The sequence below is a fragment of the Demequina sp. NBRC 110051 genome (genome assembly GCF_002090055.1).
Lineage (GTDB): Bacteria > Actinomycetota > Actinomycetes > Actinomycetales > Demequinaceae > Demequina.
On sequence record NZ_BBRH01000007.1, the window covers coordinates 1 to 115,343 of the forward strand.

98 protein-coding genes and 1 tRNA gene (1 of these 99 running past the window's edge) are annotated in these 115,343 nt (G+C 70.2%); 46 read left to right on the forward strand and 53 right to left on the reverse strand.

What is annotated here, in order from left to right; translation table 11 throughout:
• Nucleotides 1–195 precede the first annotated feature (195 nt).
• The 5 genes from B7K20_RS01605 to B7K20_RS01625 form a co-directional block, all read right to left on the reverse strand.
• Entirely contained in the window at nt 196–621 is a 426-nt protein-coding gene (locus B7K20_RS01605) for a PIN domain-containing protein (RefSeq protein ID WP_084099779.1), read from the reverse strand.
• 70 nt (nt 622–691) lie between these two features.
• Nucleotides 692–1,294 (reverse strand): ATP/GTP-binding protein, encoded by a 603-nt coding sequence (locus tag B7K20_RS01610; protein ID WP_084099780.1) that lies wholly within the window; start codon nt 1,292–1,294, stop codon nt 692–694.
• On the reverse strand, nt 1,275–1,667 hold the full coding sequence (locus B7K20_RS01615; protein WP_084099781.1) for a DUF742 domain-containing protein: 393 nt from the start codon (nt 1,665–1,667) through the stop codon (nt 1,275–1,277). The genes B7K20_RS01610 and B7K20_RS01615 overlap by 20 nt, the downstream gene beginning before the upstream one ends.
• Before the next feature lie 15 nt (nt 1,668–1,682).
• On the reverse strand, nt 1,683–2,123 hold the full coding sequence (locus B7K20_RS01620) for a roadblock/LC7 domain-containing protein (RefSeq protein ID WP_084099782.1): 441 nt from the start codon (nt 2,121–2,123) through the stop codon (nt 1,683–1,685).
• A 63-nt stretch (nt 2,124–2,186) separates the two neighbouring features.
• Nucleotides 2,187–7,160 carry an ATP-binding protein gene (locus tag B7K20_RS01625; RefSeq protein ID WP_084099783.1) on the reverse strand — a complete coding sequence of 1,658 codons (4,974 nt, stop codon included), beginning with the start codon at nt 7,158–7,160 and terminating at the stop codon, nt 2,187–2,189.
• A 177-nt stretch (nt 7,161–7,337) separates the two neighbouring features.
• Here B7K20_RS01625 and B7K20_RS01630 point away from each other — a divergent pair, with 177 nt between their 5' ends.
• Nucleotides 7,338–8,297 carry an NAD(P)H-quinone oxidoreductase gene (locus B7K20_RS01630; RefSeq protein ID WP_234985679.1) on the forward strand — a complete coding sequence of 320 codons (960 nt, stop codon included), beginning with the start codon at nt 7,338–7,340 and terminating at the stop codon, nt 8,295–8,297.
• On the opposite strand, the gene B7K20_RS01635 is transcribed toward B7K20_RS01630, so the two are convergent.
• From B7K20_RS01635 to serS, 3 genes are all read right to left on the reverse strand, one after another.
• Nucleotides 8,294–9,526 carry an AGE family epimerase/isomerase gene (locus B7K20_RS01635; RefSeq protein ID WP_084099785.1) on the reverse strand — a complete coding sequence of 411 codons (1,233 nt, stop codon included), beginning with the start codon at nt 9,524–9,526 and terminating at the stop codon, nt 8,294–8,296. The two genes, B7K20_RS01630 and B7K20_RS01635, sit on opposite strands and share 4 nt — an antisense overlap.
• Nucleotides 9,527–9,594: 68 nt before the next feature.
• On the reverse strand, nt 9,595–10,455 hold the full coding sequence (locus B7K20_RS01640; protein WP_234985663.1) for an HAD family hydrolase: 861 nt from the start codon (nt 10,453–10,455) through the stop codon (nt 9,595–9,597).
• A gap of 133 nt (nt 10,456–10,588) precedes the next feature.
• Entirely contained in the window at nt 10,589–11,860 is a 1,272-nt protein-coding gene (gene serS, locus B7K20_RS01645; RefSeq protein WP_084099786.1) for a serine--tRNA ligase, read from the reverse strand.
• A 41-nt stretch (nt 11,861–11,901) separates the two neighbouring features.
• Between serS and B7K20_RS01650 the strand changes: the two genes are divergently transcribed.
• A complete protein-coding gene (locus B7K20_RS01650) occupies nt 11,902–13,056 on the forward strand; it encodes a diacylglycerol kinase family protein (protein ID WP_084099787.1) in 1,155 nt (384 codons plus the stop codon).
• A gap of 32 nt (nt 13,057–13,088) precedes the next feature.
• Here B7K20_RS01650 and pheA read toward each other — a convergent pair whose 3' ends face one another.
• Together pheA and B7K20_RS01660 are read right to left on the reverse strand one after the other, a co-directional pair.
• Nucleotides 13,089–14,045: a prephenate dehydratase gene (gene pheA, locus B7K20_RS01655; RefSeq protein ID WP_084099788.1), complete on the reverse strand. Its 957-nt coding sequence runs from the start codon at nt 14,043–14,045 to the stop codon at nt 13,089–13,091.
• Nucleotides 14,042–14,920, reverse strand: coding sequence for a glycosyltransferase (locus B7K20_RS01660; protein ID WP_234985664.1), 879 nt, complete (start codon nt 14,918–14,920; stop codon nt 14,042–14,044). The genes pheA and B7K20_RS01660 overlap by 4 nt, the downstream gene beginning before the upstream one ends.
• A gap of 141 nt (nt 14,921–15,061) precedes the next feature.
• Here B7K20_RS01660 and pgm point away from each other — a divergent pair, with 141 nt between their 5' ends.
• Complete coding sequence (gene pgm / locus B7K20_RS01665; RefSeq protein ID WP_084099790.1) at nt 15,062–16,738, forward strand: phosphoglucomutase (alpha-D-glucose-1,6-bisphosphate-dependent); 1,677 nt, start codon at nt 15,062–15,064, stop codon at nt 16,736–16,738.
• Between the two features lie 55 nt (nt 16,739–16,793).
• On the opposite strand, the gene B7K20_RS01670 is transcribed toward pgm, so the two are convergent.
• Nucleotides 16,794–24,851 carry a DUF5979 domain-containing protein gene (locus tag B7K20_RS01670; RefSeq protein ID WP_159449292.1) on the reverse strand — a complete coding sequence of 2,686 codons (8,058 nt, stop codon included), beginning with the start codon at nt 24,849–24,851 and terminating at the stop codon, nt 16,794–16,796.
• A 353-nt stretch (nt 24,852–25,204) separates the two neighbouring features.
• On the opposite strand from B7K20_RS01670, the gene B7K20_RS01675 reads away from it, so the two are divergent.
• Genes B7K20_RS01675 through B7K20_RS01685 form a run of 3 tightly spaced genes read left to right on the forward strand, consistent with a single transcriptional unit; the run spans nt 25,205 to nt 28,036 of the window.
• The gene (locus B7K20_RS01675; protein ID WP_084099792.1) at nt 25,205–25,972 is read left to right on the forward strand and encodes a hypothetical protein; all 768 of its coding nucleotides are present in this window, start codon (nt 25,205–25,207) and stop codon (nt 25,970–25,972) included.
• A complete protein-coding gene (locus tag B7K20_RS01680) occupies nt 25,969–26,742 on the forward strand; it encodes a hypothetical protein (protein ID WP_084099793.1) in 774 nt (257 codons plus the stop codon). Before B7K20_RS01675 ends, B7K20_RS01680 begins: the two co-directional genes overlap by 4 nt.
• 4 nt (nt 26,743–26,746) lie before the next feature.
• Nucleotides 26,747–28,036, forward strand: coding sequence for an MFS transporter (locus B7K20_RS01685; RefSeq protein ID WP_084099794.1), 1,290 nt, complete (start codon nt 26,747–26,749; stop codon nt 28,034–28,036).
• 16 nt (nt 28,037–28,052) lie between these two features.
• On the opposite strand, the gene B7K20_RS01690 is transcribed toward B7K20_RS01685, so the two are convergent.
• Both B7K20_RS01690 and B7K20_RS01695 read right to left on the reverse strand, forming a co-directional pair.
• Nucleotides 28,053–29,294, reverse strand: coding sequence for a hypothetical protein (locus tag B7K20_RS01690; protein WP_144018469.1), 1,242 nt, complete (start codon nt 29,292–29,294; stop codon nt 28,053–28,055).
• Nucleotides 29,291–29,845: a sigma-70 family RNA polymerase sigma factor gene (locus tag B7K20_RS01695; protein WP_084099796.1), complete on the reverse strand. Its 555-nt coding sequence runs from the start codon at nt 29,843–29,845 to the stop codon at nt 29,291–29,293. The genes B7K20_RS01690 and B7K20_RS01695 overlap by 4 nt, the downstream gene beginning before the upstream one ends.
• Before the next feature lie 373 nt (nt 29,846–30,218).
• Here B7K20_RS01695 and B7K20_RS01700 point away from each other — a divergent pair, with 373 nt between their 5' ends.
• Nucleotides 30,219–31,346, forward strand: a complete 1,128-nt coding sequence (locus B7K20_RS01700) for a VanZ family protein (protein WP_084099797.1) — start codon at nt 30,219–30,221, stop codon at nt 31,344–31,346.
• Nucleotides 31,347–31,363: 17 nt separating this feature from the next.
• Nucleotides 31,364–32,209: a RimK family alpha-L-glutamate ligase gene (locus tag B7K20_RS01705; protein WP_084099798.1), complete on the forward strand. Its 846-nt coding sequence runs from the start codon at nt 31,364–31,366 to the stop codon at nt 32,207–32,209.
• A 17-nt stretch (nt 32,210–32,226) separates the two neighbouring features.
• Here B7K20_RS01705 and B7K20_RS01710 read toward each other — a convergent pair whose 3' ends face one another.
• Nucleotides 32,227–33,273, reverse strand: coding sequence for a hypothetical protein (locus B7K20_RS01710; RefSeq protein WP_084099799.1), 1,047 nt, complete (start codon nt 33,271–33,273; stop codon nt 32,227–32,229).
• Nucleotides 33,274–33,459: 186 nt separating this feature from the next.
• Here B7K20_RS01710 and B7K20_RS01715 point away from each other — a divergent pair, with 186 nt between their 5' ends.
• Entirely contained in the window at nt 33,460–34,611 is a 1,152-nt protein-coding gene (locus B7K20_RS01715) for a MalY/PatB family protein (protein WP_234985665.1), read from the forward strand.
• Between the two features lie 53 nt (nt 34,612–34,664).
• On the opposite strand, the gene B7K20_RS01720 is transcribed toward B7K20_RS01715, so the two are convergent.
• Nucleotides 34,665–35,267, reverse strand: a complete 603-nt coding sequence (locus tag B7K20_RS01720) for a bifunctional 2-polyprenyl-6-hydroxyphenol methylase/3-demethylubiquinol 3-O-methyltransferase UbiG (protein WP_159449293.1) — start codon at nt 35,265–35,267, stop codon at nt 34,665–34,667.
• Nucleotides 35,268–35,329: 62 nt separating this feature from the next.
• Here B7K20_RS01720 and B7K20_RS01725 point away from each other — a divergent pair, with 62 nt between their 5' ends.
• The 4 genes from B7K20_RS01725 to B7K20_RS01740 all read left to right on the forward strand — a co-directional run bounded on the left by B7K20_RS01725 (nt 35,330) and on the right by B7K20_RS01740 (nt 38,764).
• Complete coding sequence (locus B7K20_RS01725) at nt 35,330–35,920, forward strand: hypothetical protein (protein WP_144018470.1); 591 nt, start codon at nt 35,330–35,332, stop codon at nt 35,918–35,920.
• 93 nt (nt 35,921–36,013) lie between these two features.
• Complete coding sequence (locus tag B7K20_RS01730) at nt 36,014–36,517, forward strand: copper chaperone PCu(A)C (RefSeq protein ID WP_084099803.1); 504 nt, start codon at nt 36,014–36,016, stop codon at nt 36,515–36,517.
• The gene (locus B7K20_RS01735) at nt 36,517–37,752 is read left to right on the forward strand and encodes a Dyp-type peroxidase (RefSeq protein ID WP_084099804.1); all 1,236 of its coding nucleotides are present in this window, start codon (nt 36,517–36,519) and stop codon (nt 37,750–37,752) included. The genes B7K20_RS01730 and B7K20_RS01735 overlap by 1 nt, the downstream gene beginning before the upstream one ends.
• Nucleotides 37,753–37,852: 100 nt before the next feature.
• Nucleotides 37,853–38,764 carry a phosphotransferase gene (locus B7K20_RS01740; protein WP_084099805.1) on the forward strand — a complete coding sequence of 304 codons (912 nt, stop codon included), beginning with the start codon at nt 37,853–37,855 and terminating at the stop codon, nt 38,762–38,764.
• A 3-nt stretch (nt 38,765–38,767) separates the two neighbouring features.
• Here B7K20_RS01740 and B7K20_RS01745 read toward each other — a convergent pair whose 3' ends face one another.
• Complete coding sequence (locus tag B7K20_RS01745; protein WP_084099806.1) at nt 38,768–39,886, reverse strand: DNA topoisomerase IB; 1,119 nt, start codon at nt 39,884–39,886, stop codon at nt 38,768–38,770.
• Between the two features lie 66 nt (nt 39,887–39,952).
• Here B7K20_RS01745 and B7K20_RS01750 point away from each other — a divergent pair, with 66 nt between their 5' ends.
• Genes B7K20_RS01750 through B7K20_RS01765 form a run of 4 tightly spaced genes read left to right on the forward strand, consistent with a single transcriptional unit; the run spans nt 39,953 to nt 43,207 of the window.
• On the forward strand, nt 39,953–40,519 hold the full coding sequence (locus tag B7K20_RS01750; RefSeq protein WP_084099807.1) for a GNAT family N-acetyltransferase: 567 nt from the start codon (nt 39,953–39,955) through the stop codon (nt 40,517–40,519).
• Between the two features lie 24 nt (nt 40,520–40,543).
• Nucleotides 40,544–41,440, forward strand: a complete 897-nt coding sequence (locus B7K20_RS01755) for a phosphotransferase (RefSeq protein WP_084099808.1) — start codon at nt 40,544–40,546, stop codon at nt 41,438–41,440.
• Between the two features lie 30 nt (nt 41,441–41,470).
• Entirely contained in the window at nt 41,471–41,950 is a 480-nt protein-coding gene (locus B7K20_RS01760) for a cation:proton antiporter regulatory subunit (RefSeq protein ID WP_159449294.1), read from the forward strand.
• A 6-nt stretch (nt 41,951–41,956) separates the two neighbouring features.
• Entirely contained in the window at nt 41,957–43,207 is a 1,251-nt protein-coding gene (locus B7K20_RS01765; RefSeq protein WP_084099810.1) for a cation:proton antiporter, read from the forward strand.
• 274 nt (nt 43,208–43,481) lie between these two features.
• Here B7K20_RS01765 and B7K20_RS01770 read toward each other — a convergent pair whose 3' ends face one another.
• Entirely contained in the window at nt 43,482–44,006 is a 525-nt protein-coding gene (locus B7K20_RS01770; protein ID WP_144018471.1) for a hypothetical protein, read from the reverse strand.
• A gap of 88 nt (nt 44,007–44,094) precedes the next feature.
• Between B7K20_RS01770 and B7K20_RS01775 the strand changes: the two genes are divergently transcribed.
• The 4 genes from B7K20_RS01775 to B7K20_RS01790 all read left to right on the forward strand — a co-directional run bounded on the left by B7K20_RS01775 (nt 44,095) and on the right by B7K20_RS01790 (nt 46,065).
• Complete coding sequence (locus B7K20_RS01775) at nt 44,095–44,583, forward strand: GNAT family N-acetyltransferase (RefSeq protein WP_084099812.1); 489 nt, start codon at nt 44,095–44,097, stop codon at nt 44,581–44,583.
• A 152-nt stretch (nt 44,584–44,735) separates the two neighbouring features.
• On the forward strand, nt 44,736–45,131 hold the full coding sequence (locus B7K20_RS01780) for a type IV pilin protein (RefSeq protein WP_255372754.1): 396 nt from the start codon (nt 44,736–44,738) through the stop codon (nt 45,129–45,131).
• A 77-nt stretch (nt 45,132–45,208) separates the two neighbouring features.
• Nucleotides 45,209–45,394, forward strand: a complete 186-nt coding sequence (locus B7K20_RS01785) for a hypothetical protein (RefSeq protein WP_144018473.1) — start codon at nt 45,209–45,211, stop codon at nt 45,392–45,394.
• Nucleotides 45,391–46,065, forward strand: a complete 675-nt coding sequence (locus B7K20_RS01790; protein ID WP_084099815.1) for a hypothetical protein — start codon at nt 45,391–45,393, stop codon at nt 46,063–46,065. Before B7K20_RS01785 ends, B7K20_RS01790 begins: the two co-directional genes overlap by 4 nt.
• Before the next feature lie 68 nt (nt 46,066–46,133).
• Here the strand turns inward: B7K20_RS01790 and metE are convergent, their stop codons facing one another.
• Entirely contained in the window at nt 46,134–48,455 is a 2,322-nt protein-coding gene (gene metE, locus B7K20_RS01795; RefSeq protein ID WP_084099816.1) for a 5-methyltetrahydropteroyltriglutamate--homocysteine S-methyltransferase, read from the reverse strand.
• A gap of 218 nt (nt 48,456–48,673) precedes the next feature.
• Here metE and B7K20_RS01800 point away from each other — a divergent pair, with 218 nt between their 5' ends.
• On the forward strand, nt 48,674–49,099 hold the full coding sequence (locus B7K20_RS01800; protein WP_159449295.1) for an OsmC family protein: 426 nt from the start codon (nt 48,674–48,676) through the stop codon (nt 49,097–49,099).
• A gap of 68 nt (nt 49,100–49,167) precedes the next feature.
• Here the strand turns inward: B7K20_RS01800 and B7K20_RS01805 are convergent, their stop codons facing one another.
• Nucleotides 49,168–50,061, reverse strand: a complete 894-nt coding sequence (locus B7K20_RS01805; RefSeq protein ID WP_084099818.1) for a methylenetetrahydrofolate reductase — start codon at nt 50,059–50,061, stop codon at nt 49,168–49,170.
• A 176-nt stretch (nt 50,062–50,237) separates the two neighbouring features.
• On the opposite strand from B7K20_RS01805, the gene B7K20_RS01810 reads away from it, so the two are divergent.
• The gene (locus B7K20_RS01810; RefSeq protein ID WP_084099819.1) at nt 50,238–50,807 is read left to right on the forward strand and encodes a DNA-3-methyladenine glycosylase I; all 570 of its coding nucleotides are present in this window, start codon (nt 50,238–50,240) and stop codon (nt 50,805–50,807) included.
• Between the two features lie 43 nt (nt 50,808–50,850).
• The gene (locus B7K20_RS01815) at nt 50,851–52,326 is read left to right on the forward strand and encodes an HNH endonuclease signature motif containing protein (RefSeq protein WP_084099820.1); all 1,476 of its coding nucleotides are present in this window, start codon (nt 50,851–50,853) and stop codon (nt 52,324–52,326) included.
• A gap of 38 nt (nt 52,327–52,364) precedes the next feature.
• Here the strand turns inward: B7K20_RS01815 and B7K20_RS01820 are convergent, their stop codons facing one another.
• From B7K20_RS01820 to B7K20_RS01900, 17 genes are all read right to left on the reverse strand, one after another.
• Nucleotides 52,365–52,877, reverse strand: coding sequence for a (deoxy)nucleoside triphosphate pyrophosphohydrolase (locus tag B7K20_RS01820; RefSeq protein WP_084099821.1), 513 nt, complete (start codon nt 52,875–52,877; stop codon nt 52,365–52,367).
• A gap of 3 nt (nt 52,878–52,880) precedes the next feature.
• Nucleotides 52,881–53,264 carry a glycine cleavage system protein GcvH gene (gene gcvH, locus B7K20_RS01825; protein WP_084099822.1) on the reverse strand — a complete coding sequence of 128 codons (384 nt, stop codon included), beginning with the start codon at nt 53,262–53,264 and terminating at the stop codon, nt 52,881–52,883.
• A 119-nt stretch (nt 53,265–53,383) separates the two neighbouring features.
• Nucleotides 53,384–54,610, reverse strand: a complete 1,227-nt coding sequence (gcvT, locus tag B7K20_RS01830) for a glycine cleavage system aminomethyltransferase GcvT (protein WP_255372751.1) — start codon at nt 54,608–54,610, stop codon at nt 53,384–53,386.
• A 10-nt stretch (nt 54,611–54,620) separates the two neighbouring features.
• On the reverse strand, nt 54,621–55,265 hold the full coding sequence (locus B7K20_RS01835) for a hypothetical protein (RefSeq protein ID WP_084099823.1): 645 nt from the start codon (nt 55,263–55,265) through the stop codon (nt 54,621–54,623).
• On the reverse strand, nt 55,262–55,564 hold the full coding sequence (locus tag B7K20_RS01840) for a hypothetical protein (RefSeq protein ID WP_144018476.1): 303 nt from the start codon (nt 55,562–55,564) through the stop codon (nt 55,262–55,264). The genes B7K20_RS01835 and B7K20_RS01840 overlap by 4 nt, the downstream gene beginning before the upstream one ends.
• Before the next feature lie 4 nt (nt 55,565–55,568).
• Nucleotides 55,569–55,964, reverse strand: coding sequence for a hypothetical protein (locus B7K20_RS01845; protein ID WP_144018477.1), 396 nt, complete (start codon nt 55,962–55,964; stop codon nt 55,569–55,571).
• A gap of 98 nt (nt 55,965–56,062) precedes the next feature.
• Nucleotides 56,063–56,494 (reverse strand): hypothetical protein, encoded by a 432-nt coding sequence (locus tag B7K20_RS01850; RefSeq protein ID WP_084099826.1) that lies wholly within the window; start codon nt 56,492–56,494, stop codon nt 56,063–56,065.
• A gap of 52 nt (nt 56,495–56,546) precedes the next feature.
• A complete protein-coding gene (locus tag B7K20_RS01855) occupies nt 56,547–56,954 on the reverse strand; it encodes a hypothetical protein (RefSeq protein ID WP_144018478.1) in 408 nt (135 codons plus the stop codon).
• A 63-nt stretch (nt 56,955–57,017) separates the two neighbouring features.
• Nucleotides 57,018–58,718 carry a hypothetical protein gene (locus tag B7K20_RS01860; protein ID WP_084099828.1) on the reverse strand — a complete coding sequence of 567 codons (1,701 nt, stop codon included), beginning with the start codon at nt 58,716–58,718 and terminating at the stop codon, nt 57,018–57,020.
• Between the two features lie 60 nt (nt 58,719–58,778).
• Nucleotides 58,779–59,075 (reverse strand): WXG100 family type VII secretion target, encoded by a 297-nt coding sequence (locus B7K20_RS01865; RefSeq protein ID WP_084079433.1) that lies wholly within the window; start codon nt 59,073–59,075, stop codon nt 58,779–58,781.
• Nucleotides 59,076–59,184: 109 nt separating this feature from the next.
• On the reverse strand, nt 59,185–59,715 hold the full coding sequence (locus tag B7K20_RS01870; protein ID WP_144018479.1) for a hypothetical protein: 531 nt from the start codon (nt 59,713–59,715) through the stop codon (nt 59,185–59,187).
• 68 nt (nt 59,716–59,783) lie between these two features.
• Nucleotides 59,784–60,230 carry a hypothetical protein gene (locus tag B7K20_RS01875; protein ID WP_144018480.1) on the reverse strand — a complete coding sequence of 149 codons (447 nt, stop codon included), beginning with the start codon at nt 60,228–60,230 and terminating at the stop codon, nt 59,784–59,786.
• Between the two features lie 107 nt (nt 60,231–60,337).
• Nucleotides 60,338–60,880 carry a hypothetical protein gene (locus tag B7K20_RS01880; protein WP_084099831.1) on the reverse strand — a complete coding sequence of 181 codons (543 nt, stop codon included), beginning with the start codon at nt 60,878–60,880 and terminating at the stop codon, nt 60,338–60,340.
• On the reverse strand, nt 60,877–61,953 hold the full coding sequence (locus B7K20_RS01885) for a hypothetical protein (protein ID WP_084099832.1): 1,077 nt from the start codon (nt 61,951–61,953) through the stop codon (nt 60,877–60,879). The genes B7K20_RS01880 and B7K20_RS01885 overlap by 4 nt, the downstream gene beginning before the upstream one ends.
• Before the next feature lie 108 nt (nt 61,954–62,061).
• Nucleotides 62,062–62,316, reverse strand: a complete 255-nt coding sequence (locus B7K20_RS01890; RefSeq protein ID WP_084099833.1) for a hypothetical protein — start codon at nt 62,314–62,316, stop codon at nt 62,062–62,064.
• Between the two features lie 102 nt (nt 62,317–62,418).
• Nucleotides 62,419–62,736, reverse strand: a complete 318-nt coding sequence (locus tag B7K20_RS01895; RefSeq protein ID WP_084099834.1) for a hypothetical protein — start codon at nt 62,734–62,736, stop codon at nt 62,419–62,421.
• Between the two features lie 57 nt (nt 62,737–62,793).
• Nucleotides 62,794–63,090, reverse strand: coding sequence for a WXG100 family type VII secretion target (locus tag B7K20_RS01900; RefSeq protein WP_084079433.1), 297 nt, complete (start codon nt 63,088–63,090; stop codon nt 62,794–62,796).
• A 161-nt stretch (nt 63,091–63,251) separates the two neighbouring features.
• Between B7K20_RS01900 and B7K20_RS01905 the strand changes: the two genes are divergently transcribed.
• A complete protein-coding gene (locus B7K20_RS01905; RefSeq protein WP_084099835.1) occupies nt 63,252–63,818 on the forward strand; it encodes a hypothetical protein in 567 nt (188 codons plus the stop codon).
• 5 nt (nt 63,819–63,823) lie between these two features.
• Here B7K20_RS01905 and B7K20_RS01910 read toward each other — a convergent pair whose 3' ends face one another.
• The 10 genes from B7K20_RS01910 to B7K20_RS01955 are packed head-to-tail and all read right to left on the reverse strand — an operon-like array spanning nt 63,824 to nt 84,699.
• Nucleotides 63,824–68,428, reverse strand: a complete 4,605-nt coding sequence (locus tag B7K20_RS01910; RefSeq protein WP_084099836.1) for an FtsK/SpoIIIE domain-containing protein — start codon at nt 68,426–68,428, stop codon at nt 63,824–63,826.
• The gene (locus tag B7K20_RS01915; RefSeq protein WP_084099837.1) at nt 68,425–69,180 is read right to left on the reverse strand and encodes a hypothetical protein; all 756 of its coding nucleotides are present in this window, start codon (nt 69,178–69,180) and stop codon (nt 68,425–68,427) included. Before B7K20_RS01915 ends, B7K20_RS01910 begins: the two co-directional genes overlap by 4 nt.
• Complete coding sequence (locus B7K20_RS01920) at nt 69,177–69,776, reverse strand: hypothetical protein (RefSeq protein WP_084099838.1); 600 nt, start codon at nt 69,774–69,776, stop codon at nt 69,177–69,179. Before B7K20_RS01920 ends, B7K20_RS01915 begins: the two co-directional genes overlap by 4 nt.
• Complete coding sequence (locus B7K20_RS01925) at nt 69,773–70,588, reverse strand: PP2C family serine/threonine-protein phosphatase (protein WP_084099839.1); 816 nt, start codon at nt 70,586–70,588, stop codon at nt 69,773–69,775. The genes B7K20_RS01920 and B7K20_RS01925 overlap by 4 nt, the downstream gene beginning before the upstream one ends.
• Nucleotides 70,585–72,483: an FHA domain-containing protein gene (locus tag B7K20_RS01930; RefSeq protein WP_144018481.1), complete on the reverse strand. Its 1,899-nt coding sequence runs from the start codon at nt 72,481–72,483 to the stop codon at nt 70,585–70,587. Before B7K20_RS01930 ends, B7K20_RS01925 begins: the two co-directional genes overlap by 4 nt.
• On the reverse strand, nt 72,480–75,068 hold the full coding sequence (locus B7K20_RS01935) for a transglutaminase domain-containing protein (protein WP_084099841.1): 2,589 nt from the start codon (nt 75,066–75,068) through the stop codon (nt 72,480–72,482). Before B7K20_RS01935 ends, B7K20_RS01930 begins: the two co-directional genes overlap by 4 nt.
• Nucleotides 75,065–76,441: a DUF58 domain-containing protein gene (locus B7K20_RS01940; protein ID WP_084099842.1), complete on the reverse strand. Its 1,377-nt coding sequence runs from the start codon at nt 76,439–76,441 to the stop codon at nt 75,065–75,067. Before B7K20_RS01940 ends, B7K20_RS01935 begins: the two co-directional genes overlap by 4 nt.
• 3 nt (nt 76,442–76,444) lie before the next feature.
• Entirely contained in the window at nt 76,445–77,410 is a 966-nt protein-coding gene (locus B7K20_RS01945; RefSeq protein WP_084099843.1) for a MoxR family ATPase, read from the reverse strand.
• 49 nt (nt 77,411–77,459) lie between these two features.
• The gene (locus B7K20_RS01950) at nt 77,460–83,585 is read right to left on the reverse strand and encodes an Ig-like domain-containing protein (protein WP_144018482.1); all 6,126 of its coding nucleotides are present in this window, start codon (nt 83,583–83,585) and stop codon (nt 77,460–77,462) included.
• A gap of 1 nt (nt 83,586) precedes the next feature.
• Nucleotides 83,587–84,699, reverse strand: coding sequence for a serine/threonine-protein kinase (locus B7K20_RS01955; RefSeq protein WP_234985667.1), 1,113 nt, complete (start codon nt 84,697–84,699; stop codon nt 83,587–83,589).
• Between the two features lie 209 nt (nt 84,700–84,908).
• On the opposite strand from B7K20_RS01955, the gene B7K20_RS01960 reads away from it, so the two are divergent.
• On the forward strand, nt 84,909–85,985 hold the full coding sequence (locus tag B7K20_RS01960) for a magnesium and cobalt transport protein CorA (protein ID WP_084099845.1): 1,077 nt from the start codon (nt 84,909–84,911) through the stop codon (nt 85,983–85,985).
• Nucleotides 85,986–86,105: 120 nt separating this feature from the next.
• On the opposite strand, the gene B7K20_RS01965 is transcribed toward B7K20_RS01960, so the two are convergent.
• A complete protein-coding gene (locus B7K20_RS01965; RefSeq protein WP_084099846.1) occupies nt 86,106–87,038 on the reverse strand; it encodes a type IV toxin-antitoxin system AbiEi family antitoxin domain-containing protein in 933 nt (310 codons plus the stop codon).
• Nucleotides 87,039–87,230: 192 nt separating this feature from the next.
• On the opposite strand from B7K20_RS01965, the gene B7K20_RS01970 reads away from it, so the two are divergent.
• Nucleotides 87,231–87,737, forward strand: coding sequence for a hypothetical protein (locus B7K20_RS01970; RefSeq protein ID WP_144018483.1), 507 nt, complete (start codon nt 87,231–87,233; stop codon nt 87,735–87,737).
• 86 nt (nt 87,738–87,823) lie between these two features.
• On the opposite strand, the gene gcvP is transcribed toward B7K20_RS01970, so the two are convergent.
• Nucleotides 87,824–90,670 carry an aminomethyl-transferring glycine dehydrogenase gene (gcvP, locus tag B7K20_RS01975; protein WP_084099848.1) on the reverse strand — a complete coding sequence of 949 codons (2,847 nt, stop codon included), beginning with the start codon at nt 90,668–90,670 and terminating at the stop codon, nt 87,824–87,826.
• A gap of 130 nt (nt 90,671–90,800) precedes the next feature.
• Here gcvP and B7K20_RS01980 point away from each other — a divergent pair, with 130 nt between their 5' ends.
• The 6 genes from B7K20_RS01980 (at nt 90,801) to B7K20_RS02005 (ending at nt 97,800) form a co-directional block, all read left to right on the forward strand.
• Nucleotides 90,801–91,070 (forward strand): hypothetical protein, encoded by a 270-nt coding sequence (locus B7K20_RS01980; RefSeq protein ID WP_084099849.1) that lies wholly within the window; start codon nt 90,801–90,803, stop codon nt 91,068–91,070.
• Between the two features lie 10 nt (nt 91,071–91,080).
• The gene (locus B7K20_RS01985; protein WP_084099850.1) at nt 91,081–92,148 is read left to right on the forward strand and encodes a glycosyltransferase family 2 protein; all 1,068 of its coding nucleotides are present in this window, start codon (nt 91,081–91,083) and stop codon (nt 92,146–92,148) included.
• Entirely contained in the window at nt 92,145–93,260 is a 1,116-nt protein-coding gene (locus B7K20_RS01990) for a glycosyltransferase family 4 protein (protein ID WP_084099851.1), read from the forward strand. The genes B7K20_RS01985 and B7K20_RS01990 overlap by 4 nt, the downstream gene beginning before the upstream one ends.
• A gap of 145 nt (nt 93,261–93,405) precedes the next feature.
• Nucleotides 93,406–94,512 (forward strand): 2,3-butanediol dehydrogenase, encoded by a 1,107-nt coding sequence (locus B7K20_RS01995; RefSeq protein WP_200809005.1) that lies wholly within the window; start codon nt 93,406–93,408, stop codon nt 94,510–94,512.
• 184 nt (nt 94,513–94,696) lie between these two features.
• Entirely contained in the window at nt 94,697–97,153 is a 2,457-nt protein-coding gene (locus tag B7K20_RS02000) for a glycogen/starch/alpha-glucan phosphorylase (RefSeq protein ID WP_084099852.1), read from the forward strand.
• Nucleotides 97,154–97,266: 113 nt separating this feature from the next.
• A complete protein-coding gene (locus B7K20_RS02005) occupies nt 97,267–97,800 on the forward strand; it encodes a type 1 glutamine amidotransferase domain-containing protein (protein ID WP_084099853.1) in 534 nt (177 codons plus the stop codon).
• A gap of 15 nt (nt 97,801–97,815) precedes the next feature.
• Here the strand turns inward: B7K20_RS02005 and B7K20_RS02010 are convergent, their stop codons facing one another.
• On the reverse strand, nt 97,816–98,190 hold the full coding sequence (locus tag B7K20_RS02010) for an RNA-binding S4 domain-containing protein (protein WP_200809006.1): 375 nt from the start codon (nt 98,188–98,190) through the stop codon (nt 97,816–97,818).
• Between the two features lie 146 nt (nt 98,191–98,336).
• Between B7K20_RS02010 and B7K20_RS02015 the strand changes: the two genes are divergently transcribed.
• The 5 genes from B7K20_RS02015 to B7K20_RS02035 all read left to right on the forward strand — a co-directional run bounded on the left by B7K20_RS02015 (nt 98,337) and on the right by B7K20_RS02035 (nt 102,175).
• Nucleotides 98,337–98,981 carry a hypothetical protein gene (locus B7K20_RS02015; RefSeq protein WP_084099855.1) on the forward strand — a complete coding sequence of 215 codons (645 nt, stop codon included), beginning with the start codon at nt 98,337–98,339 and terminating at the stop codon, nt 98,979–98,981.
• A gap of 92 nt (nt 98,982–99,073) precedes the next feature.
• Complete coding sequence (locus B7K20_RS02020) at nt 99,074–100,156, forward strand: low specificity L-threonine aldolase (RefSeq protein WP_234985668.1); 1,083 nt, start codon at nt 99,074–99,076, stop codon at nt 100,154–100,156.
• A gap of 13 nt (nt 100,157–100,169) precedes the next feature.
• Nucleotides 100,170–100,547, forward strand: a complete 378-nt coding sequence (locus B7K20_RS02025) for a YchJ family protein (protein ID WP_084099857.1) — start codon at nt 100,170–100,172, stop codon at nt 100,545–100,547.
• 65 nt (nt 100,548–100,612) lie between these two features.
• A complete protein-coding gene (locus B7K20_RS02030; RefSeq protein WP_084099858.1) occupies nt 100,613–101,929 on the forward strand; it encodes an inorganic phosphate transporter in 1,317 nt (438 codons plus the stop codon).
• A gap of 9 nt (nt 101,930–101,938) precedes the next feature.
• Nucleotides 101,939–102,175, forward strand: coding sequence for a hypothetical protein (locus B7K20_RS02035; RefSeq protein ID WP_084099859.1), 237 nt, complete (start codon nt 101,939–101,941; stop codon nt 102,173–102,175).
• Nucleotides 102,176–102,301: 126 nt separating this feature from the next.
• Here the strand turns inward: B7K20_RS02035 and B7K20_RS02040 are convergent, their stop codons facing one another.
• From B7K20_RS02040 to B7K20_RS02050, 3 genes are all read right to left on the reverse strand, one after another.
• The gene (locus B7K20_RS02040; RefSeq protein ID WP_234985670.1) at nt 102,302–103,678 is read right to left on the reverse strand and encodes an ABC transporter substrate-binding protein; all 1,377 of its coding nucleotides are present in this window, start codon (nt 103,676–103,678) and stop codon (nt 102,302–102,304) included.
• 63 nt (nt 103,679–103,741) lie between these two features.
• Nucleotides 103,742–104,614, reverse strand: coding sequence for a carbohydrate ABC transporter permease (locus B7K20_RS02045; RefSeq protein WP_084100049.1), 873 nt, complete (start codon nt 104,612–104,614; stop codon nt 103,742–103,744).
• 49 nt (nt 104,615–104,663) lie between these two features.
• The gene (locus B7K20_RS02050) at nt 104,664–105,602 is read right to left on the reverse strand and encodes a carbohydrate ABC transporter permease (protein WP_084099860.1); all 939 of its coding nucleotides are present in this window, start codon (nt 105,600–105,602) and stop codon (nt 104,664–104,666) included.
• Between the two features lie 249 nt (nt 105,603–105,851).
• Between B7K20_RS02050 and B7K20_RS02055 the strand changes: the two genes are divergently transcribed.
• From B7K20_RS02055 to B7K20_RS02065, 3 genes are read left to right on the forward strand one after another with little or no spacing between them, the layout of a single operon-like run.
• On the forward strand, nt 105,852–107,894 hold the full coding sequence (locus B7K20_RS02055) for a DUF6807 family protein (RefSeq protein WP_144018484.1): 2,043 nt from the start codon (nt 105,852–105,854) through the stop codon (nt 107,892–107,894).
• The gene (locus B7K20_RS02060; protein ID WP_084099861.1) at nt 107,891–109,123 is read left to right on the forward strand and encodes a Gfo/Idh/MocA family protein; all 1,233 of its coding nucleotides are present in this window, start codon (nt 107,891–107,893) and stop codon (nt 109,121–109,123) included. Before B7K20_RS02055 ends, B7K20_RS02060 begins: the two co-directional genes overlap by 4 nt.
• Nucleotides 109,120–110,127, forward strand: a complete 1,008-nt coding sequence (locus B7K20_RS02065; RefSeq protein WP_084099862.1) for an AEC family transporter — start codon at nt 109,120–109,122, stop codon at nt 110,125–110,127. The genes B7K20_RS02060 and B7K20_RS02065 overlap by 4 nt, the downstream gene beginning before the upstream one ends.
• Before the next feature lie 146 nt (nt 110,128–110,273).
• Here the strand turns inward: B7K20_RS02065 and B7K20_RS02070 are convergent.
• Nucleotides 110,274–110,357, reverse strand: a tRNA-Leu gene (locus B7K20_RS02070).
• A 48-nt stretch (nt 110,358–110,405) separates the two neighbouring features.
• Between B7K20_RS02070 and B7K20_RS02075 the strand changes: the two genes are divergently transcribed.
• The 5 genes in view from B7K20_RS02075 to B7K20_RS02095 are tightly spaced (at most 4 nt apart) and all read left to right on the forward strand, a layout consistent with a single transcriptional unit that may run on beyond the window.
• Nucleotides 110,406–111,113: a DUF3662 and FHA domain-containing protein gene (locus tag B7K20_RS02075; RefSeq protein WP_084099863.1), complete on the forward strand. Its 708-nt coding sequence runs from the start codon at nt 110,406–110,408 to the stop codon at nt 111,111–111,113.
• Nucleotides 111,114–111,117: 4 nt separating this feature from the next.
• A complete protein-coding gene (locus B7K20_RS02080; RefSeq protein ID WP_084099864.1) occupies nt 111,118–111,639 on the forward strand; it encodes an FHA domain-containing protein in 522 nt (173 codons plus the stop codon).
• Nucleotides 111,640–111,642: 3 nt separating this feature from the next.
• The gene (locus tag B7K20_RS02085) at nt 111,643–112,983 is read left to right on the forward strand and encodes a PP2C family serine/threonine-protein phosphatase (RefSeq protein WP_084099865.1); all 1,341 of its coding nucleotides are present in this window, start codon (nt 111,643–111,645) and stop codon (nt 112,981–112,983) included.
• Nucleotides 112,984–114,315, forward strand: a complete 1,332-nt coding sequence (locus B7K20_RS02090; RefSeq protein ID WP_084099866.1) for an FtsW/RodA/SpoVE family cell cycle protein — start codon at nt 112,984–112,986, stop codon at nt 114,313–114,315. It abuts the gene before it with no gap.
• A protein-coding gene (locus tag B7K20_RS02095; RefSeq protein WP_084099867.1) for a penicillin-binding protein 2 crosses the window boundary here: on the forward strand, nt 114,312–115,343 show its 5' portion. The gene runs 438 nt beyond the window's last position; only the first 1,032 of its 1,470 coding nucleotides appear in the window; it begins with the start codon at nt 114,312–114,314; the stop codon falls past the right edge of the window. Before B7K20_RS02090 ends, B7K20_RS02095 begins: the two co-directional genes overlap by 4 nt.

Genomic DNA, 115,343 nt, shown 5'->3' on the forward strand with positions numbered 1-115,343 from the left:
AGAGTGTGGGATTCGAACCCACGGAGACGGGTTACGCCTCAACGGTTTTCAAGACCGTCACCTTCGGCCGCTCGGTCAACTCTCCTTGACGCCGCGGTGGCGCCGCAGACCATTGTGCCAGCATGCGCGGCCCGCCCTGACGTACGCGTGCGAGACACGGGCGCGTTCAGGACATGAGTGACGTACGCGCGGGTGTCAGGAGGCGCCGTGGTGCCAGCCGTCTGGCATGCCAGGGGTGACGACGATGAGCTCGTAGAGTTCCGCCGCCTGGGCGAGCTCCGCGTCATAGGTCGCGATCGTGTCGATCGCCGGGTGGGCGACGGCCGCGCCCAGGTGCAGGGCCGCGAACGGCTTGAGCACCGCGGCGGCGTGAGTGGAGATTCCGACATTCTTGTCCGAGAACCGGATGGAGGGAATGCGGGCGCGGGCCTGTTCGACCACCTCGAACGCGCGGCCCTTCTCGGCACGCGGATAGAGTTCCGCGGCCTGGCGCAGTTCCGTGAAACCCAACTGGGTCGTCGCGACCTCACCGAGGCGAGGCACGATCCAGGCGTTGAACTCGTCGAAGTACTTCACTCCCGGCAAGAAGCGCACGAGCGCGGAGCCGTCGACGTAGATCACTTGACCAAGGATATCCCCGGGGCCTTCAGCCGATGCGCGTGCGCCGTTGCACACGCACCGGCCGCCTTCCTTAGCCCCGCTTGAGCTGGCGCATCGCCAGCTGGACGACCGCGATCAGCGCCTGCTTGGTCGCGGCCTTCTCGCGCGCGTCGGTGTACATGACCGGGACCTCGGGCGGGATGCCCAGGGCCTCGCGCACGTCCTCGAGGGTGTGGCGAGCCACGCCGTCGAAGCAGTTGACGCACACCACGAAGGGCACGCCGCGACCCTCGAAGTAGTCCACCGCGGGGAAGCACTGGTCCAAGCGCTCGGTGTCGACCAGGACGACGGCGCCGATCGCGCCACGCACCAGGTCGTCCCACATGAACAGGAAGCGGTCCTGTCCGGGCGTGCCGAACAGGTACAGCCACAGCGAGCCGGGCAGTGCAATGCGACCGAAGTCCATCGCCACCGTGGTGGTGGTCTTGCGGTCCGTGACGCCACCCGCGTCATCGACACCGATCGACTTCTCCGTCATCGCCGCCTCGGTGTTGAGGGGGTCGATGTCGGAGATCGAGCCGATGAAGGTCGTCTTACCCACGGCAAAGCCGCCGGCGATGACGATCTTGACGACCGTAGGGGCGACGTGCGCGGTGGGCGTTGCGACCGCCGCGTCAGAGGGCTGCGATGCCATCAAGGACACTCTCCAGAAGGCTCAGGGAAATGCCGCCGTCCGCGTCATGCGTGGACTGGTCGTCGGCCGTTCCGCCGGTGTGAATGATGAGGTGGTTTTCGGTTGCCAGGTCGGTGACCAGCACCCGGACCACACCCAACGGCAAGCGGGTGTGGGCCGAGAGTTCAGCGACGGACTGGTACTGACCCGTCGATAACTGCAGGATGGTGCGCTTCTCGGGCGTGAGGCCGCGCACGGCCTCCACGTCGGAGCTGGACTCCACGAGCGCCTCCATGGGGAGGGTCGTGTTCGCCGCGCTCACGCGTCCACCCGTGACGGCATAGGGACGGACCGTGTAGGCCTCGTCCTCGTCAGGTAGGTCGCTGTAGCTCATCGGCTGTCACATCCTTTAGACGCGGACTTGTCCGTCGGTGGGGAGGTTCTGGCGCATCTCGGTGATGAGCTGCGGCGTGAGGGCGTTCTCGGTGCGCGAGACCAGCAGGGTCATCTCGTAGCCCACGAGGCCCACGTCGCACGTCGAGTCGGCGGCCACGGCGAGCACCGATCCGTTCGAGACGCTCATGAGGAACAGGAACAGTTCGTCCATCTCGATGATCGACTGGCGCACCTCGCCGGCCTGGAGCTGGCGTGCCGCTCCGCGGGTGAGGCTCGCCATGCCAGAGACGACCGCCGCGAGGGTGTCGCCACCCGTGCGGTCGAGGTTCTTCGACATGGCCATGAGCAGGCCGTCGGCACTCACGACGAGCGTGTGTCGCGTGCCGGGAACGGTCTGAACGAAGTTGTCCAGCAGCCATCCAAAGTTAGTGGCTTCAGCGCTGAGCTCGGGCAACGGTCCTCCTAGTGTTGGTGCTCCGGGGTGCGGAGACGGGCGTGATGATCGGCGGCGTCATGGTCAGTCCTGGCCCCCCGCGATTTCTTCGATCTGCGTGGCACGATCGAACTCCTCCGCGTCCTGACGGGCACGTTGAGTGCCCGAGTAGAACGCGCTGAATCGGTTGCGTACGGCGTCGGCGTCGCGCTGCGAGGGCGCGACCTCGACCGACTCCTCGAGGGGCTTGACCTCGACGGGCGGGGCGTCCGCGGCGCGGCGCTTCTGCAGCCCCGCGCGCGTCTTTTCGATCTTGGGACGCTCCGAGGCGAGCGAGCTGAGTTCGGAAAAGGCGGCCGAGGCGTAGTCCATGTCGTCGCCGTCGCGCGGCTCGGGCTGGATGATCGGCTGGTAGCTGGTGGTCGCCTCAGGCTGGGCGGCCTGCAGCGCGCTCGCGCCGGCGGCCTCCCAGCCGTGGGCGTGCGCCAGTTCCTCGGGCGTGTAGGCCTGAGCGTCGGCGGCCGATGCCTCCTGCGGCTGAGGGAAGGCCTCGGCCTGCGCGGGGGCTGGCTCGGGCTCAAACGACGTCACCGGCGCCCAGGCTGCAGGCTCGTACGCCGCGGCGGGAGCTTCCGGCTGCACGGGCTCGGGCTGCACCGGCTCGGCCCGAACGGGCTCCGGGATGGATTCCTGCACGGGCTCCGGCTCGAAGGCCTGCGGGGCGAACGAGGTGGGCGCTGCCTGAGCAGGGGCGCCCATCGCGGCCTCCCAGGCGGCGGCCTCTGCCGACGGCGCGTGCGCGGCCTCCTCGCGGGTCTCCGGCGCGGGCGCCCAGGGCGTCGCGGCGCCGGCGGCTGCCACCGGTGCCCACGCAGCGGCTCCACTGTCGGCCGCGGGGTCCGCTCCGGGGTTCACGTCGGCGTCGGTCGCGGCGGGTTCCGGCGTAAAGGCCTGCGGCGCTCCCGAGGCTGGCGCTGCCGGCGGGGCCCACGCGGCGGCGGGCTCCGGCGTAGCAGCCAAGGGGGCTGAGGCGGAGGAGGGAGCCGACACGGGCGCGAACGCGGGCGAGGCGGCCGCGGGCGCGTCGGTGGAGGCGCCGACGGCGGGGCCGTCGTGATCCTTGCGTCCACGGCCAAACAGGCGCGAGAAGAATCCGGGCCGGTGGTCGTCCTCGACCGCACTCTGGATCAGGTCGTCCAACTGCGGTGCGGGCTGCGCAGCCGCGGCACCCGCGACGGCTCCTGCGGCCACGGCCGGCGCGATCGGGCTCGCCTCGCCCTCGTCGAGGGAGACCTCCTCGACGCCAGCGGCGGGCTCGGGCTCGGCGACGGGCGCTGCATCGGCGACGGGCTCGGGGACCGGCGGGAAGGAGGGCGCGGCCTCGGGCTCGGGAGCGGGCTCGATCCTGGCCCACGACGGCGTCGCGAACGCTGCGGGAGCCTCCTCGCCGGCCGCTGCGGGAACCTCGGGAGCCTCATCGGCCTCGAAGGTCGGCAGGGTCCACGGCTGCTCCGCCTGGGCGGGCTCGCCATGGTGTGCGGGCTCGCTGTCGGGCGCAAACTCAGCTGCCGGCGCGGGCTCCGACTCGGGCGCGGGCTCGGCGGGTGCCGCGATCTCGTCCTCGATCACCGGGATCTGGCCGGTCGTGGCGGGGTCGAACTTGGGCAGGCGGAAACCGGCGGTGCCCGTGTCCTCGTCCGGCTCGAGCCCGTAGGTGGGCACCGCGGGCTCGGCGGGAGCCTCGTCGACGGTGTCTTCCAAGGCGGCAGGGGCCGCGGGCTCGTCGGCTTCCGGCGCACTGAAGTCGGACGTGCCGTCGTCGAACGTGCTTGCCTCGGGCTCGGCTGCCGAGTGCGAGCGAGCCGAGAAGAAAGCGGCGGCGCCGAAAATCCCGGCGGCACCCGCAGCGGCACCGGCAGCGGCGCCACCCGTGGGAGCGTCATCATCCGCAAAGCCGGGGAAGGCGGCCGGGCCATCGGCGGCGTCGTCAGCGCCCTGCTCGGGAGCGGCCCAGGCGTCCACCGGGGCGTCGTCCTCGAGGCTCGGCACCACGAACGCGGGCGCGTCCTGGGCCGGGGCTTCGGCGACATCGCCGTCGGTGGGTGCCACGTGCTCGCGCCGGGCCGACTGGCCCAACGACTCGGACGCGGCCTGCTCCGTCTCGCGGCGCGAGCGGAAGCCTCGGAAGACCGACGCACGGTCGGCGGGAGTCTGCGGCGCAACCTCGGCCGGAGCAACCGAGGGCGTAAAGCCACCGCCTGCCTCGGCGTCGAGGGCTGACAGCTGCGCATCGGTGGCGCGGGCGGGCAGACCCACCACGGGGGTGACCCCGGGCGTGGCCTCGGGGGCGGGGACGTCGCCGGAGCGGCGGCGTCGGGTCGGCAGGCCGGCGTTGCTGGTGCCGTCCGTCAGCGCGCCGGGGTCGGCCGCCTCGGCGGTCGGGGCGGCCTCGGCATCGGCGGCAATGAGTTCTTCGATGGACTGCGGCTCGGTAGCCGCGCCCCTGGCGGGAAGCGACGCTCCCCTGCTGGGCAGCGCGGGGGCCTCCTCGTCCTTGGCTTCGCCGCGGGGGCGCAGCCCGGCCAGGCTCTCGCCTTCCTGCATGGCGGCCGGCGTGTAGGCGGGCCCGGCGGCGATCTCGCGCTCGGCGGGCGGCGCGACGGGAGGCAAGGGAAGCGCGGAAGCCGCCGCGGCATCGGCCTCATCCACGGCCATCGAGACGCCACCGGCGGCGGGAGCCGCGACGGGAACCTCGGCGCCGCCAGCGAACAGCGCGGACGGCAGCGACACGATCGCGACCGTGCCACGACCCTCCTGCGAGCGCACCTCCACGTGCGCACCCACACGGCGCGCAATGCGGCCGACCACGAACAGACCCAGGCGCTGCTCACCGAGGATCTCGGATGCGGCGGTCGAGCCCACGCGGGCGTTGGCCTCGGCGACCTCGGACTCGGTCATGCCGATGCCGCCGTCCTCGATCTCGACGACGTAGCCCGTGTCGGTCTGACCCGTACGGACCGCGACGCGCGTGCCGGGGTCGGAGAACACCGTGGCGTTCTCGAGCAGCTCAGCGAAGAGGTGGGCGGCGGTCAGTGCCATGTGGCCCAGCATCTCGGGGTCGACGTCGAGCTCGAGGTCGATGCGCTCGTACAGCTCGATCTCCGATGACGCCGTACGGATGACGTCGGACAGCGGCATGGGGCGGCGCAGGCGGCGACCGGTGTCGATACCCGCGAGCACCAGGAGGGACTCGGAGTTACGGCGCATTCGCGTCGCGAGGTGGTCCAGGGCGAACAGCTTGGTGAGCGTGGTCGGGTCGTCCTCGGTGCGCTCCATCTCGTCGATCGAGGACAGCTGGCGGTTCAGCAGCACCTGGTCGCGGCGGGCGACGTTGACGAACATCTCGGAGATCGAGCCACGCAGGGCTGCCTGCTCGGCGGCGATCGACAGGGTGGCCGCGTTCACGCCGTTGAACGCCTCTGCCAGCTGGCCGACCTCGTCGCGGGACTCCACCGGGATCTGCACCTCGGTGACGTCCACGTCCTCACCCGGCAGCGCCACGCGCTCCACGAGGCGAGGCAGCTCCTGCTGGACCGCGGTTGCCGTCGTGGTCAGGCGGCGCAGCGGGCCGATGATGCGGCGCGCAATCACGAGCGCGATGATGATCGACACCGCGATAATCGCCAGGGCCGCCACCGAGGTCAGGACGGCCTGCGTGGCGGCGGACTGGGTCCTCGCCGAGGCATCGGCCGTGACCGAGCCCCACATGTCCTCGCGCAAAGGCTCGTAGACGTCGAGCTCCTCGGCGACCTGGGTGTCCCACTCGGAATCGCGTTCACGCACCAGCGACGCGTCGAGGCCGGTGAGCACCTGGGTGCGGACCGACTCGAAGGAGGACTCACCCAGGCCGTCGCCTGCCGAGGCTCCAAACGGCGGGACCTCGTCGGACCCATCGACGGCGAGCGACGACTCCTGTGCGTCCTCGAGGGAGATGTCGGTACGTGCGGTCATCGTTCGCGCATCGGCGGCCTCACCGGGGAGGAACTCACCCACGCGCAGCAACCGGTCGATGACGACCTGCTCGTAACGGATGTTCTCGACGAGCTGGTCGAGGTCGCCGTAGGCAGTCACACCGGCGGCGAGGTCGCGGTCACCCATCGCGAGCGCGACCGAGGAGGCCGATCGCACCGTGCCGTCGATGACGGTCGTGTAGAAGTTCGTCAGCGTGCCGATGTTCGCGCTCGCGTCACGGACGGTCGCACGGCGCTCGGGCAGAGACTGCATGAGCTCCTGGCCCTCGCCCAGCGTGGCGATCGCCTCGACGTTCTCGGCGTTGCCTGCCAGCAGGTCGCTGTTTTGCATCAGAAGCGCGACCTTGCCGTCGACTGCTCCCGTCGCGACGTCGTATTCGCGGCGGAAGTCGAGGGGCTCGGTGAACAGCGTGGTGGCGGCGTCGGACTCGGCGCCCAGACGGAACGACAGTGCCGCAAGCGGAATGTCGAGGCCCGTGTCCTCGGGAAGGCCGTCCCCGATGGCATCGATCGCGGCCACGGCCTCGTCGTAGGCGGCCTGCATCGCAGCCACATCGGCGTCGGCGGGGAACGTCAGCCAGCCGCCGTCGGTCTCGGGTGCCCCGAGGGCGACCGCGCGTGCGCTCTCCATCACACCGGTGCCGGTGCGCTGCAGCGCCGCCGCGATGTCCGCACGCATCTGCTCCGCATCGACCGCGACGTCCTCGCCGTCGGAGGAACCGATGCCCGTGAGCGTCTCGTCGAGCGTGGCGACGGCGTCATCCGTGAGGGCCTCGGCCTGCTCGCGCTGGTCCTCACCGTTTTGCACGGCGGAGGTGAAGTTGGTGCCCGCGAGTCGCTCGGTCTGGAAGTCGTTCTCAAGGAGGCGGGCGGAGCCCAGCACGCTCAGCACGGACTCGGCGTCGCGAGCCTCTCGCCAGGTCTGCAGCGAACCGGACACGATGAAGCCCGCGCCCAGCACCAGTACCAGAATCGGCACCGCGACCACCGCGAGGATCTTCCCGCGAATTCCAAGCCTCTGGAGCATTAACCTTCTCCCTCACGAGCCGTCGCAGGGGCACAGGTCTTCTCCTGGCGTCCCCTCAGCGATCGAACCTCTCGGTTATCGGCGCCTTCACCGCGAACCTTAAAGTCCGATGGCTCATTGCCGCTTGAGACGCTATATCGTGGCCGCTATGACGCGAAACTTCGGGCGATTTGTGTGATCTTTTCCACACTCGGAACCGCAGCCGCGCACGATGATGCGGGCCTCGCCGAACGTCCTGATCCCGCGCTCGGCGAGCATGACGTGCTCATCCGCGTGGCCGCCGCGGGCGTCAATCGTGCTGATCTCCTCCAGGCCGCGGGCCATTACCCGCCGCCCGCCGGGGCGCCCGACCACCTGGGACTCGAGGTGTCCGGCACGGTCGTCGCCACGGGCGCCGCGACCCACTCCCACCGTGTGGGAGACGAGGTCGTCGCTCTCCTCGCCGGCGGCGGATACGCGGACACGGTGGCCGTGCACGAGGACCTGGTGCTGCCCGTTCCGGCCGGACTCGGACTGGTCGAGGCTGGCGGCCTCATGGAGGCCGCCTGCACCGTATGGTCCAACTTTCGGGCGGCCGATGCCGTGGCGGGGCAGACCTTGCTGGTCCACGGGGGCTCGGGCGGGGTGGGGTCGCTCGCGATCCAGATGGGCGCCGCCATGGGCATGCGCGTGTTCGCCACCGCGGGAGGTGCGGCGCGCGCCGCGCGCTGCGAGGAGTTCGGCGCCGCACGCGGCATCGACCACCGCGAGGAGGACTTCGTCGACGTGATGCGCGAGGCCGGAGGCGCCGACGTGACCCTCGACGTCGTCGGGGCCGCCTATCTCTCCCGCAATCTCGCCGCCGTGGCTCCCGGTGGCGCGCTCGTGGTCATCGGCATGCAAAAGGGCGCGAAGGCGGAGCTCGACCTCGGCCGGCTGCTCGCCAAGCGCGCCCGGATCATCGGGACCACCCTGCGCGCACGACCCCACGCCGAGAAGGCGGCCATCGTCGCGGGCGTCGCCCGCGACGTGTGGCCGCTGGTGCCCGGGCGAGTATCGCCCGTGGTGCACGGCACCTACCCGCTCGCCGACGCATCGGCCGCCCACAGCGCCCTTGCCGAGGGCGGGGTGTTCGGGAAGCTGCTGCTGCTTCCCTAGTCGAGGTTGCCCGCGGCGAGCGACGGCGCGAGCGCGGGCGTGACCGGCAGGCGCGGCAGGAGCGTGGCCTGAAGCGCGTGATAGACGTCGGCCTTGCCGGGCCACACCGTGCCGCTGACGGCGAGGTCGGGGCCCAACTCGTGCCACCACGAGCCTGACTCGAGGTCCAGCAGGTGTTCACCCGCGAAGTCCCACCAGCGCTCGTAGTCTGCGGCGTACTCCGGGAGCCTCGTGGTGCGCCATAGTGCGGCCGCGGCGCCGATGGCCTCGGCAACCACCCAGTGCATGCGCTCGCGCACCACGGGTTTGCCGTCCCAGTCCACCGTGTAGACGAACCCGGCCTCGCCGTCGACGTGCCAGCCCTCGCGCACGCCAGCGGCATAGAGGTCGCGCGCGGCGTCCCGCATCCACGCGGGCGGCTCGAGCCCGGACTGCTGGAGCGCGGACGCGGCCTGCAGCGTGAGCCTGCTCCACTCGAACCAGTGGCCGATGGTCGCGCCGTACGGACGGAACGGGTGGGAGGGGGTGGCCTCGTTGTAGTCCAGCAGTGGCTGCCAGTCGGAGTCGAAGTGCTCGGGCAGACGCCAGTAATGGCCGCGGGCAAACACGTTGATGGCGCGGTCGACGATGCGGGCGGCGCGGTGTAGCCAGGCCTTGTCGCCCGTCACGTCCGCGGCGGCGAGGTAGGCCTCGACCGTGTGCATGTTGGCGTTGATGCCGCGGTAATCCTCCGCCTCGCCCCACTCACGCGTGAAGGCCTCGCGGCTCATGCCCGCGTCGTCGTCCCAGAAGCGCTCGGCGTGGGTAGCGAGGGCATCGTCCAGGAGTTGCTGCGCCTCGGGGCGGCCAGCGGCCACGGCTGAGGACGCCGCGAGAATCACAAAGGCGTGGCCGTAGGCCTCCTTGGCGGTGTTGGTGGGGCCGTCTGCGCCCACGGCGGCGAACCAGCCGCCGTGCTCGTGGTCACGCAGGCGTCCCGACAGTGCGTCGAGCCCGTGGTCGACGAACGCCGCCGCACCCGGGTGCCCCATCAGCGTCGCGAGCGCGAACGAGTGCGTCATGCGGCAGGTCACCCACAGCTCGACGTCCGCCTCGGGGTCGAGCGAGCCGTCGGCAAGCAGCATGCCGAAGCCGCCGTCGGTGTGGCGCGAGGCGCGGGCGAAGTCGAGCAGGCGGGTGCTTTCCGCCTCGAGCCAGCGGTGGTGCGAGGGGGCCGTGATCCATGGCATGGCGCCAGCGTAGCGACGCGGTGCCGTGCGGTTCTAGGGCGCGCGGGCGGCGCTCGGTGGAGCGCTGACTACATGACGGCCAGGCGGTCGGGATCGATGAGGCGCGTGAGCACCTCGAGGATCCCGTCCTCCTCGACCGTGCCGATGACCTCGCCTGCAGCCTCGCGCACCCGCGCGGGCGCGGTGCCCATCGCGGCCGAGCGGCCCGCCCACCGCAGCATCTCAATATCGTTGTTGCCGTCGCCCACCGCGACCGTGTGGTCGGGGTAGACGCCCAGCTGCTGGCGCAGGTGCTCGAGAGCGGAGGCCTTGGTCACATTGGGCGGGGTGAGGTCGAGCCACGCGTCGTAACCCACGGCGTACGTGACGTCGTTGAGGCCGATGCGGTGGACGAGGTCGTCGAAGTGGCTGACGTCCGCGCCGGGGGCGCGAATCACCACGCGGGTCGCCTCACCCTCGGCGAGCTCGTCGAAGTCCGTCACTACGCGCTGGCGTCCCACGAGCTCACCCATGGGGAACTCCTGGTTGACGCGGAAGCCCACCCCGAGGTCCTCGACGGCCACGAAGGCGCCGGGCATCTCGTGGCGGACCAGCTCGAGCGCGGCGCGAGGGTTGAAGGTGACGGTCTCGACGATGTCGTAGCCGCCGGGCGTGGCCGGGTTCAGCCTGATAGTCACCGCGCCGTTCGAGCACACCGCCCAACCGCGCCGGATGCCGAGCGTCTCCGCCACGGGCAGCGTGCCGAGGATGTTGCGTCCGGTCGCGAGGATGACGTGGTTGCGGCACATCCGCACCTGCTCGACCGCGCGAATGACAGCCGGCGAGATCTCCCCGCCCCAGTGCATGAGCGTGCCGTCGATGTCGAGGCCCACAAGCCCCCAAGAGTCCTGATCGAGGGGCGGGCGCATCTCATCGGGGCTCAGCGTCATGCCTCGAGCCTACGACACGGGTGCTCGCGCGCGCCCCGCCCCCCACCCTGGCGCAAATGTGAACATTTGCGGCACGAAAGCGCGATTCGTGGCGGATTTCCGGCCGCCAGGAGACCGCGGCTGCCCAGGCGGCCTACGCGACCGGCTGGAGGTATTCGACGCCGCCCAGGTAGGGGCGGAGGATCTCGGGAACGTACACCGAGCCGTCGGCCTGCTGGTGGTTCTCCAGCAGCGCGACCAGCCAGCGGGTGGTGCCGATGGTGCCGTTGATCGTCGCGACCGCGGTGGTGCCCTTCTCGGCACGCTCGCGGATGTTGAGGCGACGCGCCTGGTACGTGGTGCAGTTGGAGGTCGAAGTGACCTCCATCCACCGCTCCTGGCTCGGCAGCCATGCCTCGCAGTCGAACTTGCGTGCGGCGCTCGAGCCCAGGTCGCCCGCGGCCGTATCGATCACGCGATACGGCAGCTCAAGGGCCTTGAGCATCTCCTCTTCGATGGACAGGAAGCGCTCGTGCTCGGCAGCGGCGTCCTCGGAGTGCGCGTAGGAGAACATCTCCACCTTGTGGAACTGGTGCACGCGAATGATGCCGCGGGTGTCGCGGCCGGCCGATCCGGCCTCGCGGCGGTAGCAGGCGCTCCAGCCCGCGTACCGCAGCGGCCCGTCGGTGAGGTCGATGATCTCGTCGGCGTGATAGCCCGCGAGCGCCACCTCGGAGGTGCCGACCAGGTACATGTCGTCGCGCTCGAGGTAGTAGATCTCCTCGGCGTGCTTGCCGAGGAAGCCGGTGCCGGCCATCGTCTCGGGACGCACCAGCGTGGGCGTGATGGTCGGCGAGAACCCGCGCTCATAGGCCAGGTTCATCGCCGCGTTGAGGATGGCCAATTCAAGCCGCGCGCCGATGCCGGTGAGGAAGTAGAAGCGCGCCCCGGAGACCTTCGCGCCGCGCTCCATGTCGATCGCCTTGAGGCCCTCGCCGATCGCCAGGTGGTCCTTCACCTCGACGCCCTCGGCCGCGAAGTCGCGCGGGGTGCCCTCGTGACGCAGCACCGTGAAGTCATCCTCGCCGCCCGACGGCACCCCGGGCTCCGGGATGTTGCCGAGCGACCGGGCGAGTTCGACCGCCCGGGCGGCCGCGGCATCGGCCGTCGCCTGTGCCTCCTTGACGGCCGCCGCCAGCTCCTTGGTACGGGCCAGCAGCGCCTGCTTCTCGTCGCCCTGCGCCTTCGCGACCTCCTTACCCAAGCTCTTCTGCTCGGCGCGTTTGGCCTCGAAATCGGCGAGCGCGGCGCGGTGCTGGGCGTCCGCCTCGAGCACCTGGTCCACCACCGCGGGGTCGTCGCCGCGCGAACGCTGGCTGTCCCTCACGAGGTCGGGTTCGGCGCGCAACAGCTTGAGGTCGATCATGACCGCGAGTCTATCGGGGGCATACGCGTAGGCTCTGCCTCATGGTGTGGGTGTGGATCCTGGGCGTGACGGCGCTGGTGTTGGCCGTGTTCGCGACCATCTTGTCCGTCACGCTCGCGCGCCAGATCGGCAAGCGCGACCCCTCGGCCCTGCCTCGTGGCTGGCGGACGTTCCTACGGATCGCACCCGTGGCCGCCGCTCCCGCGACCGGCGTGGCCCTCGACCCGGACAACCGCGCGCAGATCGCGTTCATCGTCAATCCCACCAAGGACGGCACCGCGGAGTTGCGCGAGCGGGCCATGCGCGCGTGCGCCATCCGCTATCTGCCCGAGCCCATGTGGATTTACACCACCGAGGAGGACCCGGGCACCGGCCAGGCTCGCGACGCCATCGAGGCGGGGGCCGATGTCGTGGTCGCCGTGGGCGGCGACGGCACCGTCCGTGCGGTCGCCGAGGCGCTTGCGGGCGAGGACGTCGCGATGGGCATCATCCCTCTTGGCACCGGCAACCTGTTCGCACGCAACCTGGACCTGCCCCTTGCGGACACCGGCGCGCTGCTGCGGATTGTGATCGAGGGCACCGTCGAACGTGTGGACGTGGGCTGGCTCGACATCGAGCGCGCCTTACCCTCCTCGCGCGACGGCTCCACGCACCTGTTCCTGGTGATGGCCGGCGCGGGCATCGACGCGGAGATGGTCGCGGGCGCCGACCCCATCCTCAAGAAGCGGCTGGGCTGGATGGCCTACTTCTTCGCCGCCGTCGAGCACCTGGGCGACAAGCGCATCAAGGCCACCGTGACGGTCGACGAAGGCCTGCCCTTGGAGGCCGAGATGCGCACCGTGCTGATGGCCAACGCCGGCCGGCTGCCCGGCGGCCTGCAACTCATCCCCGACGCCTCCGTCACCGACGGCGAGCTCGACATCGCGACGCTCGACGCCCGCGGGGGGCTGGTGGGCTGGACTGAACTCTTTGGCTCCGTCGTGGCGCAGGGCGCTGGCATCAAGCAGTCCGAGCTCCTGCGGACCTGGCGCACCTCGCGGATTGACCACCGTAAGGGCCGGTCAGTGACCATCGACATGGACAGCCCGCAGCGCGTGCAGGTCGATGGCGAGTCCTTGGGGCGTGCGTCGCGGGTGCGCGGGCGGATCCAGGCGGGCGGCTTGCTGATCAAGGTGCCGGCGGGCATCAAGCCCTAGGCAGTGCGCCCTGGACACAGGGCGCGATCGGGCTAGATCGCCGCTGTGCCCGTCTTGAGCGCCTCGACCCATGCGTGGGCGCGGCTGAACGACTCCTCGCTGTCGTCCATGTCGACGGGCGTGCGATCGCGCTCGAAGGCCGGGTAGGACCCCAGGAATCGCACCAACGGGCAGGTGCGCTTGAGGCCGATGAGCGCCTCCGCCACACGCGCCTCGCCGATGTGCCCCAGTGCGTCCACCGAGAACGAGTACTCGCCGGGCCGGTCGCCGATGGGTCGCGACTCGATGCGCGACAGGTTCACGCCCCGCACCGAGAACTGCTCGAGCATCTCGAGCAGCGCGCCGGCGTTGTCGTTGGGCAGGTGGATAACGAGCGTGGTCTTGTCCGCGCCCGTGGGCTCGCCCATCGCACGGGGCTGTCCGACCTTGACGAATCGCGTGGCGGCCGTGGCGTTGTCGGCCACGCGGTCCGCGAGCACGGTGAGGCCCAGCGCCTCGCCGGTGCCGGGAGGCGCGAGGGCCGCCTCAAAGCCGAGCGAGGTGAGCGATCGCGACTCATCGGCGAGCGCCACGGCGGCGGCCGCGTTGGAGGTGGCGGACGCGAACTCCGCGCGCGGCAGGGTCGCGTTGGCCCAGCGGCGCACCTGTGCCCAGGCGTGCGAGTGGGCGCTCACGGTGACGATCTCGTCGAGCTCGGTGCCTGGACGCACCAGGAGTTCGAAGGCGATAGGGAGGACCGTCTCGCCGAGGATCACGAGGGGCTCGCCGGTCGCGAGGGTGTCGAGCGTCGCGGTCACCCCTCCCTCGACCGTGTTCTCGATCGCGACCACCGCGAAGTCCACCTCGCCCGAGCGCACCGCACCCAGGGCAGTCAGCACGTCGACGCACGGGACGTACTCGGCCTCGGCCGGGCTCACCATGGTGCGCAGCGCCGCCTCGGTGAAGGTGCCCGCGGGCCCCAGATAGGCGTAGCGGGGCTTGTCGGTCACTCGTCCTCCTCGGGGTCGCGACCACCCGGCATCCGGGAACTGATCGCGGTTTGCGTCTGGCTGAGCGCGCCGCGCATGCGCCGCGCGCTGATCGCCATCATCACGTCACGGTAACGCGTCACCTTGGAGGTCCCTGCACCCATCGACCCCGCCCGCGGCACATCGCCCAGGTCGCATTCGACCTCGGTGACGGTGAGTCCGGCGTGGATGATGTCGAGAGTCATGGCGACCTCGAGACCCGTGCCGCGTGCGAGCGGCATGGCGGCCTCGAGCGCCTCACGGGTGAGGCACCGCACGGGGCCCAGGGGCTCCTCGGGGGTCCACCCGGAGGCGCGTTCCACCGCGCGACGCGCGACCTTGGTGGACGGCCCCTCGACACGGGCGCGCCCGTCGGCACGAGCCACCGCCAGGTCCGCGACGTGCTCCGTGACTGCCGCCACGAGCGGGGCCGCTCCCACCGCGTAGTGGCCCAGCACACCGGGCAGCAGCAGGATGGCGCGAGGCTCGCGGCCGGGCTCGTCGCGCATAGCGATCACCGAGGCGCCGGTCTCGATCGAGGCGGTGCGCCCGCGAGGGTGGGAGTGGCGCACCACCACCGCGCCGGCCTTGCGGGCCAGCTGCTGGGTGTTGTCGGTGGAGGCGTCATCCACCACGAGCACCAGGTCGACACCCGGGATCGCGAGCGCGGCGCGCACCGTGGCGGCGATCCTGCGTGCGGCATCGTGCGCGACGATCAGCGCGGCGGCGACATGGAGGTCCTCGGGCCCGGCCACGGAGCGGCGTGCCCGGGACGCCCGCGGACGCGCATGACGGGTCGCGCCGTCGGTGCCGTCACCGGCCGACGGCGACGGGGAAGACGCGCGTGCGGGTGCCACGGGCACCAGCCTAGTGCGCCTACCGAGCGGCTTTGGTGCGTTCTTGAGGTAATCGTGGCTCAGCCGTGACCTGAGCCACGAACCACGCGCGCACCGCGCTCCCGTTGCCGCACAGGCCGCGCGGGTGCAAGAGTAAGGACCATGCATGAGCGCGCCGGAACTCCCGCCCAGCCCCAGGACCTCATCGACGTGGACGCCCTTCTCGGCGCCTACTACGACCTGGTCCCCGACCCCGCGAACCCCGAGCAGAAGGTGGTGTTCGGCACGTCGGGTCACCGCGGCAGCGCCTTCGACACCGCGTTCAACGAGGCGCACATCGTCGCCACGACCGCCGCCATCATCGAGTACCGCAAGGCTCAGGGCACCGACGGCCCCCTCTTCCTCGGCATCGACACGCACGCGCTGTCGGAGCCCGCGGCCCAGACCGCGATCGAGGTGCTCGCCGCCGCCGAGGTCACCGTCAAGGTCGACGCGCGCGGCAAGTTCACCCCCACGCCTTCGGTGAGCCGCGCGATCCTCGTCGCCAACGGCGCCGCCTCCCCCCAAGGCCTACGCACCACCGGCCCGGGACTGGCCGACGGCATCGTGGTCACCCCCTCGCACAACCCGCCCCGCGACGGCGGCTTCAAGTACAACCCGCCTCACGGCGGCCCCGCGGACTCCGACGCCACCAGCTGGATCGCCAACCGCGCCAACGAGATCATGGCCGGCGGTGGCTGGAAGCAGGTCAAGCGCATCCCCTACGAGCGGGCGCGCAAGGCAGCGACCATCGGCACCTACGACTTCATGGCAGCCTACGTCGCGGAGCTCGGTGACGTCATCGACCTCGAGGCCATCCGCAACGGCGGCGTGCGCATCGGCGCCGATCCGCTCGGCGGCGCCGCGGTCGACTACTGGGGCGCCATCGGCGAGGAGCACCGCCTGGACCTCACCGTCGTGAACCCCACGGTCGACCCGACCTGGCGCTTCATGACGCTCGACTGGGACGGCAAGATCCGCATGGACTGCAGCTCCCCGTCGGCCATGGCGAGCCTGCGAGAGCTCATGGCCGGCGACGCCCCGTACGACATCGCGACGGGCAACGACGCCGACTCCGACCGCCACGGCATCGTCACCCGCGACGGCGGCCTCATGAACCCCAACCACTACCTCGCGGCAGCGATCTCCTACCTCTACGGCGGCGGCCGGCCCGGCTGGCCGGACGCCGCCCGCATCGGCAAGACGCTCGTCTCCTCGAGCCTCATCGACCGCGTCGGCAAGAAGCTGGGCCGCACAGTCGAGGAGGTGCCCGTGGGCTTCAAGTGGTTCGTGCCCGGCCTCATGGACGGCACCACCGGCTTTGGCGGCGAGGAGTCCGCCGGAGCCTCCTTCCTCACGCGCGAGGGCAAGGTGTGGACCACCGACAAGGACGGCATGCTGCTGTGCCTGCTCGCGTCCGAGATCACGGGCGCGACCGGCACCACGCCGTCGCAGATCCACCGCGGGCTCACCGACGAGCTGGGCGAGAGCTGGTACGCGCGCGTCGACGCCGCCGCCACCAAGGACGAGAAGGCGACGCTCGCCAAGCTCTCCCCCGAGCAGGTCACCGCGACCGAACTCGCCGGGCAGGAGATCACCGCGAAGCTCACCAAGGCGCCCGGCAACGGCGCGGGCATCGGCGGCCTCAAGGTCACGACGGCCGATGCCTGGTTCGCCGCCCGCCCGTCCGGCACCGAGGACGTTTACAAGATCTACGCCGAAAGTTTCGTGTCCGAGGATCACCTCGCGGAGGTGCAGGACGCCGCCAGAAAGCTGGTCGGCGAGGCGCTCGACAGCTAACGATCGGCCGATGCCGTGGCCGGGTGAGTCGATTGACTCACCCGGCCGCGGCGTCTCAGCGCTTGCGGCGCGCGATGATCGCGATCACCGCGCCGGCGGCGAGCAGCGCCAGCGCGATGATGGCGATGGCCCAGTCGTCGAAGCCGCTGATCGGGAGGAAGCCCGAGTCGCCGTCCTCGCCGCCGCCCGCGGGCGGCGGGGTCGCATCGAACTGGTTGTAGGCCACGACGGTCACCAAGGTGCCCGCGCCAATCGTCACGACAGCCTCGGTCGTCGAGGCGCCCGCCGGCGTCAGCCTCGTGTCGTCCGCGCCACCAGAGTCGGTCTCCGTGACGACGCACTCGGAGCCTGCCGCGATACCGTCGATCTGGGTCTCGAGCGGCAGGTCGCCGCCGAGCGTCACGGTGCCCGACCACGTCGTCACGGGATCTCCGGCCCCGCGCTCCCACGTGCACAGCACGGAGAACTCGAACGGACCGGCGCCGCGCTCGGCGGCGCCGCCGCCACCCACGACCTTCTCGATCGCGAGCGCGCCCACGGCGAAGGTGTTGGTGACGAGCGCCGTGTTGGTGTCTGCCTCGGTGAGCACCAGCGAGGACGACGTCCCGTCGACGGTAGCCGCGCCAGCATCGGCCGTCGTGACCGTCACCGTCGTCCGCACCGCGCCGCCGTCGACCAACTCCGTGACCGTGCACTCGGATGTCGACGGCAGGCCCGTCAGCGTCACCGTCTCCCCGTTGTCGAGAACCACGACCATCGGTGCGCCAGCGACCAGCGGCTCACGGTCGTCCGCATAGACATCGTGTTCGTCACCGGCAGGATCGGTGTAGACGCACCTGACCGCGACCACATAGGGGCCGAAGTCGGGCACCTCGCCGTCGGCATTCGCGACCGAGTCCTCAACCTCCTTCGTGATCGCGAGCGACGCGAGCGCCTCGAAGCGGTTGGTCACCACGACCTCGACCGGGGACTCGCCACCCTCGACGATCGTCACCACCGAGCGCGCTCCGCCCGCCGTACCGGGCGAGAACTCGGTGTAGTCGGCCCCGCCAGCGTCTGGTTCGGTCACCACACAGACGGAACCCGCGACGATCCCGTCGATCTGCGTGGCGAGGGGCTCGTCGCCGCCAAGCACGACGTCGCCGTCCCACACGACGGCGCTCTGCGCGAGACTGGGTCCCGCCCATACGCATCGCACGTGAAGGGTGAACGGTCCACTGCCAAGTGAGTCGGCGCCGTCCCCATCGAGCTGCTTGTTCAGGAGCAGCGAGCCCACCGGGTACGCGTTGACGAGATCGATCATGGCCGAGGTTCCGCCGTCCTCGACCGCGGGCAAAGTGAACGATGCCTCGGTGCCGGGCGTCACTGTCGAGCCGTCCGCGGTCGTGACGGTGATGGTGGTCGATGCGGCGCCCGCGACGTCGGTCTCTGTGAGCACACAGTCGCTGTTACTAGGAAGGCCCTCGAGCGTGACCGTCTCACCCGGGGCGAGGGTCACCACCATCGGGTTGTCGGCGTCGTAACCGTCCGCGAACACCTCGTGCTCGTAGACGGTGCCCGTGCCATACACACACACGAGCTCGACGGTGAAGGGACCCAGCGGTGGCGAGTCGCCATTCTGGTCCTGCACGGACTCATCGATGGCCTTGGTGATGTCTAGCGGCACACGCTGCTCGAAGATGTCCTGAGCGACCACCGTTGCGCCATCGCTGTCATCCACCGTGACCTCGACATACGGGTTGCCGTCGACGTCGACCTGCGGCTCGGAGGGCGTCGCGTCGTCGATGCCGACGAGCCAGCCTTCGGCGCCGCCGTCGTCGGTCTCCGTGACGATGCACTCGGAGCCCACCACGATCCCACTGATCGTGCGGTTCAGCGGGAAGATGCCGCCCACACGGATGTCGCCGTCATAGGTCGTGACGTCTTGCAGTGGCAGCGGGCGGTCGAAGGTGCACTCGACGTGGAAGATGAAGGGTCCGTTGCCACGATCGTCCGCACCGGGGCCGATCGGTTGCTTGTCGATGACAATCGACCCCAATTCATAGGTGTTGGTCACGACCCCGGTGTTCGTCGTCCCGGGATCGGTCGCGCTTTGCGGGTCGTCGGGAGTCAGCGTCAGGTCGGCCTCGCTGTCATCGACAGTGGCACTGCCGTCCGCAGTGGTGACGACGATCGACACGGTCGCGGGGGACTCGTCGATGAGCAGTTCCGTGATGGTGCACTCTGCCCCCGCGGGAAGGCCCGTGAAGAGCACCTCCTCGTCGTCGCTGAGCAGCGCAAGCATCGGGCGAATCTGGCCGTCAGCGAGCACCGGACCGTAGCCGTCCGCCCACACCTGTTCGCCGAGGAAATCGCACCTGACCCAGATCGGGAACGGGCCCGCGTCGGCAGGGTCAGCCGCACCGGACGCATCGGAGCCGACCACATTCTTCGACACCAGCAGCGACGCCTCGTCGTACACGTTGTCGAGGGACGTCAGTTGGAGGACCTGGTCCTCGCGGTCCACAGTCGCTGTGACCGCACTGGCATCGGTCTGGCCGTTGTCGCCCTCCTCGAGGTGGCACTGGGCGCCGTAGGGCAGGTCCTCGATGGTGAGTTCCTCGCCGGGGGTCAGCGTGAGCGTCTCCCGGTGCGCCTCGACGGGCTCGCCGTCGACGTCCACCGTGCATACCAGCTCCACCGTCAGCGTGTCCGGGGCGTACGACGACGCCTCGCCGCTGACCGTCTTAAGGATGCTCAGCGGGCCCGTCGCGAGGGCAACACCGATCTTGTTGCCCTCCGTGGGCAAGATGTCCTCGCCATCGGTCGTGACCGCACCCGCCGCAACCGTGTTCCACGCGATCGTGTCGGGCCCGTCCGTCGGAGACGACAACGGCGTGCGGGTCTGAATATCAACCGTGATGACCTGACCCGGTCGGAAGGGAGCGAAGCCACGGAAGTCGAATTCGTACTTCAGTCCCGTGACGTCCGCGTAGTCGCCGCCGAAGTCTTCGATCGGCACCCACACGCCATCGGGACACGATCCTGGCCCCGACACGAGGTCGTCGGCGCACGGCACCGTTTCCGTGGTGCCGTAGACGTCGAGCTGGAACAGCAGGGGCGCGGAGACCCCGGCCTGCGGGTCGACGATCTCGGCGTGCCACTCGGAGTCGCGGACGAAGTTCTCGAGCGCGGTGAGGTCACCCACGTCGGGCATGCGGTCCACCACCGTGAGCTGGTCCAGGGGGACGTTTCCGGTGTTCTCAAGGTCGAGCCGCCATGTCTCGGTGGTGCCTGGCGGTGAGATCGGAATGCACGGGGCGCTGTAGAAGCCGTCCTCATCTGCGATGCACTCAGCACCTTCGACAGCGCTCGTGGTGCCCAGACTCGGGTCGTCTGCCTTCACCTGCTTGACGGCACGGATCGCCCCGCCGGCAGCCACGATGACTTGCGTTGAGCCGTCGCACTCGGGCACGGCCGGATCGAACTCTTCGGCATTGCACGCGTCGAACGGCCTGTCACCCTCGACCGAGGCAGTGTTCTCGATCGTGGTCGATGCCAGAAGCGCAGGCCGGGTCACCATGTGGACGGTGATGGTGTACGTCTGACCCACACCGAGCACGTAGCCGTCGGCGAACGAGAAGGTGATCGTCTCCGGCGAACCGCCCGCCGGGTCCTCAGTGATCGAGATCTCCGCCTCGTCGGTCGGCAGCGGCAGCCCGTCCTCGGCGTCGGGATCCGTGCCGCTCAGCGCGAACCCGTAGGGGCTGTCACCGGTCTCGGCCGCGCTGGGGTCGATCTGGAGCAGTGGTCCGTCCCCGTCGGTGGGGATCGTGTCGGTGAACACCGGGTTGTAGATGGGGGTGTCTCCGGTGTTCGTGAAGGTCAGCGTGTAGGGAATCACCGAACCCGGGCTCACCGTGCCGGCGGGAGTCTTCTCCACACCGACGGCGGTCCGCGAGTGTTCGTAGATCACCTCGGCGTCGTCGGGCTCAGCGTCGACGACGAGCGGGTCACCGCCGATCGTGTCCAGGTAGGACTCGATGTATCCCGTCACGGTGTCGATGCTGTGTCCGGCCTCATCCTCGCCGGGCGCGGCTTGATTTCCCAACAGGTCGGTGGGCGGCTCGCCGCCCGAGAGCATCTCGTCTCTGCGCTGCACGACGATCGGTATTTCTTGGATGGGGTGAACGGGCCCCTCCCACTGGTCGCCGTCGGCCCGGTTCATGGTGAAGACGACGCCCTGCACCTCCGCGGGTGCCACCGCCGCGGGCAGCGTGGGGACCGCGCTAATGCCGCCGTTCACGGTCGTTCCGCCCGTGACGGTCAGGTCCCCGCCCGGGGAACCGCTGAAGGCCTGACCAGTGAGCACCGACATCTGGATCTGGTCCACGGGTGCCTGCAGCGTGAAACTGTCGTCTATACGGACAAACTCGTAGACGTTCCAGAACGTCGGGTCGACATCCGACACGACGACCTCCGCCGGGCGTGCACCGTCGAAGGGCTGGCTCCTCAGGACCAGCAGGAACTCCGACTGGTCGGGCTCGGTTTGAGTGAAGACATCTGCCTGGTCGTCGACCGTGGGGCCAAAGGTCTTGTCGACGGTGAGACCGATCTCGAACTCCACAAGATTGGCCTGTGCATCGTCCTGGTCGATGGGGGCGTCGGGCTGGGTGTCGGGATTGCGACCGGCGTCGTCGACGGTGCCAAAGGCGACGTTGGTGACGACGGTTCCGGCATCCGTCGCGTCGATGACCTCGCCGCTGGTGCGGATCGTCTTGCGCAAGATGGTGCCGAAGGACACGGTGGCGGAGGCCCCCGGTTCAATCCTTCCCTCCCATTCGACACGCACGTTGGTCACGTCGCCGAAGGGTCCGGTCCACGCGAGCGCGGTCGCGATGTCCGTCGTCGTGAGGACCGTCGCGTCTGCGGAGTCGGTCAGGGTGACGGTGACTCCCGTCGCGCCGGTAGGCATGGTGATTTCGGTGAAGCCGTCGAAGTTGAAGTACTCGAAGGTCGTCATCGCCGCGCTGCACGCCGTGCCATCGCACAGCGCCAAGGTGTCCACCGCGGCATTCGCGGAGGTATTGGTGACGGTCAATGAGATCGGTGCGTGCGGGTAGTCATCGGCATCGGTCACCACGGGCGGGATGCCGACCTCGTTGTCCGTCCAGGTCTTGTCGATCGACACGCCGAGCGTGTCGTCAAGGATGAGGATCTCGTCCTGCTCGGTGTCGGTGATGTCGTCCCGGTCACTGAAGTCCGCGACGGCCTGAGCCTGATTCCATACGAGCCCCTCATCGGGTTCCCCTGCGCCAAGCGTGTCGTCGTTGTAGAGCGTGTGGCCGGTCGCCGGAATCGAGGCGTCGGAGCGCAGCCAGTCGCGTAGCTCGAAGACGAGGTCGATGGGACGCGTGTTGTTGATCGAGCGAGCCACACCAGAGCCCACCGGCGGCGCGGCGGGGTCTGTCGACGAGGCGCGCGCTGGGCTCTCGACGAAGACGAACTGCACCGCCGTCGTCGTCTCGCGCTCGGCGGCCGTGAGCGAGATCTGCGGGAGTTGGCCCGTACACGCGGGCTCGATCGCTCCGAGATCACCGCACGGGCTGTTCGCGGCGGGGGCCCACGTGCCGGTGTCCTGGTTGTACAGCAGCACCGCCTCGACCGCGTCGAATTCGATATACGGATCCGTGTCTGGTGTGATCGCGTCGATGCGCACCAGGTCGAACGCGTCGTACACGCTGTCGGCAAGGGCGGGCGGCCCCGGCACATCGGTGATGGTGACCGCATCGGCGTTCGAGTAACCCCCGGTAGACCAGGTGATGCGCGCCGTTGCCTGGTCTCCGCTGCGCGCGAAGAGCTGCGGCGGCTCGCCGCCTAGCCAGTTCTTGTCCATCAGGTCACCCACTCCGGGCCCCACAGGGTCCTCGGGGTCGTACACGTTGATGGTGTCGCACGCCGTGGCGGGGTCCGATGCGGTGCCCGCCGCCGTCTCCGCACTCGAGCTGGTGCAGTTTTCTAAGGCCAGCAGGGGAAGATCGAGATCGGCCGAGCCGTCAAAGTCCATCACGATGTTCGGGTACACGGTGGTTCCAGGAGGGAAGCCCTCATCCGAATGGAAAACGAACTGGAGGCCACCAATGGCGCCAGGGACCGGCGGCGCGTTCGCGGCGATGTCGTAGGAGAACGGTGACTCGCTGGACGGGATGTCCACCACGAGAGGCTCCCACGAGTCCCCATCCCAGTAGTTCACCGTCAGGGTTGCGCCAGGAGGGATCACGACGTTGGTGATGCGATCTGGATTGAAGGCGTCCCAATAGTCGGAGCCCGCGGCCGGGTCGATCGGATCCTGGACCACGATGTCCTGCGCGTTCCCCGTCGACGATCCCTCGGGGTCCGCGCCCGGATCGGGCCTTCCCGCAATGCCGCCGGCCAGTTCGAGCACCGTCCACTCACCATCCTCGCCCAGGATGTCGCTTGGGACGATGGACTTGCCCGACGTCGACGTGAGGATCTCGAGATACGAGTACAGGGTGTCGTCGTCCGTCGCACTGCCCGAGGCGCCTCCACCCGTGGTTCCCGTCGTCGTCATCTCGTTGTCGAGCGGGGTCAGGACCGCGGGATCGTCGGCGTCGGTACCGACGGTGGCGACGACCGTGGCGGACGCTCCGGGGTCCATGAGGCCGGTGAAGTCGACGCTGAAGCGTGCGACCTCGCAGCCACCAGAAGGCTCGCCTGGGACGTCGCCGTCTGCGAAGGACACCGTCTCATCGGTGCCGTCGGCGCAGTAGTAGGTCACGGAGGCATCCGTCGCTCCCGCGGGCCACACGGGCGCGGAGGCAAATCCCTCGAAGGACATCGAAGAGTCAAACCCTGGCGTGTGGAGATCACCTGTCGCGGACGGTTCGATGATCGACAGCTCCTCGACGGGAAGGTCGCCGGCCACGCCGCCCACGAGCGTGGCGTCGGAGGTTTCGCCGTGAAGGATCGAGACCGGGTCGAACGACTTGTCCGCGGTCACATCGGGGATATTTGCCTCGATGGTGTAGGAGGCGTCGCCGCTGTCCGTCGCCGTTTCGTCGTCGCGCTCAACGGTGGACGAAACGGTGTTGTCGATGACGAGGTTGCTCGCCAGTTCGCCGAGATCTCGCTGGATGGCGTCGATCGCGATATCGACGCTCGAGCCGGGGAGGATGAACGCGTCGTCGGATGAGGTCGAGAACGTGATGCGGACGCCGAGGATGTCGTCGGGGTCCACGCTTCCTGGCAGCGCGGCGGTGGTCCCTTGCGTGCCATTCACCCATCCCGAGTCGGTGTAGACGTCGACCTGCACGAGGTCCGCATCCGCGGGGAAGGCACCCACGACGAGATCGGTGATGGCGAGGGAATCGAAGGGGTTCGGCGAGGCGGTCGGATCGGCCGGTTCGACGATGACCATCTCGTCGGCACCAGTCTCCGATTCGTTGCTCGCGGTGATGTCGATGGTCGTCTCGCTACCGGGCGCGGCGAGCGCACTGTCCGGCGTGAACGACTTCTCGACGTCGGTGTCAAGCACCAAAGGAACCTCGGGAATGACCGTCGCTGTGTCCGAATCCGGGTCGGTGTCCGGGTTGCTCGCGGTGAACTCGGCCTCGTTGATGATCGGCACGCCGTTGTCGTCGTACGTGAGCGCGTCCGCGACGACCGGAATCTGGATGGTCGCCGTGGTGCCCTGCAGCATGCCCTGACCACCCTCGGGGTCATCGAGCGGCGTGGTAAACGAGACAGAAGCGTCCGATCCCCCCGCATCGCCACTCACGGTGAAGGAGTTTCCCGAGCTGATCACTTGCGGCGGCCCCGTCAGGTGGAACTGTGGGGGAAGGATGTCGGTGACGGTGGCATCCGTGCAGCCCGACGCGGGGATGGCGCTCGAGTACACACAACTGATCTGGATCGTGTAGAGAAACTCGTCGCCCGGGGCGATGTTCTCCTGCGAGACGCTCTTCGTCAGGGTCAGCCCCGCGGGGCCCTCGGCGCGTGCGGGCGCCGCGAACGTGGCGACGACGAGGAGTGCGAGGAGGAGCGACGCCAGTTTCCGGCCATACCGGTGGGCACCCTCGGTTCGCCTCGTTCCCTGCCAGTCCACCCAAGTCACGATGTTGCCCCTGTCGTGTCGTGCGCATCCACCTCGGTGCGATAGGAGCCACGCTAACCCAATGAGTGCCGTCATGTGCAGCGACAAACCTGCACTTACCTGGCAGGTCGCTCCGGCTATCGCCCCGGGTGGCGTCCCACATAGGGCGCGCCGAGAAAGCTACCCCCCGCAACTCGACCACGCACGGCGATGCGACCAGGTGCTGCCACAGATGGCACGTGGCAACCCCCCGAAGCGGGCGCGACAGCGAAGGCGGGCCCGCCTCTCGTGCTGTGCACACACGCGCAGGTCCGGAAAATCCCACCTCAGGGTCCTGCCTGGACCGGCGCACTGCCTTATGGGACGCTGGCGCCATGACGACCGTTGCCCGCACTCTTCTGGTTGCCCTGGTGAGCGCCCTGGCATTGACGGGGTGCATTCGCGTCGAGATGAACGTCACCCTGAACGACGACGACACCATCAGCGGCGACATGCTGATGGCGGTGCAAAGCGGCTCGGGCGAACTCCTCGGCGTCACCGACGACGAACTCATCGACCAGTTGTTCGGCGACATCGACCGCAGCTTCCCCGAGGGGGAGGCTACGGGCTTCGCCGAGGACGACTACGTCGGCAAGCGCGTGACCTTCGATAACCAGCCGTTCTCTGCACTCGATTTCGACAGCGACGAACTGTCGGTCATTCGTGACGGCGATGAGTACGTCGTGGAAGGCGCGCTGGCCGTCAGCGACCAGGCCGGCGACCTTGGAGACCTCCCCGCGGACGCGAGGATGACCCTAGCGCTCACGTTCCCTGGCGAGGTGAGCGAGACCAACGGCGAACTCGACGACTCAGGCCGCACGGTGACGTGGGACCTGATCAATGGCCCTGAGACCATCGAGGCCCGCGGCGCAGCGACCGCCGACGACTCGTTCCCGTGGTGGATAGCGCTCGGGGTGGGCCTGGTGCTGGGGGTCGCCGCAGGCGTCGTCCTCGTGGTCGTCACGCGCCGCCGTTCCGGCTCCCAGGAGCGGTCCGCCGGCCAGCCAGCGCAAGACCCCACAGAAACGCCCCTGCCCTCGGAGCCCACGGCATTCGACGACGCCACGCAGCCTGGGGGCGACGACGGCCCCGACCCACGGTGAGCGCCTCGTCTGCCCGATCCGTCGCGGCGGTCCTGGCGGCCGCGCTCGCCCTCGCGGGCTGCGTTCGCGCGACCGCCGACACGACGATCAACGCGGACGACACCTTCAGCCAGCACACGGTTGTTGCCTACAGCGACTCGGTAGCAAGTCAGATCACTGACTATCTTGGCGTCGACGTGAACGACCTCCTCGGCAACGTGGGCGACTCCGACGACTTCCAGGATTTCTCCGACCGCTTCCCCGGCCAGGTCACGCTCGACCCCTACGTCAGCGGCGACCTTGAGGGCATCGAGCTCACGCTCACCGACATTCCCCTCGACGACTTCAGCGAGGCCTCGACGCAGGCACTCGCGAGCGTCGAGGCCAGCGCGACCCTCGAGCGCGATGACGACACCTTCGTGGTGGACATCCGCCGCGGGGGTGATGATGCCCTCGCGCTCCTGGGTGCGGGCCAGACCAACCTCGAGTTCGCCCAGGCCGCGGTCGACGTCCAGGCCACGTTCACCTTCCCCGGCCTGGTCCAGGAGGCCCCCGCCGGCGCGATCGAGGGCCACACGGTGACCCTGGGCCTCGCCGATCTTGCCACCACGCCGCACATCAGGATCGTGGCCGAGGCCAGCGACGCCATCGACTGGGGGCCCATCCTGCTGTGGGCGGGCATCATCGCTGCTCTCGCCGTGATCGTCGGCGGCGCCGCCTGGCTCATCGTCGACGACCGCAAGAAGTCCCGCGTCACCCACCTTCCGGCACCGCGCGTCAGCGACGAGTGAGACGATGGGGCACGTGCTTGCCCCCTATCGCTCGATCCTGACCCGCCCAGGTGCCTCGGCCTTCGCCTTCTCCGGCCTCCTGGCGCGCGTGCCGATGGCGATGTTCAACATCTCCTTCATCCTCATGGTGCAGATCGAGTACGGCAGCTACGAGATGGCCGGGCGTGTCGCCGCGATCGGCATCCTGTGCTGGGCGTTCCAGACGGTCCCCACCAGCCGGCTTGCCGACAGGATCGGCCAACGCGCCGCGATGATCCCGCTCGCCACGCTGCATGTGATCGGAGCCGTCATCGGAGTCTGGGCGGCGGTCAACGGGGAGCCGGAGTGGGTGTTGTGGGTCGCCGTCATCCTCGCGTCGTTCCAGGGACCGCTGGGCTCGCTCACGCGTGCCCGCTGGTCGCACATGCTCGACTCCGACGAGGACATCCACACCGCCTTCGCGCTCGAGGGCGCCCTCGACGAGGTGTTGTTCATCTCCGGTCCGGCGCTCGCCACCATCCTGGCCACGACGGTGTGGCCCGGTGCGGGCATCGTCGTCTCGACCACGGCCATGATCCTGGGCCTGACCGTGCTGCTGTCCCAGACCTCCACGCAGCCGCCGCCGCGCAACGACGCGGGCAGTGCGAGCCTGGGTCTCAGGATTCCCCCGTCTATCGTCGCTGCAGCGGTGCTATCGCTCGGCATCGGCACCATGTTCGGGTCGATCGACATCTCCTTCGTCGCCTTTGCGGAGGAGGCGGGCCACAAGGGGTGGTCGGGGCTCGCGCTCGGCGTGGTCGCCTTCGGCTCGTTCACCGGCGGGCTGCTCTACGGGACGCGCCACTGGCGCACGCCACTGTGGAAGCGCCTCATCATCGGGTGCGCGATCCTCACCGTCGGCATGATCGCGCTCGCCTTCTCGGTGAACATGCTCATGCTCGCAATCGTGGGCTTCTTCGCCGGTATCGCCATCGCCCCTACGCTGACCAACTGCGACACCGTGGTCCAGCGCGTCGTGAACCGTGACCAGATCACTGAGGGGATGGGGTGGCTGCGCATCGGCCAGGGCGTCGGTGTGAGCGTGGGCGCCTGGGTGGGCGGCTACCTGGTCGACGCAAGCGACGCTCAGGCGGGTCTCATGCTCTCGGCGGGCGCGGCGATCGTCATGCTCGGCATCGCGCTGATCACCGCGCCGATCATCCGGCGCGGCACCGAGCGACCGGGACCCCTGCAGGCGCTTCCCGACGCACCGCCGCCGTCCATGCACGCGGGCGACGGTTGGATCGACGGCCCCCCGGTGCCCCCGAACACCTGACGCGCCGTTCCTCGCGTCAGCAGCCGCACACCTGCTCGGTGGACGCAGCAGGGGTCGCCTGCCCATACTCGACGTCGACCGCATTCGGCAGGCGTTCGAGCTCGGGTCGATCGAGGGACGGGTCGGCCGCGAACACGAGCGGCTCCGGGGGTGAGGGCAACTCGGCAGCGGACTGCGCGCCGTCGACCTCGAAGGCGACGGTCATGCCGTCCACCCACCACGGCGCCATCCAGGTCGCCCCGGCACCCTCCGACACCGGATACACGCTCGCGGCATCCGCGGTGAGGTCGTACACCACCACATCGCTGGGCCGCGGCGCAAAGCCCTCACCGTCCGTCGCCACCGTCAACACCACCCGCGAGCCGGTCGAGTCCAGGGGTGACACGGTCATACCAGGAGCCTGCTCGGGGACCCGCGCCGCGGGAGCGTCGTCCCACGTCGCGGCCTTCTCCCACTGCCCCCCGGACCACCGATAGAAGCCGGCCCCGTTGTCATTCGAGGCGAACCACAGCTCCGCGCCCCCGGCATCGGCCGCCACAAACCTCTCCGCGCCGGCAGGCGAGCCCCCGATCGAGAACTCGACCTCCTCGATCTTGCCCGTCTCGAGGTCGTAGCGAGCGCCGGCATCACGTGACCACAGCCGCACCGACCTCGCGTCTTCGTCCCACGAGACCACCCGCGTGTCTTCCCACCACTGCTCGGGAAGCTCTGCGACCTCGAAATACACGCCGTCGGGACTATGCAGGTACAGCACCGCGGGCGGCAGCTGCTTCGCGCCGTCGAGGTAGGAGATATCGGCGAGGGCCGATGCGACACCCACCCCCCAGCCGGGGCCCACCTCGTCCCACATCGCGTCTTCCCACAGGTAGGCCTCGGGATAGGTCACCTCGCCGGCGATCGAGTCGCGCGACGGGGCGGGAGCGAAGGTGGCATCTTCCCCCTGCGGATCTTCCGCCGGCGTCGCAGGCCCGCCCGACGGCTCGGTCGACGGCTCGGTCGACGGCTCCGCCGACGGGGTGGGTGAGCCGGCGATCGGCAGCGCCGGCTCGCGCACCCCGCTGCCCGCCAAGCCCCACGCTCCCACGCCGACCGCGGCGACGGCAGCAACGGCGGCGGTCGCCGTCACCGAAGCCTGTGCCGCCCGGCGCCGGCGCACGCGGCGCGCCACACGCGCGCCGACCGGTGCGGTGGCCTGCCGCACGTCGGCCGCCTCGCGCGCGAACTCGGCGCGCATCATCTCGTCCCACGCATCCATCACGCCTCCCTCCTCACAACCCACGCACTCTCACGCGGGGGAACCGGCCCGCCCTCATGAGGGGGCTCGCCGAGCGCGACCGCAAGCTTCGCGAGGCCGTCGTGCACGTACCGCTTAACGCTCCCCGTCGCGAGCCCCACGGCATCGGCCGTTTCCTCGACGGACAGATGCTCGAGGTAGCGCAGCACCACACACACCCGCTCGCGCGGCGTCAGCGCGGCTAGGGCCCGCGCCACATCGGTGCGGTGCTCGACCAGCACGGCGGGCCCCGCGCCGGTGTCGTCCTCCGCCACGCCTATCCGCCGCAAGGCCTTGCGCTCGGTAAGGCGCCGGCGTCCGCGGTCGATCGCGCGAGAGGCGATCACCCGTCGCGTGTACGCCTCGGCCGCGCCCGCATCGGCAAACGACCGGCGCCGCGAGAAGGTCTCGACGAGCGCGTCCTGCACCAGGTCCTCGGCGTTGGCCGGGTCGCCCGTTGCCATGCGCGCGAATGCGACCAGTGACCCGTACCTCCTGGTCATCAGCTCCTCGAGCTGCGGCCCCCACCGCCTCATGCGTGTTCCCCCTTGTGGTTCCTACCCCTCAAGCGCATGGGCACCGGAAAAGGTTGGGGTCATCGTGGCACGCGCGCCGCCGGGCGCTCGGCCGGGCGCGCCGCCCTGGTCGGCCACGGCATCGGCCGTCTGTGACGCGGGTCACCAAGCGCCGACAGCGGGTCGGGACCTAGTGCCCATAGACGAGCCACAAAGGCCGCCTAATCTCGTAGATGTCGTCAGGTGACACAGGGGTCACCGACAAAAATGTGGCTCAGGCGACCATCCGGGGACTAGGTCGCCTGAGCCCACTTTTTCCGGCGACCGGCGCCTCCCGCCCCTCCCCCCGAGGCGCCGGTCACCGGATATTTTTTTGCCCGCCTAGGCTCAGCCCATGGACCAATACGTGGCGAACGCGGTGCTCGTGATGGCGGCCACCGCCGCGCTCATCCCGCTCGCGATGCTGCCGATCCTCGGCCACACCGTGCGCTACTACGGGCGCCTGCGCGGCTGGCCCATGATCGCGGCGCTGGGCCTGATGGGCTCGGCCGTGGCGCTCGCCGTCTTCACGATCCTTCCGCTGCCCAGTGCGGAGGACCTCGCCTGCACGGTGGATATCCCCTGGCAGCTCGACCCCGGCGCGAGCCTGGCGCAAATCATCGACCTCTACGAGGCGAGGGGCGCGCGCGGGCTGCTGGGCACCTTCACCTTCTGGCAGTTCACCGCCAACATCGCCCTGTTCGTGCCCTTCGGGTTCTTCCTGCACCAGGCAAGCCGCTGGCCGGGGATCGCGGTCATCGCGGTGGGCGCGAGCGCCTCGATGCTGATCGAACTGTCGCAGGGCACAGGGTTCTTTGGCATCTTTCCGTGCCCGTATCGCGTGTTCGACGTCGACGACCTCATCGCCAACACTGCAGGGGCGATCCTGGGCCTCATCGCCTCGTACATCGCGATCGGCCTGTTCCCCTTCACTCGGCCCCCGCGCGAGCCCGACCTCGCCGCCCCCGGCCGCATTCGGCGTGGCGTGGCGGGGACAGCCGACCTCGCGATCGGCCTGGGCGCGATGGTGGCCATCGAGGGCGGCCAGGCGATCCTCACCGTCCTCGCTGACGGCTACACCAGCCCCGAGCCCGTCGACATCAGCCCCGAGGTCGACATGGCCGTGCGCATCGGCGTCGCGGCCGTGCTGGGCCTCGCCGTCCCGCTGATCAGGCGCGACCGCGCGACGCTGGGCCAGGCGCTCATGAACATCGCACCCGTCCGGGTGGACCGCGGCATGGAGCCTCCCGCGCGGTGGTCGGCCCTGGTGCGCGCCGTGATCCGCTGGGTGCCATGGGTGCTCTCGCCCACCCTCGTGGGGCCGCTCGTCGCGATGGCGGAGATTGCCGCGAGCGTGGTCAGGCGCGATCGCCGCTCGCTCGCGGCCCTCGCGTCGCTGACCCGCACGCGATCGGTGCCGTCCATCCGCGCCGACCGCTACACCGCAAGCGCCGAGACCACCGTCATGGACCCCCTCGAGTAGCCACTAGCCTGACGCGCATGAATGCACGCATCGCGATCGTCACGACGGTCGACCTGGAGATTCCGGACGCGGACGAGCAGCTGCTGCTGCCCCACCTGCCCGAGGCGGAGCTGGTGGGCTGGGACGACCCCTCCGTGGACTGGTCGGCCTACGACGTCGCGATCCTGCGCTCCACGTGGAACTACACCGAGCGCCTGGACGAGTTCCTCGGCTGGGCCACGCGCGTGTCCGCGCTCACGCGGCTCGTGAACCCGCTCGAGACGGTCGTGTGGAACACCGACAAGCGTTATCTTGACGACCTCGCCGCCCGCGGCATCCCGGTGGTACCGACCATTTTCGTGGCTTCCGGCGAGGAGGCGACGGCCGATGCCGTGGCCGGCTCGGTGGTCGTCAAGCCCTCTGTAGGCGCCGGCTCCGCAGGAGCCGGGCTCTTCCACGACGACCCCGCCGCCGCGAGCGCTCACCTCGCCTCGCTGCACGCCGACGGTCGCGTGGCGATGATCCAGCCCTACCTGTCGCAGGTCGACACCGACGGCGAGACCGCGCTGATCTACCTGGGCGGACACTTCTCGCACGCCGCGCGCAAGGCCGCGATCCTGTCGCGCGGCATGAGCTGGTCCACGGGGCTGTATGCCGACGAGAAGATCACGCCGTGCGAGCCGACCCCAGCCGAACGTGAGCTTGCCGACCGGGTGGTAGCGACGCTGCCCGAGGGGCTCGCCTACGCACGCGTGGACCTGCTACCCAGCGATGACGGCCCCGTGCTCCTCGAGCTCGAGCTCACCGAACCGAGCCTGTTCCTGGGCATGGATGCCGGGGCGCCTGCGCGGGCCGCCGCGGTGTTCCGCGGACTGCTGGGCTGACGCCGAGACTGACGCGGCTACCGCGCCTGGGCCGGCTGGCCGGTAAAGAGGTCCAGCAGGTACTCCGTGCCGCCGCAGTCGGCCACAATGCGGTCGCCCTCGAAGGTGCCCTTGCGTGGCCCGTCGAGGGGCCTGCAGCCCGGCGCCGGTGAGTCGAAGGGCACGTTGTCGTTGGAGTCGTCCTCGAGGTCGTGAACGATCCAGATCTCGTCCTCGATCTGATTCGACGTGGGATCGCGGTAGACGCCGTGATAGACGGCACGCATGCCCGCCGGATCGATCCACGCCTCGAGGCCCTCGCCGGGCGAGAAGCCCTGACGCACCGCCGTCGCGATGCGTTCGTCCACCAGCGAGTCGACGAACTCCTCACCGTCGCGCCAGAACACGCCTGTCGAGTAGCCGCCCTCGTCGTAGCCTCCCCACAGGTCGAGCCCGTCCGGCTGGGTGCCGATCACCTCGACGTTGCCGATGCCCTCGTCCATCTCGTTCGCATCGGGGACCGCGCCGCCGGCCCACGTGGGGTTCGACTCGCCGGTAGGCATCTCGAGAGCCGTGACCTGCGCGAGGCCTGGGCGTCCGCCGCGACGCATCCACGCAACATCCGTCACCGGGTCCCAGTCGACGACGGTCATGCGGTAGTCATTGCGCAGCTCGTCGGTCACGAGGAACAGATCACTCGTGGGACTGACGAGCACCAGCGACTGGCGGTCGGCCAGGGAGTCCGTGCCGTCGCCCTCTCCCTCGCGGATGACCGTGACGTGCCACGTGTCGTCGTTGACGTCCCACAGCCAATCGGCCATCTCTCTTATCGGTGGGGAGTCCTCGGAGGCGGGCTCGATGAGCGGTGGCAGCTCCTCGCCCGCGGCCTCGAGCCACGACGAATCCTCACCAGACGCGACGGCGTCGGGCGAGATGCTGGCGGCCGCCTCACTGCCCTGATCGTCCGACGGCAGGAAGCCGAACTCGGTGAGCGCCCAGTACGCGCCAAAGGCAGCGCCCGCAAGGATGATCACGGTCAGCAGTGCTCCCACGGGAACGCGTCCCTCGTCATCGTCCCAGCGCATGTCTCGCAGACTAGACGCCCACGAGAGGTGGGTGGGGGCGGCGCACCGGGGCCCGGTGGGCCGTGCATCCCGACGTGGCGGTACGGCGAGCGTGCCCGGCGAGTGGCGCGTCCCGCACGCCACTTGCGCGCGAGCCCGCCGTCCGATTGAGTGGCCCCTATGCCCGTGCCTTCTACCGAGACAACTGTGTCCGATCCGCTGTCCACGCTGAGCCTCACTGAACTGCGTGAACGCACCAGCGCGAAGTGGCGTCGCTACGACCCGGACGTGCTGCCGCTGTGGGTCGCGGAGATGGACGTGGAGCTCGCGGCACCCATCCGTGAGGTGCTCGAGCGGGCCGTCGCGACGGGAGACATGGGCTACGCCTCCGGCACGGCGTACACCGAAGCGCTGTCCTCATTTGCGTCGCGCCGATGGGGCTGGGAGGCCTCGCCCGGCCAGATGACCACCGTCGCGGACGTCATCACCGGCTACACCGACATCCTGTGCCTGCTCACGGAGCCCGGCGGCCAGATCGTCGTCAACCCTCCGGTGTATCCGCCGTTCTATTCGTACCTCAAGGCCGCCGGCCGGCGCATCGCCGAGGCTCCCCTGGGCGTGGACATGCGCCTGGACCTCGCCGCGCTCGAGGAGACCTTCCGCGAGGTCACCGCGGGCGGTGCTCCCGCGGCCTACCTCCTGTGCAACCCGCACAACCCGGGCGGCACGGCCCACACGCGCGGCGAACTCGAGGGCGTCGCCGCTCTCGCGGAGCGCTACGGCGTGCGCGTGGTCTCCGATGAGATCCACGCGCCCCTGTTCTACGCGGGCGAAACCTTTGTGCCCTACCTCTCCGTCGCGGGTGCCGAGCGAGGCTTCTCCGTCATGGCGGCCTCCAAGGCATGGAACCTCGCGGGCATCCCCGCCGCGATCATCATCGCCGGCACCAAGGCCGCCGACGAGCTCGCCGCCTACGGCAACTCCGCCCACCACGGACCCACGCACTTCGGCACGCTCGCGCAGACGGCCGCATACAACGACGGCGAGCCGTGGCTCGACGCGCTGCTGCCCAGCCTCGATCGCAATCGCCACCTGCTGGCCACCCTGCTCGAGGAGCACCTGCCCGGCGTGCGCTACACCCTGCCCCAGGCGACCTACCTCACGTGGATCGATTGCACCGCTCTCGACCTGGGTCACGATCCCGCGCAGCACTTCCTGGAGCACGCCCGCGTGGCGCTGAACTCGGGCCTCACCTTCGGCACGGGCGGGTCGGGGCACGTGCGCCTCAACATCGCCACTCACCCGGACGTCCTCACGGAGGCCGTGCGGCGCATGGGCGCCTCGACCCACCGCGGCTAGCCGGCGCGTACGTCAGTCATGCCCTGCGGCAATAGCTGCACGCCACGCGTATCTCAGCGCTGCCACACCAGGGTGTAGCGCCACAGCAGCTTCTTCGCGAACTCGCTGGTGGGCATCAGCGCCGCGGCGGTATCCCGCACGGCGGAATAGGTCTGCGGCGTGGGCCACACGCACGGCGAGCCGTGGTCCCAGTAGCCGCGGAACAGCTTGTGGCCCTTGTCCACCACGGACGCCGCCATCTCCCGCGGGATGTCGACCACGCCGCCCTTGGCCATGCCGACCACCAACAGCACTCCCCCGGGCGCCACGAGCTCGCGCAGCCGTGTGAGCCCCTCGACCAGGTCCATGTGGTGCAGCGACGCGTTCGCGACCACCACGTCGTAGGGCCCGGCGGGCAGCGCATCGGTGAGGGCGTCTCCCTCGATGTAGGTGATCGAGTCCTCGCCCTGCGCGCGGGCGCGACGGATCGATTCGGCGTCCTCGTCGATCGCCGTCACCGCGAGGCCGCGCTCCGCGAGACGCCGTGCCATGAATCCCTCGCCGCAACCCACATCGACGGCCGTCGCCGCGCCCTCGGGGATGCGCTCCAGCAGGGCCTCGCCGTAGTGGATGTTGTAGTTCCAGCGCTTGGCGTCGGGCTTGTCGTCGTCGCTCATGGCCCTATCGTGCCAGCCTTGCGACAGGCCGATGCCGTGGCTAGCCATGCGAGAATGCCGCGGTGAGTATGAGGACGGGCAGGCGGCTGGGTCGCGCCGCCGTCGCGGCGACGGTCGCGACGGGCGTGGCGCTCGGCTCCCACGTCCTGGGCGGAGGCGCGATGCCGTCGGCTCCCGGCGTCCTCGTGCCTCTCGCCCTGTCCTTCGCCGTGTGCGTCCAACTCGCCGGCCGCCCGGTGTCCTGGTGGCGCACCGGACTCGGCGTGACCGCGAGCCAGGCGCTATTCCACACGCTATTCGTGGTGGGTGCGGGAGGCGTGACCGTCGCGGGCGACGCACACGCCCACCACCTCGACGCGGGCACCCTGACCGTCGCCGCGGATGCGCATGGCGCCCACGGCGGCGGCGTGATGAGCGTCGCCCACCTGGTCGCCGCCGTCGTGACGACCGCCGTACTCCTGCGGCTCGACTGGGCGCTGGCGCGCGCGGGTGCCGCGCTCGACGCCCTCGTGGCGGCACTCGTGCGCGACATCGCGCCACTGTCCGCCGCCGTCCCCGCCGCACCGCGCACCGCACCCATCTCCCCCATCGCCGCGCTTAGTCCGCTCGTCCTGGCCAGCGGACGCGGCCTGCGAGGCCCTCCCGTCAGGTGAGATATCCCGCCCACCCGGCGGGCGCATCGGCCATTTCTCTTGATGGCCTTCTTACCGTTACCCCGGGGCGGTTGCCCCTGACTGGAGTCACCCATGAACGCTGTCCGTACCCCCGCGCGCCTTGGCGCGCTCGCCGCCGTCGCGGCCCTCACCCTGTCCGCCTGCGCGTCCGCCGACGAGCCCGGCGAGATCACCGTCACCGACCCCTGGGTCAAGACCGCCGAGTCCGGCATGACCGCGGCCTTCGGCGAACTCACCAACGGCACGGACGAGACCGTGGTGCTGGTCGCCGCCGCGAGCGCCGTGTCGACCGAGATCCAACTCCACGAGACGCTGTCCGACGAGTCCGGAGGCATGTCGATGAGCGAGAAGGAGGGCGGGTTCGCGATCGCCCCGGGCGAGACTCTCACGCTCGAACCCGGCGGCAACCACCTCATGCTCATGGGCGTCACCGAACCCATCGAGGCCGGCGACATCGTCGATGTCACGCTGACGTTCGAGGACGGCTCGACCGTGGACGTCACCGCCGATGCGAAGGACTACATGGGAGCGCAGGAGTCGTATGCGCCCGGGGCCGAGATGGAGATGGGTTCCTGATGTCCTCGGACGCGACTGACCTCGGTCGCGGCCTCAGCCGGCGGCGGTTCCTCTTCGGAGGCGCCGCCGTGGGCGCGGGTGCGGCCGTCGCGCTCGGGGTGGACCGGGCGCTGCCGCCGTCGCGTGCGGCTGAGCTGGACGCGGCGGGCCTCAACGGCGCTCGCACGGTGGCGTTCCACGGCGCCCACCAATGCGGGATCGATACCCCCATCGCCGCCCATGCGACCTACCTGGGCCTCGGCCTGCGCGACGGCGTGGATCGCGAGGACCTGGCACGCATGATGCGGGTCCTGACGGACGACGCCGAGCGCCTGATGGCCGGCGAGGGTGCGCTCGCCGACACCGAACCCGAACTCGCGACGGTGCCCGCCGCCCTCACGGTGACCTTCGGGTTTGGGCCACAGCTGGTGCGGCGGGCGGCCGGATCCTCCGCCGTGCCGGCGTGGTTGGGTCCCCTACCCGCCTTCGGGATCGACGCGCTCGAAGAGCAGTGGTCGGGCGGCGACCTGCTGATTGTGGTGAGTTCCGATGACGCGGTCACGGTCGCCCATGCGGTGCGGATGCTCCTGAAGGATTCGCGCTCCTTCGCGTCCTTGGCCTGGCGCCAAGACGGCTTCCGGCGCGCGTATGGGTCCGAGGTGTCCGGCACCACGATGCGTAACCTGTTCGGCCAGGTCGACGGCACCACCAATCCCGAGCCGGGAACGGCGGAGTTCGACCAGGTCGTGTGGGCCACGGGCTCGGGCGACACCGCGTGGCTGACCGGGGGCACGTCGCTGGTGCTGCGCCGCATCCGCATGAACCTCGACACGTGGGATGAGGTCGACCCGACCGCACGGTCCTTCGCCGTGGGACGGCGCATTGCCGACGGCGCGCCGCTCACCGGCTCGCGCGAGTCCGACCCGCCGGACTTCGAGGCCACTACCGCCGCGGGCAACACGGTCATCTCGCCCGTGGCGCACATCGCGCGGTCGCGACCGGTCGACTCACGCGAGGTGATCTTCCGGCGCGGCTACAACTACGACGTGGCGCCCTCCGGTGAGGGCGTGTCCGAGACGGGGCTGCTGTTCGCGTCCTTCCAGGCGGACGTCGACGCGCAGTTCACCCCCATCCAACGGCGGCTCGACCAGGCGGACCTGCTCAACACGTGGACCACGCCCATCGGCTCCGCAGTGTTCGCGATTCCTCCCGGATGCGCGCCCGGCGGGTTCGTGGGAGACACGCTGCTGGCGTGAGGCTCCCCCGTGCCGCCGGGCGCGCAAGCGGTCACGGCAAGGTCACGAACACGCCGCGTGACTTGCCGTGACCGCGCACAGCGGGTCTACCGTGAAGAGCATGACCATGATGGCGACCCCGGATGCGGAGGTCGAGGTCGATGAGGGGATCGTGCGAGCGCTGCTCGCAGACCAACATCCGGACCTCGCCTCGCTCCCCCTTGGCGTGCGCGTCGAGGGCTGGGACAACGTCACCATCCGCCTGGGCGACACGCTCGCGGTGCGCATGCCGCGTCGCGCGGTGGGCGCCGAGATCGCTCAGACCGAGTGGGAGTGGCTGCCACGCATCGGCGCGCAGTGGACCTTCCCCGCACCGGTCGCGCGCAGGCTCGGCGAGCCGGGCCGCGGCTATCCGTGGCGCTGGTCCGTGGTGCCGTGGATCGACGGCACGGTGGTCTACGAGGCCGCGCTGAGCGTCGAGGGCGCCAGGGATCTGGGCCGCGCCCTGGCGCAGGTGCACGTGCCCGCACCCGACGACGCCCCCGTGAACCCCTTCCGCTCCATCACGCTCGGCGAGCGAGCCGAGGTGTTTGGCGACCGCATCGGCCATCTCGAGGCCGAGGGCGTCATCGCCGACGGCCCGCGCCTCAGGGCCGCCTTCACCGCGGCCGCCCACACCCAACCGGGCCCGCGCACGTGGGCCCACCTCGACGTGCATGGGCGCAACGTGCTGAGCCGCAAGGGCCGCCTGGCCGGCATCCTCGACTGGGGCGACGCCGCGGCGGGGTCGCCGCTGACGGACCTGGGCCAGGCCGCCGTCCTCGTCGGCGCCGACCAGGTGGGGCCCATGCTGGACGCCTACCTGTGGACATGCGAGCCCGCGGTCGCCCGCTATGTGTCCTCCTCCGCCGGACAGCGGGTCATCCGTGCCGAGGCGCTGCATCATGCGGCCACCCTCGCGTGCATGGATGAGGAGCACTTCCACGAGGCGGGGCATGCCGCCCTCGCCTCGCTGCGCCAGTCCCTGCGGTAGGACTCACGCGCGCGCGGCGCTCGCGATCCGCTTGGCCCTCCTCGCGTCGCGGCGCAGCTGCGCCTCGCGCGCATCCGGCGCCGTGGTGAGAAGGTCCACGACCGCCTGCTCGAGCGCCGCCTGAATGGCGGCGTCGCGGTCTCCAGGCGACAGCGACTCCCCGTGCTCGCCGAGGGCGTCGACCACGGGCTCGATCGTCATCCCGTCCTCCCACAGGTCCACCACGCGCGGGTCGACATATGAGGCCCGCGCCACCGCGGGGGTGTTCCCCAACTGCGCGGCCACCTCGCGCATGACCGAGGCGACCACGCGCCCCCGGGCGGTCGGCGATAAGTCGCCCGCCGCATCGGCCATTGCCAAGGCCTGGGCGGCGATGACCGTGCCGTGCCACGTGCGGAAGTCTTTCGCCGTGGCATCGGGCTGCACGACCATCTGGATGTAGCCGTTGATGTCGTCGCTGACGAGGTCGCGCCAGCGCACGGGATCGGTCGAGACGCGGTAGGCGAGCAGCTCCGGCGCGTCACCCGAGCGGCGCTTCAAGGTCGTGATCGCGGCCGCGACCTGCGCGTCGCGGACCACCACATGGCGGTCCTTGCCGGACTTCGCGACGTAGTCGAACACCACCTCGTCGCCGCTCACACGGGCGTGCTCACGCAGCACGGTGGCGAGGCCATACGAGCCGTTGTCGGCGGCGTAGCCCTCGCCGCCGATGCGGAACAGGCCCCGGTCCAGCAGCCGGAAAGCGACCCCGAGCACGTGCTCGCGGGACAGGTCGCCGCGGGACGCATCGGCATCGGCCACCGCCCTCGCGGCCGGCAGGCCCGCCGCCACCTCGAGCACCCGCGCATGCTTGGCGCGATCCCTGCGCTCACGCCACGCGGGGTGGTAGAGGTACTGGCGCCGGCCGGCCTCGTCGGTGCCGAGCGCCTGAAGGTGGCCGCGCTCGTGGGGGCAGATCCACACGTCGGTCCACGCTGGCGGGATGGCGAGGGCGGCGATCCGCTCGCGAGTCTCGCGATCGCTGATGGTCGCGCCGCCCGCGTCGCGGTACGTCCAGCCGCGACCGCTGCGACGACGGGTGATGCCCGGCTCGGAGGGACGGGACCTGGTGAGTCGGGGCATGGCTCACAGTAAGCCCGTGCGTGCGTCCCCGTCGCGACACGCCCCACGCAGGACTAGCGTGGGTTTATGGAGACCACGTTCGCGCCGCTGGAGACCGAGCGGCTGGTGCTACGCCCGATGACCATGGACGACGCCGACGACCTCGCCGAGCGTCGATCCGACACCACGACCGCCCAGTACCAGGCATGGCGCGCCCCGTACTCCGTGGACCGGGCACGCGAACTCATCGCGTCGATGGAGGACCAGCCCGGCCCGCTGCCGGGCACCTGGTACCAGCTCGCGGTCGAGCGCAAGCGCGACGGCAAGGTCCTCGGCGACGTCGCCCTGTACCTCTCGGGCAACGGGCGCACGGCCGAGGTGGGCTTCACGCTGCACCCCTGGGCGCGCGGGCACCACTACGCGACCGAGGCGACAGCACGCCTGGTCGACTACGCCGTCTTCGACATGGGCGTGCACCGCATCGAGGCGAGCACTCATCCGCACAACATCGCGTCCGTGCGCGTCCTGGAGCGCATCGGCTTCCTCGCCGAGGGCATCCGACGCGAGGCGTACTGGGTCGAGGACGAGGTCTCCGACGACGCCATTTACGGCCTTCTCGCGCGCGAGTGGATCGCGCGGCGCGAGGGCGACTAGGGAGCGACCGCTAGCCTGACAGCCATGCCGACGTATGCGGACTCCGATCCGCTCTACATCCCGGACGAGATGGTCAGGGCGCTGGTCGACGAGCAGTTCCCGTGGCTGGCGGACCGCGAGTTGGGCCGGCGCTACAAGCTCGAAGATCACTTCACCCTGCGCATCGGCGACGACTACGGCGTGCAGATGTCGCGACTGCCGGGCTACGACGACCTCTTCGCGCGCGTCACCGACGTCATCGCGCCGCACTCGGCGGGCTGGAGTTTCCCCGCGTCGCAGCCCATCCACACCGGTCGACCCGGCCACGGCTATCCCTGGCATTGGGTGGTGGTGCCGTGGATCTCCGCCTCGACCGCCGCCTTCGTGCCCCTCCACGCACCCGCCGCGCGTGAGGTGGGCGCCGCGCTCAGCGAGATTCACCAACCCGCACCGGCCGATGCGCCCGTCAACCCCCGTACCGGGGTGGGCCTGGCCGCGTGGCGGCGAGAATTCGAGGACATGCTCACCTTCGCGGTCGCGCACGGCGCTCCCGAAAACCGGGAGCTCGACGCCGACGGCGTGCGCGCGATCTTCGAGCGCGGCTGCGCCGCCGCCGTCGACGTGGCCCCCACCTGGACCCACGGTCGGCTCGAGCCGCGCGCCGTGATGTCGGACCAAGGAGCGTTCGCGGGACTGCTGCTGTGGGCCAACTTCGGCGCCGGCGACCCGGCCCAGGACATCGGCTTCATCGGCACGGTGCTGGGCGAGGAGATGCGCGAGGACTTCTTCGCCGCGTATGGCGAGGTCTCCGGGGCCACCGTCGACCGCGCTCTCGCCTACCTGGTTTATGCGGCGCTGCGCTACATCGAGGTGGACGATCCCTTCCTCATGCGCATGGCGTGGGAACGCCTCATCGAACTGGGAGTGGTGCACGAGGCCTAGCGCGGGCGCACGGGTGGCAGGATGGGCCGCATGGACATCTACGAGACTCCCCTGCCGGGCATCGGTGTCCGGTATGAGTTCCAGGCGGACAGCGGCGACCACGTCGGCGTCGTGGTGCGCCGCGACGGCAAACGTGACTTCGCGCTGTACGACCGCGAGGACCCCGACTCGTGCCGTGGCACAGTCGAGCTGTCCGAGGCGGACTCCGCCGCCCTGGTCGAGCTGCTGGGTGGCACCTCGATCACCTCGCGGCTCGAGGGCCTGCGTCACCAGATCGAGGGCCTCGCGATCGAGTGGGTCACCATGCCCCGCCACGGCGGCCTCACCGGACGCACCATCGCCGACGGCCGCATCCGCACCGAGACCAGCGCCTCGATCGTCGCCGTGATCCGCGGCGAGGATGGCAACCCCGGCCCTGGACCCGACTTCCTGCTCGAGGCGGGAGACACCGTGCTGGTCATGGGCTCCGACGCCGCCGTCCGCAAGGCCACCGCGATTCTCGTCGGCTAAGCGACCATGATCCCGCTGCCCCTCGAGGTGCTCCCCGAGCCGGAGGCGAGTCATGCCGGCCAGGTGCTCATCGAACTGGGCATCATCCTGCTGGTCCTCGCCGGCCTGGGGCGCCTTGCGGCGCGCATCGGCATCCCCTCCATCCCGCTGTACCTGCTCGCGGGCGTCCTCATGGGGGACGGAGGCCTGGTCCCCATCTCCGCCGGTGAGGACTTCCTCGAGGTGGGCGCGGAGATCGGCGTGGTCCTGCTCCTGCTGCTGCTGGGGCTCGAATACTCGCCACAGGACCTGCGCAACGGACTTAAATCGAACTGGGTCGCGGGGCTCGTGGACGGACTCGCGAACGGCATCCCCGGCTTCGCGGTGGGCCTCATGCTGGGGTGGTCACCCACCGCGTCGCTGCTGCTGGCCGGCGTGACTTACATTTCCTCCTCGGGCATCATCGCCCGCCTGCTCGACGAGTTCGACCGCGTCGCCAACCGCGAGACCCCCGTCTTGCTGTCGATCCTCGTGATGGAGGACCTGGTGATGGCGGTGTTCCTGCCCATCACCGGCGTGCTGCTGGTGGGCGCGACGCTCGCCCAGGGAGCACTCGCGGCGGCCATCGCGCTCGGGCTCGTGTTCACGGCGTTCGTCGTCTCCCTGCGGTTCTCGGACCGCATCTCCCGCCTGGTGCATTCGCGCTCGCGCGAGCTGTTGCTGCTCACGGTCCTGGGGCTGACGTTCCTGGTCGCCGGGTTGGCCGATGCCGTCCAGGTCTCCGCGGCCGTGGGCGCCTTCCTCTTGGGGCTGACCCTGTCGGGCCAGGTGGCGGATGATGTGCGCGGGCTGCTGCCGCCGCTGCGCGACGTGTTCGGCGGGCTGTTCTTCGTGTTTTTCGGCCTCACGATCGACCCGCGCGACCTCATCCCCGTGCTGCTACCGGCGCTGGGGCTGGCGCTCGTGACCGCCGTGACCAAGATCGGTACGGGAGTGTTCGCGGCCAGGCGCAACGGCATCGGCCCCAAGGGCCAGTGGCGTACGGGTCTGTCGCTGATCCCGCGCGGCGAGTTTTCGATCGTCATCGCCGGGCTGGGAGTGACGGCCGGAGCCGAATCGCAGCTGGGACCGGTGGCGGCCGCCTACGTGCTAATTCTCGCGATCGTCGGCTCGCTCGCCATGCGTTTTGCCGACCGCATCCCGTCGCCGTTCAAGGGCACGGCGGTGCGCGCACAGACGGGTACGCGGCGGGTCGTGTCACCCCGCGAACCCGTGTAGCGCAGCATCCCCTCGGGCGTGCGACGATATCCCTATCGCCGTCCCCACCCAGGACCAGCAGCGCACCTGCCCCTCGCTCAAGGACTTCCTTCCGTCTTGCGAGGTCGCCGTGCCGCGTCACCCCCTCACCCTTCCCTGGCGGCGTTCGAGTGCCGCGACGCCCCCGCTCGCGGTCGAGCATGTGGGCCCCCTCACCGAGGACGACATTGCCGAAGTGGCTCAGGTGGTGGCCGATGCCGCGAGCGCCTTGGCATCCCCCTCACCTTCGCCCCGCTCACCCCGGCGCGGGTCCGCTCACCACACCGCCGCAGGCACGGGCGAGCGCCTCGCCTAGGCGCTGGTGGTGGTCGGTCAGCGTGCCCGGCCCCCCTGTCGCCTCGGCAAATGCCACGAGGTCCTCGTGGTCGGGAACGGGCCCGTCAACGATGACGCCCGCGAGCGCGGCCGCCTGGTCGAGGGCCGCGATCGCCGTGCCGGCGTCCTCCTCCTGAAAGCCCGTGACCTCCACGAATTGGGTCTCGGCGAGCGCCGCCCGGTAGGCGGTGTGATCGAAGACGAAGGCCTCCTCGCGGAGCGCCTCGATGCCCTGCGGGGTGGTGAGCAGCGAGAGCTTGGTGAGCCCCGTCGCCAGGGTGTCGAGGAGCTCGGCGTCGATGTCGGCACAGCCCGCGGGAGCCGCGGGGCCCTCGCCGCCCGCCTCCTCGAGCACGGGGATGTTGCCGCGCGAGCAGCCCGCGATCAGGGCGGCACCCAGCCCCACGGCCCACGCCGTCGTCACTGCCGCTGCCACCCGCCTCATGCTCGACCGTAACCCCGGGTGAGCCGGGGACGCGAGGCGGCCACGGCATCGGCCATCCTGACGCGGAGCGTGCGGGCACAATAGGGTCATGATCCGGCCCGCAACGCTTGCCGATGCCCCCCGCATCGCGCAGATCTACAACCCCTATGTCACCGACACCGTCATCACGTTCGAGACGGAAACCGTCACCGCATCCGACATCAAGGCGCGCATGAAGTCGGTGTGGGACAAGGACCTGCCGTACCTGGTGATCGAGGATGCCGGACAGGTCATGGGGTTCGCGTATGCGGCGCCGTATCGCCCCAAGGCGGCGTACCTGCACAGCGTCGAGACCACCATCTATCTCGATCCCGCAGGGGCCGGCCGAGGGCTTGGCGGGCGGCTCTACCGCGCGCTCATCGTCGCGCTGCGGGCCTCGCACGCGCACACCGCGATCTCCCTCATCGCGCTGCCCAACGAGGCCTCCGTCGCGCTGCAACTCGCGACAGGTTGGCGCGAGGTGGGGGTGCTGAAGGAGGCGGGCCAGAAGCTGGGCCGGTGGATCGACGTGGGGTACTTCCAACTCGACGTGTCCTGATCTGCCAGGCACGACCCATCCGCTCCGGTTGCACACCGCATGTGATATGCGCCACAATCGGTGTGTTCGGGCGCCGCTGAGGGGTGCGCCCGCCGTGGTGTCGAGGGGGCTAACTGGTGGGTGTGCTGGCGCGCGTGCTGAGAGCGCGGTGGGTGCGGGGCGCTCGTGACCAGGGCATGACTCTGCCCGAGCTTCTCGTGGTCATGGCGATCGTGGCCATCTTGGTGGCGGTCGCGCTGCCGCTGTTCTTGAACCAGCAGGCGAAGGCGTATGACTCGACAGTGCAGTCGGATCTGGCAAACGTCGCCATCGCCGTGCGCACGCACGTGGACGAGTCGCACACCTTGCCTACGCTGGCCCCGTCAGCCGACGGCTACGAGGTGGACGGCGATCGCGTCGCGACCTCACCGGGCGTGGTGCTGAGCGCAATCTCGGGCAGCGCCGACTCGTACTGCTTCACGGCGAGCCACCCGAATGGGAACGTCGCGAGCAACCCGGGCTACCGCTACACCGTGACGGGCGGCGTGGAAGAGGGCGGGTGCCCGTAGGCGCCCGTTCGAGTCGCTGGAAGGCAGTGTCAGTAGCGGTCGTTACGCTAAAAGCACCACATCAGGAGGTGAACAACATGGTGAACATCACTGCGACTCGCAACGAGATTCAAGACATGCTCACAGCCCAGGCCAAACGGTACGGCTATAGCCTCGACGAGGTGCGCGCCATGGCACGTTCCGGCACCCTCACTGAGCCGGAACTCCGTGATCTGTGGCTGATCTGGGGCGACGTCCCGCTCGCCTACGTACAGCGTTCGTGAACACCGGTCACCCACTCTCGCGTACGTTTGCGGCGGAGCTGGAAGCATTTCTGGCGGCAGCGTTGCCTCGCCCGCTCGAGTTGGCAGTCGTCGAGGGCGACGATGGGATTCGGGTAGGTGGCGCATGGGACGCAGGAGCGAGGAAATTCCTGCCTCTGCCACTCGACGAGACCGCGACATCGTTGCTCCTGCGGGTGGAGTTCAAGCTCGCGGACGACCCGTCGGGAGACTTCTTTCGTGTGCTGAACTCCACCTTTGGACTCCTGATCCCGGTCGAGAAGGGCGGAAAGGCCAAAGACCCCGTTCCCTTGGTCCGCGTCGAGTTCGAAAGGGGACAAGTTCCTCCCGCGCACATCCACTTCCACACCTCCTCGCAAACGTTGGGATGGGTCTACGGGCGAGCAGGCGGCGCTTACCGTCGAGCCGAGGACCTTCACTTCCCCATTGGCTCCCAGCGCTTTCGCCCCACCATCGAAGAGTTCCTCCTCTTTCTCGACCAAGAACGTCTGTTCCGCGGCTGGTGCACCGACACCGACTGGCGTGCACAAGCGCGGCGCCGCATGGCCCAGTACGAGCGGCGGCAGGCGATCGCGATGGTCGCGCATTACCCCGACGACATCGCAGGGGAACTTCGCCGACTAGGTTGGACCGTCGCGTCGCCTAGCGACTGAGCCTCAACGCCCGGCAGGACAGACACTCTGTCCAGCGGGTGTAGGACCAGGTATTCACACCCGTGTGGCTAAGCCGATCGCACGGCCTGAGTCGCGGCCATCATGTGCCTCAGCGACGCGATGGTCTCGTCGTAGCCGCGGGTTTTGAGGCCGCAGTCGGGATTCACCCACAACTGCTTGCCCGGGATCGACTCCTTGGCGAGGGCGAGCAGCTCGGTGACCTCCTGCGTGGAGGGAACGCGCGGCGAGTGGATGTCCCACACGCCCGGGCCGATCTGGCGCTCGTAGCCGTGGTTCTTGATCGCCGGCAGCACCTCCATGCGTGAGCGGGCGGCCTCGATCGAGGTCACGTCGGCGTTCAGGCCGTCGATCGCGTCGATGATCTCGCCGAACTCCGAGTAACAGAGGTGGGTGTGCACCTGGGTGTCGTCCTTGGCGCCCGAGGTGGCCAGGCGGAACGAGTTCACCGACCACTCCAGGTAGGCGGGCTGGTCGGCCTTCTTCAGCGGGAGCAGCTCGCGCAAGGCCGGCTCGTCCACCTGGATGATCCCGATGCCGGCCGCCTCGAGATCCGCAATCTCCTCGCGCAGCGCAAGGGCCACCTGGCTCGCGGTGTCACCCAGCGGCTGGTCGTCACGCACAAAGGACCACGCCAGGATCGTCACGGGGCCGGTGAGCATGCCCTTCATGGGCTTGTCGGTGAGCGACTGGGCGTACTGGGCCCAGCGCACCGTCATGGGCTCGGGGCGCGCGACGTCGCCCCACAGGATGGACGGGCGCGTGCAGCGTGAGCCGTACGACTGCACCCAGCCGTTGACGGTGACGTCGAAGCCATCGAGCAGCTCCGCGAAGTACTGCACCATGTCGTTGCGCTCGGCCTCGCCGTGGACCAGGACGTCGAGCCCCAAATCCTCCTGCAGCCTCACGACCTGGGCGATCTCATCCTTCATCGCGTTCTCATAGTCGGCGTCCGACAGGTTGCCTTTGGCCCACGCGGCGCGCGCCCTGCGGATCTCGGGCGTCTGGGGGAAGGAGCCGATGGTGGTGGTCGCGAGCTCCGGGAGCCCAAAACGAGCGTCCTGCGCGGCGGCACGCACGGAGTAGGCGGGGCGGTCGAGGTCCTCGGGCGTGACCGCCGCGAGCGCTTCCCGCACCTCGGCACGGTGGGTGCCCGGGTGAGCCGCGCGGGCGGCGAGGGCCTCGCGGGTAGCGGCCAGGGCATCGGCCACCGCCTCCTCCCCCTCGGCCCGCGCAGTGGCGAGGGTGACGACTTCTGCCACCTTTTCGTCGGCAAAGGCGAGCCAGGACAGGAGCTCCGAACCCAGGTGCTCCTCGCCCGCGAGGGTGTGGGGCACATGCAACAAGCTGGTGCTCGACGAGATGGCGACGGCGCCGCCCAGGGCGGCCACGGCATCGGCCGTGCGAAGTGCCTGATCGAGGTCGGTACGCCAGATGTTGTGGCCGTCGACCACGCCGGCGACCACGGTGACGCCGGAGAGGTTCACGCCGGACGGCACCGAGCCGCGCACCAGGTCCAGGCTCACAGCCTCCACGCCGGACTCGACGAGCACCGGCAGCGCATCGCCCAGGTCGTTGTAGGGGGCGGCCACGAAGATCGCGGGCCGGTCGGTGGCGGAGGAAAGCGCCTGGTAGACCGTCGCGGCGTTCGCGAGCACCTCGGAGCGGTCCGCGTCGATGTCCGCGACCAGGATGGGCTCGTCGATCTGCACCCAGGTCGCGCCGGCGGCCTTGAAGGCGGCGAGGAGCTCGACGTAGACGGGGATGAGGTCGCCCAGGCGGTCGATGGGCCGGTAGTCCTCGCCGGCCTCGTCGGAGGCCTTCGCGAGGTACAGGAAGGTGAGCGGGCCGGTGATGACGGGGCGGGTGAGGTAGCCGGCGATCTTCGCCTCCGCGAACTGGTCCACCCAGCGGGTCGAGCTCAGCGCGAAGGTGGTTTCCGGGCCGATCTCAGGAACGAGGTAGTGGTAGTTCGAGTCGAACCACTTGGTCATCTCCAGCGGGGCGTCGTCGCCCTGGCCGCGCGCGAGGGTCGAGTAGCCGGCGAGGTCGAGCGACCCGTCGGCGGCCCGCAGGCCCTCGAATCGCGCCGGGATGGCGCCGAAGGTGACCGCCGCATCGAGCATGTGGTCGTAGAACGAGAAGTTCGAGGGAATCGACGCGTCGCCCTTGCCCAGGCCCAGCTCCGCGAGGCGAGCGTAGGTGGCCAGGCGCAGGTCCTTTGCGGCGGCCTCAAGCTCCTCGGCGGAGGTGACGCCCTTCCAGAAGGACTCGATCGCCTTCTTGAGCTCGCGCATGCGGCCGATGCGGGGGTAACCCAGGATGGTGCCGCCCGGGAAGGCGGGGGCGTGTGCAACAGCAATATCTGACATGGGGAGGGTCCTCATGGAATTGGTGCGCGGCGGGCTCGCCATTGCGCTTGATCGACGCATCCATGCGCCGAGCGTGCATTTCGGACTCTAGCCCGATTGGACCTGGGCCGCTCGGGACCAAGGAATCTAGCGCTTGGCGGCGGTGTTGTGGGATGGCGCGGTCGTGGGAGCCGTGCCGCCCGGCCGTCGAGGCCTTGGGCCGATGCAAGGATGGAGCCATGGCAGAAGAGGTCACCAAGAAGCAGGTCACGCTCGAGCGCGAGGCGGAGGGCGTCTACGTCGCCCGCAACCCCGACGGCGCCGAGTACCGGTTTGGCTACAACGTCGACGGCGCTCTCAGCGCCGTCGAACTCCTGATGGTCGCGATCGCGGGCTGCTCCGCGACCGACCTGGACATGATGACGTCGCGCCGCGCCGAGCCCACGCGGTTCTCGGCCACCGTCGAGGCCGACAAGGTGGGCGGCACCACGCCGGCCATCCTGCGCGACATCGACGTGGCCTTCGACGTCGCCTTCCCCGAGGGCGCCGACGGCGATAAGGCGCGTGCCCGCGTGGCCGCCGCCCTCAAGGCCGCCGAGGAGAAGACCTGCACCGTGTCGCGCACTGTGGTGCACGGCGCGGACGTGACGCTGCGCGAGGTCTGAGGGACTTCTGGCCGCCGACGCCGTGGGAGGGCTCCGTACGGAGCCCGGCTGGCGCATCCGCCGGCTTGCTAGGCCCGGTGACCGCTCAGCGGAAGCCGGTCGACTAACTCGACCGCAGCATCGTGCCTGTTAAAGGTGATGACGTGGATGCCGGGAGCGCCGGCGTCCAGCAGTTGCCGGGCAAGGCCGGCGGCATGCGCCACACCGGTCGCGCGGGCCTCGTCGTCGGTGGCAGCGGCGTCCAGGGCGGCCACCAGCGACTGCGGGGTCGGTACGTCCGTGATCTGCGCCGCACGGCGGGCACGCTGAGCCGAGACGAGCGGCATGACCTCGGGGATGATGGGGATCGTGATGCCCCGCTCCCGCGCAGCCGCGACAAGCCCCGTGTAGTGCGCTACCTCGTAAAACACCTGGGTAATGGCGAAATCGGCACCCGCATCTTGCTTGGCCTTGAGGACATCGAGCGCGGTCTGACGATAACGCTCGACGGCGTGCTGGGCGGGGAAGGCCGCCACGCCGACACTCAGGTCATCGACGCCGTGCGCGTGCGCCGTCTCACGCAGGAACCGCACCAGGTCGGAGGCATAGACGAGCCCGTCGGGGTGCGGATGCCAGCCCGACTGCCCCTGCGGCGCATCGCCGCGCAGCGCAAGAAAGTCGCGCACACCGTCCTCGAGGTAGCCCTCGATGACCGCGCGGAGGTCGCCGCGCGACTGGCCCACGCAGGTGAGGTGCGCGAGAGGCGGCACATTGTGCTCCTGAGCCACCCGCTGCACCACGGAACGCGAGGCGCCCTGCGTCGAGCCCGAGGCACCGTAGGTGATCGAGATGAAGTCAGGGCGCGTGGCGACGATCGCGCGCATGGTGCGCCCCAACATCTCCTCGGCAGCGGGGCTGCGAGGAGGGAAGAGCTCGAAGCTCAGCGTGGGCTCCTGCTCGCGCAGGCGCTCGCGGATCGTCATGGCACGCACCGTAGCCCCGGGGTGCGCGGCGGCGCCATACCAATGGTCCCTGGCGCCCTCCGACGGTGCGCTACGACCGGGCGTCCGTCGTCCCCAGTGCCGCTCGTGGGTGCCGTCATCCCCAGGATGGCCGATGCATCGGCCCGCCGTCGTACCCGGGCGGCACACTAGTGGGCATGATCACGGAACCGAACGACCTGGTCCGCTGCTTTGGCAACGGAGACCCGCTGTACGAGGCGTATCACGACGACGAGTGGGGTGTGCCCGTGCACGGCGAGGCCGCGCTCCTGGAACGGATTGTGCTCGAGGGCGCGCAGTCGGGGCTGTCGTGGGTGACCATCCTGCGCAAGCGCGAGGGCTACCGAGAGGCGTTCGCGGGGTTCGAGCCGGCGGTCGTGGCAGAGTTTGGCGAGGCGGACGTGGAGCGACTGCTGGGCGATCCCGGGATCGTCAGGAACCGGCGGAAGATCGAGTCAGCCATCACCAACGCACGCGCCGTCGTGGGGCTCCACGAGGCGGGCGACACGCTGGATGAGCTGTTCTGGTCGTTTGCGCCCGCCGCGCGCGAGGCGGCGCCGGCGACCTGGGCCGACGTGCCTGCCTCGACGCCCGAGTCGGTGGCGCTGGCGAAGGAGCTCAAGCGACGCGGGTTCGTGTTTGTCGGTCCCACCACGATGTACGCAGCGATGCAGGCATGCGGTCTGGTAGATGACCATATTGCCGGTTGCTTGGCGCTCACCCGGTGACCGATATGTCCGCAATGTCAGAACCCTCTGATCTCATAGTGACATGAGGTTCTCCACCGAGGCTTTCGACCGCGAGGCGGACGCGTTGCACGCGTTCGTCGGCCGCGAGTTGGACGCACTCACGCCTCGCGAATTCGCGGAGCTCAGGGAGATTGCGGGCAGGGCCAAGCGCGGATTCGACACCTCGTTGGCGGCGATCGGCGCGGAGGTGACCCGGCGGTCGGACCCTGCGCTCGGTAGCGATGGCCTCGCGAAGAGCGAAGGGTTCACGTCACCGGGGCGACTGTGGGCGCGCGACCTCGGCACCAGCCCGCAGGAGGCCAACCGGCTCGCGGGCGCCGGTGACGTGGTGCGACGCGCGGAGGAGCAGAAGCGGCGCGAGGAGGAGCAGCGCCAGCGTGAAGCGGCTGGGGAGGCAGGGCCGTCGGAGCCGGAGGCCCCTGACGGTGAGTTGCCGCTCGGCGTGCCCAGTGGCGGCGTGGAAGCCCCGCCGGACGACCCCGCCGACCGCGTCTATCCCATTCTTGCCGCGGCGATCGCGGCGTGCGAGATCGGCACCGAGGCCGCCATGGTGGTGCGGCGGACCCTCGACGAGTTGACCACCACGGACCTGAGCTTTGAGGGCAAGCTGGTCGACAAGGCGCGCACACTGCAGCTCGGTGAGCTCCGCAGGTGTGCCGCGCGGCTTGCGGCGCTACGCAATCCGGGCGACCTGGCAGAGCGGGAGCAGCGCCAGGTCGAGGCCCGCACCCTGTACTTCACCACGAGTGCCGACGGCATGACGCAGATGTACGCGAAGCTTGACCCCGCCACCGCGGCCCCGATCAAGACATGGATCGACGCGCAGGTGCGCGCCGTCTACCGGTCGGCCCGCGATGGCATGCCAGAGGAGCGGCAGCCCGGACAGATCCGTGCCGACGTGCTTGCGGGACTGGCGTGGCATGGGCTCGACTGCGAGCGGCCCACCTCAGGCGTCAAGACCAAGGTGATCCTGCGGGCCGACCTGAAGGACATCGAGTCAGGCGTGGGGGTGGGCGAGTGCGATGCCCTCGAGCAGCCCATCTCGGTCGAGACGTTACGCAAGATGGCCGTCGACGCCGCCGTGGTGCCCGTCACCTTCGGCGGGGAATCGCTGCCTCTGGACGTGGGACGCAAGCACCGACTGTTCACGGAGGCCCAACGCACTGGGCTCGCGGAACGTGATGGCGGCTGCGCCTGCTGCCACGCGCCCGTGAGCCACTGCGAGGCCCACCACATTCGGTGGTGGATGCGCGACAAGGGGCCAACCGACATCTCGAATGGCGTCCTCTTGTGCACCGGGTGCCACCATCGCGTCCACAACGGCGGCTGGGACATCGAGGTCCGCGGCGACAAGGTGTGGATCATCCCGCCTGCGTCCGTCGATCCCACCCGCACGCCCCGACTAGGGGGCAGAGCCGCACTCGAGATCGAGGGAGCCGGGGAGCGGGCGGCAGACGTCGATACGGGACCGCCTCGAGAACTCTGCCCGTCCGTGTGACGCGGGCGGGGCGAGAGGGCGAACAGGGAAAAGTGCGGTTAGCAGTAGGCCCTACGGTGCCGCGCGGTCGCATCCTCAAGCAGCGCATCGACGATCCGCTTGTCCGCCGGCAACCACGCCACGTCTCGCCAGCCACCCGGCTCCAAAATCCTCAGCAGATCGTGATCCTCGAGCGGCCGCGGCTCCACTTTGGCGCCATCCGCCCCGGGACGCAGGGTCGCCCACCACACCCTCAACACCAGCCGTTCGACGTCGGCGTCGCCGGGGCGCAGCATCCACACGGGCGCATCGCCACACTGGTCCTCGATGCCGTGGGCCTCGTCGGGACCGGGGATCTCGTCGCCCAGGTCGACCTCGACGCCGAGTTCCTCGCGCAGCTCCCGCCTCAGTGCCTGCTCAGGGGTCTCTCCGTGCTCGACCTTGCCGCCGGGGAACTCCCACAGGCCCGCGAGCGCGCTGGGCGCCGTGCGCCTCGCGGCCAGGAGCGTGCGCGGCACGTCAAGGTCATCGGTGATCGCCGCAGCGACCACGAGCCGGGTGCGTTGTCCCACGCGCTACTCGGTCTTCTCGCCGTACGCGTCCGCGTCGAGCAGGTCCTCGTTCGACTCGGTGAGCTCCACCTTGAAGATCCAGCCATCGCCGTAGGCATCGCTGTTCACGAGATCGGGTGCGTTCTCGAGCTGGCCGTTGACCTCGGTCACCGTGCCGGTCACGGGCGAGTACAGCTCGCTCACGGCCTTGGTGGACTCGAGCTCGCCACACACGTCGCCGGCACGGACATCCTCGCCCACGCTCGGCGGCTCGACGTAGACGACGTCGCCGAGCGCCTCGGCCGCGTACTCGGTGATGCCCACCGTCACGGTCGCGCCGGGCGACACGTCGCCACGCACCCACTCGTGCTCCTCGGAGTAGAGCAGTCCGTCAGGAATCTCCGCCACGATGTCCTACCTCTCCCACGGCCCATGCCGTCGCTGTCACTGTCGATCTCGCTGTCACTACTGCGGATGGGAACTGCCACCCACAGGAACTTCCGCCCGCTCTTGTACCGACCAGCCGGCTAACTCTGCCGCTTGTAGAACGGTAGCGCGACCACCCGCATGGGCTCGCGCCGACCGCGCACATCGATGCCCACCTCGGTGCCCACCTCCGCCATCGTGGGCGGCACGTACGCCATAGCGATCGGGTGGCCCAAGGTCGGCGACGGGATGCCCGAGGTGACGATGCCCACCTGGTTTCCCGCGGCATCGGTCACCGCATAGCCTGCGCGCGGCGAGCGTCGGCCGTCACCCACGAGCCCCACCAACACCTTCGCCGGACCGGAGGCGGCCACGACCGCGAGCGCCTCGCGCCCCACGAAGGCGCCCCGCTCCACGGAGACCGCACGCGGGTCTACCTGGTCGCTGAGCCCCGCACCCGCCGCAGCGGCGCCCGGCTGCGCCGATGACAGCACCACCGCGGGACCCTCGAAGGCCACCACGCGGCCCAGGCCGGCATCGAAGGGGGTGGTGTCGGCGGACAGCTCGTGACCGTAGAGCGGCATGCCTGCCTCGAGGCGGAGCGAATCGCGCGAGGCCAGTCCACACGCAATCAGGCCGTGCGAGAGACCGGCCGCGAGCGCCGCACGCCACACCTCCCCGGCCACGTCCGCGCCGACGAACAGCTCGAACCCGTCCTCGCCGGTGTATCCGGTGCGCGCCACGAAGGCGTGGTGACCGCCCTCGAGCAGGAGGTGTGCCGCCGAGTAGTACTTCAGCGTCGCGGGCTCCGATTCGCCCGCGGCGCACAGGGAGCCCACGATCGCCGCTGCTGCGGGACCCTGCACCGCGATCAGGGCCAACGACTCGGTCTCGTCGCTGACCGACACGTCGAAGCCGCCCGCAGCGAAGCGCGCCGCGAGCTCGCCCGCCACCGTCACCCGATTAGACGCATTCGCGACCACCATGAAGTGGTCCCAATCCCGCCGGTAGACCACCAGGTCATCGACGATCCCACCGTGCGCGTCGCACATCATCGTGTACTTCGCCGCCCACAGACGCATGCGGCTCATGTGCCCCACCAGTGCGTAGTCGAGCGCCGCCGCGGCATCCGGTCCGGTCACCATGAGTTCGCCCATGTGGGACAGGTCATACAGGCCCGCTGCCGTCCTCACCGCGCTGTGCTCCGCGACGTCGCCCGAGTAGCGCAGCGGCATGTCCCAGCCGGCAAACTCGGTCATGGTCGCGCCGAGCGCGAGGTGTTCGTCGTGCAGCGGCGAACGCAGGGCGGCGGTCTCGGTGGTGCTCACGCCCCCAAAACTACGCGACCCGTGTTTCGGTCACGATTCTGGCGCGCGCGACGATGGCGTCGAAGAGCCGCACCATGGCGTGCGGGATATCGCCCAATGGCGTGAAACATGACACGAGGGACACCTTGTCACCGTCGGGCCACAGCACCCAATAGTCGGCCCTGACGGATCGCACGCGGCTGGTGGGGGCGCCCTCGACGACCTCGGCCTCGTCGATCATGACGACCCTAAGCGCCTCGCCGTCGCCCGCCTCGACCAGGACGCACGCGGATTCCTTGCCCGCCGCGTGCGTCGCGACGAGGTCGCGCCGCATCGCCTCCAGAACGCCCTCGCGGGGGGCCGATGCCGTGGCTGGGTCGGGTGAGGGCGCCGCCATCGGATGGAAGACGGTCACCATGGCTGGCAGGGCCACGCCGGGGCTCACCTCTTCGCATACGAACACCACGCTCGCACGGTGCCGAGCGGCCTCTGCGACCACCTCGGTCAGACGGGCCCGTAACTCGGCGCGCGCCGTCGCCTGGTCGTCGCGCTTGCCGACCGTCGAGCGCGCGTAGGCATGGACCTGGCGCCGCAGCGCCTCAGGGTCGGACGACTCGAACCGATGCCAGCGCCCCACGAGCGTGAGCGCGAGCTGGGCGCCCGGCGGCGTGCTCACGGGGCGGGCTCACCCATGGCCGCGGCGGAATCGCGCAACTGTTGATCCACCTCGGTAAAGGTCCGGTCGATCTGCACCACGGCATCGGCCAATCCCTGGAGGGATTCGATGAGGTCGGTGCGCCTGGAATCCCAGCCCTCGTAGAAGTCGCGCGTACGCGACGACAGGCCGCCGTGACCCACGAGGCCGGGGATGGCTCCCGAATGGCGCGAGGCGTTCTGGAAGGTCTCCCGTGCGTCGTCGTAGCCCTGCTTGAGCCGTTCGAGATACGCGTCCTCGATGACGATGTCGCCGCTCACCGCGTCACTCCGCACCGTCGCTATAGGGCGAGACGTACGCCTCGAGCGCATCGTCGGTGAAGCTCAGCCTGGCCCCGCCGAGGTCGTAGTCGGTGACCCCGAGCGCGTCGGCCAGCACCGGGTCGAGCCCGCGGAGGTCCGCCGCGGCGTCCGCGAGGGTGTACGTCAGCGTCACCCCTCCGCGCGCCGTCGCGGCCCAGGCATCCCTGGCGGCCACCACGGTGCCGTCGACCGTATGGCTCAGCTCCTCGTCGGACAGCGACTCCTCGACCTGAATGCTCGCGAAGTACAGCCAGTTTCGCGGCAGCCCGGGCTCGCTCGCGTCGGCGTCAACCGTGACGACGCCTTCCACCTGCGCGATGAGCTCCTGTCTCTCCGCGGCGACCGAGTCGCCACCCACGCATCCCGACACAACGCCCGCAAAGGGCCCCACCATCGTGCCGATCGCGAGCCATCGAGGCGCTCTCCTGCGACGATGTCGCTCCTGCACGACTCCGCTCACGACGACTCCCCCGCGTCGGCCGACGAGTCATAGGCCGCGAGCTCCTCGCTCGTGAAGGCGATCTCCTTGCCCGCCAACCTTACGGGCTGCCCGTCCACGGTGCCCAGGTACGGCACCGCCGACTGGATGTCTGCGCCGCGCTGCTCGCCCACAAAGGAGAAGGACATCCCTGACGGCACCTGATCGGGCCACTCGTCCTGAGCGATCGTGATGGTCGCGTCGGCCACCTGCGCGAGCGCCTCCGGCGCGAGGTCGTCCTCGACGATGACCTGGGTGAAGAGGTGCCAGTTGCGCGGCGCGCCCGGCTGGGTCACGTCGGTGGAGGCCTCGACCACGTGACCGAGCTGGGCAATCGCCTGGTCACCCGCGGTGACGTCGGGCGCAGAGCCGGCACACCCGCCCAGCAAACCTGCCAACACTGAGGCCATCATGATTCCCTTCGCGGGGCGCGGCCTCACGCAGTCACCTGACGGCGGCACATCACCGAGAGCCGCCCTGGGTGAGGACCAGCGTCCCCGAGCGCGGCTCGGAGGCAACGTCATTGATCTGCTGCACCTGCGCGAATGCCTCCTCAGCGGGGCGAAGGTCGATCAGACCCGCCGAGTCGGAGTAGGTCAGATCCACTCCGGCGTTCGCGGACGGCAGCAGCGTGTCGCCCGCGATCGCAAGCGTGGCGGCCACGAGTTCCGCCAGCGCCTCCTCCTCGAGCCCGTCCTCCACCGTCAATTGCGTCGCATACGCACGGTTGGACGGAAGCCCCGGTGCGCTGGCGACGGTCTGCGCAGACAGGACATGGTCGACGTTCGCAAAGGCCTGGTCGGCGTCGGCCGATCGGTCCTCCGCGCCCGGGGCACAGCCCGACAATGCCCATCCCAAGAGTCCTGCCACGAGTGCTCCCCTCAGGGCGGGGACCGGGGCCCCAGCCGTGCGTCGTGTCTTCATCGTCTCTTCCTACACCTGCCCTGCCGCGGCAGGGACACTCTCGCCCAGTGGCCCCGGGGCGAGACTGACGACGTCCTCGGGGCGCTGGTACTCGTACGTGTGGACCTCTTCATGAACACCATCGCCAAAGTTCGCGAAGAAGCGCTCATCTCCGGGGCGCAGCGATGGCTGAGCAGAGCCCGCGAGAGTGCCGTATCCCTGGGCCGTGTGGTCAACGCCCCACGCGAAGTGCTGGACGAAGCCCGGGTCGGCGGTCACGAGGTCAGCGGGGCTCGTGCGTAGCCCCTCGAGTCCCGAGACCAGGTCCGACTGAGTGAACGATGTCACCTGGACGCCTCTCGCGGCGAACTCGTGGCGGAAGCAGTCGACGGGGCTGCCAGCCGTGACGACGGACACGTCGCGGCCCGCGAGGCGATCATCGATCGCGAGCTCACTCGCGGTCATCCCTCCCTGCGACCACCCGGTGAGCATCACCGGCGCGTCCGACGTCATGACGCCGGCACGCTGCATCGCATCCCACGCGGCCGTCTCCATCTGCGTCTGGCGCCACGGGTCAAGTGCGTGGAGCACGTTAGTGGGCAGGTCGTTGAGGGACGAGGTGGACATCCCCCATTCCTGTGTCGACGGCAGCTCCACCCGCCATCCGATCACCTCTCCCGTGTCTTCGTCGCGCAAGGCGACGACACGCACCAGCGACGCGGGATCCTCGCGCGCCTCCCATCCCGTCAACTCACCGTCAGAGTTGTAGGTGGGCATGCGCCCTGTCCCGGAGTCGAGTTCTCTCAACTCCTTGCCAAAGAGCGCCTCGTAGGAGGCGGCCGTCGCCTCACGGCCCTCTCCGTCTGGATCGGCGCTGCGGGTCTCCGCCGGGTACTCCTCGGCCAAGACCGGTTCGCCGGAGTCCTGCGAAAGAGAAAGTGCGAGGAGCACGGCCGCGCTCGCCGCGAAGAACAGTGCGCCCACCACGAGGGCACCACCGAGCGTCAGAGGAGTGAGGACGAGTACCGCCACCATCACGAGGAAGACGAGGGCCAGGCCGGCGAACTGGACGAGGAACTCGCCGATCCCCTTGAGCATGTCGACGGTCCAGCTCCACGCGGCCGCGAGACCCTCGCCGATCGACGAGAAGAAGTCGCCGACCCCGTCCCAGAAGCCGTCGTTGGTGGCGTCCATCGCGTCGCGGATCGCGTTCGCGGCGGCCTCGGCCGCGCGCTCCTGGCGATCCTTCGCCGCCTGCCACGTGGCGGACAGGTCGGTGAGGGACTCCTCGGCCCTGGCGACCCGCCGTCGCGCCTGGTAGTCCTCCTCGCGCAGGGTCTCGATCCGACCTTCGGGCGCGGCCTGGCTCTCCGCGATGGCGAGCGCGTTGCTCGCGGTCCACGCGGCGGCGGCGGCGTTCTGCTGCTCCGTCACGGCCGCGGCGCCGGCGTCGAGCACAGCGTCAGCAGCCTCGTGAGCGGCGCGCATCTCGACCACATAGGTGCGTAGCGCGCGCGCCGTGCCGGCGTAACGGTCGCGCGCCTCGTCGAGCGCGATGCTCGCGTCGAGCGAGCGCGCGTACAGCTCCGCCGCGGCGTCGCCGGTCAGGCTCGACTCCGTCGAGTACAACAACTCGATGGCATCATCGATGGCGCTCACGCTCGCCTCGAGGTCACCGACCTCTCCGTCGAGCGCGACGGGATCGCCCTCGAGGGGTTCAAAGGTCGCCATGGCACCCGTCCTCACGTGAAGGGGCGCCGCGGTATCCCGCGGCGCCCGGCTCCGTGTGCCTTAGCGGCCGAGCGACTTCGCGAGCTCCTCGTCGGTGGACTGCAGCGCCTGCGACGCCTTCACCAAGAACTGCGCCATGCCATCAATACCCTGAATGGTCTGCGTCGCACCCGTGTTGAACTCCGTGTACGAGGCATCGAACGCACCAGACGCCGACGACGTCGTAAAGCCGTCGGCCACCAGCTGACCCACCAGCGACTTCAGGTTCTGCAGGTTCTGCTCGATCTCAGCCTGACCGGCACGCAGCTTGTCCGCCGCCGCCTGCATCTGCTCATACGTCACATTGAGGTTCGCCACGATGGCACTCCTTCGAAAAACGGGCATATGCCCCCCGATAAGAACACAGGCACCCTAACCCGCCCCCACACCAGCCACAATGGGGAGAACTCCCCATGTGACAGAACCGTCACGTCGAAGCTGCGGGCCTCGCGCGGACAATCCCCGGTTCCTCCGGTGCCGTCGACACCGACGACACCATCACGTCATAGAGGTCGACAAGCGCGTCGCGGAGCGACACGAGCGGGGACGTGAAAACCGCGTGATAGAGCCCGTGCCCATCACCAGGGTCGAGCCAGTACTCCGCCTTCAGTTGTTCGACGGCCTGCACGCCGTCGAACTCGGGCGATGACTGCACCGTCACCCACCGCACGATGGGACCGGTAGCGCCCTCGGCCACCTCCACATCGGGCGTGCCACGAAGGCCATCAGCGACCTCGGCTGCCGTCGAAGGCACGGTGGGTCGGAAGACCACCAGTGTGCTGGGCGTGGGCACCCCGTCGATGAGCGTCAGGTCCATCGCCAGGAGAGCGCCGCCGGCGCGTGCGGCATCGGCCGCCACTCGTGACATCGCGCCGTGCACCGACGCTCGCACCTCAGACGTGCCCCCGCTACCCCGGAACTGCCGTGACACCAGGTCTCGCACACCTGACTCGCGCATCCCCGCAGGTTGCAAGGCAAAAGCAAACCACCCTCGCGGAAGAACGATGCCGGCCGCACCGGCGCCTGTCACGGCACCTCGACGACTCTGGAATAGGCGAGCACCTTGACCATGTCGCCTAACATCGCCTCTTCATGGACTGGGTCGAGCCACGACATGGTGAAGGCCGCCACGGTGAGCTCGTCGAGCATGACGTACAACGTATGGATGCACTCAATCTCACGGCTCCCGCGGCGGGTGCGCTTGAGCGCCTGATATCCGGTCGGACCGAGGTCCAGATCGGGTGTCCGCCCGTGCTCGAACTGGTGAACCTTCTCCCTGAACGAGCGCTGATAGAAGTTGACCTGCTCCAACACGCGGTCGATGTCCATCGGCTCGTCGAAGACGCCCCTCGTGACACTCCCGGTCCCCATCACGACGCCCGTCGTCTTGTCGGGAACCCACAGCATTCCGTAGGCGACGCCAGGCGTCTGAGCCAGCGACAATTCGTGCTGGCGCGCCGCCGCGAGCACCACCGACCGAGCAGGCTCCTCGTAAGAGCGCTCGAACAGGTCGTGGTTGTCACTGAGCGACCGGTGTGGCCACGTAGGCATCACATCGGCAAAACCAGGAACCGCAACCCTCACGACGCTTCCTCCATCGGAGCAGGGCAGCTCAGACTCACGATGTAGTCGTCGGATTCTTCCGTTGAGGCGAGGATGCAATCCGTCGCCGCGCCGGCAGGACCCGAGGCCACGACCGGATCCTCCCGCGGGTACTGAATGCTCAGGTAACGCTCCAGCAACCTGACGCCATCCTCGTCGAGCGTGAAACCGGTCTGATCGGCCAGGTCGGCAGCGACGCCCTGCGCGACGGAAGCGATCTCCTCGTTTCTGTCGGCATCGAGCTCGTCGTAGTAGTCGTCCACCGCGCCGTCAATGAAATAGGCCGCGACCAAAAACACCGGGATCGCGACGAACGCGACCACCCACGTCTTGGACTGCTTGTCGGACACCTCACGCGGCTTAGACCACGGCCACATCGCTCGCGCCAGCGGCCACGTGAACATCGCGATCGCTGCAATCGCCAGCCCCAGGACAACCGCCTCCGGCCATGCCAGGACAGGCTGGTCGATCGATTCGGGCACCGGGGGCACTGCCACCGTGGAAACACTGCGCGACATCACAGGCGAAGCCTATCCGGGGCCGAACGCAGGTCATCCTCACCGGTGATCCACGTAGCAAAGTCAAAGCCGGGCGACGAAACCTCGTTGACGGTGCGCACGGCCCCATCCGCCGTCTGGGCCGCGTCAAACACCTGGACCGCCCCCACTCCGGTGGCGGTCAACCCCACCGGCGCGGAGCCAAGCACTGCCGACTCCATCGACGGTAAGCCCGCGCCACTGACGAGGCGCGCCACCACGGTGTGGTCGATGTCGGCCTGGCGAACGATTGCCGCCTCGCCCGTGCCGACAAAGGCGTGCGCAAACCGCGCCGACAACGGCCCGGTTGTCATGGCTTCCCTGCCGGCAGCAAAGGCCGCCGATGTCGCGGCACGGTCCCCGAGAATCGTGATGCCCTTCGCGGCGTCCATCGTCTCGCGGTACGCAACCCCCGGGCGCAACGCTTCCCCGATCACGCGCATGGAGCCGCCCTTGGCTGCCACCACGTCCGCGAACTGAGCGGGTCGCACCGCATGAATGGCCGCCGATTCGGTGACCACGGTGCGCTGGGCCATCACGACCTCGTCGGCCGATGCCACAAACACCCGCGTCGATGTCACGGCACGGGATGTGGTGACCGACGTATTGGCGGCGGCGGTCGCGCTCTGGACTCCCCGTGTCATCGCGCTCAGACGGAACGCCGAGGTGACGACCCGCCCGAGACCAAAGGTTGCCATCGCGACGGCCCCGACGATGACCTCGCCCCAGCCTTGTTCGCCCGTCAGGGCGAGGGTGAGGTCCGCAGCCAGACCCACGGCGGTAGCGATGAGGGCGATCGCCGCGAGCGCCTGCCCAATCACGGGCACCCAGCACAGGACGAGGGCCAGCACGCCTGCGACCGAGGCCACGATGCTCGCCACCTTGGAGATCACGCCGACCACCTTGGATCCCCAGTCCTGCCACCAGCCGTCGTTGAGACCGTCACCCGTGAGCTCGTCGAAGGAGCCCATCGCGGTCTCCGCTGCGGTGTCGCGTCGAGTGACCGCAGACGCTAAGGCCTCGCCACGAAGGGCGTTAATCGCGTTGAGCGCAGCCACGGCGATCTGCGCGTCATCATCCGCGTAGCCGCGGTATCGCGACGCTCGCTCCTCGTCTCCCTCGTACTGCGCGTTGTTCGCCTGCGTACGCCACCACGCCTCGTCGTCCTAAGCGGCGTGGTAGCTCTTGTCGTGCTCGACAGCATCCGCAAGCGCACCGTCTGCGGTGCCCTGTGCCGCACGCAACTCAGCGGCATACAACCCCAGTGCCGTGGACGCTGCTTCGTACCTTTCCTTGACGTCGACGAGCGATTCGCGCACTTCCTTAGCTCTCGCGCTCAACTCACGGACAGCGTTCGACTCGAAACCGTCCATGGTTTCGATCTCGCCAAGGCTGCTCGACGCGTTCTTGATCGACGTCACAATCCGCGCATAGTGAGTTGCGCCGTGCTCCAGGCCGTCGGGACTCCCGGGCACAGGGTCAGCGCTCGCGAGGGGATGCCAGTTCAGGGGTCGGGACACTGCTCACCGCTCCGTCGTCAACTGGGCGGGCTGCTTGGCGCCCTCCAGCGCGGCTGCCAACTCGGTGTCCGCCTTCGAGAATGCGTCACCACAGCCGTGGGCGGCTTCAGCCAGGCCCGCGATCGAGTCGATCATCCGTACTCGACGGTCGTCCCAGCCATTGGCGAAGTGCCTGATCTTGCCCTCGAGACCCGCGTGTCCTGCGCACGTGGCAACGTCATCAGCATTCGTCTGTGCCTGATCGAACTCCTGCGCCACCTGGCGCAGGTCGTAACCCAGTTGCACGAGCGCGTCGGCATCAACCCTCAGCGTTCCGCCCATGGTGCGGCGTCCTTCCCCCGTGGGCGCCGGTCAACGACGCCCCTTCTTCTCAGCGGCTTAGCGGCCCAGCGACTTGGCGAGCTCCTCGTCGGTGGACTGCAGCGCCTGCGACGCCTTCACCAAGAACTGCGCCATGCCATCAATACCCTGAATGGTCTGCGTCGCACCCGTGTTGAACTCCGTGTACGAGGCATCGAACGCACCAGACGCCGACGACGTCGTAAAGCCGTCGGCCACCAGCTGACCCACCAGCGACTTCAGGTTCTGCAGGTTCTGCTCGATCTCAGCCTGACCGGCACGCAGCTTGTCCGCCGCCGCCTGCATCTGCTCATACGTCACATTGAGGTTCGCCACGATGGCACTCCTTCGAAAAACGGGCATATGCCCCCCGATAAGAACACAGGCACCCTAACCCGCCCCCACACCAGCCACAATGAGGAGAACTCCCCATGTGACAGAACCGTCACGCCTCGTAGACTGGCCGCCGCCCGCCCCCACCTATGACGAGGAGACCCATGTCCCGCATCGGAGTCGCCCTCGGCGTCATCGGCGTCAGCGCCCTGCTGTGGCGGTCCATCATGGCTGGCACGCCCGCCGTGATCTGGATCGCGGCGTTCGCGATCGTCCTCGCGCTGATCGCCGCCTTCACCGTGCCGATGCTGCTGAGGCCCCGGCGCCTTGCCCGCGCAGTACGCGCCGAGACCAGCGCCCCCCTGATCGCCTCGCTCGCGCTCCCCGGCGCTATCGCGGTGGCGTCGGCACACGGCTGGCATGGTCGGCTCTCGCCGCGGCTCTCCCCTGTCGTTTTCGCCGTAGAGCCCCACGGCCTGGCGGTGTGGCTTGAGCCCGGCGCGCCCGCCTTCACCGTGTCGCGGCATGGCATCACGCTCGTAGGAGCGGGTCACGGCTCGGGCACCGACGGCCAGGAAACCCTCACCATCGTCGTCAAAGAAGGCACGGCCCTCATGGTCGAGTTCGGGCCGTGGCTCGCCCTTGTCAAGCGCGACCGGAAACGTCTTGCTCCCGTGGCCGCGACGGCACCCCAGGCACTCGCCACGCTTGGCGACTACCCCCAGCCGTAGCCGCGCTACTCCCGTCCGGGAGCGATCGCCCAGTCCGGCACGCTCGGCTTGGTGACGGGGACCGATGCCGGGGTCGGGTTGGCGGGGGGCTCCGCGCCCTGAGCCTGAGGCAAGACCGCCGCCGCGGGCGGCAGTCCCGCCGGGTCGTCGAGGGCCAGGGGCAGCGGCATCTGCACGCGAGCCACTCGGCCGGAAGCCGCCCATAGGCCGCGCCCGGGCCCGAACTCGGAGCGAGAGACGCGCGGGAACGTCGTCTTGAGGATCGCGTCGCCGTCGCCCGTCTCGGGCTGCAGCACCACCCCGCGGCGTGCGAGTTTGATCTCGGACTTGAGGGCACCGAAGCCCGCCAGGTCCACGACGTCGGACTCGAGCACCACCAGCAGGTCGCCCGTGCGTGCGCGCTTGAGCATCTCGGTCAGCACCTTCTCCGTGGGGGTGTCCGCGAAATCGGTCGCGGCCTCGACGAACAGCGCCACGGGGCGACCTGCAGCCGTCGCCGCGTCGACCAGTGCACCGAGGTCGCCCAACGACTCGGCGTCGGCCCCCGCAAGGTCCCAGCCCTCCCAGTCCGTCACCGCGTCGCGGCGCGCACCCAGGGCGACCAGGACGGCATCGGACCTCCATCGGCGCACCGCCTGTGCCAAGGAATACAGCGCCGTGGTGCGGCCCGACTCGGGACCGCCCGCGACGATCAGCGCCCCGGCCGGTTCGAACGGATGCGGTGCGAGCTCGACGTCGCTGAGGCCCAGCACGGGCTGGCCGTCCACCTCGGACGGCATCTCGGACCGCGAGTACTCGGACGGGAGCGAGCCCACGGGCTCCGCCGCCGCCCTCGTCGCCGCCGGCACCACCGCGGCGTCGCGCTCCAACGCCTGCGCTAGGTCGCGCGCGTTCGTCAGCCCGTGCGGCACGGCCACCTGGCACTCGAGCCGGTTGACGATGCCGCGGCCGGCCGGCGACTCGGCATCGAGGATGTCGCGCGGCGCACCCAGCGGCGAGTAGCCGTCCTGGTCGGCCAGGCGCATCACCACCCGCTTCTGCACCGTGGCCTGGAGCGAGTTGGAGATCGAGGCGGCGCGGTCGGCCGTGAGCACCACGTGGACGCCCACGGCGCGGCCCTCCTGCATCACGGCCTGGAGTGCGGCGTAGGCCTCGGCACGACCGGGCACGCCCTCGTATTCGGCGCGGAAGGTCGGGAAGTTGTCGAGCAGCAGCACCACGCGCGGCTCGTCGGGGCGCCCCTCGAGCTCGCGGTACTCGGTCAGCGTCGAGGCGTTCGCCGTGCCGTAGCGGACCGCCCGCTCCTCGACCGTCGAGCGCATCATGCGCATGAGCCGCATGACCCGCTCGGAGTCGTCGCCCGAGACGACGGAGCCCACGTGGGGCAGGGCCTCGAGCATGCGCAGCGCGGAGCCGCCCGCGTCGAGCCCGTAGACGTGCACGGCGCCCTCGGTCACGTGCCCGGCGGCGGCCGCGAGCGTGCGCAGCACCGTGGTCTTGCCCGCCCCCGAGGCGCCGAACACGATCATGTTCTGGTCGGACTCGGGCTCGAAGGCGAGCGGCTGCTGCTGCTGGCGCTGCGGCACGTCGACCACACCGAAGGGCAGGCGACTATCGGAGCCGCCCACGATGTCCTCGAGCGCGATCGCCGTGGGAAGCTCGTCGAGCCAGGGTCGGCGTGGAGGCGCGATCCGTGCGGAACGCGAGCCCGCGACGAACGTCGAGACCAGGCGCTGCTGATCCGTGGGGCCCACCGCGGCATCGGCCGTCGCCACCCGAGGACGCTCCCACGGAACCAGGCCGCCAAAGCCGAACGAGAATACGTCCGGGTGGATCTCGCGCGACTGGGTCGCGGTGCGCCCGCCGGCGAACGCCGACTGGAAGCGGGTGAGACGTCCGGGCCCGGACTTGAGGGCCGCGCGGCCGGGCAGCTCGGGCGAGAACTGCGCCGCGGAGACGTCCCCGATGACGTCGCGCGAGTCCGCCTCGTCGGCCATGCGCAGCGCCACGCGCAGGTTGGTGTTGGCGCGCAGGTTGTCCTTGATGACGCCCGCGGGCCGCTGCGTGGCCATGATGAGGTGGATGCCCAGGGAGCGGCCGCGCTGGGCGATGTCCACCACGCCGTCGACGAAGTCCGGCACCTCGGTGGCGAGCGCCGCGAACTCGTCGATGACGAGCACGAGAGCGGGCGGGCACTCCGGGTCGCCGCGCTTTTCGAGCGCGAGGATGTCCTTGGCACGCTTGCGGTTCAGCAATTCCTCGCGGAAGTGCAGCTCCGCGCGCAGCGACACCAGGGCGCGGCGCACCAGGTGCGGCGACAGGTCCGTGACGAGGCCCACGCAGTGCGGCAACTGCGTGCAGTCCGCGAAGGCCGATCCACCCTTGTAGTCGACAAACAGGAATGTCACGCGCTGCGGGCTGTACTCGGCGGCCATGCCCAGCACCCAGGCCTGGAGGAACTCCGACTTTCCCGAGCCTGTGGTGCCGCCCACGAGCGCGTGAGGCCCCTCGGTGCGCAGGTCGATGTGCAGCGCGCCGGCGGCCGCCTGGCCCACCAGAGCGCGCAGGCGCGGCTGGTAACCGTGGGGAGCCACCTCGGTCGCCGCGCCCGCGGGCACCAGCGAGCCGTTTTGGCGCCAGCGGTCCACGACCGCCTCGGCGTCCACCGCGAGGTCCGACCCGACCAGGTCGAGCATGGGCACGGTCCGCGGGATGTCGGACACGTCGGCGGCAGCCGCACCGGCATCGGCCGTCCTCGCCAACGCGAGCGCGAAGTGGGACAGGTGAGCGGCGCTGAAGCCCTCGACAGCCATGGGCGCGATGACCGCGCCCACGCGCACAAAGTGCGCCGCCGCCGCTGCAGTGTCGTCGAACTCGACGAAGGTGCGGCACGCGGCCGGCAGCGCCGCGCGGGAGCGCGACAGCCACACGGGAATGATCCCGCGGCCGGCGGCGCGCTCCATCAGCTGGATGAGGCGCGCGCGCTCGAGCGGGGCGTCGTCGCCGATCACGACGATGACGGCCGGAGGAGGCGTCGTGGACCCGGACGCATCCGTGCCGCGCTCGCCGATGCCCGCGCCCACCCTCAAGGCGGCCTGTTCCGCGGCGATGGCGCCCAGCGGGACGGGCGCGTCCTTGCCGCCCGAGCGCGCGTCCACCAGTTCTTCGAGGCGTGACACCACGTCGATGGCGCCCTGCGGCGTGGCTCCGAGCGGCGCCCCCAACAGCTCAGAGCCCGCGGCGACGTGCGGCAGCCACTTGAGCGCCTGGAGTTCCTCGGCCCACTCGGGGCCGACGATGCCGGTGACCACCACATCGGCCGGCGCGTGGAGGCCCGTGAGTTGGGCGATGAGGCCGCGCGCATACGCGGCGGTGTACGAGCGGCGGCCCACAATGCCCAGCGCGCCCGCCTGCGACAGGTCCTCGACGATGGGGACGTCGGGGATGTCGCGGTAGCGGTTCACGAGCGCGTCGAAGCGCTCCTCGTAGTCCGGCAGCGCGCGGTCGCGCCCCTCGGGCTCCTTCACGGTGACGCGGGACGGCGCGGTGCCCACACCCAGGCGCGCGAACAGGAAGCTCCAGTGTTCGGGCCGGCGCGTCCACAGCTGCTCGCCGGTCGCGGACGCGGCGGCGTTGATGTCTTCGAGGGAGGGCGACTCGGCGTGGCGGGCCACGGCCTCCTCGTCACGCAGGCCATCGAGGCGCTCGCTGAGGCGCGCCAGCTGGCGCTCGAAGGTCGCGATCGCCTCCTTGAGCTGACGCTTGCGGCGCGAGGCTCCCGTCGCGAAGTTGCCCAGCATCATCGCGGGGCTCATCGCCACGAAGATCAGCGACAGCGGCGAGCGCGTGACCGCGTAGACGGCGAGGCCCACCACGGCGGGCATCGCGACCATGAGCCACGGGAACGGCTGCTTCTCCTGCGGGATGGGCAGGGCGGCGCCTTCAAGCTCGCGGGTGGGGAAGCGAGTCTCGACGCGCGGGGTGCGGGTGTGGACCCGGGTGAGGACGCTGGGGCTGACCGGCTCCGCGTCGGGCGACAGCCGCGCCACCAGGGTGGTCGCACCGAGCGTCACGGCGGCGCCGTGCGTCACGTCGGCACGGGGAACGAGGGCGTCGCCCAGGATCACGCCGTTGGCGGAGTTGAGGTCCACGATCTCGATGCGGTCGGCCGTGGCGTGGATGCGCGCGTGGAGCTTGGAGACCATGTCGTCGTCGAGCACCACGTCGCAGGTATCCGCGCGGCCGATGGTCGAGGTGCCGCGATAGAGGGCGAGCTGGACGCCCTCGTCGGGGCCGTCGACGATGATGAGCGCGCCCACCGCGACCCGCGGGGCGTCCTGCTCGGGCACCACGCGGATCAGGATGCCGTCGCCGAGCGACAGGTCGTCGAGGGTGTCGCGGCCGTCGAAGGTCTCCACCGCGTGGGTGCCGTCCGTCGCGCGCACCTCGAGCGTCAGGCCGCCCGCATAGGCGCGGTCGCCGTACTCGCCGCGGGGGTCGTCGCCCACGATCGAGCGCGCCACGTCCTGGACCGTCGCGCCGGGATCGGCCTGAATCTGGATGTCCTCGAGCGCCCCCGTGGTTCGCTCGAGCGTCGCGCGCAGTCTCACGCCGTCCTCCCGGTCAAGGTGTCGTCTTCGCTCCGCGGCCGCATCGGGTCGCCTGCCCCGTCCCCGCCGCCCGCCTCGAGCGCGTCGAGGTCGGCGCCCGTCACCAGCCGCGACACGAGCGCGAACTCCACGAGCCGCGCACGTCGGTTGCTCGCGAGGTGACCGGGCCCACCCCTCAGCCCCTCGACACCGGCGCCGTCGAGCTTGGCGCACACCGCATCGAGCTTGCGGTTGAACGTCGTGAGGGGCCAGCCCAGCCGTCCGGCTGCCTCGGCCGAGGATGGCATCGACGACAGTCCCGTTCCTGGCTCCCGCAGCGCGGGCTCCGCGAGCGCCGTGACCAGCAGTCGCTGGCTCTCGCTGAGGCGCAGCGGCGCGCGCGTGACGTCGCCCCCGGCAGGCTCGGGCGACGATGGCGTCATGACGGCATCGGGCGTCGTGAGGATCACCTCGTAGGTGCGCGCGCCCGCCGTGAAGCGCACGCGCAGCGTCGGCACCACCAGGGGCAGCGTCGCGCCCGGGCCCAGCTGGGCCTGGAAGTGCCCCGCCTCGGTGCCCACGCTGACGGCAATTGCGCTGCCGACGTTGGTGAGCCACCACCAGCCCTGATCCTCGTGGACGCTCAGCAACCGCCGGTGCAGGTGGGGGTTGTCGTCAATCGTGACGTCCGCGTTGCGCCCGATCGTGAGCGTGCGTCCCGGCTCGACCACCACCTCCGTGTCACCGTGCGTGACGGTCAGGGGGCCGGTCACGCGGCCCCCTGCAGCACGGTGAGCGCCACCACCACGACGGCCGTGACGAGCGCCGCTCCCGCCGCCACGGCGATCGCGATGCCCGCCAGGCGCTTGCGGCGCGCCCGCTCGCGCTTCGCGGCGACCTCGTCCGGCGTGAGGACGGCACGGACCGCTTCACTGGGAACGGCCGATGCCGTGGCCGGCTGCGTTGGCGGCGGCACCACCGGCGTGGGGCGAGTCTCGTAGCGATCGTGCTCGGCCCCAAAGTCACCCTGGCGAGGAAGGTCCGTCGCCGGCGCGCCGGGGGGAAGCATGGGCCGGCGGCGGGTGCGCGCGCCACGGCCCGCGGCGCGCGTGGTCTCGTCGGCGCTCGAGGAGGGGCCGGTGTCCCCCGCGGGCTCGCCGGCGTCCGCCGCGCCACTCTCGGGGGTCAGCGCCGCGCGCCGCGACGCGAGTCGCGTGGCCTCGTCAACGTCGTCCGGCGCATCGGGACCGCCGCGGCGCGAGGCCAGACGCGTCGCGTCGTCGTCCGGCGCCGTTCTGCGCGCGCTCAGGCGCGTGGCGTCGTCGAAGACGTCGTCGAAGATGTCCTCGTCCCCCCGCTCCGCGCTCATGCCGAGGGAGTCCTCGCCACCGCCCCGCGCGTGTCGTCGTCGTCCTCGGGCCACAGCGGCCACGGCTCGGCGACGGCGTGATGGGGCGTCACGGTCGCGGGCGCCTGAGCGACCACCACGGTCACGTTGTCTCCCGTGCCGTGGCGCAGCGCGGCCTCCACCAGGCGCTCGGCGGCATCCTCGGGAGAGTCGGACAGCCCGGCGACGGAGCCGATCAGCGACGCCGACACCACGCCCGTGAGGCCGTCGCTCGCGATGACGAGCCTGCTCGCGGGCACCACCGGCACCAGCCACGCGTCGAAGGCGTCGACGCCGTCGCCCAGGGCGCGGGTGATGATGTGGCGGTCCGGGTGGTGCGCGGCCTCGTCGGCCGTGATCCTGCCGGCGTCGACCAGCTGCTGCACGTGCGAGTGATCGACCGTGATCTGTCTGACCTCGGTGCCATCGAGTTGGTAGGTGCGGGAGTCGCCCACGTTGACCACCATCCACCACGGCTCGCCCTCGTGCTCGACGGCGATCGCGCCGGTGAGGGTCGTGCCGGATTCGGCACCCACGCGGCGGCCCACCTCCAGCACGTCCGCGTGCGCCGTCGTCATCGCCGCCGTCACATCCTCCGGGGTCAGCGTGCTGCGCTCGGCCAGCGGACGGAACGCATCGATCGCGGCCGCGCTCGCCGCCGCTCCCCCGGCGTGGCCGCCCATGCCGTCGGCGACCAGGTGGACCGGGCCGCTCGACAGGAAGCTGTCCTCGTTGCGCGGCCGCGGCCCCGCGTCGGTCGCCCCCGCGCCAACACTCCAGTGTCCCTCGCTCATGCGTCCCCCTCGCGCGTCAAGTTCACCTCGAGGTCGCCCAGCAGCAGCGTGCCGATCACCTCGATCGCCTCGCTCGTGCCCGCCTCGATCTCCGCGCCACCGGCTCCGCGCACCACCGTGCCGTTGGTCGAGCCCATGTCGGTGACAAACCAGCGGTCGCCGCGAGGCTCCAGCCGGGCGTGCACCTTCGAGATGGTGCGGGTGGCATCCACGATGCCGATCCGGTCCGCCCCGCCCCCCGGCGTCGCGCGGCCGATCACGATGGGGCCGTCGGGCAACTCGTAGCGGTCCGCACCCACCTCGAGGCTCCACGTGACGCGCCGCCTCGCGGCCAGCACCGTCCTGTCGTCCGCGTCGTCATCTGTTGCGGCCGATGCCGTGGCCGGCTCCTCCTGTTCGCTCGCCTCAGCGATGGGCTCGGGAAGGGGCGGGAGGAGGCTCGGGACCGCGGCCGTCTCGGCCTCGGGTTCTGGGGTGGGCACCGACGGGGCCGGGGCCTGCTGCTGTGCCTGACGGCGCGCCTCGACGAGCCACTGCGGCTCCGCCTCGCCCGTGGGCGCAGGGGCAAGGTACGGCGAGACCGCGGGCGCGACCGGAACCTCGGGCGCCGGCGCGACGGTGGGTGCCGGCGCGGGAGCCGGGACGGCGTCTGGCTCGGCGGCAGGGGCCGGCTCAGGTTCGCCGTCCCCAGCGGCATCCTGCGCAGCCGTGAGGTAGGGCGAGATGGCGAGGGTGTCGGTCGCGGCCTCGACGGGAGCGGGCGTGGGTGCCGAGGGCGCGGACGGTGCGCTGGGAACAGACGGTGCACTGGGAACAGACGGTGCACTGGGAGCCGACGTGGGGCTCGGCGCGGAGGCCACGCTGGGCTCCGTCGGAGCGCTCGGCGTCGCCGCCGCGACGACCGGGATGGCGGCGGATGCAGCATCGAGTGTGGGCGCCGACAGCGTCGGCACGTCGTCGGCCGAGGGCGCCGAGAGCGCGCGCATGTCGGCTGGCGGCGGCGTTGCCGCGGCGGGGGTGAACGGCGAGACGCGCTCGGGAGGCGTCGCCGTCCAGCCGGGCGGCAGGGATCCGCGGGACTCCTGCGCGGAGGCCGCGGCCGGCGCGTCCTCGTACGGCTCGACGGGAGCCGGGGGCGTCACCGGCGCGAAGGGCGTCACCGCGAGCGGCGCGACGGGCGGGCCGTCGGTCGCATGCTCCTGCGGCGCGGGCTCCGAGGCAGGATCGACCTCGGCCGGCGCGGCAGACGCGGGCGGCGCGTACGGAGACAGCGGCGACGAGGAGTGCTCGGCGGGCGTACGGGAGGCGACCGGGGCATCGGCCCCGTCCTCGGAGCGCAGCGCGAACGAGGAGGCGGCGACGGCCTGGGAGCGGATCGGACCCTGCTGAACCTCGGACGCACGACGGGCGGCCTCATCGGTGCGTCCCGCCATCGAGTAACGCCCCCACCCCAGGATGGACGCCCAGATGTGCGGCGCGAGCGCCGCGACCCAACTCAGTCCCGATGGCGCCTTGAGGCGCAGCTGAATGGTGCCCGAGCCATAGATCCACAGCACCCACCCCACGAGGGTGCCCAGCGCGTACGTCAGCGCACCCGCGAGAAGGGTGAGGCGAGCGGCGGGAGGTGCGGCATCGGCCTCCTGGAGGATCCAGGCGAACCCGGCGAGCATCGCGACCAGGCCCACGGCGCCGATGCCGCGGGCGAGGCCGACGGCGACGCGCGACATGCGCGCCGCCTGTGCGGCCGCGACCCAGCGCATGACGGGCACGAAGGCGATGGCGCCGGACTGGCCCAGCTTGCGCAGCACCGCGCCCAGCGCGAGACCCATCCACACCAGGTCCACCACGAGCGCGACACCTATCGGCGCGAGAGCCATCAAGGCAACTGCTGTCACCGTGTTCCGTCCTTCCCTGACCCCACCGAGCCCGATCCCGGCCGCCCGCGGCGGCGGGCCGTCGCCCCAGTGTGGTCGCTGCGCCAGTGCTGGCGGTCGGTCTGTGTCGGCGTGCCGTGAGCCGCCGGAGCATTCGAGGGGGAATGCCATAGCGAGCGTAGCGACAGGCGCATCCTCAGCCGGGTGAACCACCCGCGCGAGGCCAACCAGTGCCGGCGATCGCTGTCGACAAGCTCCCAGAAGCGGTCCGCCTCCTCGCGCGAGGTGTCACGGCCCGAGAAGGTGGCGCGGTCGGTGAGCGTCGCGATGGTGCCCGCGTGCGGCGAGGCGTAGGCGGCGGCCACCTCCGCGCGGGTCGCGAGCGGCATGGCGTCAAAGCCGGCGTCGGCCGCGATGTCGAGGTACTCGTCCCATCCGCCGTGAACCGCCTCGGCCGGCTCGCGGCCGCGGCGTCGGCGCCTGCGGATCACCTTCCACAGGATGATGGCGAGGACGGGCCCGGTGAGGATCAGGACGGCGAGCAGGCTCAGGCCGGCGATCTGGACGATGGGCAGCCACCAGGCCGGCTCGGCGGGCTCCTCGATCTCGGCGGGCTCGGTGTCGTCCGACGTGCCGCGCTGGGTGGCCGGAGGCACGATCGCCTCGGCCTTCTCCGGGTCGAGGGGCGAGGCGAACTCGGGGTCGCGCTGCGAGGAAATGTCGGGCGAGACCGGGTTGGCGTGCTGCGGGGTGACGTCGATGGGCACCCACGCGCCCTCGGTGCCCTGCACCTCAACCCAGGCCGTCATGTTGGCGCCGCGGCACTCGCCGCCGTCACACACGGGCGCGACGTCGGCGTCCGTGCTGGCGAGCCGGGTGCCCAGCACCACGCGCGACGGGAAGCCCAGGGAGGAGGCGATGAGTGCCGTGGCGGCGGCGAACTGCTCGTCGTCACCCGCGGCGGCCACCAACTGAGCGTCGGACGCCCCGTCGCCCACCTCAGCGGCGCGCTCGTTCAGCGCGGTGAACAACCGGTCGATGCGGTCGTAGGAATGCCCCGCCGCCGACGACACGAACGTGTACTGGCCCAGCTCGCTCACCCACCGCGAGCCCGGCTCGGGCTGCTCGAGGTCGTGGCTGAGGTAGCCGCGGGCACGCAGGCGCCGCACCAACTCCTCGAGACCCTCGCCGTCGCGCGACACGGACTGCTCGGCCACCCAGTCGCGCAGCGAGTCGGGGATGAGGGAGGCTGGCACGCTGCCGGCGCCGGGCGAGGAGCCCAGGTCGGCCACCGTGAGGTCGCCCTGCACGTAACCCGTGACCTCGTAGGTGTCGCCCGAGGCGACGCCCGACTCGAGGGCCATCACCCCGGCATCGGCCTCGGGCAGGTAATAGAAGTTGTCGACCAGTTGCGCGCGGCGCGGGCCGCCAAAGGTGATGTCGCCCAGCTCGCCCACCACGGGCACCCATACGCCGCCGCCCGAGGAGATCCCGATCTGAGCCGTGACGGCGCTCGCGCCGTCGGGGCCGGGCAGTCGCGACGGGACGCGCTGGAAGCGCGCGGGGGCCGCACCCTCGGGGGCTGAGGCGCTGTAGGTGTCGCCGTCGAAGTACGGCAGCGAGGCGATCCGCACGCGGTCCACCGAGCCCTCGCCCACGGCGACAGTGAACAGCACCGCGTCGTACGCGTCGTCCGAGAAGTTCTCGCGGAACGAGGCCAGCGGCGTGATGGTCGAGTCGACCGTGAGGCGCGGCTCGATCGCGCTGCGGGCCACCTCGCGCGGCGTGGCCGCGGCGAGAGGCCCGGCGATCACCACGCCGAGGACCACCGCGGCGACGAGCATCGCCAACCCGGCGCCGGCATCGGCCATCATCCTGTGCCTGGGCGTGCCGGCCAGGTGCGCGCCGCCGGCCGCGCGGGTGACCGCGATGGCGCGCCTGCGTGCGTACGAGGCTCTCCACGCGAACCACCCGAGGATGACCAGGAACTGCGCGAGCCCCACCACCAGCTCGCGGCTGACGAAGGTGCCCAGCGGCGCCCACGCGAGCGTGTCCGCACGGGTGACGGGGCCGATGAGAATCGCGAGCGCCTCGAGCGCGGCGAGCACGCCGGCGGCGGCTCCCCAGCGACGCTCGGACCTCAGCGCCCACCACGACGCGAGGGTGGTGCCGGTCAGCAGCGCCGCGTAGACGGGCACGATCGTGGCGCGGTATTCGCCCAGCGGAAGGGGCAGGGTGACGATGTCCTTCCAGCCCAGCACCGGTCCGCGCAGCAACTCAAACGCGGCGCCAAGGGCGGAGTCAACGCCGCTCGTGGCGCCGGGCACCACGAGCGCGAGGCCGCCTACGACGTAGACCGCGAGCGCGAGGAGCGCCGCCCGGCCGCCTCCCCACCGCAGCCGGTCACACAGCACGGCGATCGCCGCACCCGCTCCCACCGCGAGGGCGGCCGAGGCCACGTAGCGGCTCGACTCGTAGACGGGGTACAGCGTCCAGGCGGCGACGGCCGCGCCGGCCGCCATGAACGCGGCGTTGAGCAGCGCGAAAGAGAGCGTCGTGGTGGCGGTCCGGGTGCGCCGGCCGGGACGCGAAGCGCGCGCGTTCATGCCGCACCCCTCGCGAGCAGCTGGCGCAGGTCGTCGAGGATGCCCAAGCTCAGCAGCCGCGTGCGGCCCAGGGCGTGAAGGCCGGGCTCGGAGTGCGGGTCGCACACCACCGCAGCGACGGCGACGTCCGCGGGAAAGGCGAGGGAGGCCGCCGAGATGTCGGGCAGCGCCGCCTGGGAGCCGGTCACCAGGAACGCGAGCGAGGTGTCGTTGGTGACCTCGACCAGCATGCGCGTGAGGCTCGTCATCGCGACCACGTGAGGGCTGCGGTCCACGCCGGACAGGTCGTCGAGCAGGCGGCGCGGGGTGGTCACCGCGAGCTGCTCAAGGGACCGCACACTTGCGCGCGCAAATTCCGGCACCTCGCCCGAGACGACCACCTGCACGTCGCGCCCGTCGCGCACCGCGCGCACGCCCAGCGAGCCGACGGCTGAGACCGCCATCTCGAACTCGGCGTCGTCCGCGTAGGAGCGCTCGTCGAGGTCGAGCACGATCGACAGGGTGGAGCGCCGCGTCTCCTCGAACTGGCGCACCATCAGGGTGCCGGTCTTCGCCGTCGACTTCCAGTGAATCTGGCGCTGCGCGTCGCCGCGCGCGTACTCGCGCACCGCGTGAAAGGAGATGTCCTCGTTGGTGAGGGTGCGCGTGGAGCGGCCCTCGAGGTCGCGCACAAAGCCCTGGGAGGTGCTGGGCACGGCGATCGTCACGGGGTGGATGTAGAGGGTCTGGACGTCCGCCCAGTGGAAGGTGCGCTGCAGCAGCCGCAGCGGGTCCGAACGCGTGGTGGTCGCGGGGCCCACGTCGACGATGCCGCGGCGCGTGGCGGGGATCACGATGGGCTCGGTGTGCTCGTGCCCCCGCCTCAGCAGCGGCACCTGGAAGTCGATGAGCCCCTCGCCGACGGGCACGTCGACCCTGCCCGGAAGCGCCACACGGGACGCGGGGTTGCGCACCACGATCTCGGCCTCGGCGGCGTGGCCGGCGACCACGGCATCGTGGAGCAGCCGGAAGTCCACCTCGTACGGCTCGCGCCCCACCAGGAACGGCAGCGCGATGAGCAGCAGCACCAGGCCCACGGCCGCGCCGATGAGGAACTCGCCCCACCCGAGCACCAGGCCCACCACGGCGCCCGCGAGGGTCCACACGATGACGGCCCACCCCGCGGCCGTCGTGACCGAGCGCACCGCATCCCACGCGCGCGACACCCACGCCGCGACCACGCGCGACACCCGCAGCGCCCACAGCCCCAGCGCCACCCAGCGTCCGCGACCCTCGTCCGAGACCTGCGTGTGGGTGCGCGTGTATCCCGTGCGGGTGTGATCCGCTCGGGTGCGGGTGCCGGTGTCGCCGCGGCGGCGGGTGCGGGTGGCCATCGACTAGCGCAGGTCCTGCTGGCTGGGAGGTGCGGTGTCGAGGAGGACCTGGCCGATGACGGCGGTGGCGGTGACACCGTCGAACTCCGCCTCGGGGTCAAGGATCAGGCGGTGGGCGAGGACGGGCTCGGCGAGCGTCTTGACGTCGTCGGGCGTCACGTACGTGCGTCCGTGGGCGAGGGCCCAGGCGCGGCAGCCGCGCGACAGGGCGAGCGCTCCACGCACGGACACGCCCAGCCGCACCTGGGTGGCCTGACGGGTCGCGTCCACGATGCGGGCGATGTAATCAAGAATCAGCGGGCTGGTGTGCACCTCGCGCGCGAGCGCCGTCATGGCCGCGATGGTCTGCAGCTCCGCGATCTGTGGCACGGTCACCTTGGTGGGCCGGCCCGCGTCGAGAATCTGCAGCGTGGCGCCGTGGTCGGGATAGCCCAGCGACGTGCGCATCATGAAGCGATCCAACTGGGCCTCGGGCAACGGATACGTTCCCGCCTGCTCGACGGGGTTCTGGGTCGCGACCACCATGAACGGCGAGCCGGCCTGACGCGTGATCCCGTCAACGGTGACCGATCCCTCCTCCATCACCTCGAGCAGCGCCGACTGCGTCTTGGGGCTCGCGCGGTTGATCTCGTCCGCGAGCACCACGTTGGCGAAGATGGGGCCCGCGTGGAACTCGAACTCGCCCTTGGACTGGTCGTACACCGTGATGCCGGTCACGTCGCCGGGCAGCAGGTCGGGCGTGAACTGGATGCGCGTGCTGGTGCCCTTGATGGTCTGGGCGATCGCGCGCGCGAGCGAGGTCTTGCCGGTACCGGGCACGTCTTCGAGCAGCAGGTGGCCCTGCGAGATCATCGCCGTGAACCCGAGCTCCACCACGTGGCGCTTGCCGAGCACCGCGCGCTCGACGTTGTCGGTCAGGGCGGCGAACGTCGCGGCGAACCAGTCGCTCTGCTCGTCGGTCACGCTCATGCTGGGCTCCTTGGGTGGGGGTCTATGGACGGCCGATGCCGTGGCTGGGTTACGGTGCCGGGCTCGGCGGCGTCGACGGGTCGGTGGGCTCGGGAGACGGGTCCGTGGGGTCCGGGGAGGGGTCGGTGGGCTCGGGGTCGGGCTCCACCGGCTCTGGAATCTTGCCCCCGCACTCGATGAACCAGGAGGTCCAACTTTCGACCGCGTCAAGATTGCCTTGGAAGTCGATCGTGACCCTTGCGTGGGTAATCTGCCACGGGTTCTGCGCAGGCACGCCCGCGGCGTTCCTGGCCCATTCAACGTTTGCGATTCGCCAATCAGAACCCAGGCCACGAACCTGAACCTCGACGCCCTGGCTAGCACCGTCGCGCTCCGAAACGGTGCAACGCGCGAAGTACACCTCAGTCGCGTACGCCGGCGAACCTGTCTGCGGCCCCACGGTCGCGCCGGCTTGTGAGCACACGCGGCCCACGCTCGGGAGCTCGACGCAGTTGTAGGCGGTCAAGGTGAATGTGCGTCCGATCGGAAGATCGGAAGCATCCAAGTCACGCTGACGAATCAGGTCTCCGCCGTCAACTCGGTAGTAAGCCTCGAATCCACGCGCGGCTACGACACGTGGCATCTGCGAGTAACCGGTGTCGCACTGAGTTCCCCACGACGAACTGTCGCAGCGGGTATCGGCGCGGTAGCCGCGCTCGACCTGGGGCGCACCGGGGTCAACGAAGGTGTAGACGTCTTCGACGGTCTGGCTGCTCTCGCCGTAGACGTCGCCACCCCATCGGCTTTCCGCACAGACGACGAAGTCGATCGCCTCATTGGGCTCGATTCCTGAGGTGACCGACACCCGCCCGCCCGCGGCAGGCGCAGACGGGTCGCATCGGCCGTTGGACCCAACGCCCACGTACGTGGTCGAGCCAGCGCCCGCCGATACAACCTGAGCAGTAAAGGTCACCTTCGTGCCATCCGAATTTCCCGTCCACGCGACGTTGCTGACACGTGGGCCACCCACGCCGTTGGCGGTGATGGTGACGGACTCACCCTGCTCGCTCGACGTGCCCACGGGAGGCAGTTCGAACCGCGTCACGGGCGTGATGGTGATCTGGGTGGGCTCGTTGGAGCCGATCGCGAAGCCGTCGACGGACACCGAGCCGGCGCGCGAGACGTTCGCGCTCGCCGTAGCGCCGCTCGCGGCCTCGAGCCGCACGGACCGCGTCGAGGCGTCGGTGATCGTCATCGAGACGTCGACCTTGCCGCCGTCGGCCCCGGCCTGGGTGGGCTCCCAGGTCACCTGGGTGAGCTTCGCGGGAGGAGCATAGGACCAGGCGGTGGTCGAGGCCGAGCCGTCCGAGGCACCCACCGCATTGACGGCGACGGCCGTGTACTGGCGCTTCTCGCCATTGGGAACGCCGGTGATCTGGCTGCACGCGCCGGCCGCGGTGCAGGTCGCCACCTCGGTGCCGTCGCGGGTGATGCGGAATCCGGTGACCTTGGGGTACGACTGTGCGGCCGCGCCGGGGGTCACCGCGAGGGTGACCGTGCCGTCGCCATAGGACGCCTGCGCGAGGGAGGCCGGCCCGGCGGGGTATCCCTGGAGGTCGAGGCTGACCCTGCCCAGGCGCTCACCGGAGCTGAGCCGCTCCTGGGCGTCACGGACCACGAAGGTGGCGTCGCAGACGGCACCGGGGGCATCGGCCGACCACGAGGCTCGCACCGTGGTGGCGGAGGTGACAGCGAAACTCACGCCGCGGCATGTCGCGTCGGTGCTGACCGACACCAGCTCGAGAGGAGTGCCCGGCAGGGGGTTGACCTCGCCCGCGGCACCGATGACGGTGATCTCACACGACGAGCCCTCGTCCTGAGAGCACTGCTTCGACACCGAGCCGCCCTTGGGAAGCGTGGACGGCGCGGGTCCCACCTCGAGCGAGAGGGTCACCGCCGGGGTCTCGGGGTCGGAGGGCAGCGACACGGTCACCGTGTCGAGCGCGCCGGGGATCGCGGTGTCGGTGGAGGCAATCTGCAGGACCGTGCCAGCACGCGTGACCGTGAACTGTTCACCCTGGTAGGTGTAGGCAAACTCGACGGCACGGCCCGTGGCACCTGGGGGCCAGGTCACCATGTCCGCAAGGTCGAAGGCGGCGGAGTCTCCGGGCGAGATCTCGAGCGACGCTCCCGTGAGAATCGGCTGGGGCGCCGCCGGGATGACCACGATCGGCACCGGGAGCACGGTGGACTCGTCCTGACCGTCGACCGTGACCGGCACCGAGCAGGTGTCCGAATACGGCTCGCCCTCGCCCGCGCTGTAGCGCACCACGGTGCCAGCGACGAAGGTGCAGCGGCCCTCGGCGCGCACCCCGCTGGCCGCGACGCCGTCTCCGTCGATCGTAAAGGTCGTCTCGGGGGGCAGCGCGATCAGGCTCGCGAGATCGATGTCGATGCTCTCGCCCTCGTTGACCTCGGGCGCCTGGAAAGTGTCGCGCAGCGCGACGCGGATCTCCTCGTTGCCGGGGATGCGCAGGAAGCCGTAGGACGTCACGGTCTCGCCCGCGAAGCTCTCACCGGTCACCTGGAACGGGATGAGGCGGCCGGTCTCGGGCAGCGGCCCCGCGATGCTCCATGCCGTCACCTCGAGATCGGGCTCATCGCCCCACAGCGACAGGGCCAGCGAGCCCGCGTCACCGCCGCCCCAGGACACGCGGTCGGTGAGCACATCCACGCCCGTGGTGAAGGTCTCACGGTTGTCCGAGGTCAGCACCGTGTCCGCCACGATCGGCACGTCGGCGATGGGCTCGCGCACGGCCTTAAGAATGATGCGGCCGATCGAGGTCGAGCCTTGCGAGTTGGCGACGGTGTAGGTGTAGGCGAGCGTCCCCGGCTCGGTGCCGACCTCGAGCGTCACGCGCTCGTCGTCGACCTCAACCAAGTGAGCGTCGAGCTGCGCATACTCGCTCGATTCGGGATCGGCATCGGGACGCACCTGCGTCAGGGTGAGCTCGCCGCCGCCCAAGTCCACGTCGTTGGCGGTGGGCGTGATGATGACGCGACGGTCCTCGCCCACCTGCGCCTGGACATAGTCGGTGTAGGTGACGGGGCGCGGGTCCAGCTGCTCGGCGAGCACGCCGATGGTCGCCGTCGCCGTGGCGGTCGCCCCCCGCGCATCGATCACGGAGAACGTGAAACTCGCCTGGCCCGAGAAACCTGCCTCGGCGGCGTAGACGAGCGAGCGGCCGTCCGAGGAGACGCGGGCGGAGCCGGACTCGGGCTGGGTCTCGACGCGGTTGAGGGCGACCGAGTCGCCGTCGGGATCGGTGCCCGTGCCGTCGAAGGGCAGGCGCACCTCCTGGCCGGCGGCCACGCGGCCCGCGAGCGCACGCGGCGTGGGGGGCTGGTTGGTCTCGGAGTCCAGGACGGTGACCACGACCTTCGCGGTGTCAGCCTGCGTGGGGTAGCCCAGCACGTAGGCGCCGTAGTCGATCGTGTAGACGCCGGGCTCGTCGGGAGCGAGGTAGCGGATGACGTTGCCCGCGGGGAACGCCAGGCCGCCGCCCTCGGACAGGGCGACCGATGCCGCATCGAGCGCGATGACGTTGCCCGCGGGACCCACGTCGTTGGTCAGGACGGAGATGTCGGCCTGCGTCCCCACGCGCACCGTCAGGGCGTCGTCGACCGCGAGCGGGGTGGTCGGCACCTCGCTGCCGAGCAGCACCACGGTGACTTCGCCGCGCACGGTGCCCTCGGGCCTGCCGGTGCCGTCCGAGACGGTGTAGTCCACGGTGCCGAGCGTGCCCGGCTGCCCGTCGCCGGTGTCTCCCGACAGCCGCAGCGCGGAATGGCCCACCACATCGGCCGAAAGCCTGGCGCCCTCGGACGGTTCGGTCGCGAGGTCGCTCAGCAGCAGCACCGAGCCTGCGGGGTTGGTCACGGCCGCGAGGACGTCGACAGTGACGTCCTCGCTCGCGCGCACAAACGCGGTCAGCGGCACCGTGGTGAGGCGCTCCTCGTCCTCGCTCAGCACCGTGACGCGGACGGTGCCGCGGGCATCGGCGATCCCGTCGGAGACGGTGAAGTCCACGAGGTAGCTGCCGGGCTCTGCGGCCGTGAAGGTGAAGCCCACGGTGCCCTGGGCGGTGGCGACGATGCCGTCGTCGTCGGGCCCCAGCGACGCCTCCGTCACGGCCAGCGGGCCGCGAGCGCCGGTCACGTGGTCGGCCACCTCGACCGTGGTCGTGACGTCCGCGGATACGGTCACGGCGATGTCGCCCACCGTCAGCTCGGGCTCCCCCACCACCGAGATCGACAGATCCTTCGACGCGGTCTCGCCCTGAGCATCGGCCACCACCACCTCGACCGGGACGGTTCCCGTGTCGGTCGAGGACGCGTCGGTGTGCTGGAAGACCAGCTGTCCCTCGGGAGAGGCCGCGACCACGCCCACGTCGGAGGAGGTGCGGGCGGATGCGAGGTAGACGGGGTCACCCTCGGGATCGACCCAGCCCGTGAGCACGTCCGTCGTCACGGTGCCGCCGGGGCTCACCTGAGGCGTGGGCCACTCCATCTGGCAGGCCTCGACGCCGCACCATACGGGCGGGGAGTTCTCGCTCGGGTCCTTCACCGTCACCGTCACCGTCGCGGGGTCGGACAGCAGCCCGTCGTCCGTGGTGCCGTCCGTCACGGCGTAGGTGAAGGTCGCGGTGCCGCTCGCCTGGGGTTCGACGGCGATCACGAGCGCCTGGGCGTCGTCGGCCACGGAGACCGTGCCAAAGTCCGCGTCGAGCCCGGTCACCGATGCCGGGTCGATCGTCAGCACGTCGCCGTTGGCGTCGTGGTCATTCAGCAGCACGGGCAGCGCGATCTGGCGTCCGGCGCGCACGCCCAGGTCGTCGTCGACCGCGACGGGGGGCCGCGGGTCGGTCACCTCGGTCGCGACCTCCCGGTCGTCCTCGGCCGCCTGCACCTCGTCGTCGCGGTCCCACTGCTGGGAGGACGTCACGAGCGCGCCGGACGGCACCGACCAGACCCACCCGGTGCGGGCCTCGTTGAGGATCATGCGCGAGCCGTTTGAGCGCAACGCCGGCGCTCGCCTGTCTCCCAGCGTGAGGCCGCCGTAGTCGAGCGAGGTGGCGCTCGCATCGGACGCCCACATGGTGCCGGGACCCTCGCCCGCGGGCAGCCACGCGCCCACCACGCCGGAGCCGTCGGGGCGCTCCATGGGCCGCGCCGGCTCGCCCAGTGAAAGGTCGGCCGACCCGAGCACGCGCGTGGCGCCCGTGCCGTCAAGCGCCACGGAGATCGCCCCAAATTCGTCGGCAATGATCGCCTGCGCGGTCGAGGTACCTGACTCCTGGAGCAGGGGGTCCTCGGCGGCAGCGGTCGCGAGGGGTTCCTCGAGCCCCTGGATCCACAGCCACCCGGCGTCCCCCTCGAGCAGCACCCAGACGTCGCCCACCCAGGCGAGCTGCAGGTCTTCTCCCGTGGGTCCCTCGGGAAGCGAGGTGGTGGCGAGCACCTCGCCCGTGGCGGCATCGGCCGTCATCACCGAGCGGCGCTCGGCGGAGTAGGCGGCGACCCTTCCGTCGGCGGCGACCGCCACGGCATCGGCGCTGAATTGCGGCCGGTCCTCGCCCTCGGCGACCTCGACGTCGGCAAACGGGTCGAGCGGGCGCGGCTCGATCGCACTGCCAGAGGACACCAGCCCGGCGAATACCTCCCCAGTCTCGGTGAGGTACGCGACCGTGTCGCCCGCGTGTTCGAGGTCCTCGGTGCCCAGCGGGGTCGACACGGTGCCCTCGGGCGCCGCGGCGTCGATGTCGTGCGGGCGGGCGGTGTCGAGCTTCGTCACCGATCCCAGGTTGTCCGAGTAGACGAGCAGGGAGGACGAAGCCTGGACCAGCTCCGACGGAGTCGAAACGGACTTGACCGTGTCGACCTGCGCGACGGCGGTGTTGATGCGCGCAAAGCGCTGGCCGGTCGCGGTCTGGAGCGCCCACACCGAGGCGTCGTCGGCCTCGACCTCGCGCTCGTCGAAGCCCGGCGCGAGCACCGCTCCAGCGACCACCGCGGCGATCAGCGCACCCACGCCGATGCGCCGCACGCGCCGCCAGCGCGCGGCCGTAGCGCGTCCCAGCCCCGCGTCGACGGATCCAGGCCCCGCCGGCGCCCCGTTCGGGCCCGCAAAGCTCACGTCACGCGCCCCCGAGCAGGAAGATTGCGGCCGCGGCCCCGATCACGGCCGCGCCGCCAATGACGGCACCGACGGCGATGCGCCGGCCCAGCTGGCCAGCGCGGCGCTCGTGGCGCGTCGAGGTGCCGATGCGGGAGGAGGAGTCCGTCTCGCGTCGCAGCCGCTGCGACTGGACCGGCACGGTCGAGCGCACCTGGTGGCGCTGCTCGTCGTCGCCGGCCGCCGTCGCCGCGCCCGCGGCCCAGTCATCCATCGGGACGTCGAGCGGTGTGGTCGGGAGTCCCAACTCGGCCTGCACCTGCTGGAGGGCCTGCGCGAAGGCGAGCGCGCTCGCGTAGCGGTCGCCCGGCAGGCGGCGCATGCCACCTTCGAGGGCGACCTGCAGCGAATCGGGCACGTCCGCGCGGTCGATGCGCGTGTACTTGGCGCGCATGATGCGCTTGATCAGTTCCGCGTCGTCGCGCCGGCCCGTGCCCGAGTCGAAGGGGCTGCGCTGGGCCAGCAGCGTGTAGACGGTGGCCGCGAGCGCCCACACCTCCGAGGCGACCGTGCCGGACGTACGCCGGTCGACCACCTCTGGCGCCGACCACGGCGGCGACATCGCGATGACGTCGTCCTCGCCCTTGTCGAGCGCGGACGCGACGCCGAAGTCCGACAGCACCGGGTGGCCAAAGCTCGTCACGAGGATGTTGGACGGCTTGATGTCGCGGTGAAGCAGGCCCGCGCGGTGGCTGGTCTCGACGGCACACGCGATGCGGATACCGATCGCGAGCACCTCCTCGACGGGCATGCGCTCGTGGCGATAACGGTTGGTCAGCGATGCGGGACAGTACTCCGAGACCAGGAACGGCCGGCCGTCGGGGGCGACGCCGGCGTGATACACCGTGAGGATGCTGGGATGAGAGCTCAGCCGAGCCATGACATCGGCCTCCGCCGCGAGCGCCCGCGCGGCCTGCGCGTCCTCGATACGGCTGAGCAGCACCTTCACGGCGACGTGACGGCGCGGCATGTCCTGCTGGAAGAGGAAGACGTCGGCGAAGCCGCCCGAGCCGAGCGGCCGCACGTACGTGTATCCGGGCAGCATCGGCGGCTGCAGTGTCTGCCGACGGGCCACGGACACCCCCTCCCGCTTGTGCTCGTGCCATCGAGACGCGGCCTGGGGGCCGCGGGAACGGAGAAACTCTAACCGACGCAGAGCATGGCTCCAGCGTCCACCCCAGCCGTGTGACGACATACACAAGCCGGACAGACCGGACGGCCGATGCCGTGGCCGAGCTTTCTGTCTCGCCTACAGTGGGCCCACCCGCACCTTTGGGAGGTCCCATGCCCAGTCTGCACCGCCGTTCGTCCGCGCCGTCGCCCGCGCGGCCGGCGGCTCCCGCGCCCACCATCCAGTATGTGACGGACGGCCATGCCACGCCGGCCCCGGCATCGGCCGGTGTGAGTCAGGCGCTCGCGTACGGGAGCGAGCCTGGGCGCATGGCGATGCTGCTGTTCGCGAACCCCAGCCGCGACCAGATCGCCCAGCTCGCCGAGGCGTGGGACCTGCATCCGCTGCTCGAGGAGGACCTGGTCAACGCGAGCCAGCGACCCAAGATCGAGCGCTACGACGACACCTTGTTCATTGTGGCCCGCTCCGCCCACTACGACGATGCCGCCGAGGAGGTGGACCTCGCCGAGTTCCACCTGCTGCTGCGTCCCGGCGCGATTGCGGTGCTGTGCCAGGACGGGCGGTGGGTCGACGGGACGCCCTCGGCGCGTTTCGCGGACGAGCTCGAGGTGGCACCCAGCGAGCGCGGCCGGGCGCTCCTGGACGACAGCGAGCTCCTGCGACTGGGTCCCGAGGCCGTGATGTACCGGATCCTCGACACGATCGTGGATGGCTACCGCCCCGTGCTCGAGGGCATCACGACCGACCTCGAGGAGATCGAGAAGCAGGTGTTCACCGGGGACCCGAGCGTCGCCGAGCGCATCTATCGGCTCAGCCGCGAGGTGATCGACGTGCAGCACGCGTGCACGCCGCTGACGTCGGTGATCGAGGCGCTGCGCGGCGGCTTTCGCAAGCACGGCATCGCCGATGAGTTGCAGGCCTACCTTCAGGACGTCTCCGACCACCTCACGCGGGTGGACGCACGCGCGAGCGAGCTGCGCGAGTCGCTCGCCCAGATTCTGTCCGTCAACGCGACCCTGGTGGGCCAGCGCCAGAACACCGCGATGCAGAAGATCTCGGGCTGGGCGGCCATCGCGCTCGCGCCGACCATCGTCGCGGGCATCTACGGCATGAACTTCGACTCAATGCCGGAACTGCACTGGGCATTCGGGTACCCGTTCGCCATCGGGCTCATGGTGACGCTGTCGGTCGCGCTGTACGCGATCTTCAAGAAATCCAAGTGGATGTAGCTCCCGCGCTCACTCCTCCCATGCGCCCTGGGAGCCACTGGGTGCCCGCTCGCTCCCGCCGATCCCCCGCTGCGCTCCCTGGGAGCCATTCAGTGCTCGGTTTCGGCGAAAAACGCGCACTCAACGGCTCATAGGACCCGTGGCGCGACCCACCGCCGCCGTCACCAACGCTCGGCATGCGGCGGGACGGTGCACGATGTCGTTCCAGCCGAAGCGCAGCACCGTGAAGCCCGCCGCGACCAAGGCGTTCTGCCGTTCCCTGTCGGCATCGCGCTCCGCCTTGGTGGCGTGGTAGCGATCACCGTCGAGCTCGACCACCAGCTTGGCGCGGCGGTGCAGCATGTCGGCTCGCACCGTGCGGGCACCGAGGTCGATGGGGACCTGCCACTCGAAGTCTGCGAACGCCGCGCCCACGAATGTCTCGTGCTTCGCGCGGACCTCCAGCGGCGAGGTCGCGCCCTCGGCAAACCAGCCGAGCACTCGCTCGAGGCGGCGCCGATCGGGCAATCGCGGCGTGCGCTCAACCTCGCGCGCGAGATCGCTCCAGGTGCACACTCCGCTCCACAGCGCCTGCCACAGACGCTCGTTGCGATAGGCGGGAGGCGCGAGCGCCCAGGCGTCGACCAGGGCTCGCGCCGGCGTCACCGTCGGGATTCCGCGGGCGACGGTTCGTTCCGCGGGCAACCCCGACTGGTGCACGCGAATCCAGGGCGGCGGGTGCAGCCGATCGCCGTGGTCCGTCACCAACTCCACGATGGTCGAGGTGGGCAGACCGGGAGCGTGAAGATGGAGCGCGAGCATGCCGGTCACGAGAGCCCGCGGGGCCCAGAGTGTCGCCGCGCGCGCCCTCGCTACAGGGTCGTGTTGGTGCACGGCCGCCACGTAGACCCCGGGCAGAATCCTCACCACCTCGCCGCGAGAGACCGCGCGGTCGAGGTGGCGCCTCGACCACCGGGTGAGGATCTCGCTACGAGTGAAGGCTCGCGGAGCGTCTGCCAGATCGGACGCGAGGGTCGCTGAGTCGGGCACCCGGAGCGTCGCAAGGCTAGCCATGGGCCCAGCGCACCAGGCATGTCCCTCGTGAGCCAGTCAGCGCGCGGTGCCTGGGGAATATGCGGCCTCGCGCATCGGCTGTGCACAACACACCGGCACATCGTGCCCGCTACATTGATGTCACGGGCGTCAGGGGGTGCCGGGTCAGGGGGTCTAATGATGTCGTCCATCGCCTCACGCGCGTGGGGCGCTGTGGCCGTTTCGCTCGTCCTCGCAGGTTGCTCTGCCAACGGCGGGTCACTCGTCGCCGGCGACGGCGGCATCTTCTGCGCGCCGCGCGACCCGGGCAGCACCAAGTATTTCGGCACGCTGCTGACGAACTCCGGCAACGACCCGATCACCCTCACCGGAGTCGCATGGGAGGACGAGATGGTCGACGACGCCGGATTCCTGATCGATCTGGACGGCGACGCTCTCGCCCAGTTGGTGGGCACGATGACGTGGCCCACCGACGAACCCTACGGCTACGAGGAGGACCTGCTTGCTCGCGCGGTCCCGGTGGAGGGCGCTGTCATTCCCGCGGGCGTCACGGCAAACATGCTCGTCACCATTGAGCCGGCGTCCGCTACGGACGATGCGGTGATCACCGAGACTCAGGTGTCCTACCGCGAGGGCCTTGGCCACACGGCCACAAACAGCCTCACCATGGTGCCCGCGACTGAGGCCGGCTGCGACATGGGTATCGACGCCGAATCCTAGGAGGCACTCAGTGCCCGCTTTCGGCGAAAAGCGGACACTCAATGGCTCCCAGGGCGCAGCGGACGGTAGCCGCCGGGGCGCGCGTCTTAGCCCTCGTACTCCTCGAGCGGCGGGCAGGCGCACACCAGGTTGCGGTCGCCGTGGGCGTTGTCGATGCGGGCCACGGGCGACCAGTACTTGTCCTGGCGAAGGCCAGGCACCGGGAACGCGGCCTGCTCACGCGAGTAGGCGCGGTCCCAATCATCGGACACCACGGCATCGGCCGTGTGGGGCGCGTGGCGCAACGGCGAGTTCGCGGCCTCGACGTCGCCGCGCTCGACCGCAGCGATCTCCTCGCGGATCACCAGCATCGCGTCGATAAAGCGGTCCAGTTCGGCGAGATCCTCGGATTCGGTGGGCTCGACCATGAGCGTGCCCGCGACGGGGAAGGACATGGTCGGCGCGTGGAAGCCGAAGTCGATGAGGCGCTTGGCGATGTCCTCGGCCGTGATCCCGCTGGTCTTGGTGAGGGGGCGCACGTCGAGGATGCACTCGTGCGCGACCAGGCCACCGGGGCCGCGGTACAGCACGGGGAAGGCGTCCTGGAGGCGGGCCGCGATGTAATTGGCCGCGAGCACCGCGACCTGCGTCGCGCGGCCCAGGCCCTCGTGGCCCATGAGAGCGATGTAGGCCCAGGTAATGGGCAGGATTCCCGCCGAGCCGTAGGGTGCCGCGGATACGGGGGATCCCTGGCGGCGCAGCTCCGCCGGACGCTGGATGGTCTGGCGCAGGGCGGGCAGGAACGGCACCAGGTGCTCGGCCACCGCGACCGGGCCCACGCCGGGGCCGCCGCCACCGTGGGGGATGCAGAAGGTCTTGTGCAGGTTCAGGTGCGAGACGTCGCCGCCAAAGTGGCCGGGCTTCGCGAGTCCCACCAGGGCGTTGAGGTTGGCGCCGTCGATGTAGACCTGACCGCCGGCGTCGTGGACGGCGGCGCACACCTCACCCACGTGCTCCTCGAAGACGCCGTGCGTGGAGGGGTACGTAATCATCATCGCGGCGATGCGGCCCTCGTGAGCGGCGATCTTCGCGTCCAGATCGGCGCGGTCCACCTCGCCGTTCTCACTGGTGGCGACGACGACCACGCACAGACCGGCGAGGACCGCGGAGGCGGCGTTGGTGCCATGGGCCGAGGCCGGGATGAGGCACACGTCGCGCTCACCCTGGCCGTTGGCCTGGTGATAGGCGCGGATCGCGAGCAGGCCCGCGTACTCGCCCTGGGCTCCCGAGTTGGGCTGCACCGAGACGGCCGCGTAGCCGGTGATGTCGGCAAGCCAGCCCTCAAGCTGGGCGATCATGTCGCGGTAGCCGCCGGTCTGGGCAGACGGCGCGAACGGGTGGATGCGCGCGAAGCCGGGCCACGAGATGGGGGCCATCTCGACGGCCGCGTTGAGCTTCATCGTGCACGAGCCCAGTGGGATCATCGTGCGATCCAGCGCCAGGTCGCGGTCCGCGAGGCGGCGCATGTAGCGCATCAGCGAGGTCTCCGAGCGGTACATGCTGAAGATGGGGTGCTGCAGGTACTCGCTGGTGCGGCGCAGCGAACGCGGGATCGCGACGCGCGGAGCGGTGTAGACGGCGTGACGCTTGGCGGCGGTGACGGCCGTGACGAGCGTGTCGAGGATGTCGAGGCTGGTGACCTCGTCACAGGCCATCGCGACGTGGTCGTCATCGACCTTGCGCAGGTTGATGCCGGAGGCATCGGCGCGGGCGATGACCGAGTCGGCGCCGCCGGGCACCTTGGCGACCACCGTGTCGAAGAAGTGCTCGTGGAGGATCTCGACGCCCGCCGCGCTCAACGCGTCGGCCAGCGTGACCGCGGTCGCGTGCACCTGCTTGGCGATCGCGCGCAGCCCGTCCGGCCCGTGGTGGATGGCGTAGAAGCTCGACACCACGGCGAGAAGGGCCTGGGCGGTGCAGATGTTGGACGTGGCGCGGTCGCGACGGATGTGCTGCTCGCGCGTCTGGAGCGCCAGGCGGTAGGCCTTGCGACCCTCGGCGTCCACGCTCACGCCCACCAGGCGGCCGGGCAGCTGGCGCTCAAGGCCCTGCTTGACGGACATGAACGCCGCGTGCGGGCCGCCAAAGAACAGCGGGACGCCAAAGCGCTGCGCGGAGCCGACGGCGATGTCCGCGCCGATCTCTCCCGGCGGCGTGATCATGGTGAGGCTCAGCAGGTCGGCCGCGATCGTGACAAGGCCGCCGGCGTCGTGAGCACGCGCGATCACGTCCTGGACCTCGCGCAGCACTCCCGTGAGCCCGGGCTGCTGGATGACGACGCCGATGAGGTCGGCCGGCGGCTGCCAGTCCTCGCCGATGTCCTGGACCTCGAGGCGCAGGCCGATCGCCTCGGCGTGAGCCGAGGCCACGGCGATGGTCTGCGGCAGGCACTCGGAGTCGAGCACCACCACGCCGTCCTCGCGCCCGCGCACCGCGCGGCGCATGAGCAGGACGGCCTCGGACACCGCGGTGGCCTCGTCGAGCAGCGAGGCGCCCGCGACGGGCAGCGCCGTGAGGTCGGAGACCATGGTCTGGAAGTTGAGCATCGCCTCGAGCCGGCCCTGCGAGATCTCGGCCTGATAGGGCGTGTAGGCCGTGTACCAGGCGGGATTCTCGAGGACATTGCGGCGGATCACCATCGGCGTGATGGTGTCAAAATATCCCTGGCCGATCATCTGGATGTGGACCTGGTTGCGCTGCGCGAAGCCCTGGAGTGCCTGCAGCGTGTCGTTCTCCGTGAGCGGGTCCGGCAGCACCAGCACGTCGTCCTGCCGGATCGACTCGGGTACCGCTGCCTCGACGAGGTCCGCGAGCGAGTGGTGGCCGACGGCCTCCAGCATCGTCTCCACAGCATCGTCAGAAGGTCCGATATGGCGGTCAGAGAAGGAGGTCACCGGCCCATTGTGGCGCAACCGCTCGCGCGAGGACAGAGGCCGCGCGGGGCACGGCGCGCTCCGACCGGGAACCACCACCCCTGCCTGGCCTTATGCCACGATGAAGGCTCGACGACGGGGAGGACGGGCGATGGAGACGCTGCTGGCGACGGCGCTGGGAGTCATGACCGGCGTGGGGGTCGCGAGCGTGCATCCCCTCGTGAACCCGGGCCGGATCATCGCGGTCCTCGCCGGCGCGCTGGGCGGCTGGCTCGGCTCGCTGTGGTGGACGGACGACTTCGCCGAGCGCTTCGCGGGCCACTCCTATGCGGGCGCCGCGGTGGCGGGGGCCATCGGTGGCGCGGGACTCGCGCTGATAGTGGGCATCGGCCTCACGGTGTGGCGCCGCACCCGTCAGTAGGCTGGCGGGCGTGAAGCTCGTCGTCCAGGTGCCCTGCCTCAATGAGGAGGGCTCGCTTGCCACCGTCCTCGAGTCGATCCCCACGCATATCGAGGGGATCGATCAGATCGACGTCGTCGTCATCGACGACGGCTCGACGGACGCGACCGGGGCCATCGCACGCGCCCACGGCGCACACGTCATCCGTCACACCCGCACCATGGGCCTCGCCCAGTCCTTTAGGGACGGCGTGGACCATGCCCTCGCGCGCGGCGCGGACATCGTGGTGAACACCGACGGCGACAACCAGTACCCGCAAGAACGCATCGGGGACCTGGTCGCGCCCATCCTCGCGGGGCGCGCCGACATCGTCATCGGCGATCGCCAGACGCATCAGATCGCCCACTTCTCGCCCTTCAAGAAGCGCATGCAACGGTTCGGCTCGTGGGTCGTGAACAAGGCCGCGGGAACGCGATTGCCCGATGCCGCGAGCGGGTTTCGCGCCTACTCCCGTTACGCGCTCTATCGCCTGAACGTGCTGACGCGCTTTAGCTACACGATGGAGACGATCATCCAGGCCGGCGAGAAGCGCCTGGCCATCACGTCGGTGCCCATCGACACCAACCCCAAGACCCGCGAGTCGCGCCTGTTCGCGAACATGGGTGAGCACATGTGGCGCTCGGCGCAGGCGATTCTGCGCTCGTCCGTCATGTATCGGCCGTGGGCGGTGTTCGCGAGCCTCGCGGTGGTGCTGGGCACCATCGGCCTCATCCCCTTTGTGCGCTACGCGATCCTCATGGCGCTCGACACCGGCGGCAACCACCTGCAGTCCCTCATCCTGGGCACCACACTTTTGGTGGCCGCGGCGCTGGCGGTGGCGTTGGGCGTCATCTCCGATCTGCTGAAGTCCAACCGCATCCTCACGGAGCAGTCGCTCGAGCACCTCAAGACGCAGCGCTACGGGCCGGCGCAGCCCGCCGGGGCGGGGGTCGATTCCGTAGGCAACCGCGCCGATTCCGTAGGCAACCGCGCCGATTCCGTGGCTGAGCGGGCGAGCGAGGGTCCCGAGCCGGTGGACGCCCCCGCCGAGGGCCCGTGATCACCGACGTCGCGCTCGTGGGCCCTACCCACCCGTTCAAGGGTGGGATCGCCCAGCACACCACGCGGCTCGCACATGGGCTCGAGCGGCGTGGACTCACGGTCGACCTCGTGTCCTGGCGCCACCAGTACCCGCGCCTGCTCTACCCCGGCCGCCTCACGGTCCCCGCGGGCGAGCCCGAGACGCTGCCGTTTGCCCGCACCCGCCGCACCCTGTCGTGGTTCGCGCCGTGGACGTGGTGGCGCGAGGCGCGCCGCCTGCGCGCCACCCGCACCGTCATCATGACCGTCGTCACGCCGCTCCAGGCGCTCGCGTACCTCGCCATGATGCACACACTCAGGCGCGCCGGGGTGCGTGTGATCGCGCTGTTCCACAACGTGGTGCCGCACGAGTCTGGCCGGCTCGACCGCGCCATTGCGCGCCGGGTGATCCGGACGGCTGATGCCGTGGTCGTCCACACCGAGGACGAGGCCAGGGCGGCACGGGGCCTGGGCGCCACGGACGTCACGGTGGCCGCGTTGCCGTCCTCGCTCGACGCGTGGCCCGACCCCGACCGGGTGGTTCGCACCGACCCCGACAAGCCCCTCGATCTGCTCGCGTTCGGCCTGGTCAGGCCCTACAAAGGCCTCGACGTGCTGCTCGAGGCGGTCGCGCTCGCGCCCCGCACGCGGCTGCGGGTGGTGGGCGAGTTTTGGGGCGGCGCCGAGCAGTTTGAGCGCCAGGTCGCGCGCTTGGGGCTCGGCGACAGGGTGAGCCTCGAGCCGGGTTACGTCGACGCCGCTCACGTGCCGGCGATCTTTCATGCCGCCGATGTCGCCGTGTATCCCTACCGCTCCGCCACCGCCTCGGGCGCCGCACTCGTCGCGCTCGACTGCGGCGTGCCGCTCGTGGTGAGCGACGTGGGAGGGCTCCCCGCCCTGGTGGGCGACGACGACTACGGACTGGTGGTCCCCGCGGATGACCCGGCCGCCCTGGCCGCGGCCCTCACCCGCGCCGGCGACCCCGCGCTGTTGGCGAGGTGGGACGCCAATCTCAGCCGTCGCATCGGCCGTGGTGACACGGGGTGGGACGCCTACGTCGATGCGATCGTCGCGCTCCTGCGACGCCCCTAGCCTTCGGCGTGTTGTGTGAGGCGCATCACACTCCACACGGGGGCGAGCGCGGCCTAGGACGAAGTTCCTTTTAATCTTGAGAACGTCCCCACCCTGGATCCGCACGCGGCCACCACCCCGGCCGCACGAGCAAGGAGGCTCACGCATGACCACCATGAAAGCCGTCGTCCTTCACGGCCGCGAAGACCTGCGCGTCGACGACATCCCCGTCCCCACCCCCGGACCCGGCCAGGTCCTGCTGCGCAATGGCTACGCCGGCATCTGCGGGTCCGACCTGCACGCCGTCTGGGCGCCCGAGGCGCTGGGCCTCAGCCACGACACGCCCCACCCCGTGACCGGAGCGACGCTGCCCCAGGTCCTCGGGCACGAGTTCTCCGGCACCGTCGCCGCGCTCGGCGAGGGCGTCGACTCCGTGCAGGTGGGCGACGACTGCGCCGTCTTCGGCCAGTACTCGTGCGGCGAATGCGTCGCGTGCCGTGCCGAGCGGCCGAACGCGTGCCCGTTCATCAGCTTCCACGGCATCGCCTCCGACGGCGGCGGCATGGCGGAGTACACCGTGGTCGACGCGCACCGACTGCACGTCCTACCCGAAGGCATCGACCTCAAGATGGGCGCCTTGGTCGAGCCCATGACGGTCGCGTGGCACGCGGTCTCCCGTGCCGAGTACCCCGAGAACGCCTCGGCGCTGATCGTGGGCGCCGGCCCCATCGGCATCGGCCTGTACTTCGCGCTCAAGGCCCGCGGCGTGACGCGGGTCCTCGTGTCGGAGCCGAGCGTGGAGCGTCGCGAGCTCATCGCCTCCTTCGGCGCCACCGTGGTGGACCCCATCAACGACAGCCTCGCGGGTGCCGTGCAGCTGCTCACCGACGGCGAGGGCGTGTCCGTGGCCTTCGATGCCGCCGGTGTGGGACCCGCGATCGAGGGCGCCATCGCGTCCCTCGCCCCCACGGGCCGCCTGGTGGTCGTCGCGCTGCACGAGCGACCCTTCGCCGTGGGCGGGCTGAGCCTGGTGCGCGCCGAGCTCGACGTGGTGGGTGCCATGGGCTACCTGCAGCACGAGTACGACGAGGTCATCGAGGCCATGCGCGCCGGCGCATACGTCACCGATGGCTGGGTCGAGACCGTGAGCCTCGACGAGACCGAGGACGCGATGAAGCGCCTGCGTGGCGGTAACGGCGCGAAGATTCTGGTCTCCGCGCGCTCGGGTGACGAGACTGCCGAGCCCGTGTCCGCCGAGGCCCTGCGGGCCTGACGACGCCGGCCGATGCCGTGGCCGGGTGGACCTTAAGCAAACCCGGCCGCGGTATCGGCCCTCCTCGCACGCGAATGTGGCGTGCGTCACGGCGGGACCAGGGGCCCCGAGGACGATGTGTCGGCGGCGTTAACTTTGGTGGGAACGGACCCCATCGCGGTCCCCCAAGTCGTAGGTTGATCCCGTGACCGACATCGCCCCCACCATCGCCGTCCGTGACCGAGACGTCGCGAGCTTCACGCGCGAGTTCCTCCAGCAGTTGACCTTTACCCAGGGTGTTTCGCTCGAGGGTGCCTCCGACAACGACAAGTACCAGGCGCTCGCGCGCACCGTGCGGGCCTACCTGACCTCGGACTGGCTGGCCACCACGGACGCTCAGCGCACCGGCGGCGAGAAGCAGGTCGCGTACCTGTCCGCCGAGTTCCTGCTGGGCCGCCAGCTCGACAACAACCTGCTGGCCGCGGACCTGGGCGGCATTGCGCGCGAGGCGATGGAGTCTCTCGGGCTGAGCCTCGACGAGCTGCGCGAGCTCGAGGTCGAGCCGGGCCTGGGCAACGGCGGCCTGGGGCGCTTGGCCGCGTGCTTCATCGACTCGATGGCCACCGAGGACATCCCCGCGATCGGCTACGGCATCCGCTACGACTACGGCATCTTCAAGCAGACCTTCGTGGACGGCCACCAGGTCGAGGAGGCCGACAACTGGCTCGCCATGGGCTCGCCGTGGGAGATGCCGCACCCCGAGAACGCCGTCGAGGTCGGCTTCGGCGGTCGCGTGGACGTCATCACCGGCGAGGACGGCGTCGAGCGCCGCGCCTGGGTGCCCGACTGGCACGTCGTCGGCGTGCCCTACACCTACATGGTTCCCGGCTACCGCAACGGACGCGTCAACACGCTGCGCCTGTGGAGCGCGAAGGCCACGCAGGCCTTCGACCTGAAGATCTTCAACTCGGGCGACTTCGAGGACGCCGTGCGCGCCCAGACCCGCGCCGAGACCATCTCGCAGGTGCTCTACCCCGAGGACTCGACGCCGCAGGGCAAGGAGCTGCGCCTGCAGCAGCAGTACTTCTTTGTCGCCTGCTCGCTGCGCGACTACTTGGACCGCGTGCTGCCCGAGGGCGCAGACCTCGCGACCCTGCCGGACCGGATCACGTTCCAGCTCAACGACACCCACCCGGTCATCGCGGTGCCGGAGCTGCTGCGCATCCTCGTGGACGAGCGCGGCATGGAGTGGGACGCCGCCTGGGCCATCGCCCAAAAGGTGTTCGCCTACACGTGCCACACCCTGCTGCCCGAGGCGCTCGAGGTGTGGTCCGTGGACCTGCTGGGCCGGCTGCTGCCGCGCCACCTCGAGATCATCTACCGCATCAATGAGGAGTTTCTCGCGGCGGTGCGCGAGCGCTACCCGCACGAGCCGCTGCGCGAGCGCCACATGTCGATCATCGCCGAGGAGCCCGTGCGCGCCGTGCGCATGGCCTACCTCGCCACGGTCGCTGGCTTCAAGGTCAACGGCGTGGCCGCCCTGCACTCGCAGCTACTCGCCGACAAGGTGCTGACGGACTTCGCCGACATGTGGCCCGAGAAGTTCACGAACGTCACCAACGGCGTGACCCCGCGGCGCTTTGTGCGCCTGGCCAACCCGACGCTGTCGGAGCTCATCACCGAGGCCATCGGCGAGGGCTGGGTCGCGGACCTCGACCGCCTGCGCGGCCTGGAGCCGCTCGCGAACGACCCGTCGTTCCGTGCGCGCTTCCGCGACATCAAGCGCGCCAACCGCGCCCGCTTTGCCGATGTGCTCGCGGCGCGCGACGGGATCGAGATCTCGCCCGACGCGATGGTCGACGCCATGGTCAAGCGCCTGCACGAGTACAAGCGCCAATCGCTCAAGCTGCTGCACATCGTGTCGTTGTACGAGCGCATCACCTCAGGACGCCTTGCCCTGGCGGACGTCACGCCGCGCACGTTCGTGTTCGGCGCCAAGGCCGCGCCCGGCTACGTGCGCGCGAAGGAGACCATCGCGCTGATCAACCACGTGGGCGCCACGATCAACGCCGACGCCTCGCTCGAGGGCAAGCTCAAGGTCGCCTTCCCGGCCAACTACAACGTGACGCTTGCCGAAAAGCTGATCCCGGCATCGGACCTGTCCGAGCAGATCTCGCTGGCCGGTAAGGAGGCCTCGGGCACCGGCAACATGAAGTTCGCGCTAAACGGCGCCCTGACCATCGGCACCGACGACGGCGCGAACGTCGAGATCCGCGAGCTGGTGGGCGACGACAACTTCTTCCTGTTCGGCATGACCGAGCCCGAGGTCGCCGCGCTGAGCGAGTCCGGCTACAAGCCCGAGAAGTACTACGAGTCCGACGAGGACCTCCACCGCGCCCTCAACCTGCTCATGTCCGGTGCTCTCACGGGCGGTGAGCGCGGATCCTTCGTGGCCTCCGTGTGCGCGTCGCTCATCGAGCGCGACCGATTCATGGCGCTGGCGGACTTCCGCTCCTACGTGGACGCGCAGGACCGGGTCGAGGCCGCGTACCGCGACGAGGACGCGTGGACCCGCTCCGCGATCCTCAACGTGGCGCGCACGGGCTTCTTCAGCTCCGACCGCTCCATGCGCGACTACACGGAGCGCATCTGGCGCGCCTAACGGCCTCTCCTGGACGGCCGATGCCGGGGTGAGGAATGCATCGGCCGTCGCCTGCCGTTGACGAGGGACGTGCGACGGCACCTTCGTCGCACCCCCGACGGAAGGAGATCGACATGACCGCGCTCGTGATCACGACGAACTACGGAGTCGAGCAGGACGAGCTCGTGAAGCCCCTCGCCGCGCTGAAGGAGGCGGGCGTGCCCGTCACCGTGGCGGCACCTGTCCTCGACCCGATCCAGACGCTCGTGGGCGACAAGGACCCCGGCGAGTCCGTCACGCCGAACCTCGCGCTCGCCGACGTGGACCCCGAGGGATACGACGTGCTCGTCATCCCCGGCGGCACCATCAACGCCGACACGCTGCGCACCCACGAGGAGGCCGTGTCACTGGTGCAGACCTTCGCGCGCGACGGCAAGACCGTCGCCGCCATCTGCCACGGGCCGTGGCTCCTCGCGGAGGCCGACGTTGCCGGCGGCAAGACCGCGACGTCCTACCCGTCGCTCGCTACCGACCTGCGCAACGCCGGAGCGACGTGGGTCGACGAGGAGCTCAAGCGCTGCGAGGCGAACGGCTGGACGCTACTCACCTCGCGCAACCCCGACGACCTGCCCGCGTTCTCCACCGCGGTGGTCGAGGCGGCGCGCTAGATAGCCACACACGGGTCAGCCCCGTCCCCGCAGGCGCTCGATCTGGCGGCGGTCCTTCTTGGTGGGCCGTCCGGCGCCGCGGTCGCGCACGCCGATGGGCGCGGGCCGTTCTGCCTTGGGCGGCGGGGGCGGGCTCTGGTCCTCATAGGCTTCCACGGCGACCGCGGCGCCCACGCGCTTCACCAGAATCTTGCGCACCACCACAATGCGTTCGCGTTCGCCGCCGCGCACCACCACCCGGTCACCTACGCGCACGGGCGTCGCCGGCTTGGCCTTGTCTCCATTGACCCGCACGTGGCCCGCCTTGCACGCCGCCGTGGCAAGCGAGCGCGACTTGGCCAGGCGCACGGCCCAGACCCACGCATCGGCCCTCGCCGTGGTCTTCTCCATCGGACCAGGGTACGGGCGCGTTGTTTGCTCCCCAGCAGGACATGAGTGTCGATCTCGGCCGTTTTTCGACACTGATGTCATGCCAGGAGACACGCGCCCCTGACTCGACACGCGCCGCCGCACACCACCCCCGTAGCCTGAGCCTCATGCAAACAGTGCTCGAGGTCATCGGCTGGGCCGGCTCCCTGCTGGTCGTCGCGTCTCTCATGCAGGCACGCGTGCTGCGCTTCAGGTGGATGAACCTGGTGGGTGCGGTCCTCGCGACGGGCTACAACGCGGCGATCGGCGTGTGGCAGTTCGCCTTCATGAACCTCGCGATCACCGTGATCGACATCTACTGGCTCACGCGCCTGTACCGCGAGCGCCACGACGCGGAGGTCTACCAGGTGCTTCCCGTCGACGCCGCCAATGCGTTCCTCCGCCACCTCCTCGACGTGCACCGCGACGACATCGCCGCGCACGCGCCATGGTTCGATGTCGCGGCCGATGCCGGCACCGCCGCCGGCGGATCTCGCCACACGTTCTTGGTCGTCAGGGGCGACGAGGCCGTGGGCGTGGTCGCCGTCACGGACGCGGGCGGGGGCGTGGGCCGGGTCGAGCTCGACTGGGTCAAGGAACGCTTCCGCGACTTCACTCCCGGCGAGTTCGTCTATCGCGAGTCGGACGTGCTCAGGTCCGCCGGCTTCGACCGGCTCGAGATCGCCCCGCGCGAGGAACTCGACGAGGAGTACCTGCGCCGAGTGGGCTTCACCATGCACGGGGATCGCTGGGCCCGCCCGGTCGCGGCGTAGACGCGTAGCGGCGTGGCCGCCGCCGCTGCGCCGCGTCCAGCCTGGGCTCGGCGCGGCACAGGCCCCCAGCGTCCGGTGCGAGACTGTCTGACGTGACCGACGCTATTCACTTCGCCTCCGACAACTACGCCTCGATCCACCCCGAGGTCCTCGCCGCGATTCAGGCCGCCGACGGCGGCCACGAGGTCGCCTACGGGGGGGATGCCACCACGGCGGCGTTCGACGAGGCCATCACGGCCACGTTCGGCGACCAGGCGCTCGGCTTCCCTGTCTTCAATGGCACGGGCGCGAACGTGGTGTCGCTCATGGCACTGAGCCCGCGCTGGGGAGGCGTGGTCGCCTCGGAGCACGCCCACATCCACGTCGACGAGAACGGGGCTCCCGAACGCGTGGGCGGGCTGAAGATTCTCGAGGTTCCCGCGCCCGACGGCCGCATCGACCCCGCCTCCCTGGACCGCTACGCCCCCGACCTGGGCGACGAGCACCGGGCCCAGCCGCTCGTGCTGTCGCTCACCCAGTCCACCGAGGTCGGCACGGTCTACAGCCAGGACCAGCTCGCGGCGCTCACGGACCGCGCCCACGCGCTCGGCATGCGCGTCCACCTCGACGGCGCGCGGGTCGCCAACGCGGCGGCGAGCCTCGGCATCGGCCTCAAGGAGGCGACCGCCGGAGCCGACGTCATCTCCTTCGGCGGCACCAAGAACGGCGCCATGCTGGGCGAGGCCGTCATCATTCTCGCCGAGGACCTCCGCGAGGAGCTCGGCCGCGACCTGCCGTTCCTGCGCAAGCAGACCATGCAGCTGGGCTCCAAGATGCGCTACGTGTCCGCCCAGCTCACGGCGCTCATGACCAGCACCGGCGCGAGCGGCGAGCCGCTGTGGCGTCGCAACGCCTCCCACGCGAACGACATGGCCGCACGCCTGCGCGCCCAGCTCGCGCCGCTGGCCGCGACCGGCACCGTCCACTTCACACAGGCCACCGAGGCCAACGCGGTGTTCGTCGAGATGCCCCGCACCCTCGCCGACACCCTGCGCGAGTCCTACCGCTTCTACGACTGGAAGCCCGGCTCCACCCCCGAAACCGTCGAGGTGCGCCTCATGTGCTCGTGGGACACGCCGCTCGAGGCCGTCGCCGGCTTCACCCAGGCGGCGCTCAAGGCGGCGGGCAGCCGATGACGGCGGGCGCCTGATGGCCGCCGCATGCCCGTGCGGCAGCGGTGTGCCGTTCGCGGACTGTTGCCGCCCCCTGCTGCGCGGCGAGCGGGAGGCGACCACGGCACAGGCCCTCATGAGGTCGCGATACACCGCCTTTGTGCGCCGCGACGCCGGCTACCTGCTGCGCACCTGGGTGCCGCAGACCCGGCCCGGGTCCGTCGAGACGGGCGGGGTGACCTGGCTGGGCCTCGAGGTGCTCGATACGACGTCCGGGCAGGCGGCCGATGCGACGGGCACCGTCACATTCGTGGCCCACTTTGACGAGGGGTCGGGTCCACAGACCCTGCGCGAGACGAGCACATTTCGGCGCATCGACGGGCGCTGGTACTACGTGGAAGGGGTCCACAGCTAAGGACTGGAGAAAAAGTCCTCCAACCGGGACCTCCCGGTTCACTTTCTGTTCACCGATCCGTCACAATGGTGGGCGTGACTGAGCCGCTTCTCCTGGCCGTCGTCGTCGCGACCGCGCTTGCGTTCGACTTCACCAACGGATTCCACGACACAGGCAACGCGATGGCAACCTCCATCGCGACGCGAGCCCTCAAGCCCAAGGCAGCCGTCATCCTCTCGGCGTCGCTCAACATGGTGGGCGCCTTCCTGTCGCTCACCGTGGCGGCGACGATCGCGACGGGGATCGTCGACGCCGGCGTCGTGACGCTCCCTGTGGTGCTCGCCGGCCTCGCCGGAGGCATCGTGTGGAACCTCGTGACGTGGCTGTTCGGGCTGCCCTCATCGTCCTCGCATGCCCTCATCGGCGGCGTGGTGGGCGCGGTGCTCGCCGCGGCCGGTACCGGTGGCGTCCAGTGGGACGGACTCACCTCGAAGGTGCTGATCCCCGCGCTCGTCGCCCCCGTGGTCGCGATCCTAGTGGGCACCATCGGCACGTGGCTCGTCGCACGCCTGACCAAGGACGTGCCTCAGGAGTCCAACGACAAGCTGTTCCGCTGGGGCCAGATCGGCTCCGCGTCGCTCGTCTCCCTCGCACACGGCACCAACGACGCGCAGAAGTCGATGGGCATCATCCTGCTCGCGCTGATCGCTGCCGGCGCCGTGCCCGAGGACTCCTCGGTGCCCTTCTGGGTCATCGTCAGCTGTGCCCTCGCGATGGCGCTCGGCACCTACACGGGCGGCTGGCGCGTGATCCGCACGCTCGGTAAGGGCCTCGTCGAGCTCGAGTCGCGTCAGGGCATGGCCGCCGAGACCTCGTCCGCGGCCGTCATCCTGCTGTCGAGCCACTTCGGCTACTCGCTGTCCACCACGCACGTCGCGACCGGCTCGATCCTGGGCTCCGGCGTCGGCATGAAGGGCTCCTCGGTGCGCTGGTCCGTCGCGGGCCGCATGTTCGCCGCGTGGCTCATCACGGTGCCATCGGCGGCACTCGTGGGAGCGATGTTCTACTGGATCGACATCTCGATCGGCGGCGGCACCCTCGGCTCGTTCGTGGTCTTCGGCCTGCTGATCGCGATCTCCTTCGCGATCTACATGTGGTCGCGCCGCAAGCCCATCAGCTCGAAGAACGTCAACGACAACTGGGACCCCGCGCAGGACTCCGAGGCGTACATCGCCGAGTCCGTGTCGGTTCACCACCCCGAGATCATGAAGGTCAAGCGCAAGCGCCTGCGCAAGGCCAAGAAGCGTCAGCAGAAGATGCTGGAGGCCGAGGCGGTTGCCGCCGAAGAGGCCGCCCGCCAGCGCGCGGCCGAGGCCCGCGATACCGACACGACCGAGCGCTAGGAGACGACCATGAGCCAATACATCGAATGGTCCGCGCTGGGACAGGTGCTGCTGTACGGCATCGTCGTCGGCGCCGGCCTGCCCACCGTCTTCGCGATCGGCGTGCGCCTGCTCGCCGGTCCCGGCGCCGTGGGTGCCGATGGCACCGTCTCGCGCGGCCGCGTCATCGGCGCGTGGACCTGCTTCGCTGTCGTCGTGATCGCGATCCTGGGCGCCGTCGCCTACATCGCGGCCGGCGGCCACTAGCCACCTTCCAGCAGACACGTCAAGACCCCCACAGCCACCATCGGGTTGCGGGGGTCTTGACGTTCTCAGGAGGAGAGGTGGGCCGACCCCGGGGGAATCCACAAGGCCCGGGGACGGCCTACCGGATTACTGACCGATGGCTGCCGAGGCCTCGGACGTGAACTGTGCGGCCGCCTCGGCCGGGCTGATCGTGTCGAACAGCACCTGCTCGTTGATGCGACCGGTGATCTCGGGCACGTCAGCCGCGCCGTTGGGCGGGGCGGGCGGGCCGTCGACGATCTCGGACTCGAGCGCCGCGAGGAACTCGGCCGCCTGCTGCTCGAGCGGGTCGAGCTGGTCGGACACCGCCGCGCGGACATCGGTGTTGGCGTTCAGACCACGGTCCGACAGGATCAGCGCGCCGGCCTCGGGGTCGTTGATGAGGAAGTCGACGAACGCCGTCGCCGCCTCGGGGTACTCGGTGTCCGCGGCGACCGAGTAGAACATGGCCGGCTTGAAGTACATGCCAGTGCGCTCAGACTCGCTCTCTCCGGGCAGGCGAAGGAGCACCAGGTCACGCCCGGCGGCACTCGAGATGGCACCCAGCTGGTTGGTCCACCACATGCCCATGGCGCCGGAGTTCGTGCCCAGCAGCGACTGCTCGGGGCCGCCTTCCGCAATCTCCACGGAGCGAGCGCCGTCGGGCATGGCGCCGGCGGCACGCAGGTCGACGAGGTGCTGCCACCACGCCTCGAGCGTGGCGTCCTCGTAGCCCAGGCTGCCGTCCTCCGCGTAGAGCGACTCTCCGTGCTGGCGGGCGTAGATGTTGAAGCCCGCCTCGTTGCCGCCGTAGTCCTGCACGCCGTAGACGTCATCGCCCAGCGCGTCCGAGATCTCGGTGCTGATCGACACGAAGTCGTCCCACGTCCAAGTCGTGTCGTCGGGCATCTCCACGCCCGCCTCCTCGAAGATCTGGGGGTCGGCGACGATCGCGTACGCGTTGATGCCGGTGGCTACGCCGGCGAGCTTGCCGTCGATGGTGCCGGACTGGATCACGCTCGGGTCAATCATGGAGGTGTCGAGACCGAGCGCCGCGAGGTCGCCCACCACGCCGCGGTTGGCGTAGTCGGTGAGGTAGCGCTCCTCCTGCGTCATCACGTCGGGGGTGTCGCCGCCGGCCACGGTGGTGGCGAGCTTGTCCCAGTAGCCGCCCCAGTCGGTGTAGTCGGGCACCACGGTGATGTCGGGGTTCTTCTCCATGAAGAGGTCGATGACCTCCTGGGTCAGCGTGTGGCGCTCGTCGGAGCCCCACCACGAGAAGCGGATCTCCGCGTTGCCGTCGCCGCCCGCGGCCTCCGAGCCGCCGTCGGCGGTGGCGCTGCCGGTCGCCTCTGGCTCCTCTTCTGGGGCGGCGCCGTTGTCGCCGCTGCAGGCGGCGAGCGTCAGCACGCCCGCGGCGAGCACCGCGCTCGAACGCCACGCCATAGTGCGCGCTCCCGTGCGATTCAGTGTCAGTCGGGTCATTGTCTTCTCCTTCACGTGGAACTTCGTTGTTCTTCGGTCGGATGCACCGGGGAAGGCGCCGTGCTACTTGATTCCCGTCGTGGCGATGCCCTTGACGAGGTACTTCTGGCCAAACAGGAAGACCAGGAAGATGGGGATGAGCGACACGATCGACATCGCGAACAGGGAGCCCCACGAGCTCTCCGAGGTCGCGTCGATGAACGTGCGCAGCGCGACCGGCACGGTGTACATGTCCGGTCGGGTCAGGAAGATCAGCTGGCTGAAGAAGTCGTTCCACGTCCAGATGAAAGTGAAGATCGCGGTGGTCGCGAGGGCCGGCAGCGACAGCGGCAGCATGATGCGGAAATAGATGCGGAAGTGGCCGCAGCCGTCGAGCCTGGCCGCCTCGTCAAGCTCACGGGGGATGCCGCGGAAGAACTGCACCATCAGGAAGATGAAGAAGGCGTCCGTGGCCAGCAGTTTGGGCACGATCAGCGGCAGGAACGTGTTGATCCAGTTGAGCTCGGAGAACAGGATGTACTGGGGCACGATGATCACGTGGATCGGCAGCATGATCGACATCAGCATGATCGCGAACCACAGGCCGCGGCCGCGGAACTCGAGCCGCGCGAAGGCGTAGGCAGCCATCGAGCAGGCCACCAGGTTGCCCACGAGCGAGCCGGCCACGATGATCGCCGAGTTCAGCAGGTAGTGGCTGAACGGGTGCAGGAGCGCATTCCACCCCTCGGTGTAGTTCTCGAGGGTCACGTCGGTGGGCCACAGCCCCGGCTCGCGGAAGATGATGGCGTCGGGCTTGAACGAGCTCGCGATCATCCACAGCAGCGGGTACAGCATCACGAGGCCGAAGGCGATCAGGCCCGCGTGCTTGAGGAGCGACCGGGTCCGCGAGCGCCAGTACGTGGGCTTTTCTTGGGGCTCGGGGTAGCGCTCCGCCATCTCGACGATGGAGGGCGTGGTCGCGGGTGCCTTGTCGCGCACGGATGACTCAGTCATTGTAGAAAACCCAATACTTGGAGACGAGGAAGTTGACGGCCGTCATGCCGGCGACGATCGCGAGTAGCAGCCACGCCATCGCGGACGCGTATCCCATGTCGAGGGACGCGAAGCCCTTTTGGTACAGGTACAGCGTGTAGAACATCGTCGAATCCGCCGGGCCGCCCGTGCCGCCACTGACCACGTAGGCCTGTGTGAACGTCTGGAAAGCGTTGATGAGCTGCAAGACCAGGTTGAAGAAGATGATGGGCGTGAGCAGCGGAATGGTGATCGAAGTGAACTGACGCCACTTGCTGGCGCCGTCGATCGACGCGGCCTCGTAGTACATCTGCGGGATCTGGCGCAGGCCGGCGAGGAAGATGATCATCGGTGCGCCGAAGGTCCAGATGTTCAGGATCATCAGGGTGCCGAGCGCATAGTCCGGGTGCGAGACCCACCCCTCGCCCTCGATGCCAAACCACGCGAGGACCGCGTTGACCAGGCCGTCCGCGCCGAACACCTGGCGCCACAGCAGCGCGATCGCAACCGATCCGCCCAAGAGCGACGGCAGGTAGTAGACCGAGCGGTAGATCGCGAGGCCCCTGAGACCCCGGTCGAGCACCAGCGCGAGCGCGAGCGCCGCGGCCAACTGCAACGGCACCGAGATCAACACGTACATGAACGTGACCTTGAGCGAGTTGATCAGTCGCGGGTCATCGAACATGCGGATGTAGTTGTCGAGGCCGATCCAGTTGGGGGCCTCGAGCAGGCTGTAGTCCGTGAACGACAGATAGGCCGATGCGGCCATGGGGCCAGCCGTGATGAGAATCAGCCCCAGGAACCACGGCCCCAAGAAGAAGATCGCGGCCTTCCCATCCCCCTTGTGAAGCGCGGACGGGCGCCGCTTGCCCTTGGGGCGGCGGACGGAACGCAGCTCAGAGACGACGGACATGCGTCACCCCCGCTGCAAGGACGCCCCCCTGGCGTCGGCTCATCGGCACAAGCATCGAATCCTCCGGATCGTCATTGATCAGGTGGCTTCACGGGACTCACGTCGTTGTGAAACCGCTTTCCGATTCAGAACGTATCACAGGTGTAACCGGTTTCCAATGGTGTACGGTCACAACTAGGAAACAGGTTTCCCGCCCTCACAGCCTCAATGAAGAGGCTGCAGCGGACGCGATTCACGATGGAGAAACGTATGCCTAAGGTCAGCCGGCCCCGCACGGCTGCGACGATCGGCGATGTGGCCGACGCCGCCGGGGTGTCGCGCGCCACGGTGTCGCGGGTCATGAACGGGCGCGCCACGGTCGCCGAGGACATCGCCGCCCGTGTGCTCGCGGTCGCCGAGGAGCTCCAGTACCGCCCGTCGAACGTGGCGCGCAGCCTGTCGCTGGGACGCACCGAGACGGTCGCGCTCGTGGTCCCCGACCTCACCAACCCGATGTTTCAGCACGTGCTCAGCGGCATCACCGACGCCGCCGCGACCCGTGGGTATCGGGTGCTCGTCGCGGATACGGCGGAGAATCCGCAGGATGAGGCCGCCATCGCGCTCGAGGCCCGCATGCGCTGCGACGCGCTCGTGCTGGTCTCGCCGCGCATGCCCCAAGAGCAGCTCACCACGCTGGTGCGCCAGGCGAGCCCCATGGTGCTCGTCAACCGCGACAGCCCCGAACCGTCCGTCCCGAGCCTCACGGTGAATTACCGAGCGGGCACCCTCGCGGTGATCCGCCACCTGGTGGACCTGGGCCACACGCGCATCGTGTACCTCGCCGGCCCCCCGCCCAGCTACGCGGATGCCCGCCGGCGCGAGGGCCTCGCCGAGGCCGCACGGATTCACCCGGGGCTCGACATCGTCGAAGTTCCCGCAGGCGCGACGGTCGCCGCAGGCTACGGCGCGCGCGACGCCGTGCTCGCGGCCCGTGCCACCGCCGTCGTGGCCTTCAACGACCTCGCCGCGTTCGGCCTGCTCGCGGCGCTGAACCAGGCGGGCGTGGCGGTGCCGGGAGACATCTCCGTCACCGGCTTCGACGACATCGAGCTCGCGCAATACTCCACCCCGTCCCTCACCACCGTGGCCGTGCCCCAGCACGAGTTGGGTCGTCACGCCTGGCAGGAGCTGTTCACCGTGATCGAGAACCAGGGCACCACCGCCTCCCCCCACACCCGGTTCGAGCCCCGCCTCGAGGTGCGCGCGAGCACGGGACCCGTGCCCCGGTCGGTGGCCGAGGGCGGCCTCGCCCCCAGCCCCGCGGGCACCGATACGCACGCGGGCGCCAGCGCGGCTGCCAGCCCGGCGACACGTACGGAAGGCCGTGGCGCATCGGCCGTCTCCCCTGCGTCCGCAGCCCCGACGGGCGTCACGCGCGACGGCGGGCCGGCCTGGCACCCCGACGGCGACGTGACCGTGCTCGAATGGCGCGGCGAGCCGCTGGCTCGGTATGAATCGGGCGCGCGATTGCCGCAGGTGCATGCGCGCCGTCCCTACCTGCACCCCGTCCACACCCTGGCCGGGCATGTGCTCACTGATGCCGCGCCGGTGGATCACCGCCATCACTACGGCGTGTCCCTCGCGGTGCCTGACGTCAACGGCACCAGCTATTGGGGCGGGCGCACGTTTGTGCGAGACGTGGGCCCTACGCTCCTCGAGAATCACGGCCAACAGGTCAGCGCGGGGCCCGTGGTCGACGGCACCGATCCGCACATCCTGCGCGACGCGGTGCGCTGGTACGACGAGAGAGACGACGCCCAACTCGAGGAGTCGCGCCGGCTGGGTGCCCACCTGCTCGCTGACGAGGACGCGTGGGCGCTGACGTGGCGCTCGGTACTGCGCGCCGAACATGGGGGCGTCACCATCGGCTCCCCTGCCACCAACGGGCGGCGCGGCGCGGGCTACGGCGGCTGGTTCTGGCGCCTGCCGCTGACGGCCGCGACCACGGTGCTCAGCCAGGGCGGCGCCGGCGAGCAGGCGGCACACGGCTCGCGCTCCCCCTGGCTCGCCTTTGTGCAGGGCGAGGGGGCCGATGCGACCACCTGGCTTGCGGTCCAGCACGGCACCGCGAGGCCCTGGTTTGTCCGCGCGGCCGAGTATCCCGGCGCCGGCCCGGCCCTTGCGTGGGACCGCCCGCTCACCATCCCCGACGGCGGCACGGTCGAGATCGGCCTCACCACCGTCCTGCTCGACCGCGCCGTGAGCCTCGAGGAGGCCGCGAGACTCGCGAGCGACGCCGCGGACGTGCGATGAGTGCGCCCGCCGCGACCGCGACCACTGCCGTACCCGTCGGCACGGCAGCCCCCGCCGTCGCGCTCGTGGGCATTCACGGCCACGGCGGCTCCCACCTGCGCCGCATCCGAGACCTCGAGGCGCGCGGTGTGGTGCGCCTCACCGCGCTCGTGGACCCGCGGCCGCTCGGCTCTGAGGACGCCCCGGAGACGGGCGGGCCCGGCGGCCCCCGGCACGGATCCGCCGCGGCCGGCGACGGCGTGCCCTGGTTCCCGACTCTGGGCGACCTGCTCTCGGCCCCCGAGCCCGAGGTTCGCCCCGACATCGTGGTGCTGTCCACCCCCATCCCCACGCATTTGCCTCTCGCGAGCGCGGCCATGCGCGCCGGGCTCGACGTGTTGCTCGAGAAGCCCACCGCGGCGTCGCTTGCCGAGCACACCGCGCTCGTGGCCGTCGCCGAGGAGACCGGACGGCTGTGCCAGGTGGGCTTCCAGACCTTCGGCTCGCACGCGCTGACGGCCGTGGAGCGCCTCATCGCCGACGGCGAGATCGGCGACGTCACGGGCGTGGGCGCCGTTGGCACGTGGGTGCGCACCGTGGGCTACTGGGAGCGCGCGCCGTGGGCGGGCAAGCGTCAGCTGGACGGCCGCGACGTGGTCGACGGGGTCGTCACGAATCCCCTGGCACACGCCGTCGCGACGGGGCTGAGGATTGCGGGAGCAACCCGTTCCGCGGACGTCGCCGGCGTGGACGTCGACCTGTACCGCGCCAACCCCATCGAGGCGGACGACACCTCCTCGGTGCGCGTCACCACGGCCGACGGGCTGCGTTGCGGCTTTGGTCTCACGCTGTGCGCGCCCGAGCGCACCCCCGCCCGCGTCCTCATCCACGGCACCCGCGGGCACATCGAGCTCGCCTACGAGACCGACCGGGTGCGCCTCATCACCGACAGCGTGGACCTCGAGAAGCAGTACGGTCGCGACGACCTGCTCGAGGACCTGGTGGCCACCCGCGCGACGCCCGGGCGCCGCCTTGCTTGCGACGTGCGCGACACCGGTGCTTTCATGCGGGTCATGGAAGCCGTCCGCACCGCCCCCGACCCGGGCGCGATCGGCGCCGCCCACATCGACTGGGTTGGCGAGGGCGACGACCGCCACCCCGTGGTGAGCGACATCGCCGCCTGGTGCGAGGAGGTCGCGGTGCAGGGCCGCACCTTCGCCGAGCTCGGGGCTCCCTGGACCCACGCGTGAGCGAGGTCGTCACCGCCCTGGTGACGATGGGTCTGGTGGTCGCCGCCGGCTGGCTGATCCAGGCGCGCGGCTGGCTCCCGCACGGCTCACGCGAAATCCTCGCGACCGTCTGCTTCTCCATCGCGAGCCCGTGCCTGCTGCTGGCAACGGTCGCCCACGCTGACCTAGGGACGCTCGCCTCGCGCGGCGCGGCCGTGACGTGGGGCACCAGCCTGGCGCTCGCCGGTGTGCTGGGTGTCATCGCGCGTTGGGGTCTGCGCCTGCCCGCCGGTCGCGCGACCATCACGGCCCTCTCGGGTTCCTACGTCAACGCCGGCAACCTGGGGCTACCGCTCGCCGTCTACCTCTTTGGCGATGCGCTCGCCGTGGTGCCGACCATGCTCGTGCAGCTCCTCGTGATGGCGCCGGTCGCGTTTGGGGTGCTGGGCCGCGCGGCCGATGCCACTCCCCTTCCCGTCGCCGCCTCGCGCTCGCGCGGCGACGCGCCCGTGCGCAAGGGGGCCCTCGCATCGGCCATCCTCAATCCCCTCACGTTGGCTTCGCTCGCGGGCCTGGTGCTCGCGCTGCTGCCGTGGTCCGTCCCCGAGGCCGCGCTCGAGCCGTTCTCCCTGGTAGGCGCGGCCGCTCCCCCGCTCGCGCTGTTGACGCTCGGCATGTCGTTGGCGAAGGACGTGCGGATGGCCGATGGGCCGGCTAAGTCCGGTGTCGACGGCACCTTGGCGGCGGGGTCGGATGGGTCGACGGGGCTGGCGGCGCCGTTGGGGCTCGCAATCGTTGCCCGCGCGGTGGTGCACGCGGCGCTCACGTGGGCGGTGGGATCGCTCGCCGGGCTTGAAGGGACCGCGCTGACGATGGTGGTCGCAATGGCTGCGCTGCCCACCGCACAGAACGTGGTGGTCTACGCCAACCGGTACCGCTGCTCGGTCGATGTGGCCTCGCGAGCCTGCGTGGCGACCACGGCGCTGTGCGGGCCGGTGCTCGTGGTGGTCTCCGCGGTCGTGTGACGCGGCCGCTGCGTCCTGCGAGTCGTTCAGTGCCCGATTTCGGCCGCTTCCGCGCACTGGATCGCTCCTGGGACGCCGCGCGGCGAGCGCCCTGTCGCCAGGCAAAGCAAAAGGCCCCCGGGGTGTCCCGGGGGCCTTTCATCACGTGCGCGAGGGGGGAGTTGAACCCCCACGCCCTTTCGGGCACACGGACCTGAACCGTGCGCGTCTGCCTATTCCGCCACTCGCGCGTGCCGGGCAACTTTAGCACGACTCAGAGGCACTATACGATTCCCCATATGGGAGTCCTGGATCGCTTCGAAAAGCGCGTCGAGAACGCCGTGCAAGGAGCCTTCGCGCGGACCTTCAAGTCGGGGGTCAAGCCGGTGGAGATCGCGTCCGCTGTGCGGCGTGAATGCGACGCGCGCGCCGCCGCCGTCGACCGCAACCGTACTGTCGCGCCCAACGAGTACTCGATCGCGCTGAGCGCCACCGATCACGAGGCCATTAGCCAGTGGGGCGACGAGGCGCTCGCGCACGAGATCGAGGAGGCGCTGCGCGATCACGCTCGCCAGCAGCGTTACTCCTTTGTGGGCTCGGTCAAGGTGGCCTTCGAGGAGGACGAGTCGCTCGCGACCGGCCGCCTAGCCGTGACGAGCCGGTCCACGCGCGGCCCCGTCGCCCCCGCGACCGAGCGCGACGACCGCTCGCGCTACCCGCTTATCGACATCGACGGCCAGCGCTATCACCTGACGGGAGAGATGACGGTGATCGGACGCGGGTCCGAATCGGACATCGTGCTCGACGACACCGGCGTGTCGCGTCAGCACTGCCGGTTCGAGATCACCGAGCACGGCACGATCCTCACGGATTTGGGCTCGACCAATGGCACGATGGTCGAGGACCAGCGCGTCAGCGAGGTCACGTTGCTCGACGGCAATGCGATCACCGTGGGCCGCACGACGATCATGTACTGGGACGCGGTCCCTGCCGAAGAGGACAGTTGATTCGATGAGCGAAATCTCGATCACCCTCCTGCGCTTCGGGTTCCTCATCCTGTTGTGGGCCCTCGTGCTGGCGGCGATCGGAGTCCTGCGCGCCGACCTGTACGGCACGCGGGTGACCTCTCGCGGGCGCGGCCGCAATGCACGGCCCCGTCCTGATGCACGCACCAACAAGACCGCGGCGCCGTCTCGCGCGGGCACCGGCGTGCGCGCTGGCGCGATCAACACGCATGCATCCGCGGCCGGCCACCTCGCGGTGACCTCCGGCCCCCTCAAGGGCACCGTCATTCCGCTGGGCTCTGCGCCTGTCCTCATCGGCCGCTCCCCCACGTGCACGCTCGTGATCGACGACGACTACTGCTCGGCGAAGCACTGCCGGGTCTACCCCGAGGGTGATTCGTGGCGCGTCGAGGACCTGGGCTCCACCAACGGCACCTACCTCGACAATCAGCGAGTGGGTGACCCGATGCCGTTCAAGCGAGGGGACCACCTGCGGCTGGGTGCGACCACGCTTGAACTGAGGAGCTGACGCGTGTTCCTCACCCTCCACTTTGCGGCACGGTCCGACGTCGGACTCGTGCGCGCCAACAACCAGGACTCCGCCTTCGCCGGCCCCCACCTGCTGGTGGTTGCGGACGGCATGGGCGGCGCCGCCGGCGGCGACATCGCGTCGTCCGTCGCGGTAGGCAGGCTCGCCGCGCTCGACGGCGAGTCCCACGGTCCCGACGAGGCCCTCGACGAGCTCAAGCAGGCCATCGCGGACGCACACGCCGAGATCGTTGAGCGCGCCGCGAACGACCCCGAGCTCTCGGGCCTCGGCACCACGGTGACCGCACTCCTGCGCGCGGGCAGCTCGCTGTCCATGGCGCACATCGGCGACTCGCGCGCCTACCTGCTGCGCGACGGTACCCTGGATCAGGTCACCACCGACCACAGCTTTGTGCAGCACCTGGTCGACACCGGCCGCCTCAGCGCGGCCGATGCCGAGAACCACCCCAAGCGCTCCATGCTGTTGCGCGTCCTGGGCGACGTCGACGCCGATGTGCCCGTCGACATCTCGGTGCGCGAGACCCGCGCGGGCGACCGCTGGATGCTGTGTTCCGACGGGCTCTCGGGCGTGGTCAGCCGCGACACCATCGCGAAAACCCTCGCCGAGGTTGAAGACCCCGGCGACTGCGCCGATGCCCTGGTGGGCCTGGCGCTCTCGGCCGGCGCCCCGGACAACGTCACATGCATCGTGGCCGACGTGGTCGACATCGACGCCCAGCCCGACGGCATCGGCCCGCCGTCCTCGACCCAGATTGTGGGCGCCGCCGCAACCGACCGCCACCGCCCCACCGCGGGCGGAACGGGCGCGGCGGGACGCGCCGCACGTCTGCAGACGCGCACTCCCGAGCCGGACGAGGACGAGCAGCCCAGCCGGCGCTCCAAGGCGTGGACCAGGGCTAAGCCCTGGGTCCTGCCCCTCATCGCCCTCCTCGTCGTGGTGGGCGGCGCCTGGGGCGCCTACCTGTGGACGCAGACGCAGTACTTCGTGGGCTCCGACGGCCTCAATGTCGCCATCTACCAGGGCATACCCCAGGATCTTCCGTTCGTGGAGCTGGAGACGCTCGTCGAGGACACGGGCATCCCCGTCGCGACGCTCGAGCCGTATCAGCAGCAGCGTATCGAGGCGACCATCCGCGCGGGCAGCCTTGAGGAGGCCCAGGGGATCGTCGCCTCCCTCGACGTAGTCGAGCCGGTGACGACCCCGAGCCCCACCCCCAGCCCGTCCGCGAGCGCCTCCACGGAGCCCAGCCCCGCGCCCACGGCGACCGCGACCCCCAGCCCGGCCACGGCATCGGCCGCCTCCACGGACAGTGGAGACGCCTAAGTGGCGACCGTCTCCGAGGTCTCCGTCCGCTCGGGACGCCGCAGCGAACTGACGCTGCTGGCGCTCGCGTGGGTGATCATCGTGCTCGCGCTGGCGCTGGTCGACTATCACGCGGCCTACCTCGAGTTGGTCGACATCGGCATCTACGGTGCGGCCGTGGCGGCACTGATGCTCGCCGCGCACGTGACGCTGCGCCGCGTGGCCCCGGCCGCCGACCCCGTGCTGCTGCCCGCCGTGTTCGCGCTCAACGGCGTGGGGATCGCGGAGATCCGCCGCATCGACTACGCCGAGGACACCAGCTTCGGCACGCAGCAGATGATCTGGGCGGTGCTGGGCGTCACCATCATGATCGGCGTGCTGCTGGTCATCCGCGACCACCGCAAGCTGCGCCGCTACACGTACACCGCGGGCGTGGTGGGCCTCATCCTCTACCTGCTGCCGCTCGTCCCGGGCCTCGGCGTGACCATCAACGGCGCACGCATCTGGGTCTCGATCGGCGGCAACTCCCTGCAGCCGGGCGAGTTCGCGAAGATCGCGCTCGTCATCTTCTTCGCCGGCTACCTGGTGACCAATCGCGATACCCTCGCGCTCGCCGGACCCAAGGTGCTCGGCATGCGCTTCCCGCGCGTGCGCGACATGGGGCCGCTGCTCATCGTGTGGCTCGCCGCGATGCTGATCATGGTCTACGAGCGCGACCTGGGCGCCTCACTGCTGTTCTTCTCGATCTTCCTGGGGATGCTCTACGTCGCGACGCAGCGGTTCAGCTGGGTCGCGATCGGCATGAGCATGTTCTTTGTGGGCGGCGCGTTTGCCGCGCTCACCGTTCCGCACGTACGCAGCCGGTTCGAGGCATGGCTCCATGCGCTGGACGCGGACGTGTACTCGTCTGGGACGTCGGAGCAGCTGGTGCGCGGGCTGTTCGGCATGGCGTCGGGCGGCCTGTTCGGCACCGGCCTGGGCGAGGGCCGCCCCGATCTGGTGCCCTACGCCGAGTCCGACTTCATCATCGCTTCCCTGGGTGAGGAGCTGGGCCTCACCGGGCTGATGGCGATCCTGACGCTCTACATCATCATCGTGCAGCGCGCGTTCCGTACCTCGATCGGCGTGCGCGACGGGTTCGGCAAGCTGCTGGCCGCGGGCCTGGGCGTCACGATCGCGGTGCAGGTGTTCATCGTGGTGGGCGGCGTCACCCGCGTCATCCCGCTCACGGGCCTCACCGCACCCTTCCTCGCCTACGGTGGTTCGTCCCTGCTGGCCAACTGGCTGGTGATCGCGCTGTTGCTGCGCGTCTCGGATCAGGCCAGGCGTTCGAGTGAGGAGGTGACCGCATGAACGAGCCCGCCCGCCGCGTGTCCGTCGTGGTCCTTATCCTCTTCCTCGCCCTCATGGCTGCCGCCTCGTGGATCCAGGTCGTCAACGAGGAGAACCTCAGCCAGGACCCGCGCAACGTGCGCACCCTGTACCGCGAGTACGGCAACTTCCGTGGGCCGCTCGTGGTCGACGGCGAGTCCGTGGTGTGGTCGGCGCCGTCCAACGACTCCTTCAACTACCAGCGCACGTACGCCGACGGATCGCTCTACGCTGCCGCGACGGGCTTCTACTCGATTGTGTACGGGCGCTCCGGTTTGGAGCAGACCGAGAACGAGCTGCTGGGCGGCAGCGCCGACTCCCTGTTCTGGACGCGCCTGGGCAACCTGTTCTCCGGTGAGCAGCAGCAGGGCGCCTCGGTGGAACTCACGCTGAGCTCGACCCTCCAGCAGGTGGCCGCCGAGCAATTGGGTGACCAGCGCGGCGCCGTGGTGGCGCTGCAGCCCCAGACGGGCGAGATCCTCGCGATGGTCACGAGCCCCACCTACGACCCCGCCCTGCTGGCCGGTCACGACTCCTCGGTGGTCAACGAGAACTATCAGTCGCTCCTGAACCAGGACGACGGGCCCCTCATCAACCGAGCCATCGCGGGCGACACCTACCCGCCGGGCTCCACGTTCAAGCTCATCGACGCGGCGGCGGCGCTCGAGGCGGGCTACGAGCCCGACACCGAGCTGTACGCCCCGACGGAGCTCGATCTTCCCGAGAGTTCAAACACGATCGGCAACTACGGCGGCGAGGCGTGCTCCGCTGACGACGCGATCACGCTCGAGGACGCGCTGCGCATCAGCTGCAACACCGCGTTCGCCGACTTGGGTATGACGTTGCAATGGGAGGTCATCGAGCGCAAGGCCGAGGCCTTCGGCTGGACGCAGAAGATCGAGATGCCGCTGTCGGTCACCGCCTCGCGCCTGCCCGAGGACCCCGACGAGGCGCAGACGGCGATGAGCGCCATCGGCCAATACGACGTGCGCTCCACACCGCTGCAGATG

Excerpts from the sequence above, each read along its gene's own strand:
- B7K20_RS01610 (WP_084099780.1), bottom strand. The coding sequence starts at position 1,294 with ATGGCATCGCAGCCCTCTGACGCGGCGGTCGCAACGCCCACCGCGCAC.
- B7K20_RS01615 (WP_084099781.1), bottom strand. The coding sequence starts at position 1,667 with ATGAGCTACAGCGACCTACCTGACGAGGACGAGGCCTACACGGTCCGT.
- B7K20_RS01625 (WP_084099783.1), bottom strand. The coding sequence starts at position 7,160 with ATGCTCCAGAGGCTTGGAATTCGCGGGAAGATCCTCGCGGTGGTCGCG.
- B7K20_RS01635 (WP_084099785.1), bottom strand. The coding sequence starts at position 9,526 with ATGCCATGGATCACGGCCCCCTCGCACCACCGCTGGCTCGAGGCGGAA.
- B7K20_RS01640 (WP_234985663.1), bottom strand. The coding sequence starts at position 10,455 with ATGACGCTGAGCCCCGATGAGATGCGCCCGCCCCTCGATCAGGACTCT.
- serS (WP_084099786.1), bottom strand. The coding sequence starts at position 11,860 with ATGATCGACCTCAAGCTGTTGCGCGCCGAACCCGACCTCGTGAGGGAC.
- B7K20_RS01650 (WP_084099787.1), top strand. The coding sequence starts at position 11,902 with ATGGTGTGGGTGTGGATCCTGGGCGTGACGGCGCTGGTGTTGGCCGTG.
- pgm (WP_084099790.1), top strand. The coding sequence starts at position 15,062 with ATGCATGAGCGCGCCGGAACTCCCGCCCAGCCCCAGGACCTCATCGAC.
- B7K20_RS01675 (WP_084099792.1), top strand. The coding sequence starts at position 25,205 with ATGACGACCGTTGCCCGCACTCTTCTGGTTGCCCTGGTGAGCGCCCTG.
- B7K20_RS01685 (WP_084099794.1), top strand. The coding sequence starts at position 26,747 with ATGGGGCACGTGCTTGCCCCCTATCGCTCGATCCTGACCCGCCCAGGT.
- B7K20_RS01695 (WP_084099796.1), bottom strand. The coding sequence starts at position 29,845 with ATGAGGCGGTGGGGGCCGCAGCTCGAGGAGCTGATGACCAGGAGGTAC.
- B7K20_RS01700 (WP_084099797.1), top strand. The coding sequence starts at position 30,219 with ATGGACCAATACGTGGCGAACGCGGTGCTCGTGATGGCGGCCACCGCC.
- B7K20_RS01705 (WP_084099798.1), top strand. The coding sequence starts at position 31,364 with ATGAATGCACGCATCGCGATCGTCACGACGGTCGACCTGGAGATTCCG.
- B7K20_RS01710 (WP_084099799.1), bottom strand. The coding sequence starts at position 33,273 with ATGCGCTGGGACGATGACGAGGGACGCGTTCCCGTGGGAGCACTGCTG.
- B7K20_RS01720 (WP_159449293.1), bottom strand. The coding sequence starts at position 35,267 with ATGAGCGACGACGACAAGCCCGACGCCAAGCGCTGGAACTACAACATC.
- B7K20_RS01730 (WP_084099803.1), top strand. The coding sequence starts at position 36,014 with ATGAACGCTGTCCGTACCCCCGCGCGCCTTGGCGCGCTCGCCGCCGTC.
- B7K20_RS01735 (WP_084099804.1), top strand. The coding sequence starts at position 36,517 with ATGTCCTCGGACGCGACTGACCTCGGTCGCGGCCTCAGCCGGCGGCGG.
- B7K20_RS01740 (WP_084099805.1), top strand. The coding sequence starts at position 37,853 with ATGACCATGATGGCGACCCCGGATGCGGAGGTCGAGGTCGATGAGGGG.
- B7K20_RS01745 (WP_084099806.1), bottom strand. The coding sequence starts at position 39,886 with ATGCCCCGACTCACCAGGTCCCGTCCCTCCGAGCCGGGCATCACCCGT.
- B7K20_RS01750 (WP_084099807.1), top strand. The coding sequence starts at position 39,953 with ATGGAGACCACGTTCGCGCCGCTGGAGACCGAGCGGCTGGTGCTACGC.
- B7K20_RS01755 (WP_084099808.1), top strand. The coding sequence starts at position 40,544 with ATGCCGACGTATGCGGACTCCGATCCGCTCTACATCCCGGACGAGATG.
- B7K20_RS01760 (WP_159449294.1), top strand. The coding sequence starts at position 41,471 with ATGGACATCTACGAGACTCCCCTGCCGGGCATCGGTGTCCGGTATGAG.
- B7K20_RS01765 (WP_084099810.1), top strand. The coding sequence starts at position 41,957 with ATGATCCCGCTGCCCCTCGAGGTGCTCCCCGAGCCGGAGGCGAGTCAT.
- B7K20_RS01770 (WP_144018471.1), bottom strand. The coding sequence starts at position 44,006 with ATGAGGCGGGTGGCAGCGGCAGTGACGACGGCGTGGGCCGTGGGGCTG.
- B7K20_RS01775 (WP_084099812.1), top strand. The coding sequence starts at position 44,095 with ATGATCCGGCCCGCAACGCTTGCCGATGCCCCCCGCATCGCGCAGATC.
- B7K20_RS01785 (WP_144018473.1), top strand. The coding sequence starts at position 45,209 with ATGGTGAACATCACTGCGACTCGCAACGAGATTCAAGACATGCTCACA.
- metE (WP_084099816.1), bottom strand. The coding sequence starts at position 48,455 with ATGTCAGATATTGCTGTTGCACACGCCCCCGCCTTCCCGGGCGGCACC.
- B7K20_RS01800 (WP_159449295.1), top strand. The coding sequence starts at position 48,674 with ATGGCAGAAGAGGTCACCAAGAAGCAGGTCACGCTCGAGCGCGAGGCG.
- B7K20_RS01805 (WP_084099818.1), bottom strand. The coding sequence starts at position 50,061 with ATGACGATCCGCGAGCGCCTGCGCGAGCAGGAGCCCACGCTGAGCTTC.
- B7K20_RS01810 (WP_084099819.1), top strand. The coding sequence starts at position 50,238 with ATGATCACGGAACCGAACGACCTGGTCCGCTGCTTTGGCAACGGAGAC.
- B7K20_RS01815 (WP_084099820.1), top strand. The coding sequence starts at position 50,851 with ATGAGGTTCTCCACCGAGGCTTTCGACCGCGAGGCGGACGCGTTGCAC.
- B7K20_RS01850 (WP_084099826.1), bottom strand. The coding sequence starts at position 56,494 with ATGGCCTCAGTGTTGGCAGGTTTGCTGGGCGGGTGTGCCGGCTCTGCG.
- B7K20_RS01860 (WP_084099828.1), bottom strand. The coding sequence starts at position 58,718 with ATGGCGACCTTTGAACCCCTCGAGGGCGATCCCGTCGCGCTCGACGGA.
- B7K20_RS01870 (WP_144018479.1), bottom strand. The coding sequence starts at position 59,715 with ATGCGCGAGTCAGGTGTGCGAGACCTGGTGTCACGGCAGTTCCGGGGT.
- B7K20_RS01895 (WP_084099834.1), bottom strand. The coding sequence starts at position 62,736 with ATGGGCGGAACGCTGAGGGTTGATGCCGACGCGCTCGTGCAACTGGGT.
- B7K20_RS01905 (WP_084099835.1), top strand. The coding sequence starts at position 63,252 with ATGTCCCGCATCGGAGTCGCCCTCGGCGTCATCGGCGTCAGCGCCCTG.
- B7K20_RS01920 (WP_084099838.1), bottom strand. The coding sequence starts at position 69,776 with ATGAGCGCGGAGCGGGGGGACGAGGACATCTTCGACGACGTCTTCGAC.
- B7K20_RS01925 (WP_084099839.1), bottom strand. The coding sequence starts at position 70,588 with ATGAGCGAGGGACACTGGAGTGTTGGCGCGGGGGCGACCGACGCGGGG.
- B7K20_RS01935 (WP_084099841.1), bottom strand. The coding sequence starts at position 75,068 with ATGAACGCGCGCGCTTCGCGTCCCGGCCGGCGCACCCGGACCGCCACC.
- B7K20_RS01940 (WP_084099842.1), bottom strand. The coding sequence starts at position 76,441 with ATGGCCACCCGCACCCGCCGCCGCGGCGACACCGGCACCCGCACCCGA.
- B7K20_RS01945 (WP_084099843.1), bottom strand. The coding sequence starts at position 77,410 with ATGAGCGTGACCGACGAGCAGAGCGACTGGTTCGCCGCGACGTTCGCC.
- B7K20_RS01960 (WP_084099845.1), top strand. The coding sequence starts at position 84,909 with ATGCCCAGTCTGCACCGCCGTTCGTCCGCGCCGTCGCCCGCGCGGCCG.
- B7K20_RS01965 (WP_084099846.1), bottom strand. The coding sequence starts at position 87,038 with ATGGCTAGCCTTGCGACGCTCCGGGTGCCCGACTCAGCGACCCTCGCG.
- B7K20_RS01980 (WP_084099849.1), top strand. The coding sequence starts at position 90,801 with ATGGAGACGCTGCTGGCGACGGCGCTGGGAGTCATGACCGGCGTGGGG.
- B7K20_RS01995 (WP_200809005.1), top strand. The coding sequence starts at position 93,406 with ATGACCACCATGAAAGCCGTCGTCCTTCACGGCCGCGAAGACCTGCGC.
- B7K20_RS02005 (WP_084099853.1), top strand. The coding sequence starts at position 97,267 with ATGACCGCGCTCGTGATCACGACGAACTACGGAGTCGAGCAGGACGAG.
- B7K20_RS02010 (WP_200809006.1), bottom strand. The coding sequence starts at position 98,190 with ATGGAGAAGACCACGGCGAGGGCCGATGCGTGGGTCTGGGCCGTGCGC.
- B7K20_RS02015 (WP_084099855.1), top strand. The coding sequence starts at position 98,337 with ATGCAAACAGTGCTCGAGGTCATCGGCTGGGCCGGCTCCCTGCTGGTC.
- B7K20_RS02025 (WP_084099857.1), top strand. The coding sequence starts at position 100,170 with ATGGCCGCCGCATGCCCGTGCGGCAGCGGTGTGCCGTTCGCGGACTGT.
- B7K20_RS02030 (WP_084099858.1), top strand. The coding sequence starts at position 100,613 with ATGGTGGGCGTGACTGAGCCGCTTCTCCTGGCCGTCGTCGTCGCGACC.
- B7K20_RS02035 (WP_084099859.1), top strand. The coding sequence starts at position 101,939 with ATGAGCCAATACATCGAATGGTCCGCGCTGGGACAGGTGCTGCTGTAC.
- B7K20_RS02040 (WP_234985670.1), bottom strand. The coding sequence starts at position 103,678 with ATGACCCGACTGACACTGAATCGCACGGGAGCGCGCACTATGGCGTGG.
- B7K20_RS02045 (WP_084100049.1), bottom strand. The coding sequence starts at position 104,614 with ATGGCGGAGCGCTACCCCGAGCCCCAAGAAAAGCCCACGTACTGGCGC.
- B7K20_RS02050 (WP_084099860.1), bottom strand. The coding sequence starts at position 105,602 with ATGTCCGTCGTCTCTGAGCTGCGTTCCGTCCGCCGCCCCAAGGGCAAG.
- B7K20_RS02055 (WP_144018484.1), top strand. The coding sequence starts at position 105,852 with ATGCCTAAGGTCAGCCGGCCCCGCACGGCTGCGACGATCGGCGATGTG.
- B7K20_RS02060 (WP_084099861.1), top strand. The coding sequence starts at position 107,891 with ATGAGTGCGCCCGCCGCGACCGCGACCACTGCCGTACCCGTCGGCACG.
- B7K20_RS02075 (WP_084099863.1), top strand. The coding sequence starts at position 110,406 with ATGGGAGTCCTGGATCGCTTCGAAAAGCGCGTCGAGAACGCCGTGCAA.
- B7K20_RS02080 (WP_084099864.1), top strand. The coding sequence starts at position 111,118 with ATGAGCGAAATCTCGATCACCCTCCTGCGCTTCGGGTTCCTCATCCTG.